The 115,343-nt window shown below is 49.9% G+C and carries 102 protein-coding genes, 2 tRNA genes, 1 rRNA gene and 3 pseudogenes (1 of these 108 running past the window's edge); 25 read left to right on the top strand and 83 right to left on the bottom strand.

Annotated elements, in window-relative coordinates:
• From NNL21_RS23905 to NNL21_RS23855, 11 genes are all read right to left on the bottom strand, one after another.
• Positions 1-997: the 5' portion of a Gfo/Idh/MocA family protein gene (locus NNL21_RS23905; RefSeq protein ID WP_204821028.1), read on the bottom strand. It extends 164 nt beyond the left edge of the window; 997 of the gene's 1,161 nt are visible here — the first part of the coding sequence; the start codon lies at positions 995-997; its stop codon lies off the left edge, out of view.
• A 33-nt stretch (positions 998-1,030) separates the two neighbouring features.
• Positions 1,031-1,678 carry an SMP-30/gluconolactonase/LRE family protein gene (locus tag NNL21_RS23900; RefSeq protein ID WP_256555437.1) on the bottom strand — a complete coding sequence of 216 codons (648 nt, stop codon included), beginning with the start codon at positions 1,676-1,678 and terminating at the stop codon, positions 1,031-1,033.
• Positions 1,679-1,690: 12 nt separating this feature from the next.
• Complete coding sequence (locus tag NNL21_RS23895) at positions 1,691-2,353, bottom strand: RraA family protein (RefSeq protein WP_204821029.1); 663 nt, start codon at positions 2,351-2,353, stop codon at positions 1,691-1,693.
• A gap of 24 nt (positions 2,354-2,377) precedes the next feature.
• On the bottom strand, positions 2,378-3,370 hold the full coding sequence (locus NNL21_RS23890) for a Gfo/Idh/MocA family protein (RefSeq protein ID WP_204821030.1): 993 nt from the start codon (positions 3,368-3,370) through the stop codon (positions 2,378-2,380).
• A 22-nt stretch (positions 3,371-3,392) separates the two neighbouring features.
• A complete protein-coding gene (locus NNL21_RS23885) occupies positions 3,393-3,767 on the bottom strand; it encodes a RidA family protein (protein WP_204821031.1) in 375 nt (124 codons plus the stop codon).
• Positions 3,764-4,540, bottom strand: coding sequence for a creatininase family protein (locus NNL21_RS23880; RefSeq protein ID WP_204821032.1), 777 nt, complete (start codon positions 4,538-4,540; stop codon positions 3,764-3,766). Before NNL21_RS23880 ends, NNL21_RS23885 begins: the two co-directional genes overlap by 4 nt.
• Positions 4,541-4,601: 61 nt before the next feature.
• Positions 4,602-5,708 (bottom strand): mandelate racemase/muconate lactonizing enzyme family protein, encoded by a 1,107-nt coding sequence (locus tag NNL21_RS23875; RefSeq protein ID WP_204821033.1) that lies wholly within the window; start codon positions 5,706-5,708, stop codon positions 4,602-4,604.
• 13 nt (positions 5,709-5,721) lie between these two features.
• Entirely contained in the window at positions 5,722-6,570 is an 849-nt protein-coding gene (locus tag NNL21_RS23870; protein ID WP_204821034.1) for an amidohydrolase family protein, read from the bottom strand.
• Between the two features lie 33 nt (positions 6,571-6,603).
• The gene (locus tag NNL21_RS23865; RefSeq protein ID WP_204821035.1) at positions 6,604-7,488 is read right to left on the bottom strand and encodes a carbohydrate ABC transporter permease; all 885 of its coding nucleotides are present in this window, start codon (positions 7,486-7,488) and stop codon (positions 6,604-6,606) included.
• A 21-nt stretch (positions 7,489-7,509) separates the two neighbouring features.
• Positions 7,510-8,418, bottom strand: a complete 909-nt coding sequence (locus NNL21_RS23860; RefSeq protein ID WP_204821036.1) for an ABC transporter permease subunit — start codon at positions 8,416-8,418, stop codon at positions 7,510-7,512.
• A 73-nt stretch (positions 8,419-8,491) separates the two neighbouring features.
• Positions 8,492-10,213 (bottom strand): extracellular solute-binding protein, encoded by a 1,722-nt coding sequence (locus NNL21_RS23855; RefSeq protein ID WP_204821037.1) that lies wholly within the window; start codon positions 10,211-10,213, stop codon positions 8,492-8,494.
• A gap of 255 nt (positions 10,214-10,468) precedes the next feature.
• Between NNL21_RS23855 and NNL21_RS23850 the strand changes: the two genes are divergently transcribed.
• A complete protein-coding gene (locus NNL21_RS23850) occupies positions 10,469-11,248 on the top strand; it encodes an IclR family transcriptional regulator (RefSeq protein ID WP_204821038.1) in 780 nt (259 codons plus the stop codon).
• A gap of 99 nt (positions 11,249-11,347) precedes the next feature.
• On the opposite strand, the gene NNL21_RS23845 is transcribed toward NNL21_RS23850, so the two are convergent.
• Positions 11,348-12,553 (bottom strand): cation:proton antiporter, encoded by a 1,206-nt coding sequence (locus NNL21_RS23845; protein ID WP_204821039.1) that lies wholly within the window; start codon positions 12,551-12,553, stop codon positions 11,348-11,350.
• Between the two features lie 3 nt (positions 12,554-12,556).
• The gene (locus NNL21_RS23840) at positions 12,557-13,051 is read right to left on the bottom strand and encodes a cation:proton antiporter regulatory subunit (RefSeq protein WP_204821040.1); all 495 of its coding nucleotides are present in this window, start codon (positions 13,049-13,051) and stop codon (positions 12,557-12,559) included.
• Between the two features lie 470 nt (positions 13,052-13,521).
• Here NNL21_RS23840 and NNL21_RS23835 point away from each other — a divergent pair, with 470 nt between their 5' ends.
• Together NNL21_RS23835 and NNL21_RS23830 are read left to right on the top strand one after the other, a co-directional pair.
• On the top strand, positions 13,522-15,036 hold the full coding sequence (locus tag NNL21_RS23835) for a sensor histidine kinase (protein ID WP_204821041.1): 1,515 nt from the start codon (positions 13,522-13,524) through the stop codon (positions 15,034-15,036).
• A gap of 4 nt (positions 15,037-15,040) precedes the next feature.
• Positions 15,041-15,739: a response regulator transcription factor gene (locus NNL21_RS23830; RefSeq protein ID WP_204821042.1), complete on the top strand. Its 699-nt coding sequence runs from the start codon at positions 15,041-15,043 to the stop codon at positions 15,737-15,739.
• Positions 15,740-15,840: 101 nt separating this feature from the next.
• Here NNL21_RS23830 and NNL21_RS23825 read toward each other — a convergent pair whose 3' ends face one another.
• The 11 genes and pseudogenes from NNL21_RS23825 to NNL21_RS23775 form a co-directional block, all read right to left on the bottom strand.
• Positions 15,841-16,905 (bottom strand): aliphatic sulfonate ABC transporter substrate-binding protein, encoded by a 1,065-nt coding sequence (locus NNL21_RS23825; RefSeq protein WP_204821043.1) that lies wholly within the window; start codon positions 16,903-16,905, stop codon positions 15,841-15,843.
• A gap of 56 nt (positions 16,906-16,961) precedes the next feature.
• Complete coding sequence (locus NNL21_RS23820; protein ID WP_204821044.1) at positions 16,962-17,801, bottom strand: ABC transporter ATP-binding protein; 840 nt, start codon at positions 17,799-17,801, stop codon at positions 16,962-16,964.
• Positions 17,777-18,538: an ABC transporter permease gene (locus NNL21_RS23815; RefSeq protein ID WP_204821045.1), complete on the bottom strand. Its 762-nt coding sequence runs from the start codon at positions 18,536-18,538 to the stop codon at positions 17,777-17,779. The genes NNL21_RS23820 and NNL21_RS23815 overlap by 25 nt, the downstream gene beginning before the upstream one ends.
• A gap of 35 nt (positions 18,539-18,573) precedes the next feature.
• Entirely contained in the window at positions 18,574-20,034 is a 1,461-nt protein-coding gene (locus NNL21_RS23810; protein ID WP_204821046.1) for a sulfatase family protein, read from the bottom strand.
• A 273-nt stretch (positions 20,035-20,307) separates the two neighbouring features.
• The gene (locus NNL21_RS23805; protein ID WP_204821047.1) at positions 20,308-21,087 is read right to left on the bottom strand and encodes an SDR family oxidoreductase; all 780 of its coding nucleotides are present in this window, start codon (positions 21,085-21,087) and stop codon (positions 20,308-20,310) included.
• Between the two features lie 193 nt (positions 21,088-21,280).
• Positions 21,281-21,472 (bottom strand): annotated as a pseudogene (locus NNL21_RS23800) (SDR family oxidoreductase); the annotation flags it as partial.
• Positions 21,473-21,619: 147 nt separating this feature from the next.
• Complete coding sequence (locus NNL21_RS23795) at positions 21,620-21,847, bottom strand: hypothetical protein (protein WP_204821048.1); 228 nt, start codon at positions 21,845-21,847, stop codon at positions 21,620-21,622.
• Positions 21,844-23,064, bottom strand: coding sequence for a Ger(x)C family spore germination protein (locus tag NNL21_RS23790; RefSeq protein WP_204821049.1), 1,221 nt, complete (start codon positions 23,062-23,064; stop codon positions 21,844-21,846). The genes NNL21_RS23795 and NNL21_RS23790 overlap by 4 nt, the downstream gene beginning before the upstream one ends.
• Positions 23,061-24,167: a GerAB/ArcD/ProY family transporter gene (locus NNL21_RS23785; protein WP_204821050.1), complete on the bottom strand. Its 1,107-nt coding sequence runs from the start codon at positions 24,165-24,167 to the stop codon at positions 23,061-23,063. The genes NNL21_RS23790 and NNL21_RS23785 overlap by 4 nt, the downstream gene beginning before the upstream one ends.
• Positions 24,164-25,249 (bottom strand): GerAB/ArcD/ProY family transporter, encoded by a 1,086-nt coding sequence (locus NNL21_RS23780; protein ID WP_204821051.1) that lies wholly within the window; start codon positions 25,247-25,249, stop codon positions 24,164-24,166. The genes NNL21_RS23785 and NNL21_RS23780 overlap by 4 nt, the downstream gene beginning before the upstream one ends.
• Positions 25,246-26,826 carry a spore germination protein gene (locus tag NNL21_RS23775; protein WP_204821052.1) on the bottom strand — a complete coding sequence of 527 codons (1,581 nt, stop codon included), beginning with the start codon at positions 26,824-26,826 and terminating at the stop codon, positions 25,246-25,248. Before NNL21_RS23775 ends, NNL21_RS23780 begins: the two co-directional genes overlap by 4 nt.
• A gap of 143 nt (positions 26,827-26,969) precedes the next feature.
• Between NNL21_RS23775 and NNL21_RS23770 the strand changes: the two genes are divergently transcribed.
• From NNL21_RS23770 to NNL21_RS23760, 3 genes are read left to right on the top strand one after another with little or no spacing between them, the layout of a single operon-like run.
• Entirely contained in the window at positions 26,970-27,161 is a 192-nt protein-coding gene (locus tag NNL21_RS23770) for a GerAB/ArcD/ProY family transporter (protein WP_256555435.1), read from the top strand.
• Positions 27,162-27,188: 27 nt separating this feature from the next.
• Positions 27,189-27,827, top strand: a complete 639-nt coding sequence (locus NNL21_RS23765; protein ID WP_256555434.1) for a GerAB/ArcD/ProY family transporter — start codon at positions 27,189-27,191, stop codon at positions 27,825-27,827.
• A gap of 9 nt (positions 27,828-27,836) precedes the next feature.
• Positions 27,837-28,052, top strand: coding sequence for a hypothetical protein (locus NNL21_RS23760; RefSeq protein ID WP_256555433.1), 216 nt, complete (start codon positions 27,837-27,839; stop codon positions 28,050-28,052).
• Positions 28,053-28,230: 178 nt separating this feature from the next.
• Here the strand turns inward: NNL21_RS23760 and NNL21_RS23755 are convergent.
• The 5 genes and pseudogenes from NNL21_RS23755 to NNL21_RS23735 form a co-directional block, all read right to left on the bottom strand.
• Positions 28,231-28,368 (bottom strand): annotated as a pseudogene (locus NNL21_RS23755) (glycoside hydrolase family 125 protein); the annotation flags it as partial.
• A gap of 15 nt (positions 28,369-28,383) precedes the next feature.
• Positions 28,384-30,819 (bottom strand): glycoside hydrolase family 38 N-terminal domain-containing protein, encoded by a 2,436-nt coding sequence (locus NNL21_RS23750; RefSeq protein ID WP_204821054.1) that lies wholly within the window; start codon positions 30,817-30,819, stop codon positions 28,384-28,386.
• 30 nt (positions 30,820-30,849) lie between these two features.
• Positions 30,850-33,153 carry a glycoside hydrolase family 3 N-terminal domain-containing protein gene (locus NNL21_RS23745; protein ID WP_204821055.1) on the bottom strand — a complete coding sequence of 768 codons (2,304 nt, stop codon included), beginning with the start codon at positions 33,151-33,153 and terminating at the stop codon, positions 30,850-30,852.
• A gap of 277 nt (positions 33,154-33,430) precedes the next feature.
• Positions 33,431-33,592, bottom strand: a complete 162-nt coding sequence (locus NNL21_RS23740; protein ID WP_204821056.1) for a hypothetical protein — start codon at positions 33,590-33,592, stop codon at positions 33,431-33,433.
• Positions 33,593-33,758: 166 nt separating this feature from the next.
• Positions 33,759-34,997, bottom strand: coding sequence for a hypothetical protein (locus NNL21_RS23735; protein WP_204821057.1), 1,239 nt, complete (start codon positions 34,995-34,997; stop codon positions 33,759-33,761).
• 271 nt (positions 34,998-35,268) lie between these two features.
• Here NNL21_RS23735 and NNL21_RS23730 point away from each other — a divergent pair, with 271 nt between their 5' ends.
• The gene (locus NNL21_RS23730; RefSeq protein ID WP_204821058.1) at positions 35,269-35,571 is read left to right on the top strand and encodes a phasin family protein; all 303 of its coding nucleotides are present in this window, start codon (positions 35,269-35,271) and stop codon (positions 35,569-35,571) included.
• A gap of 14 nt (positions 35,572-35,585) precedes the next feature.
• Complete coding sequence (locus NNL21_RS23725; RefSeq protein WP_204821059.1) at positions 35,586-37,253, top strand: ABC1 kinase family protein; 1,668 nt, start codon at positions 35,586-35,588, stop codon at positions 37,251-37,253.
• Between the two features lie 86 nt (positions 37,254-37,339).
• Here the strand turns inward: NNL21_RS23725 and NNL21_RS23720 are convergent, their stop codons facing one another.
• The 8 genes from NNL21_RS23720 to NNL21_RS23685 all read right to left on the bottom strand — a co-directional run bounded on the left by NNL21_RS23720 (position 37,340) and on the right by NNL21_RS23685 (position 48,606).
• Positions 37,340-39,145 (bottom strand): alpha-1,3-galactosidase-related protein, encoded by a 1,806-nt coding sequence (locus tag NNL21_RS23720; protein WP_204821060.1) that lies wholly within the window; start codon positions 39,143-39,145, stop codon positions 37,340-37,342.
• Between the two features lie 58 nt (positions 39,146-39,203).
• Positions 39,204-40,637 (bottom strand): alpha-L-fucosidase, encoded by a 1,434-nt coding sequence (locus tag NNL21_RS23715; protein WP_204821061.1) that lies wholly within the window; start codon positions 40,635-40,637, stop codon positions 39,204-39,206.
• A gap of 51 nt (positions 40,638-40,688) precedes the next feature.
• Positions 40,689-43,016: a glycoside hydrolase family 95 protein gene (locus NNL21_RS23710; protein WP_204821062.1), complete on the bottom strand. Its 2,328-nt coding sequence runs from the start codon at positions 43,014-43,016 to the stop codon at positions 40,689-40,691.
• 13 nt (positions 43,017-43,029) lie between these two features.
• Positions 43,030-43,845, bottom strand: coding sequence for an acyltransferase domain-containing protein (locus NNL21_RS23705; protein WP_204821063.1), 816 nt, complete (start codon positions 43,843-43,845; stop codon positions 43,030-43,032).
• A 21-nt stretch (positions 43,846-43,866) separates the two neighbouring features.
• Positions 43,867-45,063: a Gfo/Idh/MocA family protein gene (locus tag NNL21_RS23700; RefSeq protein WP_204821064.1), complete on the bottom strand. Its 1,197-nt coding sequence runs from the start codon at positions 45,061-45,063 to the stop codon at positions 43,867-43,869.
• Positions 45,064-45,164: 101 nt separating this feature from the next.
• Complete coding sequence (locus NNL21_RS23695; protein ID WP_204821065.1) at positions 45,165-46,784, bottom strand: extracellular solute-binding protein; 1,620 nt, start codon at positions 46,782-46,784, stop codon at positions 45,165-45,167.
• 23 nt (positions 46,785-46,807) lie between these two features.
• Positions 46,808-47,701, bottom strand: a complete 894-nt coding sequence (locus tag NNL21_RS23690; protein ID WP_204821066.1) for a carbohydrate ABC transporter permease — start codon at positions 47,699-47,701, stop codon at positions 46,808-46,810.
• A gap of 14 nt (positions 47,702-47,715) precedes the next feature.
• On the bottom strand, positions 47,716-48,606 hold the full coding sequence (locus NNL21_RS23685) for an ABC transporter permease (protein ID WP_204821132.1): 891 nt from the start codon (positions 48,604-48,606) through the stop codon (positions 47,716-47,718).
• Positions 48,607-48,851: 245 nt separating this feature from the next.
• Here NNL21_RS23685 and NNL21_RS23680 point away from each other — a divergent pair, with 245 nt between their 5' ends.
• From NNL21_RS23680 to NNL21_RS23660, 5 genes are all read left to right on the top strand, one after another.
• Positions 48,852-50,948 (top strand): helix-turn-helix domain-containing protein, encoded by a 2,097-nt coding sequence (locus NNL21_RS23680; RefSeq protein ID WP_204821067.1) that lies wholly within the window; start codon positions 48,852-48,854, stop codon positions 50,946-50,948.
• Between the two features lie 483 nt (positions 50,949-51,431).
• Positions 51,432-52,892, top strand: coding sequence for a spore germination protein (locus NNL21_RS23675; RefSeq protein ID WP_204821068.1), 1,461 nt, complete (start codon positions 51,432-51,434; stop codon positions 52,890-52,892).
• Positions 52,893-52,897: 5 nt separating this feature from the next.
• On the top strand, positions 52,898-54,079 hold the full coding sequence (locus tag NNL21_RS23670; RefSeq protein ID WP_204821069.1) for a Ger(x)C family spore germination protein: 1,182 nt from the start codon (positions 52,898-52,900) through the stop codon (positions 54,077-54,079).
• 22 nt (positions 54,080-54,101) lie between these two features.
• Complete coding sequence (locus NNL21_RS23665) at positions 54,102-54,305, top strand: hypothetical protein (protein ID WP_204821070.1); 204 nt, start codon at positions 54,102-54,104, stop codon at positions 54,303-54,305.
• A gap of 40 nt (positions 54,306-54,345) precedes the next feature.
• A complete protein-coding gene (locus NNL21_RS23660; protein WP_204821071.1) occupies positions 54,346-55,431 on the top strand; it encodes a GerAB/ArcD/ProY family transporter in 1,086 nt (361 codons plus the stop codon).
• A gap of 278 nt (positions 55,432-55,709) precedes the next feature.
• Here NNL21_RS23660 and NNL21_RS23655 read toward each other — a convergent pair whose 3' ends face one another.
• The 12 genes from NNL21_RS23655 to NNL21_RS23600 form a co-directional block, all read right to left on the bottom strand.
• The gene (locus tag NNL21_RS23655) at positions 55,710-56,051 is read right to left on the bottom strand and encodes a DUF1801 domain-containing protein (protein WP_204821072.1); all 342 of its coding nucleotides are present in this window, start codon (positions 56,049-56,051) and stop codon (positions 55,710-55,712) included.
• A 39-nt stretch (positions 56,052-56,090) separates the two neighbouring features.
• On the bottom strand, positions 56,091-56,486 hold the full coding sequence (locus tag NNL21_RS23650) for a VOC family protein (RefSeq protein WP_204821073.1): 396 nt from the start codon (positions 56,484-56,486) through the stop codon (positions 56,091-56,093).
• Between the two features lie 143 nt (positions 56,487-56,629).
• Positions 56,630-57,025: a VOC family protein gene (locus NNL21_RS23645; protein WP_204821073.1), complete on the bottom strand. Its 396-nt coding sequence runs from the start codon at positions 57,023-57,025 to the stop codon at positions 56,630-56,632.
• Positions 57,026-57,125: 100 nt separating this feature from the next.
• The gene (locus NNL21_RS23640; RefSeq protein WP_204821074.1) at positions 57,126-57,560 is read right to left on the bottom strand and encodes a YciI family protein; all 435 of its coding nucleotides are present in this window, start codon (positions 57,558-57,560) and stop codon (positions 57,126-57,128) included.
• A gap of 239 nt (positions 57,561-57,799) precedes the next feature.
• Entirely contained in the window at positions 57,800-59,056 is a 1,257-nt protein-coding gene (locus NNL21_RS23635; protein WP_204821075.1) for an RNA polymerase sigma factor, read from the bottom strand.
• Positions 59,053-59,484 carry a YciI family protein gene (locus NNL21_RS23630; RefSeq protein WP_204821076.1) on the bottom strand — a complete coding sequence of 144 codons (432 nt, stop codon included), beginning with the start codon at positions 59,482-59,484 and terminating at the stop codon, positions 59,053-59,055. The genes NNL21_RS23635 and NNL21_RS23630 overlap by 4 nt, the downstream gene beginning before the upstream one ends.
• A 246-nt stretch (positions 59,485-59,730) precedes the next feature.
• Complete coding sequence (locus NNL21_RS23625; RefSeq protein ID WP_204821077.1) at positions 59,731-60,039, bottom strand: DUF2628 domain-containing protein; 309 nt, start codon at positions 60,037-60,039, stop codon at positions 59,731-59,733.
• Between the two features lie 458 nt (positions 60,040-60,497).
• A complete protein-coding gene (locus tag NNL21_RS23620) occupies positions 60,498-61,688 on the bottom strand; it encodes a trans-sulfuration enzyme family protein (RefSeq protein ID WP_204821078.1) in 1,191 nt (396 codons plus the stop codon).
• Positions 61,689-61,733: 45 nt separating this feature from the next.
• Complete coding sequence (locus NNL21_RS23615) at positions 61,734-62,570, bottom strand: carbohydrate ABC transporter permease (RefSeq protein ID WP_204821079.1); 837 nt, start codon at positions 62,568-62,570, stop codon at positions 61,734-61,736.
• Positions 62,570-63,454: a carbohydrate ABC transporter permease gene (locus tag NNL21_RS23610; RefSeq protein ID WP_204821080.1), complete on the bottom strand. Its 885-nt coding sequence runs from the start codon at positions 63,452-63,454 to the stop codon at positions 62,570-62,572. Before NNL21_RS23610 ends, NNL21_RS23615 begins: the two co-directional genes overlap by 1 nt.
• Before the next feature lie 79 nt (positions 63,455-63,533).
• Positions 63,534-64,889, bottom strand: a complete 1,356-nt coding sequence (locus NNL21_RS23605; RefSeq protein ID WP_204821081.1) for an ABC transporter substrate-binding protein — start codon at positions 64,887-64,889, stop codon at positions 63,534-63,536.
• A 124-nt stretch (positions 64,890-65,013) separates the two neighbouring features.
• Positions 65,014-65,718, bottom strand: a complete 705-nt coding sequence (locus NNL21_RS23600; protein WP_204821082.1) for a FadR/GntR family transcriptional regulator — start codon at positions 65,716-65,718, stop codon at positions 65,014-65,016.
• 234 nt (positions 65,719-65,952) lie between these two features.
• Here NNL21_RS23600 and NNL21_RS23595 point away from each other — a divergent pair, with 234 nt between their 5' ends.
• The 3 genes from NNL21_RS23595 to NNL21_RS23585 all read left to right on the top strand — a co-directional run bounded on the left by NNL21_RS23595 (position 65,953) and on the right by NNL21_RS23585 (position 69,156).
• Positions 65,953-66,954: a glycoside hydrolase family protein gene (locus NNL21_RS23595; protein ID WP_204821083.1), complete on the top strand. Its 1,002-nt coding sequence runs from the start codon at positions 65,953-65,955 to the stop codon at positions 66,952-66,954.
• A gap of 319 nt (positions 66,955-67,273) precedes the next feature.
• Positions 67,274-67,714 carry a VOC family protein gene (locus tag NNL21_RS23590; protein WP_204821084.1) on the top strand — a complete coding sequence of 147 codons (441 nt, stop codon included), beginning with the start codon at positions 67,274-67,276 and terminating at the stop codon, positions 67,712-67,714.
• Positions 67,715-68,034: 320 nt separating this feature from the next.
• Positions 68,035-69,156 (top strand): metallophosphoesterase, encoded by a 1,122-nt coding sequence (locus tag NNL21_RS23585; RefSeq protein WP_204821085.1) that lies wholly within the window; start codon positions 68,035-68,037, stop codon positions 69,154-69,156.
• 122 nt (positions 69,157-69,278) lie between these two features.
• Here the strand turns inward: NNL21_RS23585 and NNL21_RS23580 are convergent.
• The 8 genes and pseudogenes from NNL21_RS23580 to NNL21_RS23545 all read right to left on the bottom strand — a co-directional run.
• A pseudogene (locus NNL21_RS23580) lies at positions 69,279-69,359 on the bottom strand (SDR family NAD(P)-dependent oxidoreductase); the annotation flags it as partial.
• A 64-nt stretch (positions 69,360-69,423) separates the two neighbouring features.
• Complete coding sequence (locus NNL21_RS23575) at positions 69,424-69,930, bottom strand: MarR family winged helix-turn-helix transcriptional regulator (protein ID WP_373567594.1); 507 nt, start codon at positions 69,928-69,930, stop codon at positions 69,424-69,426.
• Positions 69,931-70,001: 71 nt separating this feature from the next.
• Positions 70,002-71,024 carry a glycoside hydrolase family 113 protein gene (locus NNL21_RS23570; protein WP_204821087.1) on the bottom strand — a complete coding sequence of 341 codons (1,023 nt, stop codon included), beginning with the start codon at positions 71,022-71,024 and terminating at the stop codon, positions 70,002-70,004.
• Positions 71,025-71,478: 454 nt separating this feature from the next.
• The gene (locus NNL21_RS23565) at positions 71,479-72,669 is read right to left on the bottom strand and encodes an S-layer homology domain-containing protein (RefSeq protein WP_204821088.1); all 1,191 of its coding nucleotides are present in this window, start codon (positions 72,667-72,669) and stop codon (positions 71,479-71,481) included.
• 277 nt (positions 72,670-72,946) lie between these two features.
• Entirely contained in the window at positions 72,947-73,369 is a 423-nt protein-coding gene (locus tag NNL21_RS23560) for a DUF1259 domain-containing protein (RefSeq protein WP_204821089.1), read from the bottom strand.
• A gap of 50 nt (positions 73,370-73,419) precedes the next feature.
• The gene (locus NNL21_RS23555) at positions 73,420-73,839 is read right to left on the bottom strand and encodes a DUF1259 domain-containing protein (RefSeq protein ID WP_204821090.1); all 420 of its coding nucleotides are present in this window, start codon (positions 73,837-73,839) and stop codon (positions 73,420-73,422) included.
• 157 nt (positions 73,840-73,996) lie between these two features.
• A complete protein-coding gene (locus tag NNL21_RS23550) occupies positions 73,997-75,598 on the bottom strand; it encodes a GMC family oxidoreductase (RefSeq protein ID WP_204821091.1) in 1,602 nt (533 codons plus the stop codon).
• Between the two features lie 247 nt (positions 75,599-75,845).
• On the bottom strand, positions 75,846-76,682 hold the full coding sequence (locus NNL21_RS23545; RefSeq protein ID WP_204821092.1) for a sulfurtransferase: 837 nt from the start codon (positions 76,680-76,682) through the stop codon (positions 75,846-75,848).
• 158 nt (positions 76,683-76,840) lie between these two features.
• Here NNL21_RS23545 and NNL21_RS23540 point away from each other — a divergent pair, with 158 nt between their 5' ends.
• Both NNL21_RS23540 and NNL21_RS23535 read left to right on the top strand, forming a co-directional pair.
• Entirely contained in the window at positions 76,841-77,353 is a 513-nt protein-coding gene (locus tag NNL21_RS23540; RefSeq protein WP_204821093.1) for a GNAT family N-acetyltransferase, read from the top strand.
• Positions 77,354-77,518: 165 nt separating this feature from the next.
• A complete protein-coding gene (locus NNL21_RS23535; protein WP_204821094.1) occupies positions 77,519-77,719 on the top strand; it encodes a DUF378 domain-containing protein in 201 nt (66 codons plus the stop codon).
• A gap of 156 nt (positions 77,720-77,875) precedes the next feature.
• Here the strand turns inward: NNL21_RS23535 and NNL21_RS23530 are convergent, their stop codons facing one another.
• The 4 genes from NNL21_RS23530 to NNL21_RS23515 all read right to left on the bottom strand — a co-directional run bounded on the left by NNL21_RS23530 (position 77,876) and on the right by NNL21_RS23515 (position 81,755).
• Positions 77,876-79,438, bottom strand: coding sequence for an acetamidase/formamidase family protein (locus NNL21_RS23530; protein ID WP_204821095.1), 1,563 nt, complete (start codon positions 79,436-79,438; stop codon positions 77,876-77,878).
• A gap of 243 nt (positions 79,439-79,681) precedes the next feature.
• Positions 79,682-80,986 (bottom strand): EAL domain-containing protein, encoded by a 1,305-nt coding sequence (locus NNL21_RS23525; protein WP_204821096.1) that lies wholly within the window; start codon positions 80,984-80,986, stop codon positions 79,682-79,684.
• Positions 80,987-81,138: 152 nt separating this feature from the next.
• A complete protein-coding gene (locus tag NNL21_RS23520) occupies positions 81,139-81,441 on the bottom strand; it encodes a 4a-hydroxytetrahydrobiopterin dehydratase (protein WP_256555432.1) in 303 nt (100 codons plus the stop codon).
• Positions 81,442-81,461: 20 nt separating this feature from the next.
• Complete coding sequence (locus NNL21_RS23515; RefSeq protein WP_204821097.1) at positions 81,462-81,755, bottom strand: hypothetical protein; 294 nt, start codon at positions 81,753-81,755, stop codon at positions 81,462-81,464.
• A 281-nt stretch (positions 81,756-82,036) separates the two neighbouring features.
• Between NNL21_RS23515 and motA the strand changes: the two genes are divergently transcribed.
• Positions 82,037-82,837, top strand: a complete 801-nt coding sequence (gene motA / locus NNL21_RS23510; protein ID WP_204821098.1) for a flagellar motor stator protein MotA — start codon at positions 82,037-82,039, stop codon at positions 82,835-82,837.
• Complete coding sequence (gene motB / locus NNL21_RS23505; RefSeq protein WP_204821099.1) at positions 82,821-83,639, top strand: flagellar motor protein MotB; 819 nt, start codon at positions 82,821-82,823, stop codon at positions 83,637-83,639. Before motA ends, motB begins: the two co-directional genes overlap by 17 nt.
• A 179-nt stretch (positions 83,640-83,818) precedes the next feature.
• Here motB and NNL21_RS23500 read toward each other — a convergent pair whose 3' ends face one another.
• From NNL21_RS23500 to NNL21_RS23490, 3 genes are read right to left on the bottom strand one after another with little or no spacing between them, the layout of a single operon-like run.
• The gene (locus NNL21_RS23500; RefSeq protein ID WP_204821100.1) at positions 83,819-84,514 is read right to left on the bottom strand and encodes a pseudouridine synthase; all 696 of its coding nucleotides are present in this window, start codon (positions 84,512-84,514) and stop codon (positions 83,819-83,821) included.
• A gap of 7 nt (positions 84,515-84,521) precedes the next feature.
• Positions 84,522-85,253 carry an NAD(P)H-binding protein gene (locus NNL21_RS23495; RefSeq protein WP_204821101.1) on the bottom strand — a complete coding sequence of 244 codons (732 nt, stop codon included), beginning with the start codon at positions 85,251-85,253 and terminating at the stop codon, positions 84,522-84,524.
• Positions 85,254-85,276: 23 nt separating this feature from the next.
• Entirely contained in the window at positions 85,277-87,556 is a 2,280-nt protein-coding gene (locus NNL21_RS23490; protein ID WP_204821102.1) for a sensor histidine kinase, read from the bottom strand.
• A 336-nt stretch (positions 87,557-87,892) separates the two neighbouring features.
• Here NNL21_RS23490 and tadA point away from each other — a divergent pair, with 336 nt between their 5' ends.
• Complete coding sequence (gene tadA / locus NNL21_RS23485; RefSeq protein ID WP_204821103.1) at positions 87,893-88,363, top strand: tRNA adenosine(34) deaminase TadA; 471 nt, start codon at positions 87,893-87,895, stop codon at positions 88,361-88,363.
• Positions 88,364-88,374: 11 nt separating this feature from the next.
• Here tadA and NNL21_RS23480 read toward each other — a convergent pair whose 3' ends face one another.
• Positions 88,375-88,581 (bottom strand): aspartyl-phosphate phosphatase Spo0E family protein, encoded by a 207-nt coding sequence (locus NNL21_RS23480; RefSeq protein ID WP_204821104.1) that lies wholly within the window; start codon positions 88,579-88,581, stop codon positions 88,375-88,377.
• Positions 88,582-88,882: 301 nt separating this feature from the next.
• On the opposite strand from NNL21_RS23480, the gene NNL21_RS23475 reads away from it, so the two are divergent.
• Positions 88,883-88,959: transfer RNA gene (locus NNL21_RS23475), tRNA-Arg, on the top strand.
• Between the two features lie 515 nt (positions 88,960-89,474).
• Complete coding sequence (locus NNL21_RS23470) at positions 89,475-90,305, top strand: helix-turn-helix domain-containing protein (protein WP_204821105.1); 831 nt, start codon at positions 89,475-89,477, stop codon at positions 90,303-90,305.
• Between the two features lie 90 nt (positions 90,306-90,395).
• Here NNL21_RS23470 and NNL21_RS23465 read toward each other — a convergent pair whose 3' ends face one another.
• From NNL21_RS23465 to NNL21_RS23440, 6 genes are all read right to left on the bottom strand, one after another.
• Positions 90,396-91,433: a Gfo/Idh/MocA family protein gene (locus NNL21_RS23465; RefSeq protein ID WP_204821106.1), complete on the bottom strand. Its 1,038-nt coding sequence runs from the start codon at positions 91,431-91,433 to the stop codon at positions 90,396-90,398.
• A 288-nt stretch (positions 91,434-91,721) separates the two neighbouring features.
• Positions 91,722-97,286: a sugar-binding protein gene (locus NNL21_RS23460; protein WP_204821107.1), complete on the bottom strand. Its 5,565-nt coding sequence runs from the start codon at positions 97,284-97,286 to the stop codon at positions 91,722-91,724.
• A 54-nt stretch (positions 97,287-97,340) separates the two neighbouring features.
• Positions 97,341-98,210, bottom strand: coding sequence for a carbohydrate ABC transporter permease (locus tag NNL21_RS23455; RefSeq protein WP_256555431.1), 870 nt, complete (start codon positions 98,208-98,210; stop codon positions 97,341-97,343).
• Positions 98,211-99,155 (bottom strand): carbohydrate ABC transporter permease, encoded by a 945-nt coding sequence (locus NNL21_RS23450; protein ID WP_256555430.1) that lies wholly within the window; start codon positions 99,153-99,155, stop codon positions 98,211-98,213. It lies immediately after the preceding gene.
• 101 nt (positions 99,156-99,256) lie between these two features.
• Entirely contained in the window at positions 99,257-100,774 is a 1,518-nt protein-coding gene (locus tag NNL21_RS23445) for an ABC transporter substrate-binding protein (RefSeq protein WP_204821108.1), read from the bottom strand.
• Positions 100,775-100,830: 56 nt separating this feature from the next.
• Complete coding sequence (locus tag NNL21_RS23440; protein ID WP_204821109.1) at positions 100,831-102,084, bottom strand: Gfo/Idh/MocA family protein; 1,254 nt, start codon at positions 102,082-102,084, stop codon at positions 100,831-100,833.
• Positions 102,085-102,374: 290 nt separating this feature from the next.
• Here NNL21_RS23440 and NNL21_RS23435 point away from each other — a divergent pair, with 290 nt between their 5' ends.
• Positions 102,375-103,370, top strand: coding sequence for a LacI family DNA-binding transcriptional regulator (locus tag NNL21_RS23435; protein ID WP_204821110.1), 996 nt, complete (start codon positions 102,375-102,377; stop codon positions 103,368-103,370).
• Positions 103,371-103,619: 249 nt separating this feature from the next.
• Positions 103,620-104,971, top strand: a protein-coding gene (locus NNL21_RS23430; RefSeq protein WP_204821111.1) for an IS1182 family transposase whose coding sequence is annotated in 2 segments (ribosomal slippage) — positions 103,620-104,187 and positions 104,187-104,971 — 1,353 coding nt in all. Because the reading frame shifts where the segments join, the coding sequence is not laid out codon by codon here.
• A 178-nt stretch (positions 104,972-105,149) separates the two neighbouring features.
• On the opposite strand, the gene NNL21_RS23425 is transcribed toward NNL21_RS23430, so the two are convergent.
• The 12 genes from NNL21_RS23425 to rrf form a co-directional block, all read right to left on the bottom strand.
• Positions 105,150-106,223, bottom strand: a complete 1,074-nt coding sequence (locus NNL21_RS23425; RefSeq protein WP_204821112.1) for a hypothetical protein — start codon at positions 106,221-106,223, stop codon at positions 105,150-105,152.
• 169 nt (positions 106,224-106,392) lie between these two features.
• The gene (locus tag NNL21_RS23420; RefSeq protein ID WP_204821113.1) at positions 106,393-106,539 is read right to left on the bottom strand and encodes a small acid-soluble spore protein P; all 147 of its coding nucleotides are present in this window, start codon (positions 106,537-106,539) and stop codon (positions 106,393-106,395) included.
• An 88-nt stretch (positions 106,540-106,627) separates the two neighbouring features.
• Positions 106,628-106,804 carry a hypothetical protein gene (locus NNL21_RS23415; RefSeq protein ID WP_204821114.1) on the bottom strand — a complete coding sequence of 59 codons (177 nt, stop codon included), beginning with the start codon at positions 106,802-106,804 and terminating at the stop codon, positions 106,628-106,630.
• A 39-nt stretch (positions 106,805-106,843) separates the two neighbouring features.
• Entirely contained in the window at positions 106,844-107,191 is a 348-nt protein-coding gene (locus NNL21_RS23410; protein ID WP_204821115.1) for a hypothetical protein, read from the bottom strand.
• Positions 107,192-107,320: 129 nt separating this feature from the next.
• A tRNA-Ser gene (locus NNL21_RS23405) sits at positions 107,321-107,409 on the bottom strand.
• A gap of 113 nt (positions 107,410-107,522) precedes the next feature.
• Complete coding sequence (gene serS / locus NNL21_RS23400; protein ID WP_204821116.1) at positions 107,523-108,806, bottom strand: serine--tRNA ligase; 1,284 nt, start codon at positions 108,804-108,806, stop codon at positions 107,523-107,525.
• Positions 108,807-108,888: 82 nt separating this feature from the next.
• A complete protein-coding gene (pdxT, locus tag NNL21_RS23395) occupies positions 108,889-109,473 on the bottom strand; it encodes a pyridoxal 5'-phosphate synthase glutaminase subunit PdxT (protein WP_204821117.1) in 585 nt (194 codons plus the stop codon).
• 7 nt (positions 109,474-109,480) lie between these two features.
• Entirely contained in the window at positions 109,481-110,362 is an 882-nt protein-coding gene (gene pdxS / locus NNL21_RS23390) for a pyridoxal 5'-phosphate synthase lyase subunit PdxS (protein ID WP_204821118.1), read from the bottom strand.
• A 128-nt stretch (positions 110,363-110,490) separates the two neighbouring features.
• Positions 110,491-111,801 carry a D-alanyl-D-alanine carboxypeptidase family protein gene (locus NNL21_RS23385; RefSeq protein ID WP_256555428.1) on the bottom strand — a complete coding sequence of 437 codons (1,311 nt, stop codon included), beginning with the start codon at positions 111,799-111,801 and terminating at the stop codon, positions 110,491-110,493.
• Positions 111,802-111,936: 135 nt separating this feature from the next.
• Positions 111,937-113,394, bottom strand: a complete 1,458-nt coding sequence (gene guaB, locus NNL21_RS23380; protein WP_204821119.1) for an IMP dehydrogenase — start codon at positions 113,392-113,394, stop codon at positions 111,937-111,939.
• 146 nt (positions 113,395-113,540) lie between these two features.
• On the bottom strand, positions 113,541-114,812 hold the full coding sequence (locus NNL21_RS23375) for a putative glycoside hydrolase (protein WP_256555427.1): 1,272 nt from the start codon (positions 114,810-114,812) through the stop codon (positions 113,541-113,543).
• Between the two features lie 250 nt (positions 114,813-115,062).
• Positions 115,063-115,179: ribosomal RNA gene (rrf, locus tag NNL21_RS23370) — 5S ribosomal RNA — on the bottom strand.
• Between the last annotated feature and the right edge of the window lie 164 nt (positions 115,180-115,343).

Below are 115,343 nucleotides of genomic sequence, written 5' to 3'. Positions count from 1 at the left end.
CGACGGGCCACCCGTCTGCACTGCCATGGCCACTTTCCCGGATAAAATTGCTAACGTCTTGAACGTCGGTCGTCCAATCCGTGTTTCTCCATTTATGGTCCTTGGCCGTCCACAGCCTTGGTGAATCGTCATCCGTTCGCGCCCATTCCGCCGTCTGCTCGGTTCCTTTCACTTGGTACCAGTGGTAACCGGTTTCCTTCCGCGGACCGTGCGGCGAAGTAAAGCCGGCGGCAACTCTTAGAACGGTATCCGTGCTCGTATGCATAAGCGCAACTTCAATATCCCTCGCCTTGTAATTGTCCACATAATAGCTTTGAGGACGCGTGCCCATGCAGGATACTTTGGTCACTCTTCCGCCCGTAATGGTTAGAAGCGGGCTTAGCGTATGCGGTAAGTAATAAATCGGGTTATAGAATCGGATGTTGCGCCAAGTCGGCTCCACAACGCGGCCTTCCGGAGGCGTGGCGCTTCCGTAAAGTCGCTCGCCCGTGAGCGGATCGATGAAGTAATCCCATTCCCCGTAATGAAGATATTCGCCTTCTGCGAGCAGTATATGCCCGAAGTCTCCCCTTTCGGCCATCTTCCGCCATTCCTGGATAAATCCCCAATAACGGGTTTGCTCGGACAATTGATATTTAGCACCTGTTTTCTCCACCGTGCGGACAAGGCTCCAGCATTGTTCCATCGTGTACGCGGCGGGCACCTCCGTCGTCACATGAATGCCCTTCTCCATCGCATAGCAGGCAATATCCACTTGCATATCCGGCGGTGCCGCAATCAGCACCGCATCTAGCGGTTCGTTGCGGAGCATGCTCTCGAAGTCCGTATACCGCTTCGCATCGGGATTCAGCACGGCTGCTGCCTGATCGACCGTTGGGCGAACCCGGTCGCACAGCGCGACGATCTCGCAATCCGGATGCTTCGCATATAATCGGGCGACATATACGCCCCTTGGTCCCAAGCCGATAACGCCAAGCTTTACTTTCCGATTCAACATGGAACTTCACTCTCCCCTCGAATAAGCTCTCCGTTATGTTGATTGATGCATTCGCTGCGCGGCCCAACACCTTCCAGGCTGATCCACATTATTCGATACCCTCGCTTCCGAGGATAAATCGTATGCCCATATATTCCGTTGGAACGTCTCGTTCACGTAAATTCTTCCATCGGGGCTTACTTCGATGCCGTTCGTCGTACCCATGCCCGCTTCCAATAACGTTACTGTCCCTTCCGGATCGATTCTCCACAACCGTCCCGAGGATTCGTTCCAGTCGGGATCGCTTGCAAAGACGACGTCGTCGTCTGTGATGGCGATATCGTTAGGCTGGCTCATAGAAGACTCATGGGCGAGCACGGCAATCTCTTTGGTTGTCATATCAACCTTAAGCAAATTATGATTCGTGTAATCCGCAATCAACATGTCACCCGCCCGATTGAAGCGTATCCCGTTGCCGATGCTTCCGTTCGGAAGCTCGATAAATACGGAGCACTCCCCATCGGGCGTAACTTTGCCAATAGTGTGCGGTCTGGCATAATTAACCGCGTACAAATGGCCATACCGGTCGCATGCCGGACCTTCGATTCCATCTGTAAATCCGAAGGGCTCAGTCATCACCCGGCTGACGTATAACAACTCTTCGCTCAACGCCGCTTCACCTCGTCCCTTGATCGCTGTCACCTTGGCGTCCAATTACAATACACCGTATTTATCGAACACGTCCTGCAGCAGTTTGCCCTCCAGCAGCTCCTTGCGGCTATTGTTCTCTCTCTCGACTTTCTCGATCGCCCGCTCGACTGTCTCCTGAAGTACGGCGGCCGGAATAACCGCTACACCGTCGCAATCCGCGAAGACGACGTCGCCCGGATGAACGCGAATGCCTCCCGCTACTACAGGGCAATCATAATCAATGACGATCCCTCTTCCCCTGGAATCGACCGGCTTAATTCCCGTACAAAAAACAGGGAAGTCGATCTCCTTGATTTTCTTCGTGTCTCTGATTAAGCCGTCGATGATCGCTCCCGTGCTCCCCCTCATCTTGGCGGCCGTGGACAACAGTTCCCCCCATATGCCGTTATTTACAGAGCGATTCGTGCAAGCAATAACCACTTCACCTGGTTTAATGCTATCGAGCGCTTTAATCTCCAACCCGTAAGGATTGTCGTGAACATGGTAAATGTCCGCGGCCAAGATCGTTTTAGCACGGCCTACGATGACGATATCCTGCTGCAACGGCCGGATCGTCTCTGTCATTGCCTGCTCCCGGTAACCAAGATCATCCAACGTGTCGCAGATAACGCCGGTATACAGCTTTTCCTTCATCAATTCGAATAAATGCGCATCATGGGTATTCACTTGCTTCTCCCCTATCGATGAAAGTTATCGTTCTTGTATGCTTTTCTCGATGGCCTTCGTTAATGCCAGGCTTGCGATGCCTTCTTTCGTACCGGGTACGAAGCGCTCGCCGGTACGGATGCTGCGAATGAATTTGTCCAACTGAATACGGAAGCAGGATTCGAAGTATTCCTCCTCCAGCTTCACCGTCTGCGTTGTTGTCTCGCTCTTCAACTGAACCGTCTGGGCAGTACGGTCGAATATGGCTATGCCTCGAGGACCGACCACCTCAAATTCCCCGGCGGGAAAACGGGGCATGAACCAGCCGATTTCCACCTTCGCGATATCGCCGTTCTCAAACCGAATCACCGATACGTCATAATTGGAGGACGGAAACTCCGAACGCGTGCGAAGACCGAACGACTGTACGTCTGCGACCGCAGAGCCCGTCAGGAAATTCAGGAAATCGGCCATATGCGCCCCATCATGGATCGATGGCGATCCCCGCTCCATCGTTCGGCTGATCCTCTCATAATGCTCGGGATTCCCCTGCGGGTCCCACACCTCGTCGAATATGCCAAGCCGATAAATGAGCGGCGAGCCGAGCTTGTCATCCCGAATCCAATCTCTCAGCGTCTCAAGCAAAGGTCCGTGCCGGTAAGTAAAACCGATTTGCACCTGATAGCCGCTGCTTTGCTCCGCTTCCCTCACTTTCATGGCCGTCTCCAGATCGACCGCCATCGGTTTTTCGCAGAGCACATGCTTGCCCGCATGCAAGCTTGCGATCGTTAGATGCGGCGTCACCCATGGCGGCGTGCATATCACCACCGCATCAATGGAGGGATCATCGAGCAATTGCGTATAATCCGATGTCGCCAGCGCGACTTCATATTGAACCGCCAGCTGGCTCGCCCGGTCAAGATCGGCATCGCACAGAGCGGCAATCGAAACTTGCGGGGAAGCCTGCAAAGCGGGAAGATGTCTGGTAACGGCAATATCACCGCAGCCGATCAGTCCGATTCGTATAGGATTGTTCAAGGTTGCCCTCCTTGTCTGCGGCTCAGTCTTTGACCGCCGTACATTCGACTTCCACCAGAAACCCGTTCAACTCGCAAGCGACTACCGTACGGGCAGGATAAGGAGCTTCGAAATATTGCCCGTATACTTCGTTGAACGGCCCCCAGTGCTCGATCGCGCTTAAATAAACCGTTGAGCGGACGATATCTTGCATGCCGAAGCCGTTATCCTCCAGCAAATTCCGGATATTCCTCATCGTTTGGTGGGTCTGTTCGACGATATCCTCTCCCACAAGCTGCTGATGAACGTCGAACGGGCCGAAGCCTGCCAGGTATAGCGTATTGTTTTTCATAATGGCCGAAGAATAATGGCCGAAGACCGGATGAACCCGGGATGAACTTACCGCCGTTCTGGTCATGTCGGAACCCTCATTTCTATTTGAAGTAATCGCTCGGCGAATTGTTCGAGCCGCTCCGATATTGCCTCGAACAGCCGGCGGCCTTTGTCCTTCGTCGCCAACGTCGGCTGGCCGAATACGCCGGATGCCGTCAATTCATCGAATCCGAAGATACGAGCCGCATTGCTGCCTTGAAGCATATCAAGCTCCCATATTTCACCGGACGGTTGAATGCCATCATCCTTTATCAGATCGCAATGAACCTTGGTTTCATCCAGGTACAGATAGAGCGACGTTTCGAGTTCGCATGCGTGTCCCATACCGCCGATAGGGGATTCCCGGATTTCGCCAATCGCGTCTTTCGCCAGGTTCCAATAGTCCGCCGCCACAGCGATCGTGTCCGGATACTCGGTTTTCAGCTGCTGCAGCACGATCTGGTTCGGTGCGCCGTTGCCGCCATGGCCGTTCAAGATCCAAAGCTTCTTCGCGCCCATTCCGATATAGGATTGGCATATGGAATGGAGCATCTGAATGTAAACAGGATGGCACGCCGATAATGTACCTCCGAACGACAAGTGATGGGGTGAATGCCCCAGCCACATCGTCGGAGTCAGCAGCAGACGGTCCGGCAGCAATCTCTCCAAGCGTTCCGCCAGACGGCTTACGATCAGCGTATCCGTATTCGTCGGCAGATGGGGGCCGTGCTGCTCCGTAGCTCCCGTGGGTATGACGACTAACGTTTGCTCGAAATCGATCGCGCCGATTTGCCGATAGGTCAAGTCATGAAAGATCATCCGTGCTATGCGCCTCCCTTGTGCCTCTTGCATCGTTGCTGCTTGAGCAACAAAGCCGCTGTCATCTGACGGTCAGCCTGTCTAACCGGTCGAAGTCGATTGTTATGCCCAGGCCCGGTCCGTCCGGCACGATCAAGGCGCCATCGCGGATAACCAGCTCCTCCGCCGCGACGTCTTCCCGATAACCGGTAAACCCGCGAATATCGGAAGCATGGCCCGACAAATTCGCCATTGCGGCGGCGATGTGCGCCGAAGCGGCCGCGCCGACTATCCCTTCCGGCATGGAGCCGATCGTACAATCGGTATGATGCAGTGCCGCCAACTCGAAAATTTGCCGCGCCCCCCATAAACCGCCGGCCTCCGATATATATACGTGGAGCATATCGGCAGCGCCGGCGTCGAGAGTTCGCTTCGCGTCGCCAGCATCCCACACGCCCTCGTCAATGAGGATCTTCACGCCGGTGTTGCTGCGCAACCAGGCCGATTCGCTCAGCCTGTCGCTGTGCAGCGGCTGTTCGACAATATGTACGCCGTATCGTTCCAACTCGTCTGTCATTATCTTGGCCTGCTTCAGATCCCGCCAAGCCATATTAACGTCGACCCTGATCGGCACAGAATCGGGAATCGCTCCGCGAATGGCGCTGACGACGGCGATGTCCCGCTTATCGTCGGCCCCAATTTTCAGCTTTAGCTCCCGGTAGCCTTCCGACACTTTAAGCAGTGCCGCCTCCACCATCGCATCCTTGCCGCCCATCGAAACGCCGCCGGTCAACGCGATTTGGCTTCTTCTTTTTCCGCCCAATAACTGATAGACCGGTTGATTCAACGTCTTGCCTAGCAAATCCCATACAGCCATCTCTACGCCGGCTTTAGCTAACAAATGGCGTTTGGAGAAGCTGCACAAGCGGTCCAATGTTTCGTTGATTACAGAAATATCCCGGATATCCAAGCCGACTAACAGGTTCGCCCACTGCGTATTCACTTCATGGCATAGCGAGTGCGCTCCGCCAAACCAAGCAAAGGCGATTTCTCCGGCGCCGTATTCGCCGGATTCGCCACGGACGATCACAATGCCATGATTGGATGAAGCATACGTCCCCCACATATCGCTCACGGGCTGATGAAAGGGAAGGTTGACCGGAATCGCTTCGACGGAAATAATTTTCATGCCATCTGCCCCCTTATTGAAGTCCCAGAAGCTCGGGCGTGTTCTTATACAGAATTTTGTCGATTACCGCGTCTGGTATGCGCGGCAAATTCGTGCCGTCTACAAGCTTATTAAGGCCCCTTAACGCTTCAATCGTCTGTTCGATGTTGAAGAAAGGAAAGTCCGTCCCGAATAGCAGCTTATCCTCTATTCCGTATTCGATCGCTTCGATCAATCCGTTGTACATCTGCCATGGCCGGCTGCCCAGCGCCGATATATCCGTGTATACGTTCGGATTTTTGCGGACGACGGAAATCGTCTCCCCCATCCACGGATGCCCCAGATGCGCGATGACCATCTTCAGTTCTGGAAAAGAGCGGCTTACGGGATCCAGATAAACCGGTCTCGATTTTTCGAGGGGCCCCTTCTGCACGAAAGAAGTACCCTGGTGCCACATAATCGGCAAGTTGAGCTCCTGGGCCTTCGCGTATAACGGATAACATTTGCGGTCGAGTGGATGGAAGTCCTGATAAAACGGGGCCAGCTTCAGCCCCTTCAGCCCGAGTTCCTTCACGGCGGATTCCAGCAGCCGGTGCGGCTCATCCCGATTCGGATCAACGCTGGCGAAGCCGAACAGTCCGGTCGGATTTTCCTTTACGTATTCGGCTACATATTCATTGGGAACATTAAATCCCGTCGACGGCGCATCCATAGCCAGTACAATCGCCCCCGAGCAGTTCTTCACTTTACGAAGAGCCTCCCTATGATCCTTAAGCGTGCATTTCATACTGAAGCTATTGCCCCACGCTTTCTGGGCGTCGGCTAGAAATGGACCGGAGATATGCTCTGGCTCCGCGATATGCGTATGACAATCGAAAATCATCGTCTCTCCTCGCTTTCTCATTAAGCAATGTGATTATCCCTTGACCGAGCCAAGCAGCAAGCCTTTGATGAAGTATTTTTGCAGGAATGGATAAACAATCATGATCGGCAGTACCGTTATAACTGTCATCGCAATTTTAAGGCTTTGCGGTGTAAGCATCCGATATTTTTCGGGATCTCCGACGCTTGCGGTAAACTGCTCCACTGATGTAATGGATTGAAAAGAATTGTAGAGCACGTACTGAAGCGGAAACAATTCCGGATTCATCGCATTATAGAACTGCGTATCAATGAATGAATTCCACTGCCCAATGCCCGCGAATAGCGAAACGGCAGCCATGACCGGGATGCAAATCGGCACAATGATTTTCATGAAAAGATAAGCGTCATTCGCTCCGTCGATTAGCGCGGATTCTTCCAGCTCTTTTGGAATACCTTCGATATAGGTTTTGATCAGAATCATATTAAAGACGCTGACGGCGGACGGGATCACGTAAACCCAGAAGGAACCGACCATGCCTAAGCTTTTGATCAAAATGTACATGGGAATGATGCCGCCCGAGAAATACATTGTGAATACGAAATATTTACGAAAAAACTTGATGCCGGTCAAGTCGTCGCGGGTAATGACATATGCCGCCATTGATGTGACGATGGCCATAAATAGCGTTCCTATTAACGTCCTCGCAGTCGATATATATATCCCGTTCAAGACGTCCGGGTTCTCGAAGATCGCCTTGTAGGAGTCCAACGTGAACTGCCTCGGATAGAATAGAAACTTTCCGCTGACGAACGACGGATTGCTGAGCGAATAATTGAACAGATGGAGGAAAGGAAATACCATGACGACAAAAGCGAAAACCATGATCGCATAGTTGACTAAATCAAACATACGGTCGGCCGGACTGGATCTATACATGACCGCTCTCCTTTCCTGGGCTCAAAAGATCGCCTTACCGGTTGTCTTCTTCGAAAATGCGTTTACAGACAGGAGGATAACGATACTGACGATCGTTTTGACGATCCCTACGGCGGCGGCATAGGAGTAGTTCAACTGCTGCAAGCCGAACTTGTAAATATACATATCGAGCACCTCCATCTTCTCCCAGTTGGTCGGATTCGTGAACATGAAGAAAAGCTCAAAGTTCGAATTCAGAATCCACCCGCTGTTTAAAATCAAGATAACGATGAACGTGGGCATCAGGTTGGGGATGGTAATGAATTTCAACTTCTGGAATCGCGTCGCGCCGTCTATATCCGCGGCTTCATATTGGTCGGTCGGGATCGCCGAAATAGCCGCGATGAAGATGATGCTAATATAGCCGACGGATTTCCACGCTTCCAGCATGACGACAAGAAGCCAAGCGTACTTGTTCTCGCCCAGAATGTTTAATCCGTCTGAGATGATGCCCCATCTCATGAGAAGCTCGTTCAACAATCCGGAAGAAGACGACAGAAACGTGTTGGCGATCGAATAAATAATTACCCATGAGATGAAGAAAGGAAAAAAAGAAACGGTCTGAATCACTTTGACAAAAAACTTATGTCTGATTTCATTGAGCAATATCGCGAATATCAAACCTAGCGAAAGGTTGGTGACGATCATCATAACGTTGATGGAAAGCGTATTGCGCAGCAAATACACATAATCGTTGCTTTGCAGGAAGAATCGTTTGAATTGCTCGAACCCGACCCATTCCGATGCCCAGAACCCTAATCCGACCTGGTATCTCTGGAAAGCAAGCAGCCAGCCGACCAACGGCACATATTGGAATAACAGCACCAGTAAAAACGCAGGTGCCAGCATGAGGAAGAGATAACGCTGCTTATATAACTTCATTCTCAGCATGTTTGCGCTTCACCTTTTCTGGAGGAGGAATCGGACCAGACTTACGCCTCCCGACTCCCCGCTCAGTTGATTTTTACTTCGTCATGGCTAACGCTTCCTGATACAGCCTGTTATATTCGTCGATAACCGTCTGCGGCCCCAGTTTATCGTATTCCTTCATGATGTCTTCCCACAGCTTGTCGAAGTCTGCGTCGTCCTTCGCCATGATGAGCTTGGCCGTATTTTTCACTCTGAACTCAATCAGCTTCTGATCCGTTTGGCTGAGCGCAGAATCCGGATCCAGCTTGATCGAAGGTACAACCCCCGACTTTGCCCCTTCGGCCGTATTCAACCAATAATCGACGGAGGTTTTCCAGCCAAGCTTCTCGAACGCGCCCATCGTTTCCTTCGTTTGTGAGAGCTTATCCATGTAGTCCATGTTCGCACCGACGCTAAAGGGCTGTCCGCTCGCACCCGTTCTTACGTCTATTCCCAAAAATGAGACCGAATTAAAGCCGACCTTGCTGTCCGGATTTTGCACTTCTGTCGTGTACAAGTCTGTCGGAATACGGACGCCGTTACCGTCTACCGTATAATGTTTGTCCTTGATCCCCGACTGGAACAAAATTTGCGCCTCTTCCGTCGATGCCCAATCGAGCAATTCCATAATACGCTTCGGATCCTTGGCATTCTTCGTAATGATTGTATTGTTGTAAGGAACCAGATCGAGCTCCATGATCAAGCGTTTCTCGTTCCGTTCGACTTGCGTGTTGCTGCGAATCGGCAGCGTAATGTACTGCATCTCCGGATGTCCGGCCTTGATCAATTTCAAATTCGTCGCGTAGCCCGGCATGAAGTACCACGAGCTAAGCGCACGGCCGCTGTCGAATTTCTCTTGTACTTGCGCACCTTTATCCGTGAAGCTCTCCTTGTCCAGAATGCCTTCCCGGTACAGCTTGTTAAAAAACTGGAAAGACTCTTTAACATATTCGTTCTTGAGGTAATCAACAAATTGGTTATTGCTGTGATCGAAAATAACCGATCCGTTGCCGGCAACGCCGGTGTATCTTCCGCCTTTCTCGTACATAATGCCGGCTATCCCCGCCATCCCCCACGGCTCTCCGAACGGTGCGGTCATGCCGATCGTCTTCTGACCCGTTGGGGTCGTCGGATAATCCTTCATCGCCTGTTTCAAGTAGTTGATCCAATCGTCCTCCGAAACCAGCTTCGGATAGCCTTGCTTCTCCAAAATATCAATGCGCGTAGCGATATCGAATCCGCGTATATTGCTTTTGAAATCGCTTTGTCCGGTTTGCCAGTTATAAAGTTTCTTGTCCGCAGAAATGCTGCGCCAAAGCGGAATTTGCTGAGCGTATCGCTCCGTAAAATTCGGGGAGTCCGCCAAATAATCGTCCAGCGGTACCGCCGCCCCCGCTTGTATGTACTTTTGAAGGCTTGGATTGTATTGAATCCAGAGAATTTCGGGATAATCGCCGCCCGCGAGCATCAGATTCACTTTCTCCTCCCAGTTGCCAGCGTACGGGATAAACTCGAACACAATATTGAATTTTTCCTTAATGATTTGGCCGATTTCGGTTTCATCCGACATCTTGTACTTTCTAGCGCCGCCCGGATAAATATATTTGATTGTGTAGAGCGGACGATCTTGGCCGGTCTCTACCTCCCCTTGGCTTCCAGGCGGCGTTTGTTGCCCTGCTTTCTTCCCCTTGTCATCCGAGCATGCGGCCATGATGGATACCATTAAACATGCGACAAGCAGCATTATAAATTTGCTTTTAATACGATTGCTTTTCATGCGCCATCTCCCTTTTTGATTTGGTATGGAACCGAACCCGACTGCTCTTGCAAGGCTGCTGTGATAACTTATTATGTATGTTCCGTATACGGAACTAATTATGTTTAACATTTCTATATACAGAATAATTTAAATGGCTATTTCTGTCAACGATAAAGATTTCGTTTATTTTTGCATAAATATAGGAAGTCATCTATTATAGAATTGTGTATCAATTACGAACAATCTTATATATTTGTTTTCGTGGAGGAACAGATGATGTCAAATGGCCCAGAAGGTTCAAACTATGCCGTACCCGCTTTGGAGAAATCTATCGCAATCATTGAATGCTTGGCACAATCCAGCGAAGGCATGCCAATGTCAGCAATATGTAAGAATCTGAGCTTGCCGAAGACGACTGTATATGCCATCTTGTGCACGCTCGAAGCACATAACTACGTGCGCAAAAACCCCAATGGCGCTTACAGCCTAGGATTAAGTCTTTATAGCTTAGGCATGCTTTCTGTACGGCATATCAATTCAACGATAGTATTTGTTCCACACTTGGAAAGACTGCGAGACGAAACGCATTTCACCGTGCACCTATGCACGTACGATAAGGGGGAATCGGTTTGCCTTGAGAAAATCGAAGGCTTGGGCTCGATCCGGTTTCTCTCCTACGTCGGCGAGCGCAAGCTGATGAACGTATCGGCTTGCGGGAAAGCGATGGCCGCCTTCTTGCCTGAGAGAGAACTGCAAGCGATGTTCGCCAAAGGAATGCTCTCTCTGACCGCTAACTCCATTACGACGGAGCAAGCTTTCCGCGAGCATCTGGAGCAAATTCGGCAATACGGCTATTCGATCGACGACGAGGAAGGCGAATTGGGCGTTCGGTGCGTTGCCGCGCCGATCTTCACGGACGAACGCCAAGTATTCGGCGCAATCAGCCTGACTACGCTCAAAGGAAACCTGCCCATGCAAAAAATTCCCGAGTACGGAGAAAAGCTGATCGAAACCGCTAAGGTCATTTCCGCTTCCCTTGGATTTAAAGCTTGATTTCTACTGTTTAAGCCGAACTCGAAAAGCCCTTGATCATCTGATCAAGGGCTTCCCGTTCTATTTGAACGACCTATACGAGGTACATACTTCTCATCTTTAATTCGCTTTCTCGCGCTTTAGTCGCTTTCGGATAAATTCGAAGCGTTGATAAATCCACTTCGATTCCTTAGCCAGCAGCGGACCGAGAACCGCTAGAACGAGCACATACAGCACCGCGAAGGATTGGACGGATGCCATTAACCCGCCCGCTTTGCCGATGTTCGCCATAATAATCGAGAACTCTCCCCGGGAGACAAGCGTGAATCCCACATTGAGAGAGGCTCGAGGCGTCGCCCCAGAGAGGCGACCAGCGATCATGCCTGCTGCTAAATTCCCAATAATCGTAAGGATTACGGCTATAACCGTCATGCCAACGGCTCCACCCAGCGATGACGGCTCAATGGTTAAGCCAAAGCTGAAGAAGAAGAGTGCGCCGAAAAAATCCCTGAAGGGCATGATTTGCTGCTCGATCCGTTTGACATGCCTTGATTCTCCAAACACCAGTCCAATCATGAGAGCGCCGATCGCTTCCGCTACATGCAGCGTTTCGGAGAAGCCTGCAACCAGAAACAACAGCGTCATCACCATCAGCAGAAAGAGCTCCGATGATTGAACATTCAACGCAATATCGATATATTTGATGACTTTTCTTCCGATAAACAGGAAGATCACAATGAATCCGAGGGCTGTCAACGATATGAGCAGTACACTGACGAACGAGGTTGCCCCGCTTAATACAAGACCGGTTAAGATCGAGATGTGGATCGCGATGAATAAGTCGTCGAACATAATCATCCCCATGATCATTTCGGTCTCCGGGTTTGCCGTCCGTTTCAAATCGACCAGAACCTTAGCTACAATGGCCGTCGAGGAGCTTGTCATAATCCCGCATACGACCAGCGTCTCCTTAAGCGGCAGCTCTGCAATCCACCCCAATAGCAGGCCGGACACAAAATTTAAGGCCACATAGAACGAACCGCCGATCAAGATCGCTTTTCCCGACTTGAACAGCCGCGCGACCGAGAACTCCATCCCCAGATAGAACAGCAGGAACAGGATGCCCAGACGCCCCATAAATTCAATAAAGGAGGAGCTCTCGATAAAGCGCAAATCAATCTTCCAGAAGTGCGGAGCATGAGGACCGACAGCCATCCCGATCAAGATGTAGAACGGAATCACGGAGAAACGAAGCTTATTGGAGAGAAAGCCTGTCAGCGTAATGAGTGCCAGAGCGATGCCAACTTCGAATATGAGCATCTCCATAGGCTAAAGCTTCCCATCACGAAGCAGCAATTTTAATTGCTTGATTTGCGCACGCTCCCCGGCAACAACGAATGTCATGCCCTCACCAATAATAAAATCGGATCCAGGATTCATATGCGTCTTCTTATTCTTCTGTGCTACCGCTAAGATGGATGCCCCTGTTGCGCCGCGAACGTCCAATTGTCCAATGGTCATACCATCGCTCTTCGATAACGGCTCCTGGCGGATCCATTCGATAACGAGTCCATCCAGCATAATTTCCTGGCTGTCCGAGAACGCCGGCTTATAGGTAATGCCAGCCAGAATGGCCGATATCGATCTCGCTTCATCGTCATCCAATGAAACCATAGACAGCATCTCATCCGGCTCCTCCGGCGAGAGATGGAACAGATCGCGGCGTTCGTCGTTGTGAACGACGATAACGAGTGTATCTCCGCTTCGGGTGTTCATGGTGTACTTACGTCCGATTCCCGGGAGGTCAGTCTCTTTCAAATTCATATTTTTGCACCTCCCTTCGGAGCATATTGATCAACCCACGGCTGCGCGAACGGTCCGATGAATTCGATACTACGGTTCATAGTAGATCTCCCTCCCTGTAAGAACAACTCCGATGCCAAATGCTGTGTTCATACGCTCTCCTCCTCATAAATATAGACCTCTTGTTCAGAGGTCTTACCGCCATTCTATCAAATTGAAAATATAAGTCCAGCAGGAACAGAATTTAAAAAATGGAATTGTAATTTCTAAGCATGACCGTCCTATATTTTCAGATTTAATGTAATAAATAAACATTTATTTCATATCGTTCTTGCGATTGCAATAAGAACCTTCCGAGCAGTTGCAAAAATTACAGCTTTCACCATAACAACACTTCCCTTAGAAGCTTTTAGGCAATGCCAGGTCCTATAAAATCATTTATAATGAAGGAATACGACATACCGCTCATCACATCAAGCAAGGGGAACCCCATGACTATTCTTCTTATCTTACTCATCATCGCTGCGGTTACGCTGTTCATTACAAAAGCGCGCAACCCTTCCGCCTACTGGATGGGTTTTGTTCTTGTCGGCTGGTTTCTGAGCATGTTCGGCCTCATCCTGTTCATTGCCAAATACGGCGGATTCTATTACCGGGTCAATATTGTGCTGTTCTTCAACGATACGATTCGGAACATGCTGCTGAATGCGCCGATCAAGATCGAAGGCATCAGCCGAATCATTACGGTTGGCCGGTCCCTCTTCATCTTCAGTCTTGTCGGACTCTCGGTTTCGTTAATGTCCTATCGCCCGTTCTGGCGGAATTGGAAGATCCATACGATTAACTTCATTCCCGCTCTGGCCAACCTGATTTTCTACGACCCGATCATTTATAAGAGAGCGCTTACCGTCATGGACCGCCAGCATACGTTTGTCATTGGTTGGGTTACGCGTGGCTGGCTTGTGCTCTCTGCCATCATTGCCGTCGCTTTAATGGTCTGGAAGTACCGAACCGTGACCATTCCATGGGCCAAACGGCAAAGCGGATTTATCATTCTGGGCGTACTCTCACTGGCTATGTTCTATTTCTACCTGGGGTTTATGGGACCGCTTCAAGTGTTTGACGTGCGCACCTTCTATGTGCTGTATTCGGACTTCTCCAACTTCAATCCACCGCTTACGTTATCCGGATGGTACATCAGCATTGGGCTGACAGGCATCCTCTCGCTCATCAGCATATATGCGGTATGGCGCTATACCGAGATTGAGTTGAAGATGGGCAAGGATGATCTCCTGCTCAAACGAAAGCTGGATACAGCTAATATGGGTGCACAGGTATTCACCCATGCGGTCAAGAACCAGCTTATTATGCTCCAGCTTCTCATGAAGCAAGCAACCGATGCGCTGCAGGCCGCAGATATGCCGGATTCTCAGCCTATTGGAGCCCCTCTTGCGAAAGCGGATGAGATCGTCAGCACCACGCTTGGCCGGCTGGACCAGCTCTATAAATCATTCAAGACCAATCAACTGCAGCTTAAACCCCAATTGATTCATGCCATCGTTGAGCACGCGTTAGATCGTATTAAACCGGTGCAGAAACATGTTAAAATCAAAACAGAATTACCTGATCCGTCCACGATGATATTGGCTGACTTCATACCGATGGCAGAGGTTATTTATAATCTTCTGATTAACGCGATTGAAGCCATTGACTCCGAGTTTGGCGGGCATATTCAAGTATTGGTGTACACCGAGGATCATTGGGTCATTATTAAAATCATCGACAACGGGCCGGGTATCCCCGCACATATGATAGACGATGTCTTCGATCCCTTCGTAACGAATAAGAATACCAACAAAAACTGGGGCGTCGGTCTGTCGTATGTGAAGTATATCGTGCTCGCCCATTATGGGCGTATTCACGTGGAAAGCAAGCCCGAGCTCGGCAGCTCGTTCCAGCTTATTATTCCGATGTATGAATTAAATACAGAACCAAAGAAAAGGTGAGGACATGGCAGAGCTCATTCGAATTATTGTCGCAGAGGATTTGGACGTATTAAGAGAGCACTTCTGCAAGCTGATTCAACACGAGGAGGATCTGTCTGTCATTGGACAAGCCGCAAGCGGGAAAGAGGTGCTGCGGCTCATAGCGGAGCTGGGACCGCCTGATATCATACTGATGGATATCGAGATGGACGTGAAGCATGACGGGATCATGACCGCGAAGAAGGTGCTGGAGCAGCATCCCGAAACGCGTATTATTTTTCTGACGGTGCATGAGGATGAGGAGACGGTATTCAGTGCATTCGACACAGGTGCAGTGGATTATGTGTTGAAGACCAGTACAAGCGAAGCCATCGTGCAAAGCATTCGCTCCGCCCACTCGGGGCTCGTCCAGGTTCGTCCGGAGGTTGCTTACAAAATCAAGAATGAATTCTCCCGCATCCGGCGCAATCAAGAAGCGCTAATGGCAGCCACCTTGCTTCTGTCGCAGATGACTCCATCCGAGCTGGCGGTCTTGAATTTACTGCTGAAGGATATGAAAATTGCTCAAATCGCAAAAGAGCGCCAGGTGGAGCAATCGACGATCAAAACCCAAATCAACATGATTCTAAAGAAGTTCGATAAGAAGCGGACGAAAGAGGTAACGGCACTGCTGCGGGAGCTCAATGTGACCTCTTTCATCCAGAGCAGGCTGGGAGGGGGCTGAGCTTGCGCGCCTCTCCCCACTACAGACAAGAAAGAAGCTGCCCTCGGTCATCAGACCTTGCAAGGCAGCTTCTTCTTTCGTGAATAGGGAATCAATAATTTCTATTCTTGAGCCGCTTTAATCGCAGGCTCTGTCGTCAAGAAATCCGCGGATGGAACGGCTTTATCCAGCTTCTCATTGAGTACGAACAACTTTTGCAGATTATCGTACCACTTGATGGCTTCTCCGTTGCTAAACACTTCAGCCAGCTTCGCATTGTCGATCCACTCAATCGACTCAAGCTCTTGCTTCAAGCTGTCCTCCGGCACCTGTGTGTACTCCGCAGTCAGCTTAACGGCTTCATCGATGTTCTTGATTTTGTAATCCGTCACTTTCGCCATGGCTTTCATGAAGCGTTCCACCAATTCCGGCTTTTCTTTCAGGAATTTCGGACTTACCACCCAGCTGGAAGGGAAGCTGTATTCCGGATAGAAGCTGCTGTTGTCGCCAAGCTTAATCATATTCTCTTTGCCGACTTGCTTCTCGATCTCGGTGGTGTACGGTGACCAAATGGCAACGGCATCTACTTTGTTGGCCACATAAGCGGTAACGGCACCCGCAACATCCATGTTGATGATATTCACGTCTTCCGGCTTCAGCCCTGCTTTCTCCAGGCCAAGGTTAAGCACCATCTCACCGGACGTCCCTTTTGGAACACCGACGGTCTTGCCCTTCAGATCCTTCCACTCTTGGATACCGGATTTCTTCGTTGCAAATACCATGTCGCTCTTGCCCAGGCTTACGAGTCCAATAATGTTGCCTTGTCCTTGCGCAGATAAGAAGGTAGCCCCCGGCCCGATATAAGCGATATCAATATCGCCGGATGCCATGGCTTGGAACTCGGGAGGACCGCTCAAGAATTTAACGGCATTCAGCTTAATTCCTGCTTCTTCGAAAAACCCTTTTTCTTCGCCGATCGCAATCGGAGCAGCTCCGCCCATGTTCGGCATATACGCGAAGTTAATCGTCTCGGCTTTCACTTGCGGCTTACTTTCCTCCGGATTGGTGACCGTTGAGCCTCCTGCATTGTTGTTGCCCCCTGCTCCACAAGCGCTAAGCAGCAGCGTCATGCTGAGTAACACGGCAGCCATCGAACGTTTCGGTTTCTTTCTGAAGCTGTTCGTCATAGATAAAGCCCCCCTAATCATGTATGTGGTCCATGCTTGCGCTAGGTTGAACCCGATTACTTGGATACTTCAAGATACTCGCGATACACTTTCGACCAAATCTCGTTCTTAATCTCGATGAATCGTTCATCCAGCTTCGTGGACTGATCTCTTGGGTAAGGGATGTCGACATCAATGATCTCCTTAATGCGTCCGGGACGCGCACTCATGATGACGACACGCTGGGCCAGAATGACCGCCTCATCCACGTCATGGGTAATGAAGAAGCAGGTTTTCTGTTCCTTCTGCCAGGTCTTGAGCAGCTCTTCTTGAAGCTGTGCTCTCGTCTGTGCATCCAAGGCACCGAAAGGCTCGTCCATGAGCAGAACCTCCGGTTCTACCGCATACGCTCTAGCGATCGCTACGCGCTGCTTCATACCGCCGGACAGCTCCTTCGGATATGCGTTCGCGAAGTCCTTAAGACCCACGAGCTCCAAGTAATGCTCCGCCTTCTCCCTGCGCTCCTGCTTGCTTAAGCCTCGCAGCTTAAGGCCGAACTCGACGTTCTTCAGAACCGTTTTCCAAGGGAATAACGCATATTGCTGGAAGACAACGCCGCGCTCCTTGCCGGGCCCCTTGACCTCGACACCTTCCACCTTAACGGAACCGGATGTGGATTCCTCCAGCCCGCCAATAATGTTCAACAAGGTTGTTTTGCCGCAGCCGCTTGGTCCGACGACACAGACAAACTCGTTATTCTTGATCGTCAGATTCGTATTCTGAAGCGCGATGGTATCGCCATTACGGCCTTTATATACTTTGTTCAGATCTTTAATTTCAATTTTATTGTGATTGTGCTGGCTCGACTGCTGTGGACTGATGCTGCTGCTTGTTAGTTTTGCCGTATTTCCTGCCATCCCGTTAGTCTCCTCTCCAGAAACAATACGAATTTATCCATTGCAAGGCCAATGATGCCAATAACCACAATGCCCAGAATAACGACATCCATACGGAAGTAAAGGCTTGCCTCCATAATCATATTGCCAAGGCCCTTGTTCGCTCCCGTAAGCTCTGCCGCAACCAGCGTTGTCCAAGCAGCCGCAAGGCCAAGCCGGATGCCCACAAGAATATAGGGGAACGATGCGGGTACGATAACCTCTAGGAAGATATCTTTATCCTTAGCCCCCAGCACTCTTGCCGCACGGATCAACGTGGGATCGACGTTACGAACCCCTTGGAAGATCGAGATAACCATAACGAGAAAGGTTGCTACAAAAATTACTGAGATCTTCGCAGATTCTCCGACACCCTGCGATACGATAACGAGCGGAATCAGCGCAATCGGCGGAACCGTACGGAAGAACTGGATCCATGGATCGCAGATCGCGCGAACGAGTGAGTACCAAGCCATTAAGAAGGCTACAGGTATGGCAAGTAATAAGCCCAGCGAGAATCCGCCAAGGACACGAAGAAGACTTGCCGATACATTGGTCCACATCCGGCCGCTGGAAACTTCCTTCATAAACGCGCTTAATACTTTACCTGGTGTAGTAAGTATCGCTCCGATGGAAGGGATCGAGGATAGCAAGTACCAGACCACGAGACCCATCACAATGGAGGCGACGGTTAATAACCAGTTTGGGATTCTTTTCATGATGTTAATCTCCTTGTCTTCGCTGTTTTCATCCACTAACCGTCATAAGCCGGCTGCAGCGCTTCCGATTTATATTTACGACGGAGGACGGCCGCTTCTTCCATCGCGCCATTGCGCTCGAGCTTGCGAATCCAATCGTCTGCACTTAAATATTTCCACGGTCCGGTTTCAATGACTTTCTGAAGCGGATCGACCTTATAGTCCGGCTTACTCGCTTGCTCATGCAGCCATTGCGATAGGCGATGATCCATCTCCTTCACGACATCCGGATACTGGTCAGCCACATTGTGAAGCTGGTTCGGATCGTTCTCCATATCGTATAGCGTGACCGGTTCGAAGTTCAGATACAAGCCTTGATGGTAGGTCCGGATGAAATACCATTTCTCATCACGTACGGCACGCTGGCACACATAGAGCGCATGGTCCATAACTAAGTAGTCCCGCCCCTGCCAATGCTCACCCTTCAATGCCGGCAAGAACGACTTGCCATCCCAGCCTGAGGGAACCTCCAGCCCCAGCATATCGGTAATTGTGGCGATAACGTCGACATTGTACACGAAGCCGTCTACTTTCGCTCCTGGCTGGGTCACACCGGGTGCCTTAAAAATTAACGGAATATGGTGAACGGCTTCTGTCGCGCTTGCATGCTCAATGTAGATGCCCTGCTCACCCATCGATTCCGCGTGGTCTGCGCTAATGATGAAGCAAACCTCATCCTCGATCCCAAGCTCGCGCAGCGTATCGAGCAGCTCGCCAACGTATTTATCCATATAGTTCACGCCGCCGTCATAGCCGTCAATAACATGCTTATAATCCTCGCGGCTTGCGATCTGTCCTGGCATCGTAGCTGGATATTTATCGCCCCAATGCAGAAACTTAGCCGACCGCGGGAAGCTGTCCGACTGCTGGGCCGCAATGGTCGCTTCATCCGGGAATGCCTTCACCGGCGAATCCTTCCATTGCTCCATATATTCAATCGGGTACGTGTAGAAGGAGTGGGGATCCCAATATTGAATGTGCAGGAAGTAGTCCTCTTCCTTGCCATGCTGCTTCAGCCAAGGGATAACCGATGCGTTCACTTCATCCGCATTCTCGTTGCCTTCCTTGAGTGAGTGCGTATGCACCTCGTTCCAGCCTGCAAAATACCACCAAGCATGGTGACGGTCGCCGAATGAGGAGAACGTGACGGTCTTGTATCCTGCTTTGCGGATATGCCGGGTAAAGAACGGAATAACCTCGCTATGTCCGTCACCCTCCGGGTAATAGAACTCGCCGCCCGGTCCCCAGTGGGTCAGCGCCCCGTGATGAATGCCGAAACGGCCGGACATGAAGCTCGCTCTTGAGGGAACGCATGGCGAGGATGCTGTATAGCAGCTATTGAACACCATGCCTTCTGCTGCAATTTTATCGATATTAGGTGTAGTTGGCCGATTATATCCGTAGCAGCTCATATGATCTGGGCGTAGTGAATCGATATCCAAGTAAATGATTCTCATGTAATGTTTCCTCCCGTCCAAACGCTTATGTTTTGTAAATCTATTATCTATTGTAGTTGTAAGCGTATAAAAAAATAAGGTTGAACATTCTTCAACCTATTTGGTTCCGCTATCATTGTAAATTTATGTATTATAAAGATTTTCCGCCCCTTTTGAAAACCCATGTTGTTAACTTTCATTACACAATTGCCCATATTTTCTTATAAACAAAAAACAGCCTATCGCCGTAATTAGCGGCAGGCTGTTCAATTCGGGTCGTATCCTTATCCATTATCATTTCCCTAGAAAACCACCCTCGGATTTCATGACTTGTCCCGTAATCCATTGGGATTCATCGCTGGCTAAGAAACGAATGGCTCGGGCCGCATCCTCCGGCAGACCGATCCGTCCCATAGGAAACATGGGCAGGAAATGAGCTTTCATATTCTCATCCATCCAGCCTGTATCGGTCGGTCCCGGATCGAACCCGTTTACTGTAATACCGAGAGGAGCCAAGCCTACGGAGAGCGGCTCAATTAAACTAATCAGAGCCCCCTTCGTGGCAATATACGCCAGATTGTCCGGGTCGGGTCCCTTCGAAACCATAAATACAATTCGTCCAGGCGTCCCTGCTGGATGGTTCTTCTCAAATCTTCTAGCAAATTCCGTGCTGAGCAGGATCGTTCCACGATTATTTACGACATAATGTTGATCTAGAGTTGCCATATCTAAGCTCCGATAGTTCGTCGATACACAATAGGCTGCATTGTTGATCAAGATTGAAGCACTGCCCAATAACCGCTCTACCTGATCCATCACAAGTGACGGGGTTTCCGGGTTGGCGAAATCCGCTTCCATATGACCCACTCTCACGCCCAAGCCTTCCAATTCCTTGCGTAATTGTTCAGGCCACTCCTTCTCCCCGCCATTGCCTTCCGTTTCATCAAATGGATACCAATGCGTAAAGAAAATATCCGCCCCAACGCTTGCAAGCGCGCGGCATACTGCGGTTCCGATCCCCGTTGACCGGCTTGCGCCCGTTACAATCGCTATTTTATTTTTCAGGGTGATCATCGATTATGCCTCCAATCATTATTCGTGTGACGGCCCTTCTCTATATAAGTTCATGAATAACCGTTCATTTCCTCCATATATAGGAAGTTAATATTCCTGCAGGCTTTATGCAAGGCGCAGCGGTACACACGAACAAGGCTGCACCAGCCCGCCCGAAGGCGCCTGTTACAGCCCAATCCCAATCTGATGCCAATCAACGCAATTTAATTGAACCCCCGTCGACCATAATCGTCTGCCCGGTAATGTAGTCGGAATCCTCGCTTGCCAAGAATACGGCGACCCGCCCAATATCGCTTTCCAGCTCGCCCAATCTTCTAAGCGGTATTTTGGAGAGCATGGATTGATAATATTCCGGGTTTTCATCGGCCCAATGAAGCATGCCGCGCTTCATTATTCCATCTCCGTTGGAAACACAGATTAATTGAGATCAACTTCCGATTCAATCATGGCCGGAATAAGGTGTGGGCTCATTTCTAGCCCTTGTTAGGGGGATTTGGGCATAAGTTCAGCAAACTTTCCGGTTGCTTTCGGTTCACTTTTCAAGAAGCTTTCCCAGTGGCTTATAAATCGCATCCACCAACTGGGTAGGCCCCGGCATGTCCGGGAAGAAAACGAGCAACATAGCGAGCAGCCATCCGATTATCGTTATTGCAACAAAAGCGGATTTCTCTTTTTTCATTTTTTTATCCATTTTCGGCCATTCATACATGGCCATGAGAACCAAGATGACCGTTATTCCCAGTATTGCTGCCCATTTCATTTTTTTCGCACCTCATTTTCCGGTCTTACGGCTCCCTCGGAGGACATGCCCGATCGGAGAATTTTCGCTTTTACTTCAACGTTCACTTCGATTTCAGGGAATATTTCGTCCCAGCGTTCCTTCGTCTTATTCCAACTCTTCGGATATTTGCGGTGAAAGGCGTCCGCAAATCCGAAGATGTCCGCCTTGTACTTTTGTTGGCCGCTAGTAAGAGCCATCTGTACGTAATTTACGATATCTTTTTCCAAACCATTTTCTATTGCTTTCAACAATTTGGGATTCATCATGCTCAGATTGGTTGTATTTTGTAACATATCGTTTTTCGTTTCAATTTTGACCGTTATGGACCATTTTTCATCGTTAATTTTCGGAATCAGTACCGTATGACTGCTCAGCATTCTCGTAGAGACGTAACCTTCCGCCTCCCTGGGCGTAATGGTAACGGTAGCTAATTTAATCTCGTTCCTCAGCCACAGCAATCCCCTTGTCACCTTATCGTTGATCCGTCCGACCATTTTATCTTTCTTAAACACAGCAGTTCCTGTTATATACGGGATCGTTTGTTGCTGTTTCTTCTTATCCGGATTCGGCGGCAATATTTCAACCCACGGCAGGGCAGCTGCTCCCGAATCGCCAGCCAACATCTGAGCCAGATCGTTAACCGTTGTTTGTATCCCGATTCGGGTTTTCGCCATTTCCCGAAGCACTTCCGCCGAGCTTCGTTCAAGCGGAGGGAGCAATTCCAGTACTTCCTTTGCTTCTCCTTTGCTGACAAGCATATCAGCGCGTACACGGGGCTCCGGATCCCGCAGCAAGAAATCAATATGTTCGCTAATTCCTTCCCTCGCCAACTTCTCGCCAATGATGAATACTTCGCCATGCCCCCAGAAAATTTTGCGCGGAATCTTCTCTTGCAGCTTGGACATCGCGTCAGCAATCGTAGTTCCTACCTCGGATCTTACCAACGTTTGTTCCGTACCACCGCCACTGCCCGACATGCCGCCCTCGCCTCCACCTCCGCCTCCGCCCCCGGCAGCTCTCGGAATAAAGACTTGAATGGAAAGCTCGATGGTCTTATCATCCTTTTTGTCAATCCCTGTAGCCATAACCAACGCCAAATCATTAACTTCTTTTCTGTCCCAGCAGCCGGTGAGCAGAATAAGAGTGATACAGAGCGAAACAATGAGGAGAACTTTTGTAGAAAAAGAGGCATTCATCCTTTGGCTCTCCCTTTTTTACGGAATTTTTTTTGTATGAAAGCGATGAACAAGAGTAACGTCGGAACGGCTACTTGCATGGATAATAAATAGAAGGGGATGGACGTACCGACAACACGAGTCATTTCCTGCACGTTGGGCGCTACCCAAACACTAAACAGAACGAGCAGAAAACCGACCGGCCATACGATCGGTCGGTAGTCGGTGAGTTTCAGCCATTGCGCGGTTCCAAGAACAATCACGTAATAGAACACAGAGATTTTAACAAACGCACCGACAATCCAGATGGCCATTACGATCGACTCCAGATGTTCAAGAAAGTTGGCAAGGCTTATGTACCGCGCCGCAACCATCACGGGATAGCGAAAACCAACTGTATTTATACCGAATAAGAAAAGAGCCGTCATATTGGAAAGCACCATGGTAAGCATCACGGCAAACACCGAGATCATTCCCCATTTCATTCCTTTCTCACGATCGGTCAAGTATGGCAATAGAAAAGAAATGACAATGAATTCACTAAACCAGTCTGAGGGTACAACGGCACCCATAAGCGAAGGCTTCACCCCATGCTCCATGATCGGATATATTTGTATCGGCTTAAGGTCGGGAGAGAGCAGAAACACGATCAAAAGAATAAGAATGATCACAATGGGGACGAAGATTTGCGCGCACCTTCCCAACACCTCAACACCGCCTCTTACCGCGAAAGCACAAACGATAACCATACTTCCGATTACCACGATAATCGGGGTTTTCACAAAGAAATTCCCGACGACGAACTCGCCGTATTCCCTGATAATAAAACCATTTAGGTGCATATAAAAAAATATGAACATGAGCCCCATGATCTTCCCTACGATCCGACCGACAAGATGTACACTATATTCTACAATGGTCTCTTTTGGGTAGAGCTTATGCAGCTGATAGGCGATACACACGGCAAGAAATCCAATCGTGGAAGCCCAAATCGGCGATAGCCACATATCCCGACCCGCTTGTACCGCTATAATCGACGGCAGCGAGAGAATCGCCGTTGCGAAGATCGTCGGGTACATCATGACCCCCATCTGGAAAGCGGATATTTTGCCTTTTTCGATCATTTTTTTTCACCCTTAACTAAAGTGATGGATAACAACAACAAGGGGATACCTACTTGCACGGATACAAAATAAAAAGTACTTGACGTACCAAGAAAATGGGTCAATTCCTGCAGATTGGGTGCTGCCCAGAGACTGAATAGCAGCAATATAAAGCCGATTGGAAGTACGAGCGGCCGATAATCGGAGAGATTCAACCATTGTGCGGTGCCTAGAACAATCACATAATAGAACACAGAGATTTTGACAAACGCGCTCGCCACCCAAATCGCCATTACAATAGACTCCAAATGTTCAAAAAAGCCGGCAAGGGAAATATATTTTGCCGCGGTCATTACCGGATAAACCAAATCACCAGTAATTCCTCCAAATAAAAAGAGTATGGCAAAATTGGTAAGCACCATGAGAAGCATCACGGCAACGACCGAGATCATCCCCCATTTCATCCCTTTTTCCCGATCAGAGAGAAATGGGAAGAGAAATGAGGTGAGCATGAATTCACTAAGCCAGCCCTGCGGTACAATAGAACCTAAAATAGAAGGTTTCAATCCGTGCTCCATCATCGGAAACATGTTGTTCGAATGCAAATCCGGAATGAGCAGAACAATAAGCAATAAAAAAAGTAACGTCACGCCCGGCATGAAAATTTGGGCGCACCTTCCCAAAACTTCCACGCCGCCCCGAACTGCGAAAGCACAAACCAGCACCATACTCCCCAATAGGATAACCAATGGAGTAGTAATAAGAGATGAGCTCACAACGAACTCTCCGTATTCTCTGATGACGATGCCATTCACGTGCAGATAAAAGACGATATAGACGAGGCCGATCAGCTTTCCCGGAATCCGGCCGATAATGTGAGTGCTGTATTCAATGATGCTCATCTCTGGGTAGAGCTTATTCAATTGATAAACAATATACACGATAAAAAATCCGATAGAGGAAGCCCATATCGGCGAAAGCCACAGATCCCTTTCCGCATGTTGTGCCGTGATAGACGGTACAAAGAGAAGAGCCGTAGCCAGTATCGTCGGGAACATCAAGATCCCCATCTGGTAAGCGGATATTTTGCCTTTTTCAATCATCCATGTTCCCCGCCCTTGGTTGGATCTGGTTTCTGCCCTGGAGCTTGACGGTACTTGTTTTCTTCTCCTGTTAAATGCGGACGAGTGTTTAGCATCCATAACGGGGCACGAAACAGTACATCTTTCATATCGCGGCCTTTCATTGGGGCGAGCGGACTCAGGTACGGAACGCCAAAAGAACGAAGCGTACAGAGGTGGATGACGATCATAATGATCCCAAGCATCAGGCCAAGCAATCCCAGCATACCCGCAAGGATCATGATGGGGAATCGCAGCATCCTTAATGCGATTCCTATTGTGTAGTGAGGGATCATGAAGGAAGCGATTCCCGTAATCGCGACTACCATGACCATAGGAGCGGAGACGAGTCCGGCTGAAGTCGCGGCTTGCCCGATGACAAGGGCTCCGACAATGCTGACGGCAGCACCAACCTGCTTGGGCAGTCGAACTCCTGCTTCACGCAGCGCTTCGAAAGTAATCTCCATAAGAAAAGCCTCAACGAGTGCTGGAAATGGAATCTCTTCTCTGGACTTGGCAACGCTGAGCAGAAGAGTGGTCGGAATCATCTCTTGATGGTACGTAAGGATCGCAACATAAGCCGAAGGTACGAGCAAGGAAATAAGAAAGAACGAATAACGCAACCAACGAATTAATGTACTGATCATAAACCTTTGATAATAATCTTCCGGTGAATGCATTAAGGAAGCGAGCGTTGTCGGCGCAATAAGGACAAAGGGGGTCCCATCCACCAGAATAACTACGCGGCCTTCCAATAAAGATCCAGTCGCAACATCTGGCCGTTCTGTCGTCAGGAGCTGAGGGAAAGGGGAGAGGGGGTTATCCTCAATCATCTCCTCGATATACCCGCTCTCCAATATGCCATCCATATCGATTCGTTGTATCCGATTCTCTACCTCTTCGATCAAGGTAGGCTCTGCGATCCCCTCGATATAGGCAATAACGATCTGGGTCTGCGTATAGCGCCCGACTTTTATCGATTTCATTTTCAGCGCGGGACTTTTGATCTTTCTTCGTAACAAAGAGGTATTAATCCCTAACGTTTCCGTGAACCCTTCACGCGGTCCTCGGATAACGCTTTCGGCCATCGGCTCTTCAACCCCGCGTTTTTCCCACTTTGCCAGTCCTAAAGCGATGCCCTGCCGTTGTTGATCGACAAGGAGTACCGGATTTCCGTTTGAAATTTGCTCGATCACATCGACGACCGTCACGACGTTTTTCCTGTTGGAAACAGAGATCTTCGTTTGAAGAATCCTATTTGTATTAGCATCTTCCGCCACCGACTCCTGCATAAGAGGAGCAAGCACATGCTGATGGATCAAATCGATGTTGGACAGGCCTTCGATATAGATAAGTAATGCTTTTGTTTTTCCCGCAATCAAAAAGTTGTGGATGACGATATCCGAACAATCCGCATAGATGGAATCCAACGCTTGCAAGTTTTCATTCAAATTCATGGAGAGAGTGGGTTGTTGGTTAGCCTCCTGCTGGCTGTTATTCAATGGTTTATGCGAACTAGATCCCAGTAAATTTTTGAATGCTTTTTTGACAAAGCGCATGGTTATCTCCTTACTTCATTTCAATCCATTTTCACCCGAATAAGATACTTCTATACCCTCCTGAACATCACTCTTCATTGAATGACATCCCTGAATTTTAATGCAATTTGTGGGAATACTTTATAATTATTCTGAAGCTTGAGGTGATACAGTTGATTGAGAAAGGTAAAATATCAGGGTTTCAGATGGTGCTCATGATGCACCCGACGATCATGGCGTCTGGACTAATCCTCATGCCTTCGCTCACGGCTATATATGCAAAGCAAGATGCTTGGCTATCACCCATTATTGCCTCTATTATTGGGTATTTGAATGTGTATCTTGCTATCGATTGAGCAAGTTGTATCCCAAACAAACGATGGTTGAATACAGTCAACGCATTATCGATACAATACCTGGAAAAATCCTCGGACTCTCTTTTTATTGTTTTATTTGCACTTGAATGGCACGGTTATTCGGGAATACGGGGAGTTTATTCATTCTTCGTTTCTTGTTCAAACTCCGATCGTGGTCATTATGGGGAGCATGGTTTTCGTCAAAACAAAGGAATGAAATGGGGTTTATATGCTGTGCATCTTGTCGTCCCTACTTTTATATTGTTTGATTTTATTCCTCTATTATTATTCGGCGGGATTACTGGCAGCATCACTTTTCCTATGATTAACGCTACTCGGTTTATTAGCATTGCCAATCTTTTTGAACATCTTGAAGCGATTGTAATGGCGATTTATGTTGGTGGTGTTTTTATCAAAATTTCCGTGTTCTTATTTGCCATCTCTCTTGGAACTGCCCTATGGTTAAATATTTCCGCATACCGTCCTATCGTAATGCCTATTGGTTTTTTGCTCTTATTGATCAGTATGTGGTCTGCCGCTAACTTACAGGAATTGGCCAATTTTTTCGTAACAACGACTCCTTTTTATGCGCTAACCATACAAACGATGATACCGTTATTGTTACTCGCGATTGCTCTGATAAGAAAGAAGAGCAGTCGTGAGTAAATCAGCTTTTTGGCCGTGATAGTGATCTGCTCCATCGTCCCCTTTATGACTCTTCGATCATCAACCGTAATTGTCGTTGACAACACCCGATTAGCACCATTCTCGGGTCATATCGGGAAGTCGAGCGAGTACAACGGCATTTATTTGTTCGAATTAAAGAATGCAACGGCCGAGCAGGCGCTGGCTTCTCACAAGTTTCTGTCGTCGTTCCTCCTCGAAGGATGAACGACGACAGCATCACGCTGACCAGCACCTTCTACTGTCTGTCGAAATAAAATAAACCACTCACATAAGCCGAGCCGGATCCAGATCTGTCCCTGAATCCGGCTCGGCTCTTCATAACCAAAATGACATTCAGGCTATAGTCAGCCTGAATGTCATCTTCCATTTTGAAATATAGGATTTATGCCTGGTTCTCCAATAAGCCTCTGTCCAATGCTTTCAGAACCAGCTGGGAGAAGATACTATTCGACCATGCGAGCCAGGAGCGCGTGAACACGGCAGGACCATCGGCATGGAAGCCTTCATGCATATATCCCGTTTGTGGACGGACCGATTACTTAACTCGCCAAGCCAGAATGCCGGCATTCATCCCTCGGCATGCTTCCAGCGCCGCAGCCGGCTGCCCGTATGCTTCTCCCCAAGCGATGAAATAACGGAATTCGTAAAACCCGCCCAGCGTTGCCCGGAAGTTCGTTTCCCAGTAATTGTTCATTGGCCACGCATACAAGTGAGCCGGATCGTCCTGCAAGCCCTCGTCCCCTTGCAGCAGACGGAACTCGTGACGGAGCGAGCCTAATTGAATAAGAGGTGTGTCCGGCATCGCGATGGCCACGCCTTCATTCTCCGCAACATAGACTGCCCCCTCGTCAAGGCAATAATAGTCGATTAGACTGCCTGGCAGCTGGTCGATGCGCGGACGGACAGGTGCCTGCAGCTTATCGATCCACAGCTCCTGTTCACCTGCCCGGATCGGCGCTCCGAAGGGAATCGAGATATAGACGTTTTCCGGATCCCAGACACTCTCCTTATGCATGCGAACCGCCACATCTACACGCGGCTTGTCGGCGTACCCCGTCACCAGCAGGGAATAGTGCGAGCAGCCATTGACGTTATAAGTGAGCCGAACCGTGGCGTACACGTCTCCTTTGTCGATGATCTCAGCTTTGACCAGTTCCCCTACAGACACGGTCGCGTCGGGCCCTTTGCGATTGCGCCCCATTTTGCGGCGGATATCATTCATTTCTTCGACCTTAGCCGCTTTCGTCACGTCATATACGGGACTGAATGCATGATGATTCCGATCCGGGCGAAGCATCTCCTGGCCTGTCCGCTTATCCATCCAGGAGGTAATGCCATCTCCCATCCTCCACTCAATCCTAGCAAACGGGGTATCCATTGAAGTATATGTCACATTCAAAGCAGCAGCTCTATTCGGATCTTCGATATCCAAGATTCTGTCTGACCCGAGCAAATCGGCTCCAAAGGCCGTAACGCCACCAGGCTTGATCACCGGTCGAATCCGAATCGTTCGCTCTTCCCCCGGCTGCAGCGTTACCGGAATCGTAACGATAACTCCCCGTGGCGCTATCCTTAGCTGGGAAGGGTACACCTCGCCGCTTTCCTTATCAACCACTTCGAAACCGCGTTTGATCTCGTCATGATGCCAGAACTCCATAATGAAATGCGCATAATCCTCCTGCACATAAGAATATGGATTGTGAATTCGAAACAGCAGCGGCCGGTCCGGGGCGAGCAAAGCATCCCCCTTCGCCTCCAAAATATCATACAGCGCGGTATGGGCGAGCGTACTTGCATTCGCCGCGAAGGCATCTTTACGGACGCCCAGCTCCTGCACGAACGGGTTCCATGGCTCCGAAACGGATGAATGGTAGCCCCAAGTGTGCTCTGCGAACAAGACTAATTCGTCTTCTATTCGCTTAATGTCTTCTTCTTTGATGATCTCGCGTTTCGGATCCAATTGCCTTACTTTCTCATACACGCGCTGCGCCTCCCGAAACACTTGCACATGCATCGGCGTCGAAATCGTTCCATCCGTCCACCAATCCGGCCAGTCTCCACGGTACACCGGGATATCCACTTCGGATTTGCGCACTTCTGCAAAGAAGTCATCCAACGTAGCCGGTTGAATGCGAATCGACCCGCCATGTTTCTCGTTCCACTTATGGACGAACTCCATCATCAATGGGTTGGGGGAACCGTTGTCTGTAGGCAATCCAGACAGCATGACCGGAACGAACAGGAACGGATAACCGTCCTTCTCCAACTGCTCGAGGTAACGGAGGATCCGGATTTCCGCTTGCTCAAACGAAACGCCCCGAGACGTATCCAGCTCGTCGCGAATCGTATAGGAACCGCCAAGACCCGGCATAATGCCCAGATCATTGCCGAATACATAATGCTCACCGCTCCAGGTTAGAATGCGGTCTCCTCCAGGCGTTTCCCACCAGAACGGAGTCTGCTTCTTCCGCAGCGGAAACATGGAGTGGTGCGTGTGAATACAGGTAATCAGATTCTTGATCCCCTTGTCAGCCAATACCTGTCCATATCCCCAGCCGAAACCGGTTATATCCGCCGTCATCGCGGATTCAACCTTAACATCAATGGATTGCGCATAATCGCAAATACGCTTCAGCATGGCTTCGAGCAGCTCTTTGCCGACCAGTTCGCTCATGTTCAGGTACGTTCCGGATATACCGAAATCCCCTTGCCGGAACGCCTCGGCAAGCTCCTCCCGTTCGCTGTCCGTTGCCTTGCTCAGGAATGACTCTATCGGCCAAAACGTTTCGCATACCCACTTGTACCCTTGCCAATCCGGTCGGTTGCCCGAACGGATCTCCCGTACAATGGTTAGTGCTTGTCGGATAAAATCAACGTGATATTGCCGGATTTTCTCTTGACGCTCGGTATAACCGACATCAGTATGTGAATGCTGGATCGCATAGATTGTCCAATTCTTAGGCTTCGTCATCACGGTTCTCCTTTATGAGTCCTTCAGTATTCATTCTGCGGACGCTTGGTCGACATTCAATGCCGCTTCCAGCAAAGCGGAGGAAGCTCCTCCTGCCAATATTGTAAACAGGCCGGGCTCAACAACCCGTTGTAGCGATTTATTCACAAATCCGAGCTGTTCCGGACCAATCGTAAAGCTGACCGTAGCCGCTTCCCCCGGCTCCAGCGCAATTTTCTTAAACGCCTTCAGTTCCATAACCGGACGAGTCACTGATGCCACCTCGTCTCGAATGTATACTTGCACGACTTCTTGACCCGCCATGGCTCCCGTGTTCATCACTTCAATCGAGACCGTAGTTTCACCATCGGCGGTTATCCGATCGGAGGCGACGGACATCCGGGAATAAGCGAATGTTGTATAACTCAATCCGTACCCGAACCGATATAACGGCTCATTATCCATCTCCAGATAACGCTTGCCGTTCGTTCGCCGGTGATTATAATAAACCGGCAGTTGCCCTACGCTCCTGGGCACCGAGATCGGCATTTTTCCCGACGGATTGCAATCGCCGAACAAGATATCCGCTACCGCATGCCCGCCTTCTTGTCCCGGATACCATGCTTCCAGCACGGCGTCGATATGTTCGGCTATCCAGGGCTCGCTGACAGGCCGGCCGTTCACGAATACGACGATGACTGGAACACCCGTCGCATGGATGGCCTTCACCAATTCAAGTTGTACGCCCGACAACCGCAAGTCCGTCCGATCCACGCCTTCGCCGGAATCCATGTCGGAATCGCCCTCCGTCACCAGATTAGCTCCTGTCACGGGATCGATTGTGTTGTCTCCGAACTGTCTGGCGCTGGAACCGCCCACGACGACGATCGCGGCTTCTGCCGAACGGGCAGCTTCCAGCGCATCAGCAAAGCCGGATCGGTCATCTCCAAGAATTCTGCATCCTTCAGCATAGGCAATTTCAACCTCCGCGCCTACCTTGTCACGTATACCTTGCAGGATCGTAACGATCGCTTCCGGCGGCTGTGGTGATGTATAATCGCCAAGCTGATTGTAACGATTCGCTGCATTGGGACCAATGACGGCCAATTTGCGCAACGATTTCGATAAAGGGAGCGTCCGTTGGCGATTGTGCAGAAGGACGATTCCTTCTTGGGCTACCTTCAGCGCAAGCTTGCGATGCGCATCAGACCCGACAACTCGTGCTGCACGTTCCGGATCGGCATATGGATTTTCAAACAATCCAAGCTTGAATTTAATCGTTAAGACACGTGATACCGCTTGATTCAGAACGTCCAAGGACACTTTGCCCGAATGAATGGCCGAGCGCAAATGAGCTTTGAATACCTCGCCCGACATCTCCATATCGACGCCCGCTTCCAGCGCCATGGCAGCCGCTTCCTCACCGTCTGCGGCAACGCGGTGACCGCCCGCCAGCATCCCGAGCGCACCGCAATCGGTAATGACGAACCCGTCGAAGCCCCATTCATCGCGCAAAATGCCGGTTAACAGATCCCTATTCGATGTGCATGGAATCCCGTCGATCTCGTTGTAAGCCGTCATGACCGACATTGCCCCGGCCTCCACCGCTTTCTCGAACGGATACAGGTCCTTCTCGCGAAGCTCGATCGGACCGATATGCACAGGGGCGCCATTGCGCCCGCCAACGGATGCGCCATATCCGGCAAAATGCTTGATTGTCGCCGCAATACCGCGCTCAGGAATCGCCCCCTGCATCCCCCGGACCGCTGCAGTCCCCATCGCTGCACACAACATGGGATCTTCACCGAATGTTTCTTCCGTTCGCCCCCATCGGGGATCGCGCACGATGTCGAGAATAGGCGAATACGTCGCTGCCCCGCCTCTTGATCTGGTTTCCTCCGCCACGGCAGCATTCGCCTGCTCGAACAATTCTGGATTCCACGTACTAGCTGCTGCTATCGGTACGGGAAAGACCGTACCTCCGATCGACATATGCCCATGCGCGCATTCTTCGCCAAACAAGATCGGGATGCCCAGACGTGTATGATTCATCGCGAGACGCTGAACGTTGTTCACGGCCTCGGCGCTTTCTTTCGGCTGCAGTCCGGTCTCGAGCGTAACGCCCGTCCATGGGTCGGCACGCAAAAAACCGTAAAACGATCCTACAGCGCCAGTGACGATCATTTCTTTATACTCCTCGACCATCTTCAACTGTCCATCACTTCGCGTACAGGCTTGCCAGCCGAACAGTTGGACCAGCTGTCCTATTTTTTCGTCGATTGTCATCCTGCCGAGCAGGTCCTTGACCCGATCTCCAACAGCTAGTGATGAATCCTGATATGGATAATTCTCCATAGTTATACCTCCAAGTAATGCCGTATATATGAATCATGAGTTCTTGTTTCATTGTACTAGAGCAAGCCTGCCAGGTCTTTGAACGTAAAAGTCTACTTTTTGCATAATCAGGACAGATTATTGCTATTTCCTTTCATAACTTATTTCATCTAATATCCGCCCGTGAATACTTAGCCATATATCACGATCCCTTTTACATGGCAATGAATGAAAAGAAGGAGGAGCTCCCTAGGGACCTCCTCCAAAATTGCCATATGTCTTAGCCGCTATTCGTCACTTATAAATAAATATCGCTGTTCCCTGCTTGGATAGTTACTTCAGATGAATTGTTCCCGTTATTTTCATTGCCGTTGTCATTATTTTCATTTCCATTATTACAAGCCGATAGGACAATTAACAGGATTAAGCTTAAAGCAATCACATAGCCTTTTTTCAACATAAGCCCTCCTCAATTCGTATACTGTACATCTTTAATATAACATACTTACCCACATTTTATCTGAATAGAACAGATGCTGAATAGGACCGCTGTCGTTAAACAGCGGCCCAGGTATTCACTCTATCGATTCCACTGCAAGAAGCGGCTATGGCCGCATGGCCGGCGCTTACATACCGGAACCGGATGTAAGCTCGGCATCCAGTGCATACAGCTTGCCTTCACCAGGCAGGAACGTACCAGAGATCCTTCCCTTCTGCCGTTCGAAGTTGGTCGGGACAGGTTCACCCGTCTCCTTGGAAATCTCGGCAACGCCGGCAACGGACGATGCCAGCAGGAAGTCCAGCGTCTTGCTCTCCTTGAGCGATTTGTTGACCACCATCACATAAGGCTTGCCTGTATTCTGATCGTTGAAGTAGGTCACGATGGCCGATTCACTGCCATCGGCCAGCTGCCAGAAGAAATTATCCGGAATCCGTTCCACCTTCGGCGGAACTACACTTCCGCTATGGTATACCTCCATCGCATCCAGGTGGATCAGCGTCCTCCCCAGCTGCTTCATCTCGCCGTTCAGCTGCTGGAACGGCTCATAGAGGTCGGTCTTGTTGCCTTCCGGGTCGATAATCGCGATCGAGAACGGCTCTGACCGGTCAGATGGCGTCCAATAGGTGAACCAGGTCACATACTTGAAGCCGTAAGCCAGATAGGAGTACACGCTGAACCGCATATCGTCGGCACTCGGCCGCCGGTACCCGTTCTCCACGCCGATCGATTGCAGGTAGGAGGCCGTCTTGATCCCATTCTCCAGACCTGCGCGGCGGATCACATCGGCGTTGTAGTAATAGTTCTCGTTGAATGTATCATGAAGCAAGAATGGATAATTATCATAGGACAAGTAGCGCAGCCGATCAGCGCCGGCCTGCCTCACCCATTCTCTGATGTAACCGCTCTCATAAGGTTCGTCAGCAACCTGCGGCAGCAAATTAACATAGGGTGTCTTCTTAGGATCAAGCTCAAGCAGCTTGTTATACTTGCCTGCCATCTCGCCGAGCTGTGCGATGATCGGCTCATCCTTGATGTAATAGCCGAATGTCGCAGCGTGTCCCTTGTACGCCGCAACCATATCCGCCATGTCCTGATCGGAGCCGTGCACGCGCGGATCGGCGACGGATAATTTCAAGCCGTGGCGCTCCGCCAGCTCGAGCATTCTCAGATTGCGCTCCTCCGTGTCCAGCCCGGAGCCAAGCACGTTCTGAACAAGATCTACGTTCGCTTCTGCTATGACTTGATATTGGTCATCATTCGTATACTCCCAAACCGGCGGCCAGAAAATTCCGATCAGGAACTCTTCTTCTGCCAGCACCTCCTTCGGCTTAGGGGCTTTGCTTGCTGCGTCGATCGTTTCCATCCGTGCTGCCTCTCCTTTCATTACTGCGGCCAGATGCAGAAAGCCAGCAATCGCTTCTTCTGCCTGACCGCCCCTTTATGCAAAATAATGACAATCCCCCTTATAATGCCATATTCTATACACACTTGGATAGTGGCTAGCTTCACAAAAAACGCCCTATGTTCCAGCTGCTGAAGATAAATGGATGAAAAGGTAAGATTTGATACACCATTATATAGACAGTAAAGTTTGATGAACGATGTCCAATTCATAACAAGGAGCCGTGAAAGTAATGAGAGACACCATCAACAAAGCCATCTCGCTTGGACTTGGAATTGCCATTGCGAGCAAGGAGCAGATTGAGAAGACGGTCGAAGAGCTGGTCAAGAAAGGCGAGATAAACCGGTCAGAATCCATGGATTTAGTGGACGAACTCATGAAGAAGGGAGGAGAGGCGAAGCAGCATATGGAGACGGTGGTAAGGGAACGGGTAAACGGCATGCTGGGTGAAAGCCGTCTGGCTACCAAGGAGGATATCGCACGGATCGAACAGCGTCTTGACGCATTGGAACGCAAAGACTCTAGCGAGGACTAACAGGAGGCCGCCACATGAGCGCAGGAAAACGGATTCGACAGCTGCAGCGGTACCGGACGATCACCTCCGCTTTTGCTCGCAACGGACTTGGGTATGTCTATCAGGAAATGGGACTGACCCAGAAGCTATTCCACCGCGGGAAAGAGAAGGAGATGCGTGGAACGTCCATCGGTGAGCGTATTCGTCTGCTGCTGGAGGAGCTGGGTCCGACCTTCGTCAAGCTGGGGCAAATCGCAAGCACGCGTCCCGACTTGATCCCGCCCTCTATCCTGTCCGAGCTCGAGCATCTTCAGGATAACGTGCCTCCATTCTCATATCGGGAAGTATCCGGCATTCTTGAGAAGGAGCTGGGGCTGCCCGTTAAGGATCTGTTTCTGCAGTTCTCCGAAGCTCCGCTCGCGGCTGCCTCCATCGGGCAGGTTCATCATGCCGTATTAATGGATGGAACAGCCGTCGCCGTCAAGGTGCAGCGTCCCGGTATTCAAACGCTGATTGAAACGGATCTGGACATTCTGACGGACTGGGCTAGATTAGCCGAACACCGATTGGAGTGGGCGCGAAACTATCGGCTGCGCGACGTGGTAGAGGAGCTCGGACAAGCACTGCGCAGGGAATTAGACTACACGGCAGAAGCGCGCAATGCCGAGCGGTTCGGCAACCAGCGCGCAAGGTTGAAGGATGTCCGGGTACCGGCGATTTACTGGGATTACAGCACAAACCGCATACTAACGATGGAGTACTTGGAAGGGATTAAGCTATCCGATCATGAGCAGCTTGACCGGGCCGGTCTGGACCGCAAATTGCTCGCAGAGCGTTTTGCCACGACCATTCTTCATCAGATTCTGGTTGAAGGCCTCTTCCATGGCGATCCGCATCCCGGTAATGTGCTCGCACATGAGGACGGCGGGCTTGTCTTGCTTGACTTCGGCATGGTGGGACGGCTGACTCCCGGAATGAAGAAAAATTTTGCATCGTTTGTCATCGCCTTGCGGAATCAGAGCACCAAGGGCGTTATCCGCGCGATTTCCAATATGGGGGTGGTCCCCGAAGATGTGAACAAGGAATTGCTGCACGCGGATGTAGACGAATTGCGGGAAAAATATTATCAGGTGCCGCTGAATCAAATCAGCATGGGAGAAGCCGTTCGAGACTTATTTTCCGTGGCGCTCCGCCATCGGATTCGGATTCCAACGGAATTGACTTTGCTTGGGAAAGCCCTTCTGACGATGGAGGGAGTGGTAACGGCACTGGATCCCGCATTCAGCGTCTTTGACGTGGCCGAGCCGTTTGGGACAAAGCTGCTGCTCAAACGACTGAGCCCCATACAGATGCTGAAGTCGTGGCTGGAGGATCTGCCTGAATATGTGGATCTGCTGCGTGAAATACCGTCAGGTGTGAAGCAATTGTCTTCACTGATGCGAAAAGGTCAGGTACGCGTAGAAGTTGCGGTTCCTCAGCTGGATGCCTTGATGATCAAAATGGATCGAATCAGCAATCGCTTATCGTTCAGTATTGTCTTGCTGTCGCTTAGTATCGTGATGGTTGGGCTGATTATCGGCTCAGCCTTAAGCCATTCCGATACGCTGCTGTGGCGGATTCCCGTCATTGAAATCGGTTTTGTGATCGCCATCTTCTTGTTCGTCTGGCTCATCTATGCCATATTTCGTTCCGGGCGATTCTAGAGATCCTGCAGCAGCCTGCCCTTCGGTAACCTGCTGCATCCCCCTAGAAACTTTGTCCACCGCACAATTCTGCCCGGGCTCATTGGTTATTTTCCTCGAAACGTAACGACGAAAGGCTGCGCGGCGCCGACCATGACGTCTTCTTCCGTCATCGATACCGCTGTTACGGTTGCAGCTGTCCCGCTATCGAATGCATTGTTCGTTATCCGCACTTCGCTGCATGCCAACAATTGAACATGCGCTTTGCGGTCCATCCCGGACTTTTCTGCCGCACGGTCGCCAAAGGTTATGCGATTGCCGGATAAGATCAGATTTCTCGCGCTCTTGGCATTCAACAGCTGCGGACCCGCCATCTCGATATCGTTTCCTTCTATCGTAATATTGCAGTGGACAGGGCTGCCCGCGGATACGACGGTATTCTCCGGATGAATGAAGATGACGGGCTCATCCCCCTCCCCGCAGGAGATGATCCGGTTGCCCCGCACATGAACGTCCTGCACCATACCGGACTCAAACCAGCTTGCCGCATCGTCGGCGATCAGTACAGCGCTCATTTGCGTTCCTTCGAAAAGGTTATCCTCAATAATCACCTTACGGCGAGTCGTGACCAGTACCCCGCGAGTCGGTATCCTCTTGAAGTGATTACCTTGGATATGCACCTCGGGCGTCCAGGTGACATTCTCGATCACGTCTCCCTCCGCCATGTTCTCCGGTAAGGGTTCGTCCAGCGTCAGCTCCATTTCCCGCAGGGAGATTGGAGATACAGCAACTACCGTACATGTTGCATAAGGAGTTAACTTGCTTGCTGAGATAAAATCAACCACATCCCCCTGCTGGAACGCTGGGAATCCGTAGCTCTGAGGGTGCATGAACCGAACGCGGATAGAGCGGTCGGCCTCAGCCTTGCCCACGATTCGCAGGTGGGTTCCGTGAACGTTGATCGCATCGTCATGAGCTCCCTCAAACACGCTGCCGGTGATCGCAATCTTCCCTCTATTCGCCGAGAAATGCATGAAATCGGCAAATGCCGCTGCCGTTCTTCCACTGGATGGATGAGGCGCAAGCCGTAACCGGTCGAATGTCAGATTCTCGCTAAGCTGTCCGACGATTCCAAGGCCATGCATATATCTCATTCCGACATTGCGCCATACGATATTCCGGCAAGCGACGATCAAGGTGCCGACCTGGTCCCGGATCCCGTCACGCGTTTGAAAGACATGTCCGATTTCCGTACGCGGAGCAGACGGGAACGACAGCCGAAGCTTGCCGGTCTCTATTTCTTCAACGTGACTGGCCAGTACCGCTGGATTGGGCACTCTCCATGTCCGATTGCTGCATGGATCATATTCCTGCGCAGGCCCCTCCGAGCAGGTCCACCCTTCGCCGGTCCAAATCAATTTCCCGTCCTGCAGCATATAGGGCGAATCCGGATGAACCTCCACGTCCCAATGACGCTCGCCAATTGCCGTGATTCGCATTTCAGAGATCGTAGGGCGGGCATAATCGATATGCAGATTCCGTATCTCCGCATCGGCGCAGCCGTCTAGAACAAGCGGCGTCATCTTTCCATGAAACAGGAGCAGCGAGCCGTTGCCTTCCAGGCTGAATCGGCTCGCTCCCTTGAACAAGAGGCCGATCGTCTTGGTCGGATCGGGATTCTCTTGTTCGCTGGCCGTGTTCGATACGTAATAGACCTCTTTCGATGCGTGATCCGGATATAAATCATAGCGTCCTTGCGGAAAATCAATGATTACGGGGCCCTTCACGGCGGAAGCAGCATCGATGGCCGATTGTATGGCCTTCGTCGCATCCTCGCCGGTATCCGGCCTTGCTCCAAAGTCGGTTACCCGAAACACGGCTATCGGTTCGTTTTCTGCCTTATTCGTTTGCACTGACAACATTCATCCTCTCACAAGGAAGCCCGTACGCTGCCCGTTATTTGGTCACTTCTCAGCCGTTAAGTCTGCTGTCGTAAACTTCAAAGGCTTGAAGCGTCGGGTACCACCGCGACTCGTCGATGACGAGCCGAATTCGCTTGGCCGCCACGCGATCGAAACGGCAAATATGCTTGTATCCGATTATCCGTCCTTCATAAATCGTCTTCCAGGTCTCTCCCTCAAGGCCTTCCAAGCGGAACCGTTCCACCCGCTGCCCTTCCCGGATATTCTCCATCAACACGACCCGGTCAGCATGCACTTCGCGGCCGAGATCCATTTCCAGCTCCGCCTGCTCTACGCCTTCCGGCGGACACCAATAGGTATCCACAGTGCCGTCCGTCACATGCTTCGCTTGATGTGCTTCATCCTTCGTATCCGATGCCTTGACTTCGGCACCCGCCGCAAGATCGGTCCGGTAGGCTGCGGCAATCCGCTGCCCGAGTTCACGCAATCGGCGAACGTCATTCTCATGAATAAGCCCGCGCTTATCGGGAGGGAGGTTCAGCAGGAAAGAAGCATTGCCGCCAACCGTTCGTTCATACAGGTCCGTCAGCTCATCGAGCGACTTCACCTTGTCATCCTCCGTAGAATGGTAGAACCAGCCTGGACGGATCGACGTATTCACTTCGGACGGATACCAGACCACCTCATCCACTCTGGCAAGAACTTCGCGGCTTCCTAGATCCTCCTCCTGCGAACCGACCCGCTCGGCGAATTTCCCATCGTCCACCTGCTGCGAGTTTTCCTGAATCCGCTCATTGTCCCGCATGCTGGCCGGTACAACGCTCCATTCCGCGCTGCGTGTATGCCCCGCTTCATTGCCGCACCAGCGGACGTCCGGGCCGCAGACGGAGATGACGGCATTCGGCTGACATTCACGAATAATGTCATAGTAAGCATCCCAATCATAGACTTGTCTCTTGCCGTTCGGCCCTTCCCCGCAGGCGCCATCGAACCATACGCAGAAGATGTCCCCGTAATTGGTAAGCAGCTCCCGCAGCTGATTGACAAAATAGACATTATAGGCGGGTGAATCACCGTACTTCGGCTCATGACGGTCCCACGGCGACACATAGATCCCGAATTTCAAGCCGGCCTTCTGACAGGCTTCAGCCACCTCTCGGACCAAGTCACCCTGGCCATCTCTCCAAGGACTATTCTTGACCGTATGATCCGTATACGAACTTGGCCACAGACAGAAGCCGTCATGATGCTTGCAGGTCAGAATAAGCCCCTTCATTCCGGCAGATTGACAAGCTTCTACCCATTGTGAAGCGTCCAGCTCGGTCGGATTGAATAGTTCCGGGCTTTCGTCGCCCAATCCCCATTCCCGGTCCGTGAACGTATTCACCGTAAAATGGATAAAGGCATAAAACTCCATCTGCTGCCAGAGCAGCTGTCTTGCTGCAGGGGTAACCTGAGCCGCTTGTTTAATTGATACGCTCACTTTCTTACGCCTCCTCTTGCTTACTCTTATCCGATGTATCCGGTGTATCCGTTATCCCGTCTCAACCTGCGATATGCTAAGCCTATCAGAAAACGCGACATAATACCTTCCGCCCGCCTCGGTATCCATCGTCATCACTTGACCGCGATATACTACCTTGCAGGCCCTGCCGCTCAATGAAACGATGATGCCTTGCTTCAAGATTCCATCCTGCCATTCGATATCGACTTGGAACCCGCCGCGTGCTATAAGCCCCGTCACTTTCCCCTCTCTCCATGCCCCAGGAAGCGCGGGAAGCAGCTCCAGCTCACCCGCATGACTTTGCAGAAGCATCTCGGCCATCCCTGCAGTGCCGCCGAAATTCCCGTCAATTTGAAAAGGAGGATGATTGTCGAATAGATTGGGAAGGGTCGACTTCTGCAATAGCATCTCCAGGTTAGCAAGCGCCTGATCGCCATCCTTCAATCGGGACCAGAAATTGGTGATCCACGCACGGCTCCAGCCCGTATGGCCCCCGCCATGCCGCAACCGGTATTCCAGTGACTTCCGCGCGGCTTCCATCCGTTCAGGCGTGGATGCATAGGTATACTGCGCTCCTGGGTGAATGGCATACAGATGGGAGATATGGCGATGACCGGGCTCGACCTCCTCTACAGGCTCATACCATTCCAATAAGCGGCCATCCGAGCCGATGCCGGACATGGCTAACTCGGTCCATACTTCCATCACTTGTTCGGTGAATTCATCCTTGATCTCCAGCTCCCGCGCAGCTTCAACCACGCAGTCAAATACATCCCCTATGATTTGCTGATCCATGGCCGGGGCCATGCACAAGCTTACGCCCGTGCCATTGGACGATAGATACGTATTTTCCGGCGAAGATGAAGGACCCGAAACCCATTGCCCGGTCTCCGGATGTCTCACCAGCCAGTCCAGGAAGAAGAGCGCCGCTTCCTTCAAGATCGGGTAGGCACGCTCCGCCAGAAATGCTCGGTCCCCGGTAAACCGGTAATATTCCATGAAATCCCGAACGCACCAACCCGCACCCATAGGCCACATGCCATACATAACTGCGCCAAGAGGCGCAGTAAATAACCACGCATCGGTCGTGTAGTGCGCCACGAAGCCCCGGCAATCATACACTTCACGCGCCGTCTTGCTGCCCTCCTCAACCAGTCCTTCGATAAGATTAAAATAAGGAAGATGGCATTCCGCAAGATTGGTCACCTGCGCAGGCCAATAGTTCATCTGCAAATTGATGTTAATGTGATAATCGCTGTCCCATGGCGCCTTCATATGGGGATTCCATATGCCTTGAAGATTGGCCGGCATCCCGCCCGGACGGCTAGAAGAGATGAGCAGATATCTGCCATAATGAAAATACAACGCCAGCAAATCCTGATCCCCGCTGCCTGGCTGGAAAGCTTCCAGTCTCCGGTCTGTCGGAATGGATTGTGCGAGCGGTGACTTCTTGAGCTGAAGCGCCGCGCGTCTAAATAACCGCTGATGCTCGTGAATATGCTCCCTCTTCAACTGCTCGTACGGCTTCTCCATGGCCTTCCGCAGATCATCCTGGCACTGCTCGAACAAATCATGACGCAAGGGCTCCATCGGTTTGGCAAAATGATAGTCGGTGCGAACAGCCAGGTACAGAGTCAAAACATTGGCATCGCTTACAACAAGGGCTTCCCCATCCTCCCTGACCGTACCTCCCTCTGCCGACGCTCGCAGCACCCCGGTGAATTTGACACCCGGATGTGTCGTTCCATGCATAGCCTGCGCGGTAAGAACCAGTGCGTACTGATCCTTGGCCTCGATGATGGCTTCCTCGTCACGCGATAATTCAATCCGTGTGTTGATAGGTCCCTGGCCATCCGTGTACCAGCGAATAACAAGCACTTGATCGGTCGCGCTTGAGAACGCCTCGCGATAATGGCGAACTCCCGCTTGAAGGTAAGAGACGGTCGCCACAGCCGTATCCAAGTCCAGCTCTCGTCTGTACTGGCTTAACGGCTGATCTTCGGAAGCCTCATGAGGATGGAGCCATAAGTCTCCGAACGGTTGATAGCTTCTGGGACCGGTATGCGGAGAGAGCACCTTCTCCTGAACCAGACGCTCCGCCTCTTCGCTTCTACCCGCGAACAACAGCTCCCTAGCGTCGCGAATCGCCTGCTTCGCCCCCGGCTGATGAACAGGAACCGGCGGGCCGGCCCATATGGACTCTTCATTGAGCTGATACCGTTCCGTGGGATAATCGCCGAACACCATGGCCCCGAGTCTTCCGTTCCCGATCGGCAGCGCCCGGTTCCAGCTTTCTTGCTCATCCCCTGTACGCCACGTTGATGGACGGTCATACCATAGCATCGTATTTTCACTCATCTCATGGAAGCTCCTAACGTATTGGATTCAATTTGATTCCATAACCGCAGCCCAGCTTGTTACCGGCCTGGAGGAAGGCTTTCGCAGACCGCTGCAGATAGGTATGTTCTTCGTACTGGCCGTAATCTGCGCGAAGCTGGTTAAATATACGTTCTTCCGCTTGACGCGACTCATGATCGACATCATAGATGATGAAATGCTTTTGAAATTGCAGGATGTTTGAATCCGGTGTTAAGACTCTGTTTAATTCCGGATATAGAAGCCAGGTATGGCAAGTGAATATAGGCGTTATCCCTCGGAAGAACGTACTGGCCCGTTCGAAGGATTCCTCTACGCTCCGGGGGTCCAACGGCTCGCCGGATGGGATATGGACATTGAGTACAAGCTGATTGTTAAAGAGGGTCCTTCCCTCTACTTCCAGCGTGCGCTCAAAGGGAAACGGCTGGAACTGTAATCGGCCTACGCGGAATAAACGAAGCTGAATATGCTCCTGCAGCCAATTGTACTCTTCAATGCCATATTCGTCATAATCCCGTTTGCAGGTCATGCACCAGATCTGAATGTCGTGAAAGGTATCGAAATAGATCCCATCGTCAATACCCCTTCGTTGATACTCTTCATATGCGTCTACCGCAAATCTCACGAATAAGTATAAGAACAGCTGCCGGTAGCGCTCAGATTGCTTAACATTCTCGAAAAAGGAGTATCGATTCGCGTAAAATTGCCGCTTGTAAGCTTGATATTGCCATTCGTCCATTTGATACTCATATATAATCCGCTGCGCATTCGGATCAAGCTTGATCCCTTCGCAAAATTGCTTGACATCCAACCGAAAGGCCCCCTCTTAACGTTAACGATTCATCCATTTTCCATTTGTAAAATCAGGTATAGCGACCGGATGGCCTCCCATCGCGATCGAATCCTCGGATAACGTCGATATGCACATCCAAGCAGCCATATCATAGACGTCGATAGGCGTTTGCGTACCTTTCCTTACGCTATCGAAGAAATCAGCCAGCACAAGCCAATCCATGCCGCCATGGCCTCCCTTGACCCCTTCTTCAATATGCTTCTTCCACAGCGGGTGGTCATATTGTCCTCTATAGCCCTCCACATTGCCCCATTGATCCTTCCAGTCAAAATGATGCTTATCATGCGTTCCGTCGATATAAATCGAAAGATTCTCCTCCGTGTACATTCCCTTTGTTCCTCTTACCGTAAATCCTCTGGAGTAATACCGTGGCAACGTCGTATCGAGTGTAATGGTAATCGTTTCGCCGTGCGCGCATTTGATAATCGTCGTTACAATATCGCCTTGCATCATATCCGTCTTGGCCAGCTCGGAATTCTCGCCCTTTTCTCTCTTGATATATTCCTGCAGCCCCTTTGCCTTAGAAGCCATGGACACCAGAGATACCATCCGGTTACCATGATTAATCCCTAGAATTCGAGCGATGGGCCCAAGCTCGTGAGTAGGATAGTTCTCGCAATTACGATGAATATAATTGTTTAAGCGGTAGTGTCTATTCTCATTGCCATTCGCAACTTCTTCTCTCAAATCATGATGATATCCGCCTGCGCAATGCACAATCTCACCGAGTACACCTTGCTTGACCATATTCAGAACCATAAGCTCTTCTCTGCCATAGCAGCAGTTTTCCAGGAGCATGCAGGGCACTTTGGTTCGTTCGTAGGCTTCTACCAATCTCCAGCACTCTTGAATCGAATAAGCTCCGCCTACCTCACTGGCCACATACTTCCCAGCTTCCATAGAGGCGATCGCAATATCCGTATGAACAGCCCAAGACGCGCTAATGACGATAGCCTGAATCTCTGCCCGTGCCAGAACCTCGGCATATTGCGTCGTAACGAACGGCCGATACCCTTGCGCTTTTTCAACCAGATCCGCTGCCTGCTCTCCTCTGTCTGCATACAAGTCACATACGGCAGCGACCTCAACCTGATCCATCTTAAGAATGACTTGATCCAGAAGCCCCATGCCGCGTCCGCCTAATCCAATAACGCCTACCTTGACCGTTTCTCCCATTCCTGTCCAACTCCTTTGGGTTAATCGCTTTCCTACCTTAATTATACAGGAACCCCCGCTATATAATGTAACAAATCCGGGGGTTCTGCGGTCTATGAAAATTATTTAATGGAAGCCGCTTTCTCGTTCATCATCTTCAGTATGGATTCGTAGTCTCCCATTTTCTTAATATCCTCTTTATACTTGTCCCATTCATCGAAGCTTTTCTCGCCGATGATGAATTTCGTCACCATCTCGCTCACATACGTGTCAATCGGCGTCATCGTCTCGTTGCGTTTCGCCTGTTCTTCTTTACTCAGGAATATTTTTGGCGCTCGATCCAGCGGCGCAATGGACTCCGGTCCGCCGTATTGATTCGTCGCGATGAAGGTGATTTCTTTCATATATTTGCCGTCTGCATAGAACGGCATCGGCTTATATTTCCCGATGTCGGAGCCGAATTCCTGCGGCGTGAAGACAATCCCGGAGCGATTATCCCCGCCGGTTCCGAACGGATCCAGCGCCTTGGAGGGAATCTCCGCATTCATAATTTCCGGCAAGAAATACTTCTTGCCATCCTTGATCTCATACGTCTTTCCTTCGATTCCCCAGTTGACGAGATCGATCATTTCATCCGAATATTGATAATCGATCATCTTGACGAGCAGCTCCGGATTTTTCGCCTTCGCAGAGATCAGCACGCCATTATAGGGCTTGATGATTTTACCCGGCTCAACCGATTCCATCTTCCACGCTTTACCGTATTTCGGGTTATTCGGGAGCAAGGCAGCGCCCCATTCCATGGTGCCTTTCGCCATGCTGTTAAATTCATCTCCGAATCCGTACCAAGAGAGCGGAATCATAAAGGACTTGACCGTCGTCACCTTCTGCTTCACCTGATCGTCGGACTGCGTAATAATCTCGGGATCGAGCAGCTTCTCCTTGTACAGCTTGTTCACGAACATAAGCGATTCCTTATACGCATCGGAAACCGCGCCGTAGGTGAACTGAGTGCCATCCCAATAGATGCCGCCGTTTGTATGGTTCGAGTATAGAAATCCTTCCTCCACCTTCGGCCAACCGAATGAATTGACCGGATAGCTGTCCGGGTACAGCTCTTTCAGCTTTTTGGCTGCGGCGTAGAAGTCATCCTGCGTTTCCGGGATCTTAATGTCATGCTTCTTGAAGATGTCGAAGCGGTATAGAGGTCCATAGACGGAACCTTCGTTATTGTCCATGTTGGACCAGCCGTCGCCGAAGAAATACATATTGCCCTCCGGCGTATACATACTCGTCTTGACATAGGGAGTGGATTCAAGAAACTTGCTGTAATTCGGCGCTTGATCCAAATATTTGGAAATATCGAGAACGATGCCTTGTCTGCCATATTGAACCGCCAGCTCTCCCCCTGAATTGGTCATAATATCGGGAAGATCGCCGCTTGCCAGTGTCAGCTTGAACTTGTCTCCATACTCGCCCCAAGGTATGTACTTCCAATCAATGTCCAATGGACGGCCGATGTAGGCTTCCATTCGCTTCTGCCATTCCTTCTGAATCTCGGTGTTCTCCGGTATCGAGCCGAAGGTGCCGGCCATGATGGATAGCTTCAGAGGCGCCTTGTCATCGCTTGTTTCCGAGCCCTGATCCGTATTAGACGAGCAGCCGCTAAGAACGACCGCGAACAATAACAGCAATACGGCCGCAGACGAGCCTGCTAATTGGATTCTCTTGAACATTTTCATTCGTTCTACCACCCTTTCGAATTTTAGCCCTTGATCGAACCGATCATCATACCTGTCGCAAAGTGCTTCTGCAGAAAAGGATACAGCAGCAGCATAGGTACGATGGTCACGATAACCGCCGCCATCTTAATATTCTTGCTGTGAACCTTCATATCGCTCATCATTTTAAAGGTTTGTGCATTCATAGCCGAGTTGTCCGTTTCGATGATCATTTTCCGCAAGATCATCTGAATGGGGTACTTGTCCTCGTTATTCAAATAAATTAAGGCATCGAACCATCCGTTCCACGCGCCTACAATCCCGAACAAGCCGAATGTCGCAAGCAGCGCTTTAGATATCGGCAAATAGATTTGGAATAGAATCCGAAAGTCATTGGCCCCGTCCATATAGGCCGACTCACCCAGCTCCTTGGGGATCGTTCGGAAGAACGTTCGAAATAGAATGACATTGAAGGCGGAGATTGAACCTGGAATTACCATCACCCACAGCGTATCCAGCATATGCAGCTTGCGGATCAGCAAATAGGTGGGAATGAGCCCGCCTCCGAAGAACATCGTAATCGTCAAGAAAATAATCGTGAACTTGCGCAGAACGAAGTTCTGCAAGGTGAGCGGATAGGCCATCATTGAGGTTAACAACAGCATAATAAACGTGCCAACCCCTGCATAGATGACCGTATTCCCAAACGCGGTAAGCAATTTCGAATCGGAGAGGATATATTTGTAGCCCTCCAGGTTAAATCCGCGCGGAATCCAGCTGACCTCCCCCTGTATAATCATTTCCGGCTTACTGAGCGAGACCGCTAATGTGTTGACCAGCGGATATAACATGATGATGCATAAGCCAATTAAGAATAGATAATTGCCGGCATCAAATATTCTCGAGCTTAATCCTGGTTTGTAATGCTTCCTGTTCATAGCCACTCTCCACCCTACCATAAACTCGTTTCGGAAACCTTCTTGGATATCCAGTTCCCGCCCGCCACAAAGGCAAACGCGATGACCGAGAGCATCAGCCCTACGGCTGTGCTGTATTCATACTGTGCCCCAAGGATCCCTTGACGGTAAACATAGGTGTCAATCACATCCGCCGTTTCGTAAATATTCGGATTGTACATCAATATGATTTTTTGGAAATCCGTCCCGACGACGCTTCCGAGCGACAAAATAAACAAAATCGTCGTTGCGGGAATAATGGCCGGCCACGTTATATGCCACAGACGCTGCCATCGATTGGCCCCGTCAATCGTAGCCGCTTCATGAAGAACTTCATCTACACCAGACAGAGCCGCCAAATAAATGATCGTTCCCCAGCCAACCCCTTGCCAGATGCCCGATCCGATAAAGAGCGTTCGGAAGTATTCCGGCTTGGCCAGGATCGGGAACGGTTCGCCTCCAAACCAACTAATGATTTGATTGAACAGACCGTCAAGCGCGGTGAACTCCTTAATAAACCCGACAATGATCACGACCGACAGGAAGTGGGGGAAATAAATGATGCTCTGTACGGATCGTTTGAAAAACTTGTTCTTCACTTCATTTAAGAGCAAAGCCAGAATGAGCGGAGCCGGGAAGCTCCAGAATAACGAATAGATACCGAGCAGGAACGTGTTCTTTATTAACCTTGGACTTAACGGATTGTTAAAAAAAGAATAGAAATGCTTGAGACCTACCCATGGGCTGTTGAAAATCCCTGCTGCAACATCATAATTCTTGAATGCGATTAGGATGCCATAGATGGGAAGATATTTGAAAACGATTACAACAAGTAAACCGGGCAGGATCATCAGGAGCAGGTTGCGCTGCCTGTAGCATTGGGTCATAAATGATTTCAATGTCCTCCTCCTTTCCTTCGTTCTGTTATCAGCGTAATTCGGTGCTAGAGGGAAGACAAGAAACGGAACTTTATGCGAACGTCAGTTTTTAAGATTTGGAGACCATCGGTATTTAATATAGGCGTCAGTTTTTAACCTCGATATAGATTTTGATTCGAATAATTCGTATGATTGGTACGAATGCAACCGCTCTCATAGCATGCTGGTCATAATATAAAATAGGAGATGGCTGTATGAAAACTAGGCTGGTGAAGCTTAAAAGCCATAATAGCGTGTATGTCAAAATTGTTGTGCTCAACCTAATTTTCACACTGCTATTCTCGTCGATTCTATTGTTCAACTCCCAGTATCTCAAAAACTCCGTTAAAGAGAATCTCAATCAAACGAATAAGGATTCCCTGCTGGACATCTCCGGAGATGTGGATCAACAGCTTCACAAGCTGAAGCAAAGCGTATATTCGTTAAGCCTCAATATGGATATGGTAGCCCTCAACAAATCGGATCCCAATGCCATCGGCTACAAGTCGACATTGATCCGGTTCAATCAGAAGCTGAATGAGCTCAGTCGTCTGCTGCCCTTCGAATCTTCGATCTTCGTCTATTTCAAAGACAAAGGATTCGTAACCAGCGCCGACGGCAGCCGCCAATTGGATCTATTCTATGAGAAGCTCAGCCTTCAGAGCGCCGATTTTTCCTGCGATTGCCTGCATTTGATCGATCAAAGCGAGACGTTCCAGAATTATGACCGATTCATGACCTATGTGTATCCCATCCATAATGTGGGGTCTGTTATCGTTAAAATCGATAAATCGGGGCTTGAACGCGATCTACGAAAATCCGCTCAAGTATTGGACAATATGATCTGGATCACGACCGAGAGCGGTGACATGGTTGCGGGGAATTCACGGCTTACACCCGAATTAAAACAGCAGCTGCAGTCTGACGCGCCATCACTGGTGATTGATGGGAAAACGTATTCGTCCTTCCATCTGGTATTAAACGGATTCAAATACACCGTGCTGTACCCTGAAAGCGTCCTGCAGCAGAAAATTAGCCAAGCTAATCAATATACCCTGCTGTTATTCCTTGTGTTTCTGACCATATCCATCGGCTTGCTCCTAGCCAACATGACCATCTACAAGCCGATCAAATCGACGATTACCAGCTTGAATTCCAGCAACCAAATGATGAAGCAAACCTTGCATGAGCAAAATATGATCATGGAGCAGAATGCCCTCTTACGGCTCGCCTCCGACACGCCGCAGGATATTCCGCCGGTCATTCTCGAGGCCCTTCATGCCAGGTACAATAACGGCTACATCTTGACCGTCTATATCGAAGCGGATCGCGGGACCGACATCGAGCAAGCTTACAAGAAGCTGGAGCAGCAGCTGTTTCAGCAGTATCACGTACATAAATTAATGCATCGGCTGGATGCGGGGACGTATTTGATCCATAATACGATTCCAATCGACCTGAGCGGCGAGCTGCCCGCTATTCTCGAATCCATCGCCTCCGAAGGCTTCTTTATCATGTGCGGTATCAGCGGGTACATGACGGATATTCGCAATCTGCACCAAGCCATCGGGGAGAGCACGCAAGCGATCGAGCACGATCCGTACAATTGGGAGGCTCCCTATCATATCGCCAATTTCACCGATCAATCCGTGGCCCAAGAAACATCCTTTGCCCTCTCTATCGGCAAGGAGCAAGAGTTAATTGCTTATGTGCTCAAAGGGAATCAAGAAAGCCTGCGACAATTTTTCTCAGGGACGGTCCGCAATGTAATGAAACGAATGACCTATCAGGATATTCGCACTCTTCACCGTTACTTTAACGACTTGTTCCATGTCATCCTGTCCAGCAAAAAGATCAAAACGACGGAGCTGGATGAATCGTTGAAAGCCGATCTGAGCACGATCCGCAATCCTGAGCTTGTCCATATCGAGCTATTCCGTAAATATAATGCGCTGGCTGCGCATGCCATTAATCAAGACTTAACGCTGTATGAGAAGATCGTCAATTTGATCGATCAGAACTATAACCGTGATTTGTCGCTGACTGCCATTGCCGACCAATTCAATATCACTTCCGTTTATTTATCGACCTACTTCAAGAAGAATTCCGGTTACAATATCACGCATTATATTAAGAACGTCCGTATGAATAAGGCGCTTAAGCAGTTTGAGGAAAACCCTCACATGACGATCAAGGAAATTGCCGATCGGGTCGGTTATTGCAGTGAACAGACGTTCACCAGACACTTCAAGAAAATATTCGGCACAACCCCTGCCTTGTACCTGAAATCCCCTAGTGCCAACGTGCGTTGACCCGTGTGGACAGCGCAACACAAAAAATACAGAGCTAAGGAGGCCATGCCTCACTTGGCTCTGTATTCATTTGTTCCGTTATATAGTCCTTTCTGCGCTTCTCTCATCTGGATCACCCCCCGCTCCATCTATGGCGAAGCAGTGTGATAATCGTCGACCCTCCATTCTCATTCCCTTCTAACTGCGCCATGAGCATATTCATCGTAATGGGCGGCTGATTGCCTGCGGAAGCCTACTTGGCTCCTCCAAGGGTAATTGCCCCTTTTTCTTGTCACCGATGGGCTCAACAAGTCGCCGCTTCGACAAGAATGATCTTTCTAGGACTGCGCCTTACAATCGAACGGAAGCTGCCCCGCTTGTTGTATAAATGGATGCATATGGGTGGAGAATAGTGTGCGAAAGAGCAGAAATATAAGTATGCCTTACCCGCGATTTCAAGAGAGAACCACGGTAAGTATCAAAGACAGCAGTCGAGGGGGCTTTATGTCAGCATTATTCGATATCAATCCAAAAGTGTTGGCGGACAAGCTTGCTGAACAGCTCTACTACCCGTCTGACTTGGTGAACCAAACATTTGCCCTGTCGAACGATATTCATGGGAATTGTTTATTCATCGAAACCATGGCCGATAAGGAACAAATCGACAATTACATCTTGCGCGTTTTTCGCGAGGGGCTCATCACCGCAGATCTGCAAGGGAGCGAGGATCTCATTCCAACTTTGATCCATCGGATACCGCTAGTTCCGGTGAGTGCTGTCTCCGACTTCGATTCCTGCGTTCGAGGTCTTCTTGATGGACAATGTATCCTGCTGCTCCCGCACGCAAATCAAGCTCTGCTGCTGGACGCGGCCAATCCGGCTCATCGCGACATCACCGAGCCGCAAACAGAAACAACCGTTCGAGGGCCTCGCGAAGGATTGACGGAGGATATCAAACTGAATTTGTCCTTACTCCGCAAAAGAATCAAAACCCCTGGCTTCCGGATGGAACAATACGAACTTGGCACAACCACACAAACGAAAATCATCATTGCCTATCTGCAGGAATTGGCGCCAGCGGATGTCGTGAATGACTTTCGTTCGCGTCTTCAATCCATCCATACCGATGGGGTTATTGGCAGCTCTTATGTTGAAGAGTGGATTCAGGACAGTATGGTTTCCCCATTTCCCACATTGCTGGAATCAGAACGTCCGGACGTTGTTGCCTCGCACCTTCTGGAAGGAAGGGTAGTGGTGCTGGTCGACGGCACCCCGTTTGCGCTTATTGGTCCGATTACCTTTTTTCAACTTTTTACCGCTCCTGAAGATTATTATCAACGAGCGGATATCGCTACTATGCTCCGCTGGCTGCGCATGCTCGCTTTCTTGCTGGCTATATTGGTGCCATCGGTATTCATAGCGGTCATGTCGTATCACCAGGAACTGCTTCCGAATCCTCTACTGATCAACATAGCGGCGCAACGGGAGGGCGTCCCGTTTCCGGCTTATATAGAAGCGATCTTGATGCTTACTACCTTTGAAGTACTGCGTGAGGCTGGTCTGCGCATGCCGCGGGTAGCCGGCCAGGCGATTTCCATCGTCGGTGCACTCGTGCTGGGAGAAGCGGCCGTGCAGGCAGGACTGGTAACGGCTGCAATGGTCATTGTGGTTGCGGTAACGGCCATTTCCAACTTCGTGTCGCCATCCTACAGTTTCGGCATTGCGCAGCGGCTTTTGCAATTTGCCTATATGGCGTTAGGCGGGTTTATGGGGTTATTCGGCATCATGTGCGGCGTGTTGTTCACCATAGTGCATCTGGCCTCGCTTAAATCGTTTAGCGTTCCATATCTGGCCCCGATCGCGCCGACTTTTATTTCCGATTGGAAAGACATCCTGGTTAGGGTGCCGCGTCCATTAATGAAGACATACCCGAGAATGAATCGGAGCAAAAGAAACAGAAGGTGAATCGCATGCGCAGCAAGAAGCTGATGCTGATCTTTACGATACTCTGCTTATGTGGATTAACAGGGTGCTGGGATATGGTGGAAATCAACCAGTTGGCCATTGGAAGTCTGATTGGAGGCGATATTGACCCCAAATCAGGGAATCAGATTGTTTATTATCAAATTGTGAATCCCAAAGCCGTTACCGCTCAAGGAGGAGCCGGCATCAAGGCCCCTGTTTATACCTACCGGGTTGAAGCGTCGTCTATAGCGGAGTTAGCGCTGAAGTCTTCCGAAAGCCTTCCTCGAGATTTGTTCCCCGACCATTATCAATCGCATCTGATTACGGAAAGAAGCGCCCGGCAGGGACTGCGCCCTTTTCTTAATTTTCTTGAGCGTCAGTTCAACCGGCGGACCGACCTTTACTTGATCATCACAGATTCACCGTTATCGGATGTGATGAATACATACACATTGTTGGAAAGATTGCCGGGACGCTCGCTGCGTTCGTTGATTGAACTACAATCCAAATCGTCCGGCAGGGTTAGCAGAAAGTGCCGCGTGAAAGATTTAGTCGAGAACATGGAATCTTCCATCTTAACCGTACTGCCCATGGTAGCCCTCCAGACATTGAAGCATGCTTCATCCACGGATCGTTATGAAAAAATCAATGCAAACGGAGGAGAGCTCAGGTTGAGCGGAGGGGCCGTTTTTAAACAGGACCGAATGATTGGCAAATTGAAATTGACGCAAATGCCGTTGTACTACTTGATGAAGGGAGAAGCCAAGGTCTTCTATGATACGGTTAAGCTAAATTCGAATAATGTGGATCTTCGCGCGACCAAAATTAAGGTTCACAAGAAGCTCTCCTATATTTCAGGCAGACCGGTCTGGAGGCTGGACATCCACGCCCACTTACAGATTATGAGCAATGAACAGCAGCAGAAATTAACGACGAAGAATCTAGCGGAGATAAAAGAAGCTTTCAACCGTCAGACCGCCGCTAAAATAAATGATTTTTTCGAACAGGCTCAATCGAAAAGATGGGACTTGTTCGGCCTTGAAGGTCAGATGAAAAACAAGCGAGGCAAAGAATGGGCGAAAGCGCTGCAAGAAAAGGACTTCTGGCGGCAGACGAAGCTGTATTGTACAATAAACAGCAAAATAACGGATATCGGCGAAATTATAGACCCCTACAGAGGAAATTAGGCTAAACAAAGGAGGGCCCTCTGTGACCGGTTTTATCATTTTCTTTATGACATCCTTCGGTCTCGCCATCTTCTTCATGGTGCGAATGAAAAAACACGCAAAAGAAATATCCATATTTGTTACATTGGCTCTGATCGGTTTTACGGTCTGGATCGCCATTTTTATGGATAAAACAATTAATCCGTATCGATGGATCGCTCGGGTGATCGACATAACCGGATTGTAGTTCCAGATTAAAAATACTTGCGTGTAAAGGGGCGGAGATCATGGAACAAGCCCGAATTAGCAGCTGGCAGTTTTTTCTGTTGACGTTCATGTATGTGCTTGGAACCACGTTCTTCCTTCGCCCGGGAGGACTAATTGCTGTAGCCAGGCAGGATGCCTGGATGATTTGGTTGTGGACGGGAGCTATCGGGGTTGCGATGGCGTATCTCTGGATGAAACTGGCTGCGTATTATCCCGGATTAAGTATCGTACAAGTGTGCACGAAGGCAGGAGGAAAACTGGCCGGCGGGTTTATTGCAATGTGTTATATAGGTTTTTTTGTGCAATTAGCCAGCTGGGTCGTCCGCAATCTTGGCGATTTCATGAAGTCCACCTTAATGCCCCATACCCCGATAACTGTATTTCATGTGATGATTCTGGCTGTTGTTTGTTATGCAACCGTCAAAGGGCTGGAATCCATCGCCAGGACAAACGAGATGTTAACGCCGATCATTTTGTTGACGTTTATCATCATTTGCTTTCTCATGCTTCCGGAGTGGAATACGGATCGATTTCAACCTGCATTCCGTCTCGAGGTATGGAAAACGATGAAAGAAACGCGAAACGTAATCGCATTTCCTTATATCGAGTCCATCGTTCTCATGATGATGTTTCCGTATGTGAAAAGCAGGCAAAAGGCCAGTTTTGTTTGGGGTATGACAATAGCAACGTTAATATTGGTTGCCGTAACAGCCTTTACAGTCGGTGTGCTCGGAGTCACTCGCGCTTCTCATGAAACCTACCCCCTGTATGTGATCGTACAGGAGATTCGGATCGGATCGTTAATCGAACATCTCGAAGCTTCGATAACCGTTATTCTGCTGGTTGCCATTTTCATCAAGCTCTCCACTACTTTCTATTGTGCAGTGACGGGTATTTGTCAATTGTTTCAATTGACCGACAGAACGTGGGTGGCGGTCCCCCTAACATTGATCGTATCTGGCTTGTCCTTATCTAATGAAAATGTCGTTGAAAATATATCGTGGGACAAACGCTACGTCTTTGAATACGAATTGATATTCGGTCTGTTCTTTCCATTGCTTCTTTTGGTTCTCGCTTGGTTAAGAAAACGGCGGGTCCAGCACTAAGCCACATTGTCGTATAACGCTTCAATAGTAAAGGCATCAAGGCCAAGATCCTTTAATTTTTTGCATAGAATAGCGATACGGAAGGTTCGGGACAAGGACAGCGCCTTATGAACGGAACTTGTTGTTGTATAAATGGATGCATATGGGTGGAGAATAGTGTGCGAAAGAGCAGCCACTACGGATGGAACGCGCAATTCTAATCATGGAAAAGCCCCCCCTACAATAGCAGGTTCTATTATTTCACCTGTCTACCGTATGGAGAGCATATCAGTCTGCCATTATAAGGCCGAAGAGGCTTGACTTACCAGTGACGACAGTTCAGCGGTATCGACAGACTGCCCTTGTCTCAGCTTGATGGTCTTCCTTTCCGGAGGACCGTCGAACAGCCCTTTCGGGAGTGACAGCTCGCTGGTATTGAAGATCGTAAAGCTTACCGCATCCTTCGAAGTTGAAATAGCAGCTGCGTATTTTCCGTTTTTCAGAAAATGGGGCTTCTTGTACTGGATGCGCTCCTTAACGTCCGGTATCGCGCCAAGGACAACCTCCCGCAGACTGGCACTTAGCTCTCTTTGCCAAGGCTCTTTAATCGCTTCAATAAAGTCTGTTACTTCCTGGTTCATATGCTTTGCTCCCTTAATAAGTAGAATGACTGTGTCGTCCTATTGCTTGACGATCTGCCACGTAACACCGAATTTATCCATGATTTCGCCGTAGTAAGCTCCCCATGGCTGAAGTTCGAACGGATACTTGACCTCGCCGCCCTCACCGAGGTTCGCGAAGGCCTCCCGAGCTTCGGATTCACTATTGTATGACAAGGATAGACTAATACTTCTGTTACCCGATACCGGTCCGAAGGAATCGGACAGGAACAGCGTATTGGCTCCGGCAACCGTCAGCACCATGTGCATCACTTTGTCCTTGACCGCTTCCGGTGTTCCCGGCGTCTCTCCGAACGTCTTGACGAACCCGATTTCTCCGCCCAATGCCTGCTTATAAAATTCCGCCTGCGCTCTTGCATTCTCCGACATCAAATAAGTTGTAAGCTGTGCTCCCATTTTTGATCAACCTCTCACTTTGTTTTTTTGGTAAAACTCGGCCTCTATATATACACGACGAACGGGTGATGACCAAATCGACAGATCGGAGAAAAAAAGTTCAACTTTTTTTGGCATGTCAATTTGGTCCCGCAGACCCTTTCCTATTGCTTGACGATCTGCCACGTAACACCGAATTTATCCATGATTTCGCCGTAGTAAGCTCCCCATGGCTGAAGTTCGAACGGATACTTGACCTCGCCGCCCTCACCGAGGTTCGCGAAGGCCTCCCGAGCTTCGGATTCACTATTGTATGACAAGGATAGACTAATACTTCTGTTACCCGATACCGGTCCGAAGGAATCGGACAGGAACAGCGTATTGGCTCCGGCAACCGTCAGCACCATGTGCATCACTTTGTCCTTGACCGCTTCCGGTGTTCCCGGCGTCTCTCCGAACGTCTTGACGAACCCGATTTCTCCGCCCAATGCCTGCTTATAAAATTCCGCCTGCGCTCTTGCATTCTCCGACATCAAATAAGTTGTAAGCTGTGCTCCCATTTTTGATCAACCTCTCACTTTGTTTTTTTGGTAAAACTCGGCCTCTATATATACACGACGAACGGGTGATGACCAAATCGACAGATCGGAGAAAAAAAGTTCAACTTTTTTTTAGCATGTCAATTTGGTCCCGCAAATCGGCCTCCAAGGCCATGGTTGGGGAAACGTGCAGCAGGTTTACATCCTCGCTAAGCAGGCGGAGCTCAATTTCACCATCGCCGAAGCCGCTGGGATTCGGCATGCGCATCGCCCAATCGATCGCTTCTTCTTCTGACTTGACCTCAATCATCTTAAAGCCCGCGACCAGCTCCTTCTCCAGTGTGAACGGTCCAACCGTTACCTTCGGCATGCCGCCGTGTACCGGATAGGTGATCCGCATCCCGCTCGAACTCGGCTGCAGTCCTTCTGCAGCGAGGAGCACGCCGGCTCTTGCCAATAACTCGTTATATGCTGCCATTGCATCCCTGTGTTCCCGGCTGGTCTTCAAGCTAGCTTCGGAATACCTGCTGCCTTTGACGATCAATATATATCGCATCCGTGCTTCCCTCCCGATACCATAATGAGACCGGGTCTATCCGTATTCCCGCCTCTACTTAAGCAACGAACGGGAAGCGGAATTATCGACATGCCGGATAAATTTATTATAAAAAAAGACGTTAATGAACGTTTGTCCATTCGCGTCTATGTAAGGATTGGAGCAGGAAGAATGCAAGGAAAACCGGGAACAACAGCGATCGTAAGAACATTCTGCCTGCGCAGCGGGTTGTGTTCAACTTATTGGTTCGAGCATTCCGCCGCGCGCTTCAGCAGGAGCTCCCGTTCCCGTACATTTCGCGTCAGCGAAGCCGCACGCTCAAACTCTCCGCGGGCTTCGTCGATACGGTCCAATTTGACGAGAAAATCGCCGCGCACACTCGGCAGCAGGTGGTAATCCTTCAAAGACGGTTCGGATGCCAGCTCATCGACAATTTGCAAGCCGAAAGCCGGGCCGAATGCCATGGCGATGGCCACCGCGCGGTTCAATTCAACGATAGGCGACGGCATGACGCGCGACAAGGCCTCATATAAAGCGGCAATACGCGCCCAATCGGTCTCGGATGCGAGACGAGCCTGTGCGTGGCATGCGGATATCGCAGCTTGAAGCGCATACGGACCGAGCGGCCGTCCGAGCCTGCGGGCACGCTCGAGGGCAGCCAAGCCGCGGCGGATCAGCAGCTGATCCCATAACGCGCGGTTTTGGTCCATGAGAAGGATGGGTTCTCCTGAAGCGTTTACCCGGGTTTTGAAGCGCGACGATTGGATTTCCATCAGAGCAACCAAGCCGTGAACCTCCGGCTCGGCAGGTGCAATTTCCGCCAGAATACGCCCGAGCCTGAGCGCTTCCTGGCACAACAGCGGGCGAATCCAGCTGCCGCCGGAAGTCGCTGAATACCCTTCATTGAACATCAGATAGATCACTTCGAGCACTGTGGACAGACGATCCTGGAGCTCTTCACCTACAGGAACCTCGAAGTCCACCCGCTTAGCACTAAGCGTCCGTTTGGCCCGGACGATTCGCTGTGCGATCGTTGATTCGGCGACGAGAAAAGCATGCGCGATCTCATCCGTTGTGAGCCCTCCGAGCAGGCGCAGCGTCAGCGCTACTCTGGCCTCTTGGGATAAGACGGGGTGGCAGGTCGTGAAGATCAATCGGAGAAGATCGTCTCCAACCTCGCCATCCATGGTAAGGTCCATGTCATTCTCGGTATACAAATCGCTTCCGCGTCCGAACTCCTCATACTTCTGATCGCGCAGCTTGTTCCTGCGCAGGAGATCGATCGCACGGCGTTTCGCCGTCGTCATGAGCCAAGCACCCGGATTATCCGGGATGCCGGTGGCCGGCCACCGCTCCAACGCGATGACAAGCGCATCCTGCGCAAGATCCTCCGCTAGGCCGACATCGCGAACCATTCGTGCCAGACCGGCGATAAGCTTGGCCGATTCAATGCGCCAGATGGCATCGATTGTACGCAAGACGGAGGAATCGCTCATGTTTTGCGCCTTTCTATTTGCTCACGAATCGAGGCTTCCATTGCAAGCGTATCGGGATTCTGCGTCAGATCGGTCGCATCGATGATCTGGCGAAGCTCAATTTGCCCTTCTCCGTAACCGTGGGGATCCGGCATGCGCATCGCCCATTCGATGGCTTCTTCCCTAGATTTCACTTCAATAAGGGTGTATCCGGCTATGATTTCCTTCGCTTCGGTGAATGGCCCGTCCATAACCTTCGGCTTCCCGCCAGGCTCCGGATAGGATATCCGAATGCCTTGCGAGCTTGCGTGCAAGCCGTCGGCAGCGAGCAGCACCCCGGCCTTAGCCAATTCTTCGTTATAGCGCAGCATCGCTTCGAGCAACTCCTGGCTGGGCATAGTGCCCGCCTCGGAATCCTTCGTGCCTTTGACGATCATCATAAATCGCATATAATTACCCTCCTGCATTCATTTTGGCCACTCGATTAGATCCGTTCTAACTCCGAGAGGTAAACCCGCTCCTACATGGACGACGAATAACTAGCAATGAAATCGACAAGACGAATGGTATGATTTTAGTATATATATCCTTCATTATAAACGAAATAAAAAAGTAACCGTCCCTTAGAAGGAGCGGCTACTAGAAATAGTCTGATAAGTTCGATGTGGCAGGCTTACTACCCGATGAGAGGTGCCCTATGCAGCAATGATTCCTTTTGTTTGCAATGCAGATTGAGCATGATCATCGGCTGGGCGGTATCCTTTTTCCAGCAATTCTTTAATATACATCTTGTTATAAATAAAAGAAAAGATAATGCCTGGAATCCATGCTCCGAATCCTAATGTGAATATTCCGATTGCAACCGAAGTAATAAACATAATTACTGCCCATTTCAGGTCTCCTCTGAAAAGAGCAGGGAAAAACCCAAAAAAGAAAGTCGTCCAACTAAACCCGACCTTCACTTCCTTCAATCCGCCTACCGCATTTTTCAACCTTACCTTCATAAGTATAAACTCCCCTTTTATTATATCATTTTCCATTTCTATTTGATTATAGTTATAATGTATTATTTTGTCGATATTTAGTTTTAATTATCGGAAAACGATATCTAATGTAGATTTCTAGGTCGTTTTGCCCCCACCCGTACTTATTCCAGTTTCAGCAGCATCGCTTCTCACTGAGAAATCAGTCGATTTAACTGGATAAATTTTCATCAAGATCGAATATACCATGCCTTTTGGCCTATGTATAGTATCATCTTTGCCCGACGATACTCATTTCTTTATTCCGTGAATTCCTCCTGCTGAGCGCGGAGTGTTGACTCCATGCTCATTTTAAACAAAAAACAGAGCAAGAGAGGCCGTAACCTCCTATGCTCTGTATTCAACATCGCTAGGATGCTAGGATGTTCCACTGCTTGTCTCTAGCGCCATCGGCTAGAGGATGTTCCGCAACATTTGCCTCACAAACCATCCAGCGCCTGCTTGAAATCCTCCATGAGATCCTCAATATCCTCAAGTCCGACAGAGATCCGCACCGTGCGCTCCAGCCTGGTTTCCCACTCGGTTCGTGATGTCTGATCGGGATGAATGCCAAGGCCCGGGGAATAGATCAAGCTCTCGAAGCCTCCCCAGCTCACGCCAATCTGGAATAGCTTCATGCTGTTCATCAATCGTTTCACCGCAGTGACGCCGCCATGCAGCTCAAAGCTGAACAGACCTGTAATATCGCTGAACTGCCGCACGGCCAGCTCATGCTGTTCATGCTGCTCGAGTAACGGTAAATTCACGCGGGCCACTTGTGGATGATGGCTCAACATAACAGCAATCCGCATCGCGGATTCAGCATGCTGCTTCATGCGAATTCCGAATGTCTTCAGTCCGCGCGTCAGCAACCACGATTCCAATGGGGCCAGAGAGGATCCAAGTAGAACCACTTCATTCTGCGTGAGCTCATCGATCCATGCTTTCGTAGAGATGACAACACCGGCTGTCACGTCACTGTGGCCGGACAAGTACTTGGAAGCGGAGTGGATCACGATATCGATGCCCCATTCAATCGGCCGCAGCGTGGCCGGCGTCGCACAGGTGTTATCCATGATCGTCAGCAATTGATGCTCTTTCGCGATTGCAACAACGGCCGGGATATCGAACACGTCCATGAAAAAAGTAGAATAACCCTCGCAATACAATACTCTCGTATTCGGCTTAATTGCAGCGCGGACTTGATCCAGCTGTCTGAAATCAACGAAATCCGCCGTAATTCCGAATTTATTCATGAACTTCTGAAGCAGCTGATACGTACCGTTATAAATCGGATAGCTGCAGACGACATGGTCGCCTTGGCCCAGGCAGTGAAGCAGCGTGGACGAAATCGCGGCCATTCCAGAAGAGAACAGCTTCGCCGCCTCGCCCTTTTCCAATGCCGCAAGCTTCTTCTCTGCGATTTCCTGCGTGGGATTGGATACCCTCGAATAATAATAAGCTTCCTCCTGGAATTGCGATTTCTGGAAGGCTTCATAGGAATCGAATGCAAATAATGTATTTATAAATACAGGTGGAACAACCGCACCGTGAAACGTTTCATCCCCATAATGGGTAAGCATGGTTTGGCTACCCGCATCCTTGGTTTCCTTCTCGATCAGCTTGCTCATCTGCTCTCTCCACCTTCTGCCTCTTCTAATCAATCCAATCCCGTATTATCCTTTAACGGCTCCATCCGACAATCCCTCGACCACGAATCGTTGAACGATGGCAAACATAATTAATGAAGGAAGCAGTGCCATAACTGCACCTGCCGTCATGACTCCCCAATTGACATCATAATTTTGCACAAACATGGAGAGTCCTACAGGAATGGTTTTAAGCTCATCGCTGCTGATAAACATGATTGCGCAGAGCAGTTCATTCCACGCTCCGATAAAAGCAAATACGAAGGTGGCCACAATGCCCGGCAGCATAATCGGCAGTACAATCCGGAAGAGCGCCCCCAGCTTGCTGCAGCCGTCGATCAAAGCCGCCTCCTCCAGATCAACAGGTATCCGGTCGAAGAAGCTGCGCATCAGAATCAGGCAGAATGGAATATTGCCGACGATGTAAATAATGATCAGGCCGCCCAGACTATTCATGAGACCAACCTTGCTGAATAAGATCGCAGTCGGAATCATAACCAGAACGCCGGGAATCATTTGCGTGAGCAGCAGACCGTACACCGCCATGGTTTTTAACTTGAACGTATAACGTGCCAGCGCATAGCCGCCAAGAATCGCGAAGCAGGTCGTAAACACGCCGGTTCCAAGAGAAACCAGGATGCTGTTCTTCAGGAAAACATCGAAATTGGATGAGGACCATAACACTCTGTAATTATCAAGCGTGAAGTTCTTGGGCCAGTATTGGATATTGGTCGTTAGAATATCCATACGGGGTTTAACGGACGTAATGAACAGCCAGTAAAACGGCAGCAGCACCATCAACAGGTAAAACATCAGAATACAGATACGGACAGTTATAAAAAAGGCGCGTTGGGTTCTTATCATTAGAAATTACCCGCCTTCTCGAATTTAGTCGCCTTCATGAACAAGTAGCAGAATAGGATCAGCAGCGCCATGAAGAATAAACCGATCGCCGATGCCTGTCCATAATCCAAGGATGAATAAGCTTTCATGAACATGTAGGAGGATAGAATGCTAGATGAGTTGGCCGGACCGCCTGCCGTCATAATATAAATAAGATCAGCCGAAGCAAATACCCATATTGTCCTGAGCAGCAATGTCAGTATAATCGTTTGTTTAATATAGCTGAACGTAATATGCCAGAATTTAGACCAGATTCCCGCTCCGTCGATATCGGCGGCTTCGTACAGATCCTCAGGTATAGATTGCATAGCCGCAAGCAGCATGATCGCGAAGAAAGGAATGCCGTACCAGGTCATTGTCACAATCACGGTATACAAAGCCAGCTCCGGATCGGACAAAAAATAGATTTTATCCTTAATAATGCCCAGCCTGAGCAGCAGATCATTAACCGGGCCATACTCTGCATTGAGCAGCCAGCGGAAGGTGAGCCCGACGACGAAGGAAGAGATCGCCCATGGGAGAAATACGATGGCCTGATAGAAGTTCCTTCCCGGGAAAGGCCGGCGCAGCGCCAAGGCTAGAATGAAGCCGAGAATAAACTGTCCGCCTACCGTCAGTACAACCCAGATAAAAGAGTTTTTAAGTATCAAGCCAAAATTGGAGTCTTGAAATACGGCCTTGAAGTTATTGATCCCGTTAAAGCCAATCGCGTTCGGTGCAGTCAGCTTATAGCTTTGGAAGGCATACAAGAAGGAACTCAACAAGGGATACAGTAAAAAAATACACAATAGCAGGAAGCTTGGGGCCAGCATATAATAAGGCTCTTTCGATTTAATCCGTTTCATTCGAGGGGTCCTCCTTGCCGGAGATGAATGTAAGCAGCAGGGAAAATCTCTTTTCCCTGCTCCTTGGCTGGTCCGGCTATTATCTCATTTGCGGCTTCGTCACTTGCGGTACCCCTGCATCCGGGTTATCTTTCATATATTTCTGCTGGGCATTCGTGAGGAAGTCGCCCAAGTTCTTCAGAGTTTGTTCTGCTGTCTGTTTGTTGAGCAAGTACTTCTGTACTTCGGCATCCATGAAGCCTTCACGGAATTCACCAAGCTCCGGGAAGTTACCAAGATTGGCAACCAGATAGCTGTCCGGATCATCCAAGGTGTCGATAAAGCCCTGCATCGGACCATCTACGGCTGCTCCGCCTTCGCTCTTGAAGATCGGAATCATCGTCATGGCATTTGCGTACTTCAGGTTATTCTCTGGTGTGGACAGAAACGCGATAAACTTCCATGAAGCTTCCTTATGCTCGGATTCGGCCGAGACGCTGTAGCCCCAGCTTGCTCCTGCGCCGATGTATCTCTTGCCGTCTGCGCCTTTCGGCCAAGGGATGACAGTCCAGCTATCATCAGCCATAGAAGACTTGGCTGCGGCAATAACTTCCGTCGTTTGGTTCAGAATACCGGTGACGCCGGATGTAAAGCCTTGCACCATCTCCTGATAACCCCAGTTGATGGAATCCTTCGGGGCCCAGCCTTTTTTATAGATATCCGTGAATTTAACGAAAGCTTCCAGCGCTTCCGGTCTGTACAACACGGATTTGCCATCCTTCTCATACGTCTCTCCGCCCGTAACGGACGTAATATAAGCCAGGATTTGGTCAAATCCTGCACGCGCGCCGCGGTAAGCCCATCCATACCGGTTCTTGGATGGATCGGTCAGCTTCTCTGAAGCTGCGAAGATCTCTTCCCATGTCTTCGGAAGCGGCAGCTTGGCTTCTTCGAACCAATCCTTGCGGACGAACAAAGCGCCTGACATCAGAGCATCCGGCATATAGTAGATGTCCTTGTACAATTTACGCTGCTGCTCATCCATCGTGATATTGGATACGAAGCTCGTCAATTTCGCCTTATCGGGCCATGCGTCATAATTAGCGGTAAGCGGTTCCAAATAACCTGCCGGAACGAAGGTATTCAACCAAGCCGGATACATGTTCATGACATCGGGCAGCGTTTTGCTCGCTCCCTGCATCGTCAGCTTATTAAAGGCCTGATCCCAAGGAACCGTCTCCAGCTTTACTTTAATATCCGGGTTCTCCTGTTCGAATGCGGCTATGATTTCATTGAAGTATTTGGTCCGGTCCGGAGATGGTGTAACGTCAAGAAAACTGATCTCCACCTTTTCATTATTGCTGCCCTTGTCTTCTCCATTGGAATTGGATGATGAACAAGCGCTGATCACTAGCATTAGGCTGGCAAGTATCCCCATTGTAATTTTCTTCAACATGCGGTAATCCCCCTTATAAGTTGTGGTCCATACATTGGGCTAGCAGCTGGGCATTATTTCACTCACCTCCTCAAAAACCGGACTTTGTGGATAGTTGTCTGACCAATTTGGAATTGGAGAGAAGCTATCCCCCGATTTTCTTAAGGTCGTCGCGCATAATATCAAAGTGCGTGCTGATCAGCTTCTTAGCCTTCTTCGTATCGCCGCTTTTCATTGCTTCATAGATGAGACGGTGCAGCGGCTCGGTCTCTCTGCCAAACACATGTACATCCAATCCGTCAATGACGCGATCCGCCCATAAGGAGTCCATTTCCTTGATCGATTGAAACAAGGTGAGCATCAAGCCATTGTCGGATCCTTCATACAGCGTAAGGTGGAACAGGTAATCCTCTTTGCGGGGAATGCCGCCTTTGCTTATGATGCGGTCGTATTCATCCACGATCTCCCCAAGCTTATCCAGATAAAAGGTTTGCTTATTCTTTATGATTTGTTCGATCGCATGCTTCTCCATCATTTCACGCATGTCAATCAGTTCGAATATAGCTTTCTTCTCCATCGCAACCTTCAGCGTGAAGTTCGTCATTTCCGCCAATATCGTTTTCTCCGCACGTAAGTACATCCCGCTGCCCGGTTTAATTTCAATGACGCCGTAGCTCTCCAGCTTCTTCATCGCTTCCCGGAATGAAGGACGGCTGATCTGAAACTGTTCACAAAAGAATCGCTCCGTAGGCAGCCGGTCTCCTTGGCTGTATCCCTTCTGCTCTATGAATTTGAGCACTTCCTCCGTAATGGATTCGTGCAGCTTCTGTCTCTTTAACGACTTCAACATGCTCATCTCTCCAGTTCATAACCAGTAAGTTGTCTGACCAATTAATCGAATTGTACAACCTCCTGAAACCGCTGTCAAACAAAATTTGTCATACGTCCCTCGAGCTTCCTAAGGAGACAGCGCTTGACGATGATCTGAAAAATATGGTCTTGAAAGTTTCGAATGTAACCGTTATTATGAGACCCATTGCGTCACATGCCATGCAGTGACACTCAACAAACGAGGGAAGGCGTGATGAATTTGAGCAATAAATATATGGATGGCAGACCGGAAGCACAGCTAACAATACCCGCAGTGGATCAAGGCATCGTATTAAAACGAGGCAGTGAGGAACTTGATGGTTACGGGATTAGGGAGCCCCTTGTTTTTGAGTGTGACGGCACTTATTTCATGCATTACGACGCATCTGACGACAAGACCGGCTGGAGAAACTATCTTGCAACGAGTAAAGATTTAATAAATTGGGATAAAAAGGGTGTCATTCTGGAGCTGGGCCAAGAAGGCGAAGACGATTCCAGCTGCGCGGTATATGGTGTAACCTACCTCGAGGACGGCGTCTGGCATATGTTCTATATCGGCTCCGATTACCATCGCGAGCACCCATATGATATCCCGGATTTCCCCTATGTGACGATGAAGGCCAAGTCCGATTCTCCTTACGGCCCTTGGATCAAACAGGATATCGTTCCGTTCCGGATGAAGGAAAATACGTACTACAGCACCACCGCAAGCTCGGGAGCAATTGTTAAAGACGGCGACGAGTATTTGCAATTTTTCAGCGCATCGGTGCTAGATTCTAATAACATTACGAAACGCACGCTGGGCATTGCCCGCACGAAGGATTTGGACAAAGAATGGACGGTAGACCCCGAACCTTTATTCCCTCTTGAGGAACAGATCGAGAACAGCACGGTATTCTACGAGGAAGAAACCGGTACATGGTTCTTGTTCACCAATCACGTAGGGATCAACGAAATCAAGGAATACACGGACGCGATCTGGGTATATTGGACGAAGGATATTCAGCAATGGGATGTCGACAACAAAGCCCTCGTGTTTGACGGCAGCATGTGTACGTGGTCCAAGTCCGTTATTGGCGCACCTAGCGTATTCCGCAAAGGCAATAAACTAGCCGTTTATTACGATGGCGTGGAAGGCGACGGCTTCGATCATTTTTTCCGCGATATCGGCGTTGCCTGGCTTGATTTACCGATCGCTATACCGGATAAAAAATAACAATGTGAATGATAAGGCCGGTAACCACTCGAAGGAGGTGGGTTATCGGCCTGCCGGTGATATTAAATACATTATTTAGAAATTTAGGTAGATTTATTGAATTAATGTTTCTGTTATTACTCCTTATTGCCAGACCTCATTTGTTTCTTCCTCTCCCCTACCCTACGGAATATTCTTGAGGGAAACCCTATTACTCCGGCTGTCCGATTCCTTTTTTAAATACAGCTCTATTATGATAAAATGAAAGCGATTAACCGGGGAAATTACACCTTACAAGTGAAGTCATGATTAGTAAATAAGGTTGTTGAGGAGGCACTCCATGAAGAAGAACCGCTCCGTACCTGCCGATTACATTCTTCCGCATATCTATTATGAGAACATGTCCGAAGCGCTCACCTGGTTAATCGATACGTTCGGTTTCGTGGAGCATTTTCGCTTCGAGCTCTCGGGCGGGCAGCTCCATGGCGTCATGATGCATCACGGTGATGCCTGGATCATGCTGAAAAATTCGGGTCGAACGCTGACGAGCCCAGTCAAGCTCGGTGCTGCCACGCAATCTCTTATGGTATTCGTGGAAGATATTGACGAACATTATCGCCATGCGAAATCTTCAGGCGCCCAAATTGTCGAAGAGTTATTCGACACGGAATATAGCGAACGTCAATATTCGGCACAGGATTTAGAAGGCCATATCTGGATGTTCGCAAAACATATTCGAGATGTTGATCCCGAGAGCTGGGGAGCGAAGTTAGCCCGATAGCACAGCACATATTAGCAAAGAAACCTAAAGAGGGCTGCAACAGCCTGCCCCTCGGCAATCTGTCACAGCCCCAAACCGCGTCGGACGCGGCCTCCCTACGCTTATGCTTCTCCTGTCCCACCGGATTATCCGGATTAGCGCTCTAATCCCTCCACAAATCCTCATAACCCAGATTTCCCGAGTTCAGGCTCCTTTACCCACTCCTGTTCAAAAACATCGCCCCTCCCTCCTGCTTCACATCGTGGCACCAATTATGGAGTTCGTACGTAATAATTGGAATCCGAGAAATAATAGAAGGCAGTATTATAAAGGGGGACAACATGTTTATCGTCATCGGGCTCGTATTTATCGTTCTGTACGCCTTAATCGTATTCTACATCGGATGGAGCGGCTGGACATGGATAAAGCCGGCGGTATCGCGCAGGTTCCGGCTATTCTATATCATTGCGCTCGTCTTTCTGGCAAGCTCTCTCATTCTCTCCAGAGTTGTCGCGGGGTCAACCATTTTAAGCGTCATCGGCAGCTATTGGATAGCCCTATTCAGCTTATTGGTCATGCTGCTGCCGCTCGTCCACCTTACGGTCTGGTTAACGAAGCTGACACAGCTGCCGCGCCATTCCGTACAGAAGTGGTCGGGAATCATCACATTGATCCTGCTAGTCGTTCTGCTCGGTTATGGAAGCTTCAATGCTTTTAGTCCGACAGTGCGATCCTATGACATACATATCGACAAGGAAGGCCCAGTGAACGGTGAGCTTCATATCGTGATGGCGTCCGATATGCATTTTGGCTATTTATCGGGAAAAGGGCATGCGGAACGGATGGTTAAGGAAATAAACGCGTTGGAACCGGACATCGTATTGTTACCTGGCGATATTGTAGATGACGATATTGTGCCTTATAAAGACAAGGGGATCGGCGATATTTTATCAGGGATTGAAGCGCCTCTTGGCGTCTTCGCCTCTCTGGGTAATCATGATCGGTTCAAAGGTGAAACGGAGGAACTGATCGGGCTTATTGAGGAGAGCGGGATCCAGGTGCTTTATGACGAGACGATTGAGATTGGAGGCTGGTTGACGCTGGTCGGGCGGAAGGATTACAGTGATACGAATAGAGCGGAACTGGCTCATTTAACAGAAAATATCGATCGCTCGGGGCCGGTATTTATGCTGGAGCATCAACCGGTAGACTTGGATATTGCGGAGGAGCAAGGTATTGATTTGGTGGTATCCGGCCATACGCATCATGGACAGATCGCACCCGGCAATCTAATAACCGCTAGGTTGTTTGAGAATGATTTGGGCCACTTGCAGAAAGGGCAGCTGCATTCAATCGTATCTTCCGGCTACGGCTTCTGGGGCCCGCCGATCCGGATTGGGTCGCGGTCAGAAGTTGTCTCCATTCATGTCCGTTTCTCCAATTCGCCTTCTCCTCATAGCTAATCCAATCGCTCCGCTTTTTATCTCCCACGAACCCCTATTATTGGAATGTTCCAACGTTGAAAAGTAGGGGTTCGGAGCAACGCGGCGGGAATGCCTCGGAGAATATGCCAACGCTCATGTGCATTTTTTCCACGAGCCGCAAAAGCAAGAGCCGCTTCATACCCAGTCCCCGAACTGGCTCCCGTAATAACCGTATACTTCATAATAAAATCCTCCCTTCCCAGCAAGCCTATTCTTGCCTTCCAAGAAATAGAGTTAGTCGCTTACTCACTTCTCATCATTCTCACCCACGAAGAAACTCCGGATATAAAATTCCTGTTGTTTGAGCATATAATCCGAAGCTTTACTCATCATCTCGGCAAAGAGCAGGCTTTCTTCCTCCCCTAGATGCTTAACGAGATCAACGAACATATTGAGGCGGGCCTCATTAATGCGTTGTATATACTTTTTACCTTTATCCGAAAGCTGGATTCTGACAACTCGCCGATCGGCAGGATCGGCATGACGCTCGACAAGCTCCTGTGCTTCCAGACTGTTGATATGCTGCGTTACCGTTGGAGAAGTGACATTCAGTTTTCCGCTTATTTCCGAAACCATCAATCCCGGACTGTCATCCTTGGCATTCATGCTGATGAAATAGAGAACCATTATCTCGCCTGGCTTTTGATTGTATATCGAGCGATTCTGCACCATATTTCCACTAACTTGCGATTGGAAGTACGATTCCATTAACTGCTTAGCAATTTTCTTCTGCTCATCCGACAATCCATTCACTCCTCGAATACGAATTCATTGGAAACTGCATCATTTTGTAGATCGGTTCCAGATGCAATTACGCTATTATGCTAAGATTCCATTACAGCTGCATATCGAGCTGCGATGGTGTAAAATACTTCCTTCGGCTCCCATGGCATGTCGGGGTAAGTCGATCCATGGCTTTCTTTCAGCACCCGCACGATCCCGTAAGACGCTCGATCAAAATCGTGATTGGGGTCTTCGTCGAACGGCAGGTTGTGGCTAGCAAAGGTACACCAGAATGCTGTGTCGACTCCAGCATCTTCGAACACGTCGACGCTATCGTTGAAATATTGGCTCTGCTCGGACTCATCACGCTCGAAGCTGCCTGTCAGTCGAACGGCACGCGCACCGTCCCACTCGACGATGAACATTCCTCGTGCTCCCAGATCGAATGCACCCTTAAAGGTCGTGCATCCGAACTCGGAGATCACCAGTGGCTTATTTGAGCTGGCCAGCTTCTTGATTGAATCCTCATAGAGATCCGCAATCTCAGTAGAGTTGTAGGCGTCGACAGCGATGAAGTCGAAAGGCTCCCAGTTCACAGGTTCGCTAGGCAGGGCCGCGTACGTAACACGACCCCCGAATCGGGCTCGCACGACATCTACAGCACGTGCTAGGAAGTCGTTGGTCAGAGTCGGTAGTTTCGCGAACGCAGCACGGCTAACCGTCTGTTCGGACAAAGCCGCGATGCGTTCTTGCAGAGTCTCGCCGGGCAAGAAGCCGCGGGTAAAGAGCATCAGTTCGGCACCCGTGACCATGATCACCTCCGCCCCCGTAACCCGCAGACGTTCGGCCCGTGCGGCACAGTCCGCGAGCAAGGCAAGCAACTCTTCTTGATCAAGATCGTTTGTGAACGGTGAGAACCACACCTCGAGGCCCGCTGCCGCTGCCGCTTGCGCGGCGATCTCCAAGCGATCAGGCTCGCCGCCTGTCACGCGTACGGCAGTGCAATGCAGGTCGCGCCGTATAATTTCCATCTCCCTATACACTCTCGCCGTATCAAAGTTGGGGTGTGTGCTGGTTCCTTCACTTAGAAATCCCGTGTCATAGGTCACTCCACGCATGCGCATAATAGACTAACTCCTTACGCTCCCAAAATACATAGATCTCCAAATAGTTTGGTTAGCAATTAAATAGGTAACCTAAGTATATGTGTATAAAAGTAGATAGTCAACAAAATTGTTGCTTGATACGCTGCCTTAAACAACCTGAGCTTATCGACTGAGTGTGGACCGAAGAAGAGTGAACAAACATTTAACAACCAGCTGATCAGACCGCCCAACTGTGGCGGGTTCCGGGGTTCCTGCAAAAGCTTCCGTCGGGTTCTTGTCTGCAAGCTGTTGAACGGAACGCCTAAAGAGGGCTGCAACAGGTCACTTGCTTCTAACCTGTTACAGCCCCCAAGCCCGCGTCTGACGCGGCTTCTCGGTTCTTACCCCTCACCCGTAGCAATCGGATTGTCACTGTAAGAAATCCAATCGCTCCAGCTACTGTTTGCCCACTTTCACGACAACAATCGTCAGATTAGGTGCCTGCGTTCGGGTTTGGGTTTGGGTTCGAATTCGAGTCCGGATTCGAGTTCGAATCCGTGTTCGGGTCCGGGTTCGTGTCCGGGTTCGGGTTCGGGTTCGGATTCGGGTTCGGGTTCGGGTTCGGATTTGGATTTGGATTTGGATTTGGATACGTGTCCGGGTTCGGGTTCGTCGCAGGCTCCGATGTCGATGGTGTAGTGGTCTCAGGTGTGGTTATAGATTCGCTTGCTGTAACCGGGATCGGGTTACTCTCATCATTCTTCACCGAGTTGCCATATAGCGTCATCAGGTCGCTTATATCGATTAACGGCATGTTGGACGGATCATCGAATGGTAAAGCTTTATGCAACTTAATAATGATCGTTTTCATGTCCTCGGACAGCTCGATGCTGTCAAGCTTTGGATCGAGCGGCACACCGTTGATTTTAATTTTGGACAGGTCGATTGACTTGGGGTCGATCCGTACAGTTAACTTCAGATTCAACTTGTCGGCTGCCTCAAAGAGTCCTCCTGTCACAAACAGAGGTTGGGACTCTTCGAACGTTTTAGCGGATTCGAAGGCTCCAATAGCGAGCAGTCCTCGATCTGCTGGTGCACTTCCACCGAACGTACCTTTTGCATCGTTATTTAGTAAGTCAAGCTTGAGAGCCAAATCGACGTAACCTTTAGCCCAGTCGGAAACGGTCTGATCGTTAACACCTGGGGCCGCCTCTGCTTCCTTATACAAGCCCAATCCTCGAACTAGAAACGTGGCTAATTGCTCCTTGGTCACCTTGCCCGCAGGGTCGAAGTTACCTCCACCCACGCCATCCGTTATTCCTGCTTGCTTCACCGCTTCGATATAAGGTAACGCATAGCCGGACCCGGAAGCGTCGGACTTTACGTCTTTGAAGGATGATTCCTTGAGATCTGTATCGACTTTTAGTCCGAAAATCAGCGCTGCCACCTTTGCGAATTGGGCGCGATTCATCTCTTCTTTCAATCCGAAATTGCTATCGGATACACCGTCAAAGACGCCTGCTGATATCAACGCATCGAACTTGGCCTTCGTCGCTGCGTCCAAGTCCTTTAGGTCGCTGAAATCGGCTGACGCCTTTGCTGAAATCATGCTGCCGCCATACGGCACGGCTAAAGTCAAACCAAGAGCCAATACGATAGAGCGGATAAGAGATTTCTTGTTCATGATCGTTACTCATCCTACCTTCTAGTTATACTTTTTATTGCTACTTACCCACATGTCCTTTCTCATCCTAGCATCGTTTGCATCGTCATATCTTAATGAAATCTTAATGGATATCCACAGACAACACTTAGCCAATCTTAATTACACATTAATAATGTAAATGTACTTTCCTCGATTTCTTGTTTGCAAGCTGTTTGCAGAACAGCCCAAAAAGGGCTGCAACAGCCCGCCTCACGGCAACCTGTCACAGCCCCCAAACCCGCGTCCGACGCGGCCTCTAACCCAAGAAAGCGATAGAACGTTTTACTTTCCTTGCAAAGGCAATGGGATTATCGATCGACTCCCAGTGAATATACATAAGACGCGGATTCTCGAACAACCAGTGATTGTGGAGCGCCGTTACTTTAATCCCATTTTTACGAAGGTTTGACAGCAATCGATTGGCTTGGTTTTGGAAGAGTGCCGTTTCCCCTAGACAGAGTGCGCGTCCCGAACTGTCCAGCGATTCAAACGAAAACAATTGATAACGGACCAAAGGAGATGTGGTACGCCTTCCTAAAATAGAGGCGTTTACTATCCGATTTCTAGTGACAAAACACACCGGTCCTTTGGTAATTTCATGCTCTGTTCCGCCTAATATCGATGAAAATTGGTTGCATAGCCTTATAAATTGCGGACTTGCTTTCACTTGTCCTGCCATAAGAGATCATCCTTTCGTTATTTCTTAAAAATACAGCTTCACCTCAACCATTAACCCAAGAAATTAATAGAATCTTTGGTTCTTCTGGCGAACACAACAGGATTCATAATGGCTTCCCAATGCATATACATTAATCGGGGATTTTCTTTTAACCAGTGGTTGTGAAGCGCAGTGACTTTAATCCCGCGTCTACGGAGATTCGACATCAGTCGATTAACCTGATTTTGATGTACGGCAGTTTCACCCAAGCAAAGCGCGCGGCCATTCTTATCGAGCGATTCAAACGAGAACATTTGCATTTGAACCAAGGGAGAGCGCGTTCTTCTGCCCAAGATTGTCTCACTTAAGTTCGTCATCCGCGTGACAAAACAAACCGGACCTGCTTCGATTTCCGATTCGCCGCCTAGGATATTTCCAAATTGGGTACAAAGCCTTCTGAACTGCGGGCTAACCTTCACTTTTTCTGCCATATGAATCCTCCTTTATTCACTTTCTGAATAGCTTATGATCAAAATAGATAAGCGTATTGGACAGATCACTACTATTGCAAAAAAAACTCTAACAAATATAAAAAGAGAAGGGCTCAAGACTCGAGCTCTTCTCTTTCGTGTTGTTTACGTCTACCGGTTATTCCTCATTTTCTTTGTAGAGATGATTAGTTCGTCTCTTGATTTGCCGGGCAATGGTATAACCGATCAGAAAAGCCGCAGCCGAGGTATTGCCGTCGACCGTGAATGGAATAATGGAGGCGTCCGCAACAATCAGATCTCTTACCCCATGGACGCTGCCTCGTCGATCAACAACTCCCCCGCGGTTTAAAGGAGCCATACGCAACGATCCTTGTTGGTGATGGTTATGGTCGAAATTTTGCTTTATGAACGCCTCCAATTGCGAATCGTCATTGATCACATCCAATGTTGGAGAAACGAGCCTATAGGAGGGATCGATGGCCTCAAGCTGCGCCGCAATCTCCTTAATGTAGATTTTGTATATATTTTTAACGGAGTCCAGATCATCTTGGTTAGCCAGAAAACCTTCATCCGCCAGCACTATTTTTAAGGGATCATTATTCTGGATAGCAATACTTCCGTGGCTTTTAGGACGTAAGAATATAATCGCTAGCGTTAATATTCCGTCGGCCGCAATACCGACAAGTTGAACCGCTCGTTTGTCAGGATCTTTTCCGGTAGGATCGGGTAAAAAAGCTCCTCCTGTATACAAAGCATTCGAATCGTTCGAAGGCAATGCCTCATCTACGGGGTTGGTTGTGAAGGAGGCAAAATTAAGCGTATGGTTTCTTAGCTTCTTCCCTACATTAGGATTATTGAATACGACCGGTATGCCCGCTTGTTGAAGCATTTTCGCTGGCCCGATTCCCGAGAGCATGAGAAGCTGTGCGCTGTTTATTCCGGCTGAGATAATCACCTTTTTCCGAGCAAAGGCTCTAAGTCTCTTACCTTCCTTTAATAGCTCCACTCCGTTCGCACGTTTATTGGTAAAGAGAACGCGAAGTGCGGTCGTCTTAAAAAAGACCCGTAGCTTTCGCCCCTTCACCCCTCGCCCATTCGGAAGCATAATATCCGACGATAAAAAAGCGCTGGACGAATTTTCTCTTGTTCCGTTCGGGTTTTGATATAGCTGCCAACGCGTAAATGGCCCTAGCGGGGTTCGAGGATCATTATAGTCGAGAATTTCCGGATACCCTGTAGCTTGCTCAACAGCCGCCGTGAATTTCTCAGTCATGGCCGTTGGATTTCTCGGTGCTTGCCTGATGTCAATTCTCCCTCTAAAACCGCGGGACCGTTGATTGTCTGATCGGCCGTTATATTTCTCCAATTGTTTGAAGTGAAGGATCGCACGTTTAGGCGACCACATGGAACCGAGCAATCGTTCCCACTGCCTCAAAACCGCCGATGTAGGTCTTACGTATTGTTCTCCATTAATCGACGAACCTCCGCCCAATAACCGACCCGTTGTCCATTCGAACATCCGGTCATCCAGCCCTTCTTGAGGCACCCCTTCCCCTTGCCAAAAATATTGCGGGTAAAATCGCTCTTCCAACTCTAGAGCATATGCGGAATCCCTGATTGGCTTATCCTTATCATTATTCTCGCCTGCTTCTATAAGAAGCGCCGAGGTCTTGTGATCATCCGTTAAAGTTTTGGCGATTACCGCGCCAGCCGGTCCTGTTCCTATAATGATATAATCAAATGTCAATTTTTTAACCACCGTAACACCTCCAATAGGCTAATGTAGCGTATTGTTTTCTCAGCTGTCTCGTGCTTGTTTTATAAAGAAATAAAAATAGGACTCGCATCTCTGCGGGTCCTTGAAGCAGCAAACGTAGCAGCATTATATTTTCAGGAGCTGCTTGTTGACTCCGTGTTGACACTTGGGCATAAAAAAACAGAGCAGCGGTGTTGAGATCACCGCGCTCTGAATTGAACTTCATGTACTGCTATACGTTTTTAGGTTCTTACTCTTCCCCCGTCGCCACCGGATTCTCCTCATAACTAATCCAATCGCTCCAGCTTCCCGCATACAGTTTCACATTGTCGAAACCCGCTTGCTGCAGCGCCAGTACATTCGGGCAGGCGGTTACGCCAGAACCGCAGTACACAATAATTTCCTTCGCGCCCTGCAGCGCGGCAAACCGTTCCTTCTGTGCTTCAGCACTTTTGAACAGCCCCTGATCATCAATTCCGTCCTTCCAGAAACGATTGATGGCGCCAGGGATATGGCCGGCGACCCGGTCAAGCGGCTCGACTTCGCCGCGGTAGCGCGGGGCTTCACGCGAATCGATCAGCACGACATCAGGCGCACCCAGCTTCGACTGGACATCGTACACCTCGGCTAGCATTCGATGCTGGACAATGGCGTAGAATGAAGCCGGAATTGTAATGCGCTGCTCTGCAGTCACCGGGAAACCCGCTTCCTGCCACGCTGTATATCCCCCGTCCATCACATATACCTTCTCATGCCCCAAATAGCGAAGCAGCCACCATAGCCGGGAAGCCATAGCCCCGCCTTGGCTGTCATACGCCACGACACGGCTGTCATTGCTAATACCCGCTTGTGCAAAGCGATGTGCCAGCGTCGCCGGATCAGGCAGCGGATGCCTTCCTCCATACTCGTCCAATTCACCGGAAAGATCCCGTTCTAAATCCAAATACACGGCGCCTGGAATATGAGATTGCTCATAGGCTTCACGTCCGGCATCCGGCTGTCCCATCATATACCGGCAATCCACGATCACCAGATCAGGCTCGTAAAGCCGGGCCAACGTCCATTTTGCGGATACGATTGCTTCCATTCGAATTACCCCTTCCACAGTTCGGATCCATAACATCCGATTGATCAAGCTGCTGCTCGCGTTCTTCTCCCCATTTTATCATGCCTGTCCGGAATTTGTTATAATGAAGCACATCGTCATAACGGAACGTCCCTTCATCTTACGCAGGAGGTTATGCCATGTCTGATTGCAATCATGCAGACGCTGCTCCCTATACCGTCACCCCGCTCGACGAACATCTGGCCCAGCAGCTTTGCGAGTGGCACTATGAGCCGCCGTTCGACTTTTACAATTGGACGAGCTGGGCGGAGATGCAGGTAGAGGGTCGCGAATTCGGCGATCCCGTCCTTCGCGCACTTCAATATGCGGCCGTTCTAGATCGCGAAGGAACATTTGTCGGATTCGCGCAATTCTTTCCCCTTCTTGGCGTTACCCGTCTAGGCCTGGGCCTGCGGCCGGATCTTTGCGGACAAGGACAGGGCCTCGGCTTTATCACCGCCATCGTTCGAGAGGCGCAGCGCAGAGCACCCGGCGATGAAATCGACCTAGAGGTTCATGTGTGGAACACACGGGCGATTAAGGTGTACGAGAACGCAGGTTTTGTCATCTCCGACACCTATGAACGGCATTCGACACAAGGAATAGCACTTGTCCACTGCATGACCTACGAAACTCCGGACAACCCGGATTAAACGAATCATAATTCCGTACTATTCGACTGCTTTCCCGCATAACCCTTTAGGGAGTACCGTGCAATCGTTCCTCAGGTGTCCCTCAGGAAGGGTTGCATGATTTCGCAGATGCCTGCGAAGCCGCGTTTGATACCCGTATTATACCTAAAGGGGAGGCGAGCTTCAGTGAAAGCGTTGAACATCATCAGTTTGATTATTCTCATTATCGGCGGCTTAAACTGGTTGTTAGTCGGGATTTTCGAATGGAATGTGGTCGAGGAAATATTCGATGGGTCGGATACGATAGGTGCCAAAATCGTCTATATCATTGTCGGTTTGTCTGCTCTATACGCATTGTCATTCTTCTCTAAGGTTTCGGAAGAATAATCCCGAACCGCGCGTTTTCCAAGGACAACAACCAAGAAAATCGCCCTTCATTTTGCCTCGCAAAGGCATCATAAAGGGCGATTTTTCTCGATAAGTAATGCCGAGTGGTCCTAAGTGTTACCAATCCGGACTTTCAGTCCTTAAAGCCGTCCCTCTCTACTTATCCGTCATCAATTTCGCTTGAAAAATCTTCGCGAAGTACTCCGTCCCTTTCACCGATCCCTCTACAAGCTGGATGGGCGAGTGGAGCTTCACCTTCTTGTCGTTGAAGCTTGCTTCATTCGAGCCGATCTTCAATACGAGCGTATTATTTCTGTATGTGATCGTGATCGCTTGTTCGGTATTGTTCCATTTGACCTTCGCACCGAAGCTCTCGAACCGGTCACGCAGCGTAATGAGTCTCGTCGCCTTTTCCGAGAACATCGTGCGGTCGATAGACGCATGGACACCCCAGTTCCCGTCAACCACCTGCGTAATGCCGTAATCTACGGCAACAGACATGAGAGAATACGCTTCGTCCTCCGTCAATCCCATACCGTCCATGAGAAACCGTCTCGATTTGTAAGCTGCATCCTTCATTGCTTTATCAATGGATGAGTTCTTATAAATCGCTTTCTGGGCATCGGCACCAAGCTCCGCCAAATAGTTCGCGTAACTGAAGCCATGCAAGACCCATTCCTTCTCCGTCTCCAATAGCGGGAAGCTCAGATCGGCCAGCTTGGCGTCCAGATTCTTCTTCTTATGCAGAATGACCTGAATATCGCCCGTCAGCGAGGTCTCGATAGCCGTTCCGTTCATCTCCGAATCGCCCTGAGCGGCATGCGGATCGCCTACGGATAGCAGCGCGCCGGGTACCGATACGGGATAGTACATCGTCGATCCTTCCCCAATTCGCCAGTCATCAATATTGCCTCCAAAATAGGAAGGCGGTACCGAATCGACGACATCCGCTTCCTTAGGCGCTACACCCATCGTCCCGAAATGTAGACGCACCGGTATTCTGACATCCTTCAGAACATCCTGCTTCTTCACGATCGTATCGTGATCCACAATGACGCCGGGATAATCGATTGTGTTATGTACCTTTCCGTCCGGATCGGTCTGCGGCGTCCAGGTATAGCTGTATGCGGCTTTCGCATAATCTGTCGTGCCGTCCGACTCCATCTCGTATATCGTGATCACTTCGCGCGTCTTCGGATCCTCAAGCATATCCCCGTTTAGATAGCCCCAGTTGGCGGCCGCATTCGATCCATAGGTCTTCCCCTCGTAATCAGGATTCCCGCTAGGGCGCAAGTTCATATCCAGAATTCGCACTTCCAGCACATCTCCAGGTTCAGCCCCTTTAACTTCAATCGGCCCCGTCAGAATGTGAACCCCCGGCGCACGATCAGACTCATTCTTCCTCTCTTTGGTCCATTGAAAAATATCTTCAACCCCGGCGTCTCCCTTAATCATTCTATCGTAATCGTCGCCCGAGTGATGAGTCACAGCTTCTACGGTTATGATATCTCCGGTGTTTACGCTCAGCACGGGTTCACCCATGCCGATATTGCCCCAACGGACATGATCCGAGTTAGCCGGGAGATGATGGGTCTTGGGCTGAGCAGAAGAATCGTTGATAGAAGCCTCGGCATACACCGATGTGCTTATCGATTGCATGACCAGGCAGGATAACGTTAGCAGCGCAGCCAATTTGACTTTCTTCGTACTCTTCTTCATTCCCACTTCATCCCCTTATAATCGATTAATAGTTATGTTATATTATATGACACGTTTCTGCCAATATAACAGAGGTCTACTTTAAAATCAATCGTTATTTGAAGCTTATTCTATTGAATTTGAATGTAATCGGTCATAATCCCAGTTATTATTACATGACATGTTATATATTGAAATGCTCCAAACAAAAAAGCCGACTTCGGATTCATCCCAAAGTCGACTTCCTTCATATTGAACTTCGTTTCATATCTCATCATCACAAGGAACCGAAAAATCAGCGAATAAGATTCCATTTTCGGGCATGGGTACCGACAGCGTGCGAATGCGGTCGAATGAGTCCAGATCGGTATAGGTCCGCGAAACCATGACCTGCTCGGAGTCACCCTCCAGCTGAATCGACAAGGGGATGAAGTACGGCCGCCAGCTCCAGTTCAGCCCCCGATATTCCGCCTCCCGACACCATACGCCAGCCCCATCGCGAATATAATTGGATGAAAGCTGAATACCAGCCTCATCGCATATATAGACGCGAATACAGGAATGCTCAAGCTCAGGCAGGAGCGACTCCACGAATCGATCCTGCTGCTCCACTCCAACCCTTTCCCCAGCTGTACCCCGCACCGCAAGACCCGCACCGGCCCCTATACCACCATGTCCTGGCCGCGCATTAGGACAGACCGCGGCCGCTCCCGTCACCAACCGCAGCCGCTCCGCCTGCAGCTGCCAATAGCGCTCCTCATCGATCATCGCTGTTCGGCGCTCCTCTAGCCCGCGTTCGATCATCCCCGCAAAAGAAAGAGCTGGCCGAAGCTCCGGCTCGGCCCTTGCGAAGAGAAATCCCTGCACGTAGCGCGCCCCGATTTCTATCGCTCTCTGAAAGTCCTGTTCCGTCTCCACACCCTCGACCAGCAGCGATGCGCCGATCTGATCAGCGAGCATGGAGAAGGACCGGAGCACCCCGTAATAGCCGCGATGGTTCTCACTATTCTGCAGCATATGAATATCAATCTTAAGGATGTGCGGCTCGATCTGCGCGATCCGGTCCATATTGCTGAACCCGCTCCCAACATCATCGATCGCAATGCGGCAGCCCCGCCCCCGATAGACATCAACGACGGTGCGCAGCTGCTCCATCGGCCCCTGGAAGGCTTCCTCCGTAATCTCGATCACAATCCGCCGCGGATCGATCCCGTACTGCTCCAGCAGTCGCAGTGTAGGCAATTCCCCGGTTTCGACATAGGTTTGATACATCCAGGAAGGCTTGATATTAAGAAACAGCATGGCCGTTTCCCCGAACCCTCTCTGTGAAAAATGAGACAACGCCTTCTCTCTGAGCAGCCGATCGACTCGAATCTGCTCGTTCATCGGCACGGTCTTATCTTCGAAGAAAGGCCCCAAGCTCCGCATGCCAGCGCCAGTCTGAATGCGTGCAAGCGCTTCGTAGCCCATAATTTTGCGTGTATCCAGCGCCAGAATAGGCTGGTAATAGGGGATCAGTTCATTATCGGCCCCGCCTTGCAGCAAACGTGCCAATCTGTAAGCTTCCATATCGCCGCGCCCCTCGTGTCATCTGCTTGTCAGATTTTATAACATAAATTCTGACTTTATTTTACGAGAGGCGAGCCTTTCTGTAAAGATTCGACTTGTGTCGTGTCATTCGACTTGTTTCGTGTCATTCGACTCGAATTCTCATCATTCGCCTATGAAGCCGTTGTATACGCTTCATTATATCTGCGGGCAGAATCCATATCGAGCTCGGTTAAACCGCCTGCATGCCAAGATGTCAGCCGCAGCGTAACCCTCTTATAATCGATGGAGATGAACGGATGATGCACCATCTCCTCAGCAATAGCCGCAACCAGATTCACGAAAGCAATCGCCTCGGGGAACGTCTTGAACCGGTAGCTTCTATGAATCCACTTCTCATCCTCGCGTACCCAGCCATCCAGTGCCGCGATTGCTTCATCGGCCGACGCCACAGACATCTTCTCCATCTTACTCATCGATTTTCCCCTCCCATAGGTCAAATCAAGCGAATGATCCGGCTTTCCCTGCCGTCTACGGATACTTCAATACAGTGATGCTTCTGCCGGTATGCCACCATACCGCCGCCGACTTTAATGACCGGCTCTACGCCAAGTCCATAGAACACATCGTCCGCCAGCGCTTCCATGACATCCATCCGCTCAGGCTCAGCCAATGCTTCCCATTCATCGGATTCCATATCGAAGAACAGATAACCGTCGTCGATCGATCCGATCGCCTCCGTCAATTCCTCCAGTATTTCCTTATACTCTCTAGCGTGCTTTACGCCCATTATGATGGACCACCTTCGCTTGAATTTGTTCTTCTTTACGATTATTCTACACGAAATCCACGGAAAATTAACATTAGACGCGTAAAACATCCATTTTGCTCTAATCTACGGCAGGTTTCTGTCGATAATTAATATAGAATAGCGTTGTCGAAAAACTGTTTATATTGTCAGAATAGAGACATCAGTTTTGTCCTCGACAGGCTCCTAACCAGGGTCAGCGGACGAAGTGACCGCGGGCTCACGGCTTATTACTATATTTCTTCTGGACGAGGTGTGTCATCATGGAAAAATCAACTGTTATCGGTGTTGTGCTTGGCGTTCTTGCCGTACTTGTCGGAATGACGCTCAAAGGAGCCCCAATCTCGAATCTGGTCAATGGCGCCGCTATCATGATCATTTTCGTAGGAACTGCGGCTTCCTTGTTTATTGGTTTCCCTCTATCGGAGCTTGCCAAGTTTCCCCAATTAATTAAGATGATCTTCTTTCCACAGAAGCTCATGCCGCGTCAAGACTTGATTCAAATGTTCACCCAATGGGCGACAATTACACGCCGTGAGGGATTGCTCGCATTGGAGACGCATGTCGACGAGATTGAAGACCGCTTCCTGCGCAATGGGATGCGCATGATCATCGACGGCAACGACCAAGATCTGGTACGCGACGTCCTGCTCGAAGATATTCATGCAACAGAAGAACGCCACCGCGGTGGCGCGCTCATCTTCACCCAGGCCGGCACTTACGCTCCAACCCTCGGGGTTCTGGGCGCCGTTGTCGGACTCATTGCAGCGCTCTCCGATATGAGTGATATGGGCAAGCTCGCTCACGCTATCGCAGGAGCATTCATCGCAACCTTGCTCGGTATTTTTACCGGTTACGTCTTGTGGCATCCAATCGCCAATAAGCTGAAGCGTCTCTCCAAGCGGGAAATCGACCTCCGCCTCATGATGGTCGAAGGCTTGCTCTCCATTCAATCAGGCGTTTCGACCATTGCGATCAATCAGAAACTATCCGTCTTCCTGACCCCGACCGAAAGGTTGAAATTGAGTGAGAAGGGAGCGGAGGGCGTTGAGCAAAAAGTATAAAAGCGACCACCATGATGAGCATATGGACGAATCATGGCTTATCCCTTATGCCGATCTGCTGACGCTTCTGCTTGCTATGTTTATCGTATTGTATGCAATGAGCTCGGTCGATTCCAAAAAATTCGAAGACATGAGCAAAGCATTCAACATCGCCTTCAACACGGGCGTCGGCGTGCTGGACAATACGACCATCATGGAGACCGGCAAACAGATGGATGATGCGGATAAGCGGAATCGCCGGCCTTCCGACGAGACCAATTCACGCACCAAGGATCGGGAAGCGCTGATGAAGCAGGAGCAGCAGGAGCTCGAAGAGCTGAAGAAGCAGCTCGACAAATACATTCAGACGAACGGCATGACCACGCAGCTGGATACGAAGCTCAATCAATCCCAACTGATGATTACAATTAGCGACAAAGCGTTATTCGCTTCCGGCAGCGCCGCGGTGAAGCCCGAAGCCCGCAATTTGGCCGTCGCCATCTCGGATATGTTCGACAAATATCCCGGATATGAAATTGTCGTTTCCGGTCACACGGACAATGAGCCTATTTCGAACTCGGAGTTTAAGTCGAACTGGGATTTAAGTTCAAGCCGGGCCATCCGCTTTATGGATATTTTGCTGTCGAATAAGTCGCTTGACCCACGACTGTTCAGTGCAATCGGATACGGGGAGCACCGTCCTGTCGATTCGAACAACAACGCGCTTGGGCGTGCGAAGAACCGCCGCGTAGAAGTCTCCATTATCCGCAAGTTCATCGATCCGGAGAACTCATCGCCCATTCCGGCTACACCGAAGCAGTAAGAGTAGATGAAACTCCTGATAGAAGCATATATGCCCATTATGGTAACAAAACATGCATGGCCATGACGCGTATGTGCCCCAATTCCTTCTATGGTCCTCATAATACAACAACGCCCTGGACGATTCGTCTCAAGGCGTTGTTTTTTATTCCCTGGGAAATGGTCACCAATCGACATGAATTAATGGCTATCCAGCGTGGCGAACAGCTGAGTCAGCTCCTCGCGGGTTAAGTCGCGCCACTTTCCATAACCGAGACTGCCGAGTTCAATGTTCATGATTCGTTCCCGGCGCAGCCGGCGGACACTGTAGCCGAAGGCTGCGCACATCCGCCGGATCTGACGGTTGCGCCCTTCGGTCAGAATCATGCGAAAGACCCGTTCACCTTCCTGCTTCACGATGCAGGGCAGTGTCATGCTGCCGAGCACATGCACACCCTCGCTCATCCCTTTCACGAAACGCGGCGTGATCGGACGATCCACCGTCACGACATATTCCTTCTCATGCCGGCCCTCGGACCGCAGAATCCGGTTCACAATATCTCCATCATTGGTCAGCAGAATAAGACCTTCCGAATCTTTATCGAGCCGTCCAATCGGGAAGATCCGTTCCGCGTGGCCGATATAATCAACGATGTTGCCTTCCACATGCGTCTCCGTCGTCGAAGTAATTCCAATGGGCTTGTTCAAGGCGAGATAGACATGTCCCCTCTGCTCCCCAATCGGTTTACCGTCGATACGGACATCATCAACCAGCTCCGCCTGACTGCCAAGCTCGGCCACCTGTCCATTAATGGTTACCCGGCCGCTCTCTACGAGCTTGTCCGCTTCTCGTCTTGAGCAGTAGCCTGTTTCGCTAATAAACTTATTGATCCTCAACGTACCTTCACCTCATACCCATTACAGCTGCCGCGGCAGCAATCTCGTCACTCTCATACATTCGAACCTTTCCCTGCTTGGAGAGCAGCCCATCATCGACAGCGGCTGCACGCATAGCAGCAGCCACCTGCCCGTCATAGATGGGTCTGTATCTGCGGAAGGGACCGACTGTTAGAACGCGAAGCAAGGGGGACAACAGCGTCGCCACTTTCTCCCCAACTCGCAGCTCTGCCCGATTCCCAAGCAATAAAGAAGGACGCAGCACATGCAGTTCAGGCAATCCGAATGCGGACAGTTGATGCTCCATCTCGCCTTTCACCCGGCTGTAGAAGATACGCGAGGATGCATTCGCCCCCATGGCTGACACCACGATCATCTTCTGGATGCCCTGCTGCACTGACCATTCACCAAGCGCAACCGGATAATCGTAATCAACCCGCCGGAATGCTTCCTGCGTCCTCGCCTTCTTGATCGTCGTGCCTAGGGCACAGAATACAACCTCGGCCTCTACGCCGGCAAGCGCCTCTTCCATCTGCTCAAAGTCTGCTATAATGACCTGCAGCTTACCTTGCAGCTCCGCAGACACCGCATCGGCAAGCGGACGGCGAGCAAGCACCGTAACTTGTGTGCACTGCTTGTCAGCTAGAAGCTGGCGGAGCAGCGCGCTGCCCACAAGTCCCGTGGCCCCGACAAGCAAGGCCCGATAACCATTCGAACGGTCGTTTCTCCGCTCACCCATTTACGTCCACCTGCCTTATTCCTCTATTGTACAATATTCGCATGGTCTCGGCTTGCCGAGACTTCTCTCTGGGCTAAACTCTTCTCTGTCAGCAGCGGTAGCGTGATCGTAACAACGGTGCCGACGTTGACGCGGCTGTCAATATCCATCGTACCCTGGTGACTCTGGATAATACGTTGGCTGACCATGATGCCTAGCCCTGTTCCGCTCTCTTTACCGGTGAAGAACGGATCGCCGAGCTTCGAGATCATGTCTTCAGGTATGCCGATTCCTTGATCGGTGATGGAGACCATCACGGAGCGATTAGCCTCCCGGCCAATAACGATGGAGATTTGACCCCCCTCCGGCATGGCTTCGATCGCATTCTTCAGCACGTTGATAAATACCTGCTTCAGTTGATTATCCTCACAGGAGATCTGGCACGACTCCTCTGTGTACTTCGTGACAAACTCGATGTTGCAAAGATGCGCCTGACTATCTAGCAGTGAAATGACATCGTTAAGCACGAGCCGAATATCCTTCTCTTCGAAGCGCGTTACCTGCGGTTTGGCCAAAATCAAAAATTCGCCGACAATCAAGTTGATCCGATCCAGCTCAGAGAGCATGATATTGATGTGCCGGTTGTTCAACTTACCCGTTTCCAGCTGCAGCTGGAGGAAGCCGCGCAGCGTCGTGAGCGGGTTGCGGATTTCATGGGCGACGCCGGCTGCGAGCTGGCCCACGGTCGTCAATTTCTCTGAACGCCGCAGCAGCTCCTCCATTTTGTTGCGGCTCGTCATATCCCGCGTAATACTGGCAATGGCCCGAATGGCACCATGCTTATCACGAATTGGCGAAGTGGTAATGCTTACATCAATCAGCTCGCCGCTCTTGGTCATTCGTGTCGTTTCTCTGGAGGAGAGCAGCTTGCCTTCCTTCAGCCATTCCATCACTTCCTGCTCTTCCTCCACCAAGTGCTCGGGAATGAGCGGCAGAATATTGTCAATGGCTTCACTCGCCTCGTACCCGAATAGCTGCTCGAAGGCTCGGTTCACTTGCGTAATCCTCCCTTCCAGATCTACAACATGTATCGCATCCGTCGTATGATTAATGAACGATTCCAGGTATTCCTTCATAGAACGATTCTCTTCGAAGGCAAGCTTGAGCTTCGCCATATAGATTCCCAAGTTTTTGGACATGGCATTCACGCGCTGTGCCAACTGCCCCAGCTCGTCCTTACGCTTCACTTCTATAGAGTTATCGAAACGTCCGAATGAGACTTCATTCACCTTCCACAATATCGAGCGGACAGGGCGCATCAGAATATCGGACAGCCAATAGCTGCATAGAATCACGATGAGCAGAAGCCCGCCGCAGATGATAATCTGATTGATCCGCTGTTCTTGGACTACCGCTGACATGGGTCCCTTATCCATCACGACGCTAATGACATAAGGATTCGGATCATCCACGTAAAGAAAGCTCTTAATGACACTCCTGCCGAGCAACTCGGCATCATGAAATATGTTCTCTCCTGCAATCGCTCTGCGTATGTAAGCAGCATCTGCTGAAGCTTCCTCAAAGTCATAGGTTCCGAAACGGACCGCCCTTCGGTCGACCGTCTTGCTTGCGTTCTCTTCTATATATGCCGGATCAAAACCAGTTATTTCTAGAATGGCTGGTTTATTCGCCATCGTCTGCTTTATTGTGGCCCCAGGATTATAAATGGGGGTATATGTACTTGCCTGAAGGTCTTGAAGGCTGCAGCTGATTATGTAATCCTGATTTTCGTCTATGTAGAAGCTCCATTTCTCCGTATAATTCGTCTCTGAGATGATTGACTCCGTGGGTCCGGTCCAGAAAGCCTTCGCCGATGATTGCGCTTTCCCCGCTCCCTGCTTAAGCACACGATCCCAGCTTCCCCATGCTTGGGTATTTAACCCGATCTCCCCCTTGCGGGTGGAACGCTTCACGACATAGCTATTTCCTTCTTTCTTAAGAAGAACCAGCTGTGATACCCCAATCCGATAGGCAAGAAGGACTAATTCTTCGTTGGATATGTCCTCCGCCGAACTGCCTAATTGTTCGGCCGCTTCGATGGATGCCGCTCTTAATTTGTCTTCCAAGGCCCGGTCATACAATTGGTTTCCCTTGTCGTATTGGGCAACCGATGCTGCAATTTGATTGCTGGTATGCAGTATGGTGGATTCCACATCGGACCGGAGGTTGACCCGCGTCGAATATTCGTTCAGAATCACATTAAGAACGAGTAAGACGAATACGATGAGCGAAACCATTAAAGACAGTTTCGTTTTGACCGACATCTTACGACACACCCTTTTTTAAACCGAGTGAATGAATCTATCTGAATCATAACATATTTAGGAAAAAGTAAAAGTGAGCAATAATGATTATCACATTGTAACAAGAAAATTCATGATATTTTTCAAAAATGTCAGGATAATTCAAAAGTTATCCCCGTTGTACACAGGTGTTTTGGATAAAATGTGCATAGATTTGTGTATAAAATTTAGTTATCCACAACTTTGTGCACAACGTGTTAACAAACGAATATGTGTTCGCGGCATATTTCGACTAATTTTTCAGCTCGATTCATGTCGAATGTAATAATATAACATATTGTGGAAGGACGATTATAGATGAACTATTATCGCGAGGAAGATGAAGCTTGGATGCGGGAAGCGATTGAGGAAGCGATGAAAGCCGAGGCCATCGGGGAAGTTCCGATTGGGGCCGTCATCGTGAAGGATGGTCAAATCATTGGAAGAGGGCATAATCTGCGTGAAACGACGCATGATCCGACCGCGCATGCCGAAATGATTGCAATTCGCGAAGCGAGCCGGCACCTTGACGCTTGGCGGCTTCTCGACTGCACCTTGTATGTCACGTTAGAGCCTTGTCCAATGTGCGCGGGCGCATTGGTCCAGGGGCGCATACATAAGGTTGTATATGGCACGGCAGACCCCAAGGCCGGCTGTGCCGGCACATTGATGAATTTGCTTCATGAGCCCCGATTCAATCATGAAACCGAGCTAATAAGCGGTATATTACAAGAAGAGTGCGCCGCTCTTCTTACGAACTTCTTTCGCAAGTTGAGACGGCGCACATAAAGGGTGTAACGTTATGACGGTGAAGGTTGCTGATCGTCTGATCGTATTCGTGTAAGCTCTTCTTTCTGTAGTTGCTGTAAGGAAACGATCAGCTGATCGGCCGCTTCGCTAATGGCAAGTACTTCCGGGTCGGTCAGACTGCCTCGTGCCTCCGCGGTCTCCAGTAGCTTTAAGCGAAGCGCATGCAGCTCGTCGAGTAGTTTAGTTTTGTCTTTCATGACGCCTCGGGAATCGCTCCTATCGCATCGAATGTTACAATCGGTAACAATTCCATTATACGCCTTACAGACAGAGATTTTTGTAAAATCTTGTCGATAACCACGCGAATTTTGCAAGTAAATTTTCGACAAATTTCTACATTTCATCTCCGGTCTGCGTATGATGTGGGTTGTTGACGATGCTAGATGACATGAGCCTTCATCATTCTTCCCTTAGGGAATGCAACAGAACGACTGGTTTTTCTGGCCTTTAAGGAGCTTGCGCCGCCTCAGGCTTCCATGCTATTATTAACATTGCCACGCGCCCGTAGCTCAGCAGGATAGAGCGACAGTTTCCTAAACTGCAGGTCGTACGTTCGAATCGTATCGGGCGCGCCATATAACTATTAAACCCCTTCATTATATGAACGGGGTTTTTATTTGTTCATTGGTTATTCCATGTCGGGATCGCTGTGAACCGAAGCTCTCCAGCCGCTGCTCCCGATCCTTCTCCCCCTCTCTTGCACCATGCACTCTAAATTGCAAGCTAGGTGGATTCTATGGACCACATATTCCAAATTCAATCCCTTAAATTTAAAATATCTGTATAATATTTCTATTCGATTAATTATCAAGGAAATCCTATAGAATGTAAACGACATTTCATCCGTTTGAATTCTCTTACGAAGGCGACAAATTTCGACAGACTTCTATTTTCCATTTTTGATATAATTATATACTTTATTCTTCATGATCTCTTTTTCAATTATTGAATATGCATAATCTTGCAGCCGCAGCCATTGCCTTCCCGGCATAAACCTTGCCCTCGCGTTTCTATGACTTCACGTTATATAATGGTAATGCATTAATAACCATTCATTGATTCCAGCATAAGGGAGATTGGCACTTTGACGATGGATGATAAACGACGTTTATGGAAAGAGTTCATGAATGCCACACGTTTTCAGGTCTGGTCTGCCGAATATACGAAAGTATCGAGGTCCTGGCGTGACCTTGATTTTGTGCCGGATTTCAACCGCTTCTATCTCATCGAGGAGGGCGAAGGGCTGGTTCGTATCGAGGATACCGAGCTCCATCCTGTCGAGCGCCAGCTCGTCTTCATGCCTGCAGGTGTTCGTCAAAGCTATTCCGCGATCAGCGATCACACCTACAGCAAGTATTGGTGCCATTTCACCGCGACAGTCGGTGACCTCCGGCTTTTTGATGTTATGGAAACGCCTTATTTGCTGACGATTGATGACCCTAAGGACTGGGATCACTGGGTTTCGCTATTTCAGACCTTAATAGAAGCAATGGACAGCAATCAGCTGTCTGCCGGATTCCGGTTGAATGCCGTGATGATGGAGATGATGGCTTGTTTTGTCGAGCAAGCAGAGGACGTCAAATTCAACCGTTCCTCTTCTATTGTAGATAAAATGTATACCGTGCTGCGTTACATGGAGCAGCGGCTTAGTGAGCATATGACGATCGAAGAGCTGGCCGGGCTGGTTCATTATCATCCCAACTATTTCATTCAAGTGTTCAAGCAATTTACCGGCCGCACCCCCGTCCAATACTTAAACGCCATGCGGGTGGAACGGGCGAAGCACTGGCTGTCAGCAACGCAAATGACCGTCTCCGATGTCGCGGAGAAGGTTGGCATGACACTATTTTATTTCTCCCGCCTGTTCCGCGATCATACCGGCTTTACCCCGTCCGCCTACCGCCAAATGAACAAGCCTTGACGGCTTGCTTTACCTTGAACCCACCATTCTCCATATTAAAAAAAGGCTTCTTACGATATAAACACACATCGTAAAAAGCCTGTATTTGAATTAATTCGCGCTGACCTGGCTGCGCCAATCCGGTACCTTGATGCTGCGTCCGCTTGCGATCGACTCATCGATTGCGAAGCAAACCTCCATCGACTGCAGGGCATCAAAGAAATCGCAGCGAGTCTTCGTACCCTGAAGGACAGACGAGATGAAATCATCGATTTCGTCGGCAAAGGGGTGATGGGACACGTCTCCGCTGTCCGGTAGGATAGTCGGGATCGTCGCATATTCAACCTGGCCGGGGAGCTTATGGCTGAAGAGTTGATTATTCATGATAGCCCCCTTCTCCCCGAGCAGGTGCACATTAAACTTGTATGGCGTCTTGCACTCCAGGGATGAGGACACCTTGCCGATTCCACCGTTACTCAGCTTAAAGATGGCAATTGCATTGGCGTCGAATTCATAATCGCTATCGGCCCAGGTACGGCAGCCGTAAGCGGTTACCTCTTCAATATCGCCGGCAAAATAACGGACAGCGTCCACCGCATGGCAGCCCGCTGACAGCATGCTGCTGCCGCCGAGCTCCTTGCTCTTGCTCCAGCGGTATTGCGGGTATTGTGGACCGACATGATGCCAATAATCAATCTGCGCCATAAACACGCGGCCGATCGCATCATCCTCCACGAGCGCTTTCGTATTCAGGAACGATGGATTCCACCGCAGCACGAACCCGGCTACCGTCTTAATCGCCGCAGAATCGATGGCATCGGCCATCTCCAGCAGGTCTTTCCGATTCATGGCAAGCGGCTTCTCCAGCACAACATGCTTGCCGTGGCGCGCAGCCAGAATCGTTTGCTCGGGGCGAAGCTCCGGTGTGGAACACAGGACGATGGCATCGACATTAGGGTCCAGTACCGCATCCTCGTAACGCTCGAACACACGTGCATCAATTGCCAATTCCGTGAGCCGCTGCTGCGCGCGTTCCGCACTTTGGCTAACGATACCATACACCTCTGCATCCTCCCGGTCATGAATCGCCTTCAAATACTCACCGGCTACCCATCCCGTACCTGCGACGACAAACCGCAAGATTGACATTGTTATCCCTCCATTCTCCATGTACAAACAAGCAGCAACGTTGATTCCTGCTCCGTTCGAACAGCCGACGCTCCTGGATGAATACCCCTCTTGAAGCCTGATCATCAGCCTTCGAATAAAATATCGGTGCCCCTTAACTTATTCGGAATGAAAAGATCCAATTCCTGCGTTTCTCCCCCATTTATTTCAATTAACCCGCTCCTCTTCCACCTATATACTCCATGAATGTTGAGCAAGGATAAGAAACGGGCTCTGGATCGAAATCCAAAGCCCTTATTTACAGCATGATTATAGCAGCCCGGCTGCTTTCATCAAATTATGGACGGCCTTCGCGCATTCTGCTCGGGTTGCATGGTTCTTAGGTGCGAAGCTGCTGCCCGCTTGGCCGATCATCAGCCCCTGGATAGCTGCAGCATGAATCGACTCCGCTGCCCAAGGCGAGATTTGGTCTTGGTCCACATAGGCTACAGCTTCGTTTCCTGCAGAACTTTCTTCACCTTCTGCTAGCGATTCATAGGCTCGAACGAGCAGAACAGCCATTTCCTCCCGGGTGATTGGACCATTCGGATGGAACGTATGTTCGTTAACACCCTGGATGAGTCCTGCCGAGTAGGCTGCGCTTAGCTCCGCCTTATACCACGCGTTATTCGGCACGTCCGTGAACGGATGTTTACCATCCTGCTCCTTCAAACCCAGTGCTCGAACCAACAGTGTCACGAATTCTGCCCGTGTCGTCAGAATCGCAGGCTTGAATTCGTCATCCGTTATTCCGGTGACAATGTGCTTGGCGGCCATGAGCTGCAGGGTACGATATGCCCAATGCCCAGAAGGTACATCGGTAAACCGCTTGTTAAAGGCCAGCACCGCATACCGGCTTAGATGCTCCAGCTGTACCCCGACCAGGCCATCCGTGGAATTGACCCTGCCGCCGACGTATTCCCATCGTTTGGTTGCTTCGTTATAGTAGTAGATGCCTAATAATCCATCATCGATAATATTAGAACGATAGGGAAGCTCGAGCTTAATCCCGCCTGCCGCCTGACCGAGTTGGATCTCCTTGCCATCGGCCGTCTTAATCACAATGTGGATATCGTACGCTTGACCGGCCAGCTGCAACCGTCCCTTCTCACCATCCAGGGAGAGATTCGCTTCCGAATCCTTCACTGGATTAACGGATACGTGGAGAACAGCCTTTCCGCTATCGGCTTGTGTGATCAAGTCCTCCCATACCGCTGGATCGATCGTAATAACCGCATCGCCCGCTTCCACCCGGATCGGATGACCAAGCAGACTGGCTGCTGGAATAACCGCACTCGTCTGGTTTGCATCCAATTTCACGATAGCCACGCCGTTCTCAATGCTGACAGCCGCTTCGTTAGCTGTCTCATTGGATGATCCTCCGGTTACCGTACCCGTTGTCGCACCCGGATAATACGTTCCAGGATCCGTCGACTGCCCGCTGATCGTAATGATCGCATAACCTTGGACTCCTGACCCGTCAAGCGCTGTTGCCACGACTCTTACCTTGCCATTCTTCTTCGCACTGAGCAGACCGGCTGTCGAGATCGCCGCCAGATCCGTAGCGGAACTGCCGTCCTCGCTCAGCACTGTCCACGACACGGATTGCATGTCTGCATTCGCTGGCGTTACAGCTGCTTCCATCTGCAGCGTCCCGCCCTTAAGGGCGATCGTGCTGGTATTCCCCGCCCCCATGACCGCAATAGACGTCACAGGTACCGGTACCGGCACGTCGTTTCGCAGCTGGAACGCCAGATAATTAGCCGTGTTCGACACGTCACTGGTGCCGTTCTCGGTTAATCCTAATACAGCCCCGCCTGATTCTTGATAAAAGTTAACATGGGAAGTGATGCCTATCCATTGTCCCTCTTCAGCCGTAATGCCGATCGCCTCCCAAGGGATGGCCATTTCAACCTGATAGCCCTTATCCGTCTCGACGGATTGATGCACAATCCCTTCCTTATCCGCTTTGGCAGCCCCATTCAGATAGAAGGTCTCGTCTCCGAAGCGAATGGTATATTGCGGTGAGAACGCATCGCGCGGTCCTTGGGTAAATTTCCCGTCAATGAAGAGCTCCACACTGCTCTCTTCCCAGACCGGCTTTTCCTTCGGCGCATGCACCAGGCTGTCCGTCACGTCAAACGCAGCGTACAGATGTGTCGGACTCCACCGCAGGCCCAGCTTTGCCCCATTTTGCTTGTCGTTCAGAACTCCGAAGGTCTGCTGTCCGAGACTGTATTCCAGCTTCCAGAACGATTCGTCCGGTTTGCCGTCGATAACAATCCGGTCATCCGCAATGCTGTCCATGCTGTAAGTCACTTTTTCATTGACGAACACACGGTCCGCCCAATTTTCCGAAGACGTAGCGTCCGTTGAAATATCTTGCGTCAAGCTCCGCTTGCCATGGTCGGCATCATTAACATGCATCGTAAAGCTGATCACGTCTCCATTAGCAGGGCTGATCCCGATTAAGCGCCATGGTATCGCAATTTTCATTGCATAGCCGTCCGCTGTGCGGTCAGACTGATGCAGAATACCGCCGGTCTGCTGATTGAGCAGTCCATAGGCATGGACTTGGTCGTCATCATTACGGAACACGTACCTGACCGTATGCTCGTTATAGACACCCTTTGCCCCGATGCCATCCAGATAGATTTCTACCGAATCATCCTCCCACGGATTGGCGGCATTCGTGTTCACGACTTCATTGTCGGTCACGTCAACGCCAACATATAAGTAAGTCTCATTGTATTTAAGATCATAAGCGGCATTGATCTCCGTGTCCCCTGTTGTATAAGCCAGCTGTTTATCCAGTTTCCATACCGGTCCATTCAACCCTGCTGTGATATCCGGAACGATTGGCGTATAGGGGATTTGAAACGATTTCATCGCCTCTTTATCGACGCCTAAAATATGAACATCACTGAAATATAGCGTGACCTCGGACGTACCCGAGAACGTCCAGAACAGAATAGAGGCAATATTCGTCTTGTCAATCGGGTTTAGTTGTGCAAGAGGCAGTGCCAAATGATTGGCTCCCGGCAGGAGGGTTCCGATTTTGTGATCGGAGGGTTTCCCCTGTGCATCGAATAATTTCGCGAACAGATTCATCGTCTGGCTCGAATCATTATAAACATCCAGCTCTAATGTGTCCGCTTCAGAAATATCCTTCCGATCTGCAGCCACCGGCAGATGGATGCCCGGATAGGCCTCTCCTTCCAGATACGGAATCTTCACCTTCAGCGACTTGCCGCCATCCGGAGCATGGTCTTCAGATGTTCCTTCGATCGTAACGTCGTATTCCCCGACAATTCCCGCCAACGATTGCTCATCACTGAAATTGTTAATCACGGTCTTCTTCATAATCGGCTCGATCGCCCGCGACTTGACGACCACATTCCTCGTCACGGTCATCTCCCGGCCGTCCTTCTTTAGTACGACCGTCATTTCGTTCGTACCCGGAACAACGCTAAAGGCTGTCTTGTACTGGTCAGCCACCTCATTGTTCTGTAGAGCCTCCGCAGTTATTTCTTGACCGTTCACGGAAACTTCCGTTCCTTTGGCGGCATAGACCGTAATCTCCCGCTTCGATGCATCGGAAGCATGATTGCTCAGCAGGATTAACGCCTTCGGATCTTGATCCAGCTGCTCAATCATATCGGCCACTTCGCTGCGTACGGACTGCAGCACGCCTACATCCTTCGTGAAAGATTTAACGTCTGTGAACAACCGATCATAGTAAGGCTTCATAATGTCATTTGCAGTCACATTGACCTGCAGACTCTCGGCAGCCTGCTTGATCTTTTGCTCCAGCAGCCATAAGTATTCATAATCCTGATTACCATCCCGGATGGTCTGCAATCTTAAGGTGGCAATCGGACCATTGATGCCGTATTTGGTTCCCGGATACAGCAGATAGCCGTCACCATTGGCCCCCGGGAATGCAAACGAGTCGTTCCAAATATCACGGTCAATATATTTGGTGCCGTCATATTTCTTGAAAATATTAACCGACCAGTACAAATTCCCTTCGATGCCGTACGACCGCTGCATCCAGGATACGAGCCGGGCACCAATAATATCATCGTCGATATGATAGGTTGGATACGGATTCTTGGGCGCGACGCATCCGTACCACCAGATATGCCCGCCATTAGCCTGGTGTTCATGTGCCGCTTCCAAGTAAGCATCGGTCACAAACTCATTGAATAACGGGGTGAACGTGTTCACGGCCTCACTCAATTCGGGATGTATTCCCGTCGTAACCAGATGCCGCAGCGTCGGTTCGATCGCCTTGATTTGCTCGCTCCGCTGGATTACCTTCGGAAACATAGCCGGCGTCGGTTCATCAATCTCGCCGCCCAAATAGTAGTACGCCTTATCGAGCAGGCCTTTTGCCTTCAACTCCTTGATTAACAAGGCCGCCCTGCCGTTGACCGGGTCATCCAAGTCACCGACTGTATAGGGAAGGTTATAGGCGGAAACACGCGGATCTTTAATATACGGTTCTGCATCAACGACATATTGACTGTAATCATCAGTCGGGATTGGCAGAGCCGTAGGCGTAACATGGTAGTCGAGCATGAATTCATAATAATTCCGCATGAGCTTCCAATACGCTTCAGAGTTGTTGGTAATTCCGGGATGCCCTGCAAGCAGCATATCGCCGCCCCAAATCGCAAACGCGGTTTCTGCATGATTTTCTTCCGGAATCGCAAAGTCTCTTACTTTAACTTCAACAGGTACGGTCTTCAATTCCCCGTTTACAGTTAACGTAATCGTACCTTGATAGATTCCGGACGGTGTCGTTTCCTCCGTCTTGACGGTAAACCAGATCGACTGGTTCTGGCCCTTCGTGACGTCCACCTTTCCATGTACCGACATATATGCGTCAAGTGGAATTAGCGCATCCGGGTATTCGCCCGGCTGATAGGCGCCGTTGGAGTTCTTCTCGATTTTTACATACTGCTGGACGAAAATTTGTACATTGCCAGCGGGAATCACTGCTCCCTCGGAGGTGAGATCCGATATGCCCGCACTCGTTATTTCCGCCCTTCCATCCTGTGCGGTCACAAACACCTGCCCGCTCTGATATTCCCGTTTCGCCATATCCAGCTTCAGATCGGTCGACGTAAGCGGCTTCGCTGTCTTCGTCACATTCACCGTATTCGGCCCCGTCCAGATCTGATATGGCCCTAATTCTGGCTCTGGCTCAGGGTCATCGGCAGCCAAAGTGAATGATGCATCATCAAAATAAACCTTACCCTTCCCCCCAGCTACCATCAAATAAATCGTGACCTTGTTCGAGCCCGGCAGCGGCGTGAATCTGTAGGTGAGCTGCTGCCATTCGCCAGAAAAATCCCCTTTCTCCAAGCGTTTATTCAAGGAGCCTATCCAGGTATCTCCTGTCACTTCATTAATCTCATCGCCGTAGAAATCCATGTTGAGCATCGGAGTCCCCGTCATAGCCTTGTCTTCTACCTTCAGCCATGCCGAGAACACATATTCTTCCGAATCTTGAATCGACGGCTTCTCCACCGCAACGATATTGGGCAGCCCATCGCCTGTCGAATGATTAACGAAAGCACTATACGTTCCCGTATGGGCTTGCTCCGTGCTTATTCCATAATCAATGCCCCATTGACCGGTGGAATGCGCCCAACTAACCGGCCTCCCATCGCTTACATTCTCGAATCCGGGATTAACAATCCAATTTTCCGGAGCCGCAGCTTCGGCCTTCACCGCCGCCCCTCCTCCGGCCATGAATGGGATGATCAAGCAGACAATCAACATCCATACCATCGTACTTCTACATCGAGCAGACAACCTTGCCATCGGTACACTCTCCTCATTCGATTATCGTCATCATCATTCCAGCCTTGCTTTTCGTTACCCTTTCGTTGCTCCTAGCGTCGCCCCCTCCATAATCCGTCGTTGAAACAGGATATAGATGATGATTGATGGCACCATCACAATCATGACGCCAGCAAACATGGTCACCCAATCAGCCGTATAGCTCATTCTCATATTGGCCTGGTACATGTTGACACCGATTGTATATTTCGCGGGATCGCTCAAATAAATAAACGGCCCCAGAAAATTGTTGTACAGCCCTAGAAATTTGAAGATGGCCACTGTGACGATTCCGGGTGTCGACAGGGGGACGATAATCCGCCAGAACACCTGGAAGAGCGTCGCCCCGTCCACATAACCGCTCTCCTCCAGGTCCTTCGGCAACGAGGACATGAATCCGCCGAGCAGCATCAGGAAGAATACGTTCTCCCCCAAGCTGTCGAGCACAATGAGACCGGTTAGGCTATTCGTCAGATGAAGCGTTTTCATCAAGATGTACTGGGGGATGAGGGCATTAATGCCGGGCAGGAATAACGACAGCATGATAATCGACCAAATCAGCTTCCTGCCTTTGAACGTAATTCGCGTTAACGCATACGCATTAAGTGCCGTTAGGAATGTGCCTAAGGCCAGCCCTACGCCGACATAATACAGCGTATTGAGCATCGATTTGCCAATATTGTAACTCGTCCAGGCTTCATAGTAGTTGCGCCACTGTATTTGAACCGGAAGCCCCCATATATTTTGGAAGAAATCCGCATTCGTTCGAAGCGACTGGACTAAGATCCATATCACCGGAAAAATAATCGATAGACACCATAGTAGAAGCAGAACTCGCCATATCAGGTCCATCAAAGAAAGACGTTTCTCGATTACGGCCACCTTCTTCGCACGAATTTGGGACAATTAATATTCGACTCCTTCGTCCGGATAATATTTATCTAGGATGAGTTTGGCCGCAACGAGAATCACGAATAGAACCATGCCAATTGCGGAAGCGTACCCATAATTGTGATACTCCTTGCCGAACGCCATATTAAACATGTACAACCCGATCACATCGGTCGAGCCTTCCGGTCCGCCGTTCGTCATGATCATAATCATCTCGAAGCCCTTTATCGTGCCTAATACGACGAACAATGCACAGACACGGATGACCCCCCTTATTAGCGGGATCGTAATTTTAATCAAAATTTGCATCGGCCGGGCACCTTCGATAATAGCCGCCTCATAAATCGATTTCGGAATCCCGCTGATCGCATTCATGAAGATGACTGCATAGAGTCCGACACCCCCCCACACCATAGGAATGACCAAGGCCCACAGTGCCGTCCGGGTATCCCCCAGCCAGTAATAGCCCCCCGCCGGAATGCCCACCAGCTCAAGAATGCCATTTAATAGCCCGAAGCTGCCATCGAAGATAAAGGACCATAGCAGGGCAACGACGACTGCGGAGAGAATATTCGTAAAGAAATACAAGACCTTATAGAACCCGTTCTCTCGATACGGCTTATTATTCAGTAAATAGGCGAGCAGAAGCGAAATAATTAGGATCGCGAACGGCACGACAATCATATACAGCAGGTTGTGGTACAGCGCCCTCCATACAAATTGATCGCTCACCATAAAGATATAGTTGCTGAACCCGACAAACTTGGGTTCACTCAAGCCATCCCAATTCAATAATGAATAATAGATGGACAATATATTGGGATACAGAGTAAATAACAGGTAGCCGCCAAACGATGGCACGATCGCAATGAGCAAGAATACCGCCTTTTGCCGTTTAACTTTGCCCGCGCCCGCCCGCTTGCGCATGCTGACCGCGATCTTCTTCACTTCTGCTGCCACAATGCTGCCTCCTTACGTCGTGAATGATCGAAGGGAGAAGCGAATCCCCTTCGATGACACCGCCTTCGCGCATTCGGAAGGCGCCCGATTGCAAGACATCCTTACTTCTTAGGCCGATCCTTCTCGATGCTCTTCTGGAGCAGCTTCTCGGCTTGTTCCAGCACCGGAAGCGGATCCTTCTTCCCTGATGCCACCGCTGTAATCATTTCCGATACGAGCTTCGACGATTGGGCGGATTCCGGACTCATCAAGCTGAAATTACGGCGGAATGAGATATACTGCACCTCATGCTTAGTCGCATACTCCATGACAGCCGCAGGAGCTGGTTGTAGCTTAGCTATCCGCGCAGGATCGTCGCCAAAGTCAAGACGGGCTGGGAAGGCTCCCGCTTCAGCTGCAAGGATCTCCTGGATTTCAAAGGTATACAGGCTTAGTATGAATTCCTTCGACCATTGTTTCACGAGATCGGGCTTGTTCTTCCATATGCTGAATCCGATATCGGTAACGCCGGAGTTAATAAATATCGTTTGATCCTTGTCATTCGTCGCAGGTATAGCCATGAAGCCCCACTTAAAGCCTTCCGGCGTGCTTGTTTTCATTTCGTTGCCCACCCAATCGCCCGTAGACACGAGAGCAGCCTTGTGCTGCAGCACCTGCATCTGGGACTGGGTATGATTAAGCGCCGCAACCCCTGGCGGGAAATACCCCTTTTTGCCTAGATCGTATAGCCGGCTCCACTCTTCCTTATTGTGCTCTGTCGTTAATTGCGGTCCTGTATAATTGCGGAAATTGTCTAGATACGTATCGAAATTCCCCTCTCCCTTGGCTAAGCCAAAAGGCAGCAGATCGAACGTGTAGTTGGTCAGATAACCCGCGTAGACGCCCGGGAACGTAATGGGGATAATATCTTTGGCTTTAATATCGCCAAGCAAGGCAACGAATTCATCCCAAGTGCTTGGATTCTTGTTCCAACCATGCTCATCGAATAGATTCTGATCGAAGAACAATCCGGCCGTATAGCCGCCCACCGGCACCCGGCTTGTCATTCCCTTGAACTGAACCGCTTCGAACATGTCATCCGAAATGACGGATCGGAGTGTCTTGTCGGTTTCGCCTGGCAGGACGCGGTTCCACAGATCGTCCTGCGGTTCAATCTTGCCTGCCTCTACTAATTTCTCAGCTTGACCAGCCGCCGTGAATCTCGGAAAGAACAGATCGAACATTTCCTCGTCATCGCCTGCGGCGATCATCGGCTCCAATATCGTTTCCAGCGTCGGTGTCGAGGTTATGTCGAAGGAGACGTTTGGATATTTCTCCGAAAATTTCTTCACGGCCGTATCCATCCAGGAGCGACCGCCGCCATTTTCCCAGAAACCTACCTTCAGCGTCACCTTCTCACTCTTCGACAGCCCGTTCTCCGGATATACGTCATCCTCCGCAGCCGTATTCGTCTTGCCTTCCGTACCTGCATTCGCGTTCGTGTTGGAGTTCTTATTCCCGCTCTTGTTTTCGTTGTCGGCGGTGCTCCCGCCATTCCCGTTCTTATTGCCCCCCGAGCATCCGGCTAACAAGGTTACTACCATGATTACGGCTAACAACAACGTCAATGGTTTTTTCATTTTCCATCCCCCGGTATCGTTTATGGTTATCCTTCCTTGCAACTTTCCACTAACGATTAGCTCATCTGAGGTATCATGCTGCCAAGCTCTATGGAACTGCCCCCCTTAAGCCTGGATTGCTCCGCAGCAAAAGCCATCAGGTGGCTTTGGACGGAGGCCCGGGCGGAGGTTAGCCCTTCTGCAGCCTTGCCTGCTCTCACTTGCGCTAGAAACGACCGAACGAGAAGCTCATCCCCGCCCCCATGACCCTCCGTGTCTACTACGACTGGAATGTGCACCGGCTGCTTGCCGAAGGGGTAGAGTATAATTTCCTGGTCCTCCATACGTCCTCTAATCTCACCGAGCGTCCCCATGATTTGAACTGATCTGGAGCAATCATGCGTGAACCCCGACATGGTGAATGCCGCCGTCGCCCCGGTTTCGAATTCCATGTTCACTACCTGATGGTCGACCACATCATTATCGCAGCGGTATACGCAGCGACCGAACGGACCTTCGCGGATCGCCTGTTCAATGCCAGCTTCAGATAGATCGTTCGTTATAAATCTCGACCATTCACGCGTCTTGTCCTCCGCATATATTTTTATCGCGGAGTATGGACATTCACGCTCGATCCTGCAGCTGGTGCAGCGGTCAGACGATATTTCTGGTGCGCGTTCCGGGCGAAAATGCAGCAGCGAACCGTACGAGCTGATACGAACACAAGGCTGATCCATTAGCCACGCAATAAGATCCATGTCATGGCATGACTTCTGCAAGATCATCGGACTTGTCTCGTCCACTCTGCGCCAATTTCCGCGAACGAAGCTGTGAGCCATATGAAAATAACCAACGTTCTCGTTCAGCTGAATCGATACGATCTCCCCTATAGTGCGCTCAAGAAGCAGCTCTTTCACCTTCGACCAGAAAGGCGTGTACCGAAGGACATGGCACACCGTTAGCAGCCGGTCATGCCGCTCCGCAGCCTCCGCCATTTGCAGAACCTCGTCCACATTAGGGGACATTGGCTTTTCCAGTAGTACATGATAACCTTGAGAGAGCGCTTTCAAAGTAGGTTGATAGTGCATCTTATCTTGGGTTGATATGACCGCCACATCGGCAAGTTTGTCCTTGGCCAAGACTTGTTCCCAGCTATCGAAGCTGAGAGACTCCGGAATGCTATGCTCCTCCACCGCTCGCTGCCTACGCTCTTGATCAGGATCCGCAACAGCGAAGATTTGCATCTCATCCGGATAATTTCGTGCATACTGACCGTAAGCAAACCTCCCTCTTGCTCCAGCTCCTATGAGTACCGCGGTGATTCGGTGCATTGAGCCTTCAACCTCCTTCCAGAAATAGGTTTTATTAATCAAGTAAGAATATAACTCGCGTTATGTGGACTGTCAACAATTTTCTTCCAATATTTAGTCGTGGATTTGGTCATAAATTGAAATTATGATGCTCGATTGCCATGTTATGCCGGTGTTTCGTACTCTTTTCACCCTCGCGGGCGAATTGGTATCGTATTTATGGATTGACGTCCTAGCTGCGCTATCGGTAAAATATACCTATCGTTATGCTAATAGTTGTCTAAACAGGATTTCATGAAGGAGATTGCCTGATGGTTACGAAGAAAGAGATTGCCGAGTATCTCGGTATTTCACGTACAGCCGTGTCCCTTGTGTTAAACAATACGCCCAGCAGCACAATCTCTGCCGAGACAAGAAACCGCATCCTGCAGGCCGCTCAAGAGCTCGGATACCGTGATGTCGAGGTTAGTCCCAAGCTATGCTACGTCCTATACAATCGTGAAGCGAATGACCCGCGTTATATGGGCGATTTAAGAGTGATGGAAGAGGCTGCTAGCCAATTTAGCTATGGACTTGTGTTCATGAACATAACGTCTACCGAGGAGTCGCTGCACAAGCTACAGCGGCTGCTGAATAATCAGGAGATTGATGGGTTCATCGTATCTGGTGATGTGGATGAAACCTTGATCGACATGTTTCGTCATTCCCAGACATCCTATATCATCTCCGGGCTCCCTTTGCCTGACATCATCGACAAGGTGAACTTCGCCGCGAACGACGATCGGAAGCTGGCCTATGACGCCACGAATTATTTGATCTCCATTGGTCATACCCGTATCGCGTTATTCATGGGAAGCATGGACTATAACACGCATAAGCTAGGTATGGAAGGCTATTGCCAAGCACTGGAGGATAATGGGCTTCCGCTCGATAAATCACTCATTCAAATTAGCAATGAAGAGAATGGCTATGAGCTCTGCAGAAGGGCTGAGATGCTTCAGCTTGACTATACGGCCGCTTTCTGCGCCAATACGGTCATCCAGTTCGGCGTTCTTCAACGGTTGAAGGAGACCGGAGTAGCTGTACCTCAGCATATTAGCCTGATCGGGTCGGGCTTGACTGAACTGGCGCGAATCAGCGTACCTCCGTTAACGACGTTATATGCTTCCACAGAGCAGACAGCGAAGATTGTCGCCTTACTTATCAATATTATTAAGACCCGTGCCGCCTACGGCACCGCAAGCTTCTTTACGAAGTTTGAACGCTTTGAGGGAGGGACAGTGGCCCCCCGCAAGACCAAGCCTTGAACCGGAACGGGCTAGGTCCATCGTCCCCTTTCGGCAGAAGCTAGTCGTACACAGGAATCCACTCCGATTTCTCATCTGATCCGATATGATTCCAATTTTCGACAGAATAAATAAGAAGAGCGCCCTCCTTCCGGAGGGCGCTCAGGCTGTCGAGAAACCTCGACAGCCATTTTTGCGCTTATATAATTTAACCAATTACCGCGTTAATGTGTTATAATACATATATAACTCTTACGGATGGTGATGATCATGTTACGCACTCCTAAAGATAAACAAACTGCCTTTGAATTTGTGTCTCTCGAAAGCCTTGTCCCTCAGGATCACATGCTTCGAAAGATTGATCAATACATCGACTTTTCTTTTATCTTAGAAAAGGTTCGTCCTTTATATTGTGAAGATAATGGACGCCCGGCAATAGATCCTCTTGTCTTGTTCAAGATGGTTTTTCTCGGCTATTTTTATGGGATTCGCTCTGAACGCCGCCTGGAGCAAGAAATCCAAACCAATGTAGCGTATCGTTGGTTTCTCGGCTTAGGCTTAACGGACCGCGTTCCGGATCATTCCACGATTAGTTGGAATCGCCGGAAGCGATTCAAAGACACCACCATTTTTCAGGACATCTTCGATGAGATCGTTCTTCAAGCCATCCAGCATCGAATGGTTGGCGGCCGCGTACTGATTTCGGATTCGACGCACTTAAAAGCCAACGCCAATAAACATAAGTACACACGAGAAGAAGTGTTGCAGAACACGAAAAGCTACATCGAAGAACTCAATGAAGCTGTCGATCAGGAGCGTAAAGAACGCGGAAAAAAGAACTAAAACCTAAAGAGGTGGTGGAAGAAAAGAAGGAAATTAAGCGCAGCACAACGGACCCCGAAAGCGGTTATATGGTTCGAGACGGGAAACCTGAAGGATTCTTTTATCTCGATCATCGGACAGTCGACTTGAAGTATAACGTGATCACGGACGTTTATGTTACCCCTGGCAATGTACATGACTCTTTGCCCTACCTCGATCGACTCGAGCGGCAAACACAGCGTTTTGCGTTTAAGGTAGAGGCTGTCACATTGGACGCGGGTTATTTAACGACACCCATTTGTAAAAAACTAAAAGAGAAGAAGATTTTTGCTGTTATTGCCCATCGTCGCTTCCACCCGACGCAAGGATTGTTTGCAAAATGGAAATTCCATTATGACGCTCAAAGTGATACGTATACCTGTCCCAATAGCCAGCCTCTTACTTACCGAACAACAGACCGTCACGGCTACCGCCACTATGCATCGAATCCGGAGGTTTGCAAAAGTTGCCCGATGCTTGCCGAGTGCACCCGTTCAAAAAACCACCGAAAAGTGATTACGCGACATGTGTGGGAAGAGAGTAAAGAATGGGTGCGAGGAAACCGATTATCTCCAGATGGAAAGAAACTGTACAAGAAGAGGAAAGAAACGATTGAGCGAAGCTTCGCGGATGCTAAAGAGCTCCACGGGCTTCGCTATTGCCGGTTACGAGGGCTTAAAAATGTGACGGAACAGGCGCTGATGACAGCAGCCGTTCAAAACATGAAGAAGATCGCCATGCACCTCAGTAAGAGGGAGTAGAGCGATCTTCATGCTTTAATTTTACATATATTGGTGATGCGTATTCTCTTTAACCTAAACGCAAAAAAGAAAGCCCGAAAAACATAGGCTTTCTCGACAAGCTGAGCGCCCTCCTTCCGGAGGGCGCTCTTCTCTTCTGCGTTATGATGACAGGATCCTATTTATAATTGCGGGTTTCTTACAGACCGCCACCGAACATCTCGATCAGCTGCTCGAATGGTACGGCATCTTTTGGAATCTCATTCTCGAACTTCACGTCTTTGTTCAAGTTATCATACGTCATCAACAGATGCATACCCAGCTTAATCGTCTGTGCTTCTTCTGTCATTTCGAGATTCGCACGAACGTCTTGATAAGTCAGGTAGTCGTCCTTAATGGCTCCTGTGAGGCTAAGCTCATTCACCTTCAGGCTCTTCTTCATTTCCTCGATGCCCTTCTTGATCTCGCTATCCTCTTTAGAAGCAAGCTCTTTCTTCGCTTCTTCCAGATCAGCCTTGGTCAATTGCAGGGTCTTCAAGTACTCTTCGTTCGTAAGCAGCAAATCGATGATTTGCGGCGCTACTTTGTCGACGATCGTCGTGATCGCTTCATCAAAGTTTTGCTGCGTGATCGCAAAGCGTACGATTTGGTCCGGCTTCAGATCCGCTGGAAGATCTTTAACCTCTTCTGCTTTTGGCTCACTGAAATAGGACTTCTCATCGAAGTTATCGAGCAGAATCTTGGCCATATCCTGACCCATCTTCTGCGTGACTGCCGTATCCGGCATAGCGACTTCTTGACCCGATTGCTCGGCAAGCTTCTTCAGATCGAGTTCAACGAATTTACCGGAGATCTCCTCAGGGAGAGGGACACCTGGTATGGCTGGAACCTTAATCCATACTTTTTCCGGCGTGACAATCATCGGAATGGATAGATTGAAGCTCGAACCATCGCCGCCCATCTTAAAGTCCAGCGTCATATCCGTACGCATTGGATCTGCTTGATACGTCCCTTTGTAAGAAATAGTCGAGCCTTTCAGCATATTGGCAACAGCCGTAACGCCTGCTGCTTCTGCAGAATCACCTGCAACCCCCTCTGGAATGACGACATCATCAAATCCAAACGTCCCCTGAACCGTATACGATTTCAATTCGCTCATTTTCGACATTGCGGATACGACAGCTTCCTTCGGCGGTTTCCCCGAACTGCAAGCCGTTACAATGGTCAGAATTGCTGCGAGCAGCGCAACAAGTCCGGCTTTCCATACTTTCATTTGTGTAAATCTCCTTCCTAATTTTCATAACATCTATACATTCTATACGATCAAAACCAAAATTTGAAGCTAAAGATTTATTAAAGCATGAAAAAAAGAAGTCCTTTCATTTCCAAAACATAATTTGGAATGAAAGGAACTCCTTTGATTACGCTGCTTTACCCTGTTGTTAACCTTCCCCGTTATTATGACGGGAGTGATTCTGGTTCTTCACTTTTTTGGAGCCAGACAGCGGCTCTTGCGGGCCGGAATGGGATTTTCTACCTGCTTCATGATTTTGCCCGTCGGGTACTGGAACGGCTCTTGGCTTACTCATGCGATAACCTCCTCAACCTCAGTGATATGTTTCAGGAATCCGATAAAGTGGTCCGCGCACCGGTTCCCTTCTAACGCATCGATCTGGCTTAGCTCCGCGGATGCGACAAATCGGTCGGCTCATCGTGGTTCAACATATCCTGATGGCGACGATCGTTCGCATCCTGCTGGATTTGTTGTGCTTGATGGCTATTGACCGGATTCTCATCCAAATCATCGACAACATTGATTAAATTTTTATCAACAGAGCCTTTAGCTTTCGTCATGCTCGCTCCAACCATCCTTTCCGTTGACAGAGAAAACTCTTACGCATTCGTAACCGCGTGGAGTGTCTGTGCGCATTCATGGATATGCCGTGTATAGTCTTGAATTAATTGTTGAATGATATCGGTTCGCTCATCTACGGAGCGGCCGTCTCTCTCCACATCGATGAGCTCCACCCGTACCTCGCGGCTGTCTACATATCTCACGCTAAAATCAAAGCTATACATCTGATGGCCAGCCGTTTGAATGGTGACTCGCAGTGTTTGCTCATTCGCTTCATCCGGCTTGACGATCGCGCTGTCTGTCTCATGAATCGTATTGGGCAGCGTCCGCTGCCAGGCTTCGGCCAGCTGCTGTTGACCGATACGCAATCCATCCTGTTTGTTCATCGCTTACCACCTCCATGCCGATAATATGCGGCTTCAAGCACCTTTTTATGTACTTGTGGGTCGCCATAAACAAATAAAAAAAGCCCGCATCTTAAGCGATGCAGGCTTGTTGGTTATAGTAGAAGATTATGGCGGAGAGGGTGGGATTCGAACCCACGTGGGCTTGCACCCTAACGGTTTTCAAGACCGCCCCGTTATGACCGCTTCGGTACCTCTCCATGTATAGATGTCAGTCCTCAAGTCGAGGGGACAAGAAATATTGTACCACAGGCCAAAACAGAAATGCAACTGCAATTTTGACCTGTAGTGTTAATTAATCACTTTAAAGCGACTAAGCCCGAGGACCTATAACTTCTAAACCGTTCATATAGGGACGCAATACCTCTGGCACGATGATGGTTCCATCTTCTTGCTGGTAATTCTCGAGAATAGCTGCGAACGTGCGTCCGACGGCCAAACCCGATCCATTCAAGGTATGAACAAACTCCGGCTTGCTCTTCGCCTCCCGGCGGAACCGTATCCCTGCACGGCGTGCTTGGAAATCCTCCACGTTCGAACACGAGGAGATTTCACGATAGGTGCCGCCACTTGGAAGCCAAACCTCAAGATCATAGGTCTTGGCAGCGGAGAAGCCCATATCTCCCGTACACAGTGCGAGGACGCGATATGGCAGCCCTAACAGCTGCAGCACCTTCTCAGCGTTCTGTGTCATGGCCTCGAGCTCTGCGTGCGACTCTTCCGGCTTGCACAGCTTAATCAGCTCAACCTTATTGAATTGATGCTGACGGATCAAGCCGCGCGTATCCCGCCCTGCCGCTCCTGCTTCCGAACGAAAACAAGCACTGTAGGCGACATAATTCTTCGGCAGCTCTTCCGCGTTCAATATTTCCTCACGATGTACGTTTGTTACCGGCACTTCTGCTGTTGGTATCAAATAATAATCACTCTCTCCCAGCTTGAATAGATCCTCTTCAAACTTAGGCAGCTGGCCGGTACCAATCAAGCTGTCACGATTGACGATGTAAGGCGGCAGCATCTCTTCATAGCCATGCTCATCGCTGTGCAGATTCATCATGAAGTTAATGAGCGCACGCTCCAGACGAGCCCCCAGACCGCGGTAGAAGACGAAACGGGAGCCCGTTACCTTCCCAGCCGCTTCAAAATCAAGAATGCCCAGCTGCTGTGCAAGATCCCAATGCGCTTTCGGCTCGAACGAGAAGGAAGGTGTGTCGCCTACACGGCGGATCTCCACGTTATCGTCCTCCGATGCGCCCAGAGGGACGCTCTCATGCGGTATATTCGGTATCGCCAGCGTAAGCTCCTCAATTTCCGCTTCGGCAACGCGGAGCTCTTCATCCAGCTCCTTGATGCGGTCACCCACCTCGCGCATCTCGACGATAAGCGCTTCTGCATCTCCACCGCTCTTCTTAAGCTTGGCCACTTCCTGTGAGACCGTATTACGACGGCTCTTCAGCAGCTCGCTCTCCTGCAGCAGCTCCAGACGTCTGGCATCAAGCGCAGGGAAGCCAGCGATCATATCCAGTGATTTCCCACGATTGCGCAGCGCCTGTTCGACCTTGCCGAACTCATTTCGCAGCAATTTAACATCCAACACGAACGATGAACCCCTCTCTTAGTACGATATGCTTCACTACCTAATACGGCAAAAAGACTGCGTTCTACGCAGTCTTATGCCTTTACCGATTCTCCGCCGCTTCTTCCGCCATCTTCAGAAAGTAAGCATGAAGCCGGTAATCATCGGTCAACTCCGGATGGTAAGAGGATACGAGCAGATGACCTTGGCGTGCAGTAACGATCTCATCCTTATACACCGAGAGCACGTCCACCTCCGGCGATACCTCCTTGATGAGCGGCGCACGGATAAAGACTGCGCGGACCGGATCCTCGATGCCTTTGACAGGCAGATCGGTCTCAAAGCTTTCCCGCTGACGGCCGAACGCATTGCGCGCCACCGTCATGTCCATCAGGCCAAGATGCGCTTCTTCCTGACCCTCGATTCGTTTCGCCAAGACGATCAACCCCGCGCATGTGCCGAACAATGGCTTGCCTTGCGCAGCGAATTCACGGATCGCCTCCATGAAGCCATACTTGCGCATCAGCTTGCCGATCGTCGTGCTTTCTCCGCCCGGGATGATCAGTCCATCCAGCTCATCCAGCTGTTCCGTCTGTTTCACTGCTACCGGTTCACCGCCGGCAGCCGCTATGCTACGCATATGTTCTGCAACCGCGCCCTGCAGCGCTAATACGCCAATCTTCTTCATCCGTTGATTACCAGCCGCGATCCTGCATCCGCTGGGATGGATCAAGCTTGGAAATCTCAATGCCTTTCATTGGAGCACCAAGGTTCTTGGACACTTCCGCGATCAGCTTGTAATCTTGGTAGTGCGTCGTAGCTTCAACGATCGCACGGGCAAATTTCTCCGGATTGTCGGATTTGAAAATACCGGAACCAACGAATACGCCGTCTGCTCCCAAGTGCATCATCAGTGCGGCATCGGAAGGTGTCGCAACGCCGCCTGCAGCGAAGTTAACAACCGGCAATTTGCCTGTCTCATGTACGCCAAGCAGCAAATCGTAGTTTACTCCCAGGTTTTTCGCTTCCGCATACAGCTCGTCTTTCGACAAGCCTTGTACTTTGCGAAGCTGACCCATAATCAGACGCATATGGCGAACAGCTTCAACGATATTGCCTGTTCCCGGCTCGCCTTTCGTACGCATCATCGATGCGCCTTCTTGAATACGGCGAAGGGCTTCACCAAGGTCTTTCGCTCCGCAGACGAAAGGTACGGTGAAATCACGCTTGTCGATGTGGAATACCTCGTCGGCCGGCGTTAATACTTCACTTTCATCGATGTAATCGGCGCCTAGAGCTTCGAGGACTTTCGCTTCGACAAAGTGGCCGATACGCGCTTTGGCCATTACCGGAATCGAAACGACCTTCATAACCTCTTCCAGTACGGTCGGGTCAGCCATGCGGGCTACGCCCCCGGCAGCCCGGATATCTGATGGTACGCGCTCTAGAGCCATAACCGCTGTGGCGCCTGCTGCTTCTGCAACCTTGGCTTGTTCAGCATTCATGACGTCCATGATGACGCCGCCTTTTTGCATTTCAGCCATACCGCGTTTAACGCGAGAAGTTCCTGTTTCCATAGTAAAGAGCCTCCTGTAGTTTAGCATCATTATTCTAGCTTCCGAACACGCTCTAACCATTGATTTTACAGCATATAGGCATAATCGACAACCATCATTTCATACTAATCAAATCGTTAATCAGAAGATTAGAACAGATTCACGATCCCTTTAAACAATCCGACGAAAAAGTCTTTGATTGCGCGGAACATCAAGCGCCACCAACTGGCCTTATCGACTTCCTCGGAAGCAATCAAATCGACGGTCGAATCCATCGTTTTCCCTGTATCCGGATCTTTATAGGTATACGTTACGGTCCCGACCTTCTGGCCGTTCGTGATCGGTGCCACCAGCTGATCCTCGGTCATCAGCTCCAGTTTCGTTTGCTCCACTTTTGGCTCGGAGGCTTTCTTCACAAGGAAAGTAATATCGGATTTCGTTGCAATCGGCACTTCCGTAGAAACGCCCTTCTTTATTTTGACCGTCTTTGCGTTTTCTACCACCGTTTTGGGTGCAATGACGGTTTTCCGTTCAAAATTGTTGAAGCCGTAGTCGAACAGCTTCGCCGTTTCACGGAACCGGGACTCCTTGGTTTTGGCCCCCATCACGACAGAGATGATCCGCGTATCGCCCCGCAGTGCGGTACCCGTAAAGCAATAGCCTGCCGCGCTGATATAACCGGTCTTCATCCCATCGACGCCTGCATAAGAGAATGACTTCAAGCTTGGCGTTTCAGGGTTGGTCTTATGCGATTCCAACATCCAGTTCCAGTTGACCATCGGTTTGGCGTCGCGTTCGCGGAATTTATAAGTAGAAATTTTAGAGTAGTCCAAAAACTCTTTATGCTGTTCAAGCAAAATCTTGGAGAACTTCGCCAGGTCTCTCGCCGAGATGACCGTTGTATCCAATAGACCCGTTGCAGATGTGAAATGAGCCGTCTTCAGACCCAGCTTGCTCGCGGTCTCGTTCATTTTTTGGACAAACGCTTCTTCCGTGCCGGAAATGTGATCGGCTAACGCGATGGTTGCATCATTCGCGGATCCGACTGCCATTGCGATGTATAAGTCCTTCAAGGGATGTTGATCCCCTTCTGCTAAATAAATCTGCGAACCGTCGGGAGGGGTGGAAGCTGCGGCCTTTGAAGCCGTCACAACGGTATCCCACTTCTGTCTTCCCGCCTTGATTTCTTCCAGTACGATGTACTCCGTCATCAATTTTGTCATACTTGCCGGAGGACGAGCTTCATCTGCGTTCATTTCGTAGAGCACCTGTCCCGTGCTCGCATCAATTAGAATAGCCGCTTCCACGTTAAGTCCAAGTGGATTTACAGCCTTATTGGTCGGGGTCTTTTCTTCTGCTGCCAATACAGCGGTCGAACCCACTGTCATCATTATCAACCACACAGCAAGCATGGCGGAAATGACCGGCAACAGACGTACCGGTATTCGATTCCGTTTCAACGTCTTCTCTCCTTTTCTCCCATGGTATAGTCTATCGCTTATTGTATCACACCAAACCTATATGAAAAAAGACAAGCAGGGGCAATGGTGATTATTTCACCATATCCTTGCCTGTCTTCAATATATGACGATCTATTACAGTGAATAGTTCGGAGCTTCTTTCGTAATTTGCACATCATGTGGATGGCTTTCGCGCAAACCTGCATTCGTGATGCGAATAAATTGCGTATCGTACTTCAGTTGATCGATCGTTTGGGCGCCGCAATAGCCCATACCGGAACGCAAGCCGCCAATCAATTGATGAACCGTATCGGATAAAGGACCTTTGAATGGAACGCGTCCCTCGATGCCTTCCGGTACGAGTTTGTTCTCATTCTCTTGGAAGTAACGGTCCTTGCTTCCTTCTTTCATGGCGCCGATGGAGCCCATACCGCGGTACACTTTAAAGCGGCGACCCTGATAAATCTCTTGCTCGCCTGGGCTTTCTTCCGTACCGGCAAACAAGCTCCCGATCATAATCGCGCTCGCACCTGCTGCAATTGCCTTGGTAACGTCCCCGGAGTACTTGATTCCTCCGTCGGCAATGACAGGGATATTATATTGACGTGCGACATCGGCACAGTCATAAATAGCTGTAATCTGCGGTACGCCAATACCTGCAATAACACGAGTCGTACAAATCGAGCCTGGACCCATACCGACTTTAATGACGGACGCGCCGGCTTCGATTAATTCACGAGTCCCGTCTCCTGTAGCCACATTACCTGCAACTAGTGTCAGTTCAGGGAAGGAAGCACGCAGATGCTTGACCATATCTAATACATTGCGTTGGTGCCCATGAGCCGTATCGATGACGAGAAGATCAACACCGGCCTTTACAAGCGCTTCTGCACGCTCCGGCGTATCCTTAGCTATACCGACAGCCGCACCGCAGAGCAGACGGCCTTGAGCGTCTTTCGCCGCATTCGGGAACTGGATCGCTTTCTCGATATCCTTGATGGTAATAAGGCCTTTGAGTGTGTTGTGCTCATCAACCAGCGGAAGCTTCTCAATCTTGTGCTGCTGCAGCAGCACTTCGGCTTCTGACAGCGTCGTACCCACTGGTGCGGTGACCAAATTCTGATGGGTCATGACTTCACTAATCTTCATGGAGTAGTCATGGACAAAACGCAAATCGCGGTTCGTCAGAATCCCGACCAGCTTCTGGTTTTCGTCAACAACCGGTACGCCTGAAATCCGATATTTGCCCATCAGCTCTTCCGCATCATACACATGATGATCCGGTGTAAGCGAGAAAGGATTGGTTATCACGCCGCTCTCCGATCTTTTTACCCGATCGACTTCCTCTGCTTGCTGCTGAATTGACATGTTCTTATGAATAATTCCGATGCCGCCCTCACGAGCCATAGCAATGGCCAAGGCCGCTTCCGTAACTGTATCCATTCCCGCACTCATTAGCGGAATATTTAATTTCACCTGGGCACTAAGAGTGACCGATACATCAACTTCCCGCGGCAGCACTTCCGATTTACGGGGTACCAGCAGCACGTCGTCAAAGGTCAACCCTTCTTTGGCGAACTTATCTTCCCACACAAGTATGTCCTCCTCAACGTTTCTTTCGAATCAACACCAGGTTCCCCAAATCGTCCTAATTCGATGTCTCTCAGTATATTATTAGCAATATTAGCAGAGGGGGTAGGGGCTGTCAAGATAACGGCCAGCGGGCTTCCATGTCAAAATTATGAATGATAATCATACTTGCAATTCGAGCTCCAGAGCAGGAATTGATTGACACCCTGCTCCATCGCCGCTTGAATTTGCATTCGAATTTGATTCATTCCATAATGCTGATGCGGATGGATCCACGTTGCCGTGAAGCTCTGCAGCCATGGACGGATTTCCGCCGGCTGCCTGCCGCTTTTATGAAGATAAGTATTCCGCTTATTCGCATCCACCATGGCTTGCCGTATGATTTCCTTTGGGTGCAGATCCGGTTGATCGATGCCGTACATCCCATTCGAATAGTGGGACGGGTAGGTCATTGGCGAAATGAAATCAACCGCACTTGAAACGATGCGCCAACTTTGGCCAATCCCCATATCGTCCTCCGAAGAAGTGACAAGCCCAAATACGTCTGCCGAAACTAGAGCGCCCGCAGCATGAACGCGGGCGCGCGCCTGCCGCAGAAACGATCCGATAATCTCGGCTTTGCTTACTCCCTTCGTGTTGCTGAAGCGCACCTCTTCATTAACCCGGGCACCGTGATCAGGGAATCGAACGTAATCGAATTGAATTTCGTCAAATCCCAGCCGCGCGGCTTCTTCAGCGATCCTAATATTGTAGTTTTGGACCGCAGCCAGATAAGGATCTACCCATGGCTTGCCTTTACGATCCTTCCATATTCCCCCTGTTTTCTTCTGAAGCGCGCCATTCGGGATACTTTGCGCATACAGCGGGTCCTTGAAGACCACGACTCTGCCGATCGTGTAGATATGCTTCGCCCGTAATTCAGACAGCAACGAGCGGATATCGCTGATTAAAGGGTTTCGATCCGCGTGGATAGCCTTCACTTCCGGGAGTGATGACCGGTAAGTAAGATTACCATAATCATTCTTCACATCAATGACCATCGCGTTCAGATCCGTCTCGTCCACGAGTTGGATGAGCCGATCAAGGCGCTTCCGGTCACCAGCAATCCAGCCTGATACATAGATCCCTCTAACAGGCTTATGTACTCCATTATGGGGGTGATTTACTGCTTGTCGATGTGGCTTCGACTCTCCTGCATGATCCTTAATCACAAAGGAATATTTTCGTTCCGCACTCCCTTTTACGACCAGCTTTTGCTGCAGGATCGACACCGGCTTATGCTGCACTTGCTGCTCCTTCAATTCCGGCAGGATCACTTCAGGCTGCCGTTCGATTGAGCTGCAACCACTCATGACAGAAGCTAGGGACAACAGTATAATCCCCATAATGAAGGCTTGGTCTAATCGTATCCATTTGTGCATGTTGAAAACACCCCCATATTCGCAACTTCATTCGTTGACTGTAGTATGAGCGTAACCATCATGCGAATTGTGAAGGAGATAGCACCATATAAGGGCAAACATGGTTAGAATGGAATTGGGCTAATTGGTAATGAACGTGAGTGGAAATTGAATTCGAGGAATTACATGGGGGGTTAAAAAAGAAAGCGAATCCTAGCATAATAACATGAATCAACAAAAAACCGACCGCGGTTCGCGGTCGGTTCCTCGTGCTTGGCGACGTCCTACTCTTCCAGGACCCTGCGGTCCAAGTACCATCGGCGCTGAAGGGCTTAACGGTCGTGTTCGAGATGGGTACGCGTGGTTCCCCTTCGCCATTACCACCAAACGTTTCAGGTGTGGTTACACCTTCAAAACTGGATACGAGTTTGCGCAACTCTAAAGCTGTGTTTATGCTTTCGAAGCAAGACTTTCACTTCGTGAAAGCGTTTAGGATAAGCCCTCGACCGATTAGTATTCGTCAGCTGCATGCATTGCTGCACTTCCACCTCG

Origin of the sequence: Paenibacillus mendelii (genome assembly GCF_024498075.1) — a bacterium.
Taxonomy (GTDB): domain Bacteria; phylum Bacillota; class Bacilli; order Paenibacillales; family Paenibacillaceae; genus Paenibacillus_Z; species Paenibacillus_Z mendelii.
This window is presented reverse-complemented; position numbering and strand designations above follow the sequence as displayed.

Excerpts from the sequence above, each read along its gene's own strand:
- NNL21_RS23885 (WP_204821031.1), bottom strand. The coding sequence starts at position 3,767 with ATGACCAGAACGGCGGTAAGTTCATCCCGGGTTCATCCGGTCTTCGGC.
- NNL21_RS23880 (WP_204821032.1), bottom strand. The coding sequence starts at position 4,540 with ATGATCTTTCATGACTTGACCTATCGGCAAATCGGCGCGATCGATTTC.
- NNL21_RS23875 (WP_204821033.1), bottom strand. The coding sequence starts at position 5,708 with ATGAAAATTATTTCCGTCGAAGCGATTCCGGTCAACCTTCCCTTTCAT.
- NNL21_RS23870 (WP_204821034.1), bottom strand. The coding sequence starts at position 6,570 with ATGATTTTCGATTGTCATACGCATATCGCGGAGCCAGAGCATATCTCC.
- NNL21_RS23865 (WP_204821035.1), bottom strand. The coding sequence starts at position 7,488 with ATGTATAGATCCAGTCCGGCCGACCGTATGTTTGATTTAGTCAACTAT.
- NNL21_RS23860 (WP_204821036.1), bottom strand. The coding sequence starts at position 8,418 with ATGCTGAGAATGAAGTTATATAAGCAGCGTTATCTCTTCCTCATGCTG.
- NNL21_RS23855 (WP_204821037.1), bottom strand. The coding sequence starts at position 10,213 with ATGAAAAGCAATCGTATTAAAAGCAAATTTATAATGCTGCTTGTCGCA.
- NNL21_RS23850 (WP_204821038.1), top strand. The coding sequence starts at position 10,469 with ATGATGTCAAATGGCCCAGAAGGTTCAAACTATGCCGTACCCGCTTTG.
- NNL21_RS23845 (WP_204821039.1), bottom strand. The coding sequence starts at position 12,553 with ATGGAGATGCTCATATTCGAAGTTGGCATCGCTCTGGCACTCATTACG.
- NNL21_RS23840 (WP_204821040.1), bottom strand. The coding sequence starts at position 13,051 with ATGAATTTGAAAGAGACTGACCTCCCGGGAATCGGACGTAAGTACACC.
- NNL21_RS23835 (WP_204821041.1), top strand. The coding sequence starts at position 13,522 with ATGACTATTCTTCTTATCTTACTCATCATCGCTGCGGTTACGCTGTTC.
- NNL21_RS23830 (WP_204821042.1), top strand. The coding sequence starts at position 15,041 with ATGGCAGAGCTCATTCGAATTATTGTCGCAGAGGATTTGGACGTATTA.
- NNL21_RS23825 (WP_204821043.1), bottom strand. The coding sequence starts at position 16,905 with ATGACGAACAGCTTCAGAAAGAAACCGAAACGTTCGATGGCTGCCGTG.
- NNL21_RS23820 (WP_204821044.1), bottom strand. The coding sequence starts at position 17,801 with ATGGCAGGAAATACGGCAAAACTAACAAGCAGCAGCATCAGTCCACAG.
- NNL21_RS23815 (WP_204821045.1), bottom strand. The coding sequence starts at position 18,538 with ATGAAAAGAATCCCAAACTGGTTATTAACCGTCGCCTCCATTGTGATG.
- NNL21_RS23810 (WP_204821046.1), bottom strand. The coding sequence starts at position 20,034 with ATGAGAATCATTTACTTGGATATCGATTCACTACGCCCAGATCATATG.
- NNL21_RS23805 (WP_204821047.1), bottom strand. The coding sequence starts at position 21,087 with ATGATCACCCTGAAAAATAAAATAGCGATTGTAACGGGCGCAAGCCGG.
- NNL21_RS23795 (WP_204821048.1), bottom strand. The coding sequence starts at position 21,847 with ATGAAATGGGCAGCAATACTGGGAATAACGGTCATCTTGGTTCTCATG.
- NNL21_RS23790 (WP_204821049.1), bottom strand. The coding sequence starts at position 23,064 with ATGAATGCCTCTTTTTCTACAAAAGTTCTCCTCATTGTTTCGCTCTGT.
- NNL21_RS23785 (WP_204821050.1), bottom strand. The coding sequence starts at position 24,167 with ATGATCGAAAAAGGCAAAATATCCGCTTTCCAGATGGGGGTCATGATG.
- NNL21_RS23780 (WP_204821051.1), bottom strand. The coding sequence starts at position 25,249 with ATGATTGAAAAAGGCAAAATATCCGCTTACCAGATGGGGATCTTGATG.
- NNL21_RS23775 (WP_204821052.1), bottom strand. The coding sequence starts at position 26,826 with ATGCGCTTTGTCAAAAAAGCATTCAAAAATTTACTGGGATCTAGTTCG.
- NNL21_RS23750 (WP_204821054.1), bottom strand. The coding sequence starts at position 30,819 with ATGACGAAGCCTAAGAATTGGACAATCTATGCGATCCAGCATTCACAT.
- NNL21_RS23745 (WP_204821055.1), bottom strand. The coding sequence starts at position 33,153 with ATGGAGAATTATCCATATCAGGATTCATCACTAGCTGTTGGAGATCGG.
- NNL21_RS23740 (WP_204821056.1), bottom strand. The coding sequence starts at position 33,592 with ATGTTGAAAAAAGGCTATGTGATTGCTTTAAGCTTAATCCTGTTAATT.
- NNL21_RS23735 (WP_204821057.1), bottom strand. The coding sequence starts at position 34,997 with ATGGAAACGATCGACGCAGCAAGCAAAGCCCCTAAGCCGAAGGAGGTG.
- NNL21_RS23730 (WP_204821058.1), top strand. The coding sequence starts at position 35,269 with ATGAGAGACACCATCAACAAAGCCATCTCGCTTGGACTTGGAATTGCC.
- NNL21_RS23725 (WP_204821059.1), top strand. The coding sequence starts at position 35,586 with ATGAGCGCAGGAAAACGGATTCGACAGCTGCAGCGGTACCGGACGATC.
- NNL21_RS23710 (WP_204821062.1), bottom strand. The coding sequence starts at position 43,016 with ATGAGTGAAAATACGATGCTATGGTATGACCGTCCATCAACGTGGCGT.
- NNL21_RS23700 (WP_204821064.1), bottom strand. The coding sequence starts at position 45,063 with ATGGGAGAAACGGTCAAGGTAGGCGTTATTGGATTAGGCGGACGCGGC.
- NNL21_RS23695 (WP_204821065.1), bottom strand. The coding sequence starts at position 46,784 with ATGAAAATGTTCAAGAGAATCCAATTAGCAGGCTCGTCTGCGGCCGTA.
- NNL21_RS23690 (WP_204821066.1), bottom strand. The coding sequence starts at position 47,701 with ATGAACAGGAAGCATTACAAACCAGGATTAAGCTCGAGAATATTTGAT.
- NNL21_RS23685 (WP_204821132.1), bottom strand. The coding sequence starts at position 48,606 with ATGACCCAATGCTACAGGCAGCGCAACCTGCTCCTGATGATCCTGCCC.
- NNL21_RS23680 (WP_204821067.1), top strand. The coding sequence starts at position 48,852 with ATGAAAACTAGGCTGGTGAAGCTTAAAAGCCATAATAGCGTGTATGTC.
- NNL21_RS23675 (WP_204821068.1), top strand. The coding sequence starts at position 51,432 with ATGTCAGCATTATTCGATATCAATCCAAAAGTGTTGGCGGACAAGCTT.
- NNL21_RS23670 (WP_204821069.1), top strand. The coding sequence starts at position 52,898 with ATGCGCAGCAAGAAGCTGATGCTGATCTTTACGATACTCTGCTTATGT.
- NNL21_RS23660 (WP_204821071.1), top strand. The coding sequence starts at position 54,346 with ATGGAACAAGCCCGAATTAGCAGCTGGCAGTTTTTTCTGTTGACGTTC.
- NNL21_RS23655 (WP_204821072.1), bottom strand. The coding sequence starts at position 56,051 with ATGAACCAGGAAGTAACAGACTTTATTGAAGCGATTAAAGAGCCTTGG.
- NNL21_RS23650 (WP_204821073.1), bottom strand. The coding sequence starts at position 56,486 with ATGGGAGCACAGCTTACAACTTATTTGATGTCGGAGAATGCAAGAGCG.
- NNL21_RS23645 (WP_204821073.1), bottom strand. The coding sequence starts at position 57,025 with ATGGGAGCACAGCTTACAACTTATTTGATGTCGGAGAATGCAAGAGCG.
- NNL21_RS23640 (WP_204821074.1), bottom strand. The coding sequence starts at position 57,560 with ATGCGATATATATTGATCGTCAAAGGCAGCAGGTATTCCGAAGCTAGC.
- NNL21_RS23635 (WP_204821075.1), bottom strand. The coding sequence starts at position 59,056 with ATGAGCGATTCCTCCGTCTTGCGTACAATCGATGCCATCTGGCGCATT.
- NNL21_RS23630 (WP_204821076.1), bottom strand. The coding sequence starts at position 59,484 with ATGCGATTTATGATGATCGTCAAAGGCACGAAGGATTCCGAGGCGGGC.
- NNL21_RS23625 (WP_204821077.1), bottom strand. The coding sequence starts at position 60,039 with ATGAAGGTAAGGTTGAAAAATGCGGTAGGCGGATTGAAGGAAGTGAAG.
- NNL21_RS23620 (WP_204821078.1), bottom strand. The coding sequence starts at position 61,688 with ATGAGCAAGCTGATCGAGAAGGAAACCAAGGATGCGGGTAGCCAAACC.
- NNL21_RS23615 (WP_204821079.1), bottom strand. The coding sequence starts at position 62,570 with ATGATAAGAACCCAACGCGCCTTTTTTATAACTGTCCGTATCTGTATT.
- NNL21_RS23610 (WP_204821080.1), bottom strand. The coding sequence starts at position 63,454 with ATGAAACGGATTAAATCGAAAGAGCCTTATTATATGCTGGCCCCAAGC.
- NNL21_RS23605 (WP_204821081.1), bottom strand. The coding sequence starts at position 64,889 with ATGTTGAAGAAAATTACAATGGGGATACTTGCCAGCCTAATGCTAGTG.
- NNL21_RS23600 (WP_204821082.1), bottom strand. The coding sequence starts at position 65,718 with ATGTTGAAGTCGTTAAAGAGACAGAAGCTGCACGAATCCATTACGGAG.
- NNL21_RS23595 (WP_204821083.1), top strand. The coding sequence starts at position 65,953 with ATGAATTTGAGCAATAAATATATGGATGGCAGACCGGAAGCACAGCTA.
- NNL21_RS23590 (WP_204821084.1), top strand. The coding sequence starts at position 67,274 with ATGAAGAAGAACCGCTCCGTACCTGCCGATTACATTCTTCCGCATATC.
- NNL21_RS23585 (WP_204821085.1), top strand. The coding sequence starts at position 68,035 with ATGTTTATCGTCATCGGGCTCGTATTTATCGTTCTGTACGCCTTAATC.
- NNL21_RS23570 (WP_204821087.1), bottom strand. The coding sequence starts at position 71,024 with ATGCGCATGCGTGGAGTGACCTATGACACGGGATTTCTAAGTGAAGGA.
- NNL21_RS23565 (WP_204821088.1), bottom strand. The coding sequence starts at position 72,669 with ATGAACAAGAAATCTCTTATCCGCTCTATCGTATTGGCTCTTGGTTTG.
- NNL21_RS23560 (WP_204821089.1), bottom strand. The coding sequence starts at position 73,369 with ATGGCAGGACAAGTGAAAGCAAGTCCGCAATTTATAAGGCTATGCAAC.
- NNL21_RS23555 (WP_204821090.1), bottom strand. The coding sequence starts at position 73,839 with ATGGCAGAAAAAGTGAAGGTTAGCCCGCAGTTCAGAAGGCTTTGTACC.
- NNL21_RS23545 (WP_204821092.1), bottom strand. The coding sequence starts at position 76,682 with ATGGAAGCAATCGTATCCGCAAAATGGACGTTGGCCCGGCTTTACGAG.
- NNL21_RS23540 (WP_204821093.1), top strand. The coding sequence starts at position 76,841 with ATGTCTGATTGCAATCATGCAGACGCTGCTCCCTATACCGTCACCCCG.
- NNL21_RS23530 (WP_204821095.1), bottom strand. The coding sequence starts at position 79,438 with ATGAAGAAGAGTACGAAGAAAGTCAAATTGGCTGCGCTGCTAACGTTA.
- NNL21_RS23525 (WP_204821096.1), bottom strand. The coding sequence starts at position 80,986 with ATGGAAGCTTACAGATTGGCACGTTTGCTGCAAGGCGGGGCCGATAAT.
- NNL21_RS23520 (WP_256555432.1), bottom strand. The coding sequence starts at position 81,441 with ATGAGTAAGATGGAGAAGATGTCTGTGGCGTCGGCCGATGAAGCAATC.
- NNL21_RS23515 (WP_204821097.1), bottom strand. The coding sequence starts at position 81,755 with ATGGGCGTAAAGCACGCTAGAGAGTATAAGGAAATACTGGAGGAATTG.
- motA (WP_204821098.1), top strand. The coding sequence starts at position 82,037 with ATGGAAAAATCAACTGTTATCGGTGTTGTGCTTGGCGTTCTTGCCGTA.
- NNL21_RS23495 (WP_204821101.1), bottom strand. The coding sequence starts at position 85,253 with ATGGGTGAGCGGAGAAACGACCGTTCGAATGGTTATCGGGCCTTGCTT.
- NNL21_RS23490 (WP_204821102.1), bottom strand. The coding sequence starts at position 87,556 with ATGTCGGTCAAAACGAAACTGTCTTTAATGGTTTCGCTCATCGTATTC.
- tadA (WP_204821103.1), top strand. The coding sequence starts at position 87,893 with ATGAACTATTATCGCGAGGAAGATGAAGCTTGGATGCGGGAAGCGATT.
- NNL21_RS23480 (WP_204821104.1), bottom strand. The coding sequence starts at position 88,581 with ATGAAAGACAAAACTAAACTACTCGACGAGCTGCATGCGCTTCGCTTA.
- NNL21_RS23470 (WP_204821105.1), top strand. The coding sequence starts at position 89,475 with ATGGATGATAAACGACGTTTATGGAAAGAGTTCATGAATGCCACACGT.
- NNL21_RS23465 (WP_204821106.1), bottom strand. The coding sequence starts at position 91,433 with ATGTCAATCTTGCGGTTTGTCGTCGCAGGTACGGGATGGGTAGCCGGT.
- NNL21_RS23460 (WP_204821107.1), bottom strand. The coding sequence starts at position 97,286 with ATGGCAAGGTTGTCTGCTCGATGTAGAAGTACGATGGTATGGATGTTG.
- NNL21_RS23445 (WP_204821108.1), bottom strand. The coding sequence starts at position 100,774 with ATGAAAAAACCATTGACGTTGTTGTTAGCCGTAATCATGGTAGTAACC.
- NNL21_RS23440 (WP_204821109.1), bottom strand. The coding sequence starts at position 102,084 with ATGCACCGAATCACCGCGGTACTCATAGGAGCTGGAGCAAGAGGGAGG.
- NNL21_RS23435 (WP_204821110.1), top strand. The coding sequence starts at position 102,375 with ATGGTTACGAAGAAAGAGATTGCCGAGTATCTCGGTATTTCACGTACA.
- NNL21_RS23425 (WP_204821112.1), bottom strand. The coding sequence starts at position 106,223 with ATGAAAGTATGGAAAGCCGGACTTGTTGCGCTGCTCGCAGCAATTCTG.
- NNL21_RS23420 (WP_204821113.1), bottom strand. The coding sequence starts at position 106,539 with ATGAGTAAGCCAAGAGCCGTTCCAGTACCCGACGGGCAAAATCATGAA.
- NNL21_RS23415 (WP_204821114.1), bottom strand. The coding sequence starts at position 106,804 with ATGACGAAAGCTAAAGGCTCTGTTGATAAAAATTTAATCAATGTTGTC.
- NNL21_RS23410 (WP_204821115.1), bottom strand. The coding sequence starts at position 107,191 with ATGAACAAACAGGATGGATTGCGTATCGGTCAACAGCAGCTGGCCGAA.
- pdxT (WP_204821117.1), bottom strand. The coding sequence starts at position 109,473 with ATGAAGAAGATTGGCGTATTAGCGCTGCAGGGCGCGGTTGCAGAACAT.
- pdxS (WP_204821118.1), bottom strand. The coding sequence starts at position 110,362 with ATGGAAACAGGAACTTCTCGCGTTAAACGCGGTATGGCTGAAATGCAA.
- NNL21_RS23375 (WP_256555427.1), bottom strand. The coding sequence starts at position 114,812 with ATGCACAAATGGATACGATTAGACCAAGCCTTCATTATGGGGATTATA.